Source organism: Azospirillum sp. UENF 112521, from assembly GCF_058780665.1.
Genome location: NZ_JBSNCI010000002.1, coordinates 168,286 through 282,048, shown reverse-complemented (window position 1 = coordinate 282,048; position 113,763 = coordinate 168,286). Strand labels below are relative to the sequence as shown.

The window sequence follows — 113,763 nt, the reverse complement described above, 5'->3', positions numbered from 1 at the left end:
CATCGCCGGCCGCACGGCTCCTCCGGGACGCCGCATGGGCCATGCCGGTGCGGTGATCTCCGGCGGCAACGACACCGCCGACTTCAAGATCGACTTCATGAAGTCGGTCGGCATCGCCGTCGCCGACAGCCCCGCCAGCCTGGGCTCCACCATGCTGAAGGTGTTCAAGGGCTGATCGCCGGCGGGCGTCACGGCGACGTGACGCCCGCGGCCTCATGCCTTTGAAAAGAGGACGCCTTTCGAAGAGGTTGACGGGCGGGACGCTGCGGTGCCCCGCCCGACGCCCCTTCGGCCTATCCTCTTGGACGGTTGGTCCTGGGAACCCATATGCAAGCGTCGGCGGTGCGTACGGCATCCCACCTCGCATCCCACCGGCTCCCCTCGCCGGTTCTTGCACATGGGTATCCATCGATCTCCCGCCCCCTTCATCACTCGCGATCATCTCCCACAGGGAATCGGGCTCACGGCCCGAGGTGAAACCATGTCGGCAAATCTGGAACAGACCTCGTTCCTCTTCGGCTCGAACGCCGGTTACGTCGCCGAGCTCTACGCCAGCTACCTGTCCAACCCGGCCGCCGTCGACCCCAGCTGGAACAGCTTCTTCCAGGATCTGGACGAGGATTCGCGCGCCGTCCTGGACGAGCTGCGCGGCGCGTCCTGGACCGTGTCCGATCTGGAAGACCCCAAGGCCAAGCGCGACCCGGTCGCCGAGAGCTTCATCGTCGCCGTCCCCAACGGCGCCGCTACGAACGGCGCCGCCGCGGCGATGAACGGCCCCGGCAACGGCGCCATGCTGTCCCACACCCAGCAGGTCTATGGCGGCATCAGCCCGCAGCAGCTGCGCGCCGCCACGCTGGACAGCATCCGCGCCCTGATGCTGATCCGCGTCTTCCGCGTCCGCGGCCACATGAACGCGCATTTCGACCCGCTGGGTCTGGAGAAGCGCGAGCCGCACCCGGAACTGGATCCGGCGACCTACGGCTTCGGCCCGGACGACCTCGACCGTCCGATCTTCCTGAACTACTCGCTCGGGCTGGAAACGGCGACGCTGCGCCAGATCCTCGACATCCTGCACAAGACCTATTGCGGGACGATCGGCGTCGAGTTCATGCACATCCAGGACCCGGAAGAGAAGGCCTGGATCCAGGAGCGCATCGAGGGCGGCCGCAACCACACCGACTTCACGGTGAACGGCAAGCGCGCCATCCTGGAGCGGCTGACCGCGGCCGAGGGCTTCGAGAAGTTCCTGCAGCTGAAATACACCGGCACCAAGCGCTTCGGCCTTGAGGGCGGCGAGTCGATGATCCCCGCGCTGGAGCAGATCCTGAAGCGCGGCGGCCAGCTCGGCCTGAAGGAGGCCGTCGTCGGCATGGCCCACCGCGGCCGTCTGAACATGCTGACCAACTTCATGGGCAAGCCCTTCTCCGCCGTCTTCTCGGAGTTCCAGGGCAACCCGTCGAGCCCCGAGGACGTCCAGGGCTCCGGCGACGTGAAGTACCATCTCGGCACCTCGTCGGACCGCGACTTCAACGGCAACATCGTCCACCTGTCGCTGACCGCCAACCCGTCCCACCTGGAATGGGTCAACCCGGTCGTGCTGGGCAAGGTGCGCGCCAAGCAGCAGCAGCGCCGCGACCTCGAGCGCGAGCAGGTGATGGGCGTGCTGATCCACGGCGACGCCGCCTTCGCCGGCCAGGGCATCGTGGCCGAGACGCTGGGCCTGTCGGAGCTGCGCGGCTACCGCACCGGCGGCACCATGCACTTCATCATCAACAACCAGATCGGCTTCACCACCAACCCGACCTATTCGCGGTCGGGCGTGTACTGCTCCGACATGGCCAAGATGGTGCAGGCGCCGATCTTCCACGTGAACGGCGACGATCCCGAAGCCGTCGTCCATGTCAGCCGCATCGCCATCGAGTTCCGCCAGAAGTTCAAGCGGGACGTCGTGATCGACATGGTCTGCTACCGCCGCCACGGCCACAACGAGGGCGACGAGCCGGGCTTCACCCAGCCGATCATGTACAAGAACATCCGCTCCCACGCGACCACGCGCGAGCTGTATGCCAAGCAGCTGGTGGCGGAAAACGTGATCACCCAGTCCGAGGGCGACCAGATCACCCAGGACTTCATGAAGAAGCTGGAGGGTGAGTTCGAGGCGTCCAGCACCTACAAGCCGAACAAGGCCGACTGGCTGGAAGGCAAGTGGGCCGGGCTGGAGGCGCAGGGCGCCAACACCGCCCACCGCGGCGAGACCGGCGTGGACCTCGACAAGCTGAAGCAGATCGGCTTCAAGCTCTGCGAGTACCCGAAGGACTTCGCGATCAACTCCAAGATCGCGCGCCAGCTGGAAGCCAAGAAGAAGACGCTGGAGACCGGCGAGGGCATCGACTGGGCGACCGCCGAGGCGCTGGCCTACGGCACGCTGGTCGCCGAGGGCACCGGTGTGCGCCTGTCGGGCCAGGATTCCGGCCGCGGCACCTTCTCGCACCGCCATGCGGTGATGTACGACCAGAACACCGAAGAGAAGTACGTCCCGCTCTGCCACGTCAGCCCGGACCAGGCGACCTTCGAGGTCCATGACAGCCCGCTGTCGGAAGCCGCCGTCGTCGGCTACGAATACGGCTATTCGCTGGCCGAGCCGCACAATCTGGTCCTGTGGGAAGCGCAGTTCGGCGATTTCGCCAACACCGCGCAGACCATCATCGACCAGTTTATCTCGTCGGGCGAGTCCAAGTGGCTGCGCATGTCCGGCCTGGTGCTGCTGCTGCCGCACGGCTACGAGGGCCAGGGTCCGGAACACTCGTCCGCCCGTCCGGAACGCTTCCTGCAGATGTGCGCCGAGGACAACTGGCAGATCTGCAACGTGACGACGCCGGCCAACCTGTTCCACGTCTTCCGCCGCCAGATCCGCCGCAGCTTCCGCAAGCCGCTGGTCCTGTTCACGCCGAAGTCGCTGCTGCGCCACAAGCTGTGCATCTCCGACCTGTCGGAGATGGGCCCGGGCAGCAGCTTCCACCGCGTGCTGGGCGAGACCGCCAACGATCTGGCCGCCAACGACAAGATCCGCCGCATCGTGGTGTGCTCCGGCAAGGTCTATTACGACCTGCTGCAGGAGCGCATGAGCCGCGGCATCAAGGACGTCGTCATCCTGCGCCTGGAACAGCTCTACCCGTTCCCGAAGGACGCGCTGGCCGCCGAGTTCGCCAAGTATCCGAACGCCGAGCTGGTCTGGTGCCAGGAAGAGCCGGAGAACCAGGGCGCCTGGTTCTTCGCCGACCGCCGCCTGGAAGCCGTGCTGAAGGATGTCGGCCACAAGGCCGGCCGCCCGTCCTACGTCGGCCGCCCGGCCACCGCCTCGCCGGCGACCGGCCTGCTGAAGCGCCACAACAAGGAGCAGGCCAAGCTCCTGGATGAAGCCCTGACGGTCCGCTGACCCTCTCGCCCAAGCGAACAAGAAGACGAACGAGGAATAAGAAATGGCTACCGAAATCAAGGTCCCCACGCTGGGTGAGTCCGTCTCCGAGGCGACGGTCGCCCGCTGGCTGAAGAAGGCCGGCGAGGCCGTCGCCATGGACGAGGCGCTGGTCGAGCTGGAGACCGACAAGGTCACGCTCGAGGTGAACGCCCCGGCCGCCGGCGTGCTGGCCGAGATCGTCGCCGCGGAAGGTGCGAACGTCGAGGTCGGCGCCCTGCTGGGCGTGCTGACCGAAGGTGCCGCCGCCGGTGCCGCCCCGGCCGCCGCCGCTCCGGCCGCTGCCCCGGCTCCCGCCGCCGCCCCGGCCCCGGCTGCCGCCCCGGCCGCCGCCGCCGCTCCGGGCAACCTGGCCGCCTCCGGCCCGGCCGCCCGCAAGCTGGCCGACGAGAAGGGCATCGACGGCTCGTCCATCGCCGGTTCGGGCAAGGACGGCCGCGTGACCAAGGGTGACGTGCTGGCTGCCCCGGCGGCTCCGGCTCCCGCCGCCAAGCCGGCCGCTCCGGCCCCGGCTCCGAAGGTCCAGTGGGCCGCCGGCACCCAGGGCGACCGTCCGCGCGCCGCTCAGGAAGAGCGCGTCCGCATGACCCGCCTGCGCCAGCGCATCGCCGAGCGTCTGAAGGAGGCCCAGAACTCGGCCGCCATGCTGACCACCTTCAACGAGGTGGACATGTCGGCGGCGATGGCTCTGCGCGCCGAGTACAAGGACTATTTCGAGAAGCGCCACAAGGTGCGGCTCGGCTTCATGTCCTTCTTCGTCAAGGCCGCCGTCCAGGCCCTGAAGGAGATCCCGGCCGTCAACGCCGAGATCGACGGCACCGACATCGTCTACAAGAACTACTATGACATCGGCGTCGCCGTCGGCACGCCGCAGGGCTTGGTGGTTCCGGTGGTGCGCAACGCCGACCAGCTGGACTTCGCCGGCGTCGAGGGCACCATCGCCGCTCTCGGCAAGAAGGGCCGCGACGGCAAGCTGTCGATGGACGAACTCACGGGGGGCACCTTCACCATCTCCAACGGTGGTGTCTACGGCTCGCTGATGTCGACCCCGATCATCAACCCGCCGCAGTCGGCCATCCTCGGCATGCACAAGACGATGGACCGCGCGGTCGTCGTCGGCGGCAAGATCGAGGTCCGCCCGATGATGTATCTGGCGCTGTCCTACGATCACCGCATCATCGACGGCAAGGAAGCGGTCACCTTCCTCGTCCGCATCAAGGAGCTGATCGAGGATCCGCGCCGCCTGCTGCTGGACGTCTGAGACCAACGAGGCAAGGGAGGGCAACTGCCCTCCCTTGACCCACCCGTCCAAGGGCCAAGGCCCTTGGAACCCTGAAGGGGCGCCGCAAGGCGCCCTTTTTCTTTTGGCGCGCACTCCCCCGAAGAATCCCCCTCTCCCCGGGGGGAGAGGGGATACCTGCACCCCCCAAAAGGTTCGCGCAAACAACAGTTCGCGAAGCGCTCAAATCCTCTTGCCAAAGATATGGTATCTGGTATACCGTATCGATAATGTCAGTGCGACGGCGGCTTACGGGCCATCGCCGCACCGGCTCCCCCGGTGCCCAATCCAAGAGGGGGCGGGCACCAAGGAGATCGACATGGACGAGAGGACAGCAGCGGGTTCGCCCGCGGTTGTGGATTGCGAACAGCTGGTGGCGGTGATCGGCGATGCCGTCATCGTGTCCGATCCGGCCGGCGCCATCGCCCTGTGGAATGCAGCGGCGGAGCGGATGTTCGGCTTCACCGCCGACGAGGCGATGGGCAAGTCGCTCGACATCATCATTCCCGAACGCCAGCGCCAGCGTCATTGGGATGGGTACGAAAACACCATGGCCACCGGCGAGACCCGCTATGGCCATGATTTGCTTCGGGTTCCGGCGGTCCACAAGGACGGGCACAGCCTGTCGATCGCCTTCACCGTCGCGCTTTTGCGCGGGACCGACGGTGCGGTGACCGGGATCGTCGCCGTGGTGCGGGACGAAACCGCCCGCTGGACCGAAGAGCGGACATTGCGCCGCCGCCTCACCGACCTCGAAGCCGCCGCCCGAGCAGGCGTCGCTGCGGCCGGCTGAGGGCGAGCGGACCCCGGGAGCAGGCTCCGAAGATCGAACCGGAGCCGATCCCTGACGATCAAATCCAACAGACAAACTGAAACAACGCGAAATAAGGGAGTGTTGCAGTCATGACCAAGCCGCTCGAAGGCATTAAGATCATCGACTTCACCCACGTGCAGGCCGGCCCCGCCTGCACCCAGCTTCTGGCCTGGTACGGCGCGGACGTCATCAAGGTCGAACGTCCGGGCGCCGGCGACGTCACCCGCAGCCAGCTGCGCGACATCCCGGATGCCGACGCGCTGTACTTCACCATGCTCAACAGCAACAAGCGCTCCCTGACGCTGGACACCAAGACGGCCGAGGGCAAGGAAGTCCTGACCCGCCTGATCAAGGAATCCGACGTGCTGGTCGAGAATTTCGGCCCCGGCGCGCTGGACCGCATGGGCTTCAGCTGGGACAAGATCAAGGAACTGAACCCCGGCATGATCGTCGCCTCGGTCAAGGGCTTCAGCGACGGCCACCATTACCAGGACCTGAAGGTCTATGAGAACGTCGCCCAGTGCGCCGGCGGTGCCGCGTCGACCACCGGTTTCTGGGATGGCCCGCCGACCGTGTCCGCCGCCGCTCTCGGCGACAGCAACACCGGCATGCACCTCGCCATCGGCATCCTGACCGCGCTCATGGCCCGCACCAAGACCGGCAAGGGCCAGAAGGTCGCCGTCTCGATGCAGGACAGCGTGCTGAACCTCTGCCGCGTCAAGCTGCGCGACCAGCAGCGCCTGGACCGCGTCGGCTACCTGGAGGAATACCCGCAGTACCCGCACGGCAAGTTCACCGACGTGGTTCCGCGCGGCGGCAATGCCGGCGGCGGCGGCCAGCCGGGCTGGGTGCTGAAGTGCAAGGGCTGGGAGACCGATCCCAACGCCTACATCTACTTCACCATCCAGGGCCATGCCTGGGCGCCGATCTGTAAGGCTCTGGGCCGCGAGGAGTGGATCGACGATCCGGCCTACAACACGGCTCTCGCCCGTCAGGACAAGATCTTCGACATCTTCGCGATCATCGAGGATTGGCTGAAGGACAAGACCAAGTTCGAGGCCGTCGACATCCTGCGCAAGTACGACATCCCGTGCGCGCCGGTGCTGTCGATGAAGGAGATCGCCGAAGACCCGTCGCTGCGCGCCAGCGGCACCGTCGTCGAGGTCGACCACAAGCAGCGTGGCAAGTACCTGACCGTCGGCAGCCCGATCAAGTTCTCGGACATGACGGTCGAGGTCACCGGTTCCCCGCTGCTCGGCGAGCACACCGACGAGGTCCTGGCCCAGCTCGGCTACAACAAGGACCAGATCGCCGCCATGCACAGCGCCAAGGTGGTCTGAGGCCGATTGCCCCCGCCACGCCCCTCTCCCTCCGGGAAGAGGGGTGGGGTGAAAGGGGCACCCGACAGACTTGCGAAAACCAAAACGGCGCCCCATCCGGGCGCCGTTTCCTTTTCGCAACCGTCCAATCCGGTCAAATCTTTCGGCCGCGCTCCAGATCGTCCAGGATCTCGTCCGCCCGGCTGGTCAGGGTGTGGGCGAGCCGGTCGTAATGCCCGTTGCCGGTCATGCGGGCGCGCCGGGCGGCTTCCGCCCCCAGCATGGCCAGTTCCTGCGCCATCTTCCGATAGTCCGGAACCATGGTCCACACCGCGTCCGCGGGGACCGCGTGCGGAGCTGCGCCACGACGCTTCGGATGATCCTTCCAAGCCACAGTCATCCCATCCACCGGTGCCAGTGAAGGGGGCAATCCTGGCATACCACAACGCCCGGACCAACTGACGCTTACGGCAGGTTCGCCACAGCCTTTGGCTGTGCATCGCCTTTCCGAATCGGATAGGACTTCGCCGATGCTCCACCCGGAGCCGATCAACTGGTCAGTCGATCGGCCGCTCAGTCGATCAGCCGGTCAGTCGATCAACAGGTCCAGCGTCGAGCGCACCACCTGCACGATTTCCCCGCCCTGGGGCGAGATGGCCTGCCCGCGGGCATTCAGGATGATCGACAGCTCATGCTCCGTCGTGGGTGCGAAGCGGGCGATCTCCTGCACCAGATCGTCGGCCAGAACGGCGTCGCGCGTCACCCCGGCCTGGGCGGCGGCCTTGTCGCGCCAGCCGTTCAGCGCCGCGGCGATGGCGGCCTCGATCTGCTGCGATTCCTCCTTGCGGCGAAGGTCGGTGAACAGCACCAGCACGCGCCACGCCCCGTCGGCATAGGCGGTTTCGATGCGCTGGACCTCGACCGTCCGCAGGAAGCTGGACAGCTGCGCCTGCGCCTCTTCGGCGGCGGCGTCGGGAATGCTGAAGGTGCGGATCTCGGTGCTCATCGCCCAATCCTGTTGTAAGGAGCCAACCCTGCGACAAGGCCGTCCTCCATGGTCGGAGCCTACACACAAACGGCGCGTTCGGCAAACCGGGACCCTGCGGCGGAGGTGTTCCGGGGCCTTGGGGATACCCCCAATTACCGCGTGTCGATTCACCTCCTCCGCGCGTTGTGGGAGTAGCCGCAGCACGCCCGGAGACGCCCGATGTCCCATCTCGACCCGCAGGAGCCCCCGTCCCAGTCTCAACCGGACCAGCAATCCGTTTCCCCCCACGCCGGGGAAACCGCCGCCGCGGAGACGCCGCGGCGCGGCAAGCGGCGCTGGGGGGTGCTGGGGACGCTGCTGATCGCACCGCTGGTGCTGGCCGCGCTGGCGGCGCTGGGGGTGCTGTGGAGCGGGTCGATGCTCTACGACCAGCCCTTCGCCTGGTACAACCTGAACCGCATCAACACGGTGGCAGAGCGGGCGGCGCGCGTCCCCAATTCGGTGATGGTGGTGGCGCTGGGCGACACCGCCCTGCGCGACGCCACGCTGGACGAGCACGGCATGGCGAAGGTCGCCGCCGAGCGCGGTGTGCCCAACCTGGAATTCCTGCGCATCGTCCATCGACAGGCCCAGTTCGCCGATTTCGAGCCGCTGCTCGACCGGCTGATCGCCGTCAAGCCGACGCTGATCCTGATCGACCGCAACCTGCTGACCGCCAGCCGCGGCCCGGTCGACGAGCTGCAACGCTACGGCAACGGCCTGATGCGGCTTTATCGCGGCCAGACCTATGTTCAGGATCAGGTGGCCCTGCAATACCGGCGCGGCTGCGGCCCGACGCCGTCGGCCTGGCTGACCGGCGGGGCGCCCGGGGCCGTCGCCGGCTCCACCGCCACCGAGCGGCAGGTCCGCGCCTTCATCGACCGCGCCTGGGCCGCCGGCATCCGCGTCGCCCTGATCGAGGTGCACAGCCGCCCGGCCCGGCAGGCGCCCAGCCTGATCTCCAGCGCCTCGGCCGCCGAACCGGCCGGCCAGCCCACCGCCGCCTCGCTGCCCTTGTGGAACTACGGCGGCGGCGCCGTGGAGCCCGAGGACTATGAGGGCGCCGCCCCCACCGCCGCCTGCGATCAGGCCAGCGCCACCGGCCGCAACGCCTTCTCGGTCTGGCTGACCGGCGGCATCGCCGGGGCGCTGCGCGGCGCCCAGCCCGACCGCATGCCCGGCCGCGCCCCGGTGACGGAGGCCGCATCGCTGCCGTAAGGACGCCCCTCAAAAATGACGCCCCTCAAAATTGACGCAGTGCAAACGTCGCCATTCTTTCCGCCTTCCGGTTAAACCACTTTTTGTTTATGGTTTTGCCGTCGGGCGAGTCGCAACAGGAGACGGATGCATGGCTTCCATCATGATCAAGAAGGCCGGCGAAGGGCTGGTCTCGCAGGCCCACCGCAACGCCGACGTCGGCCCGACCAGCGGCAGCTCGGTCGTCTATGAAATCCAGAACGTACCGGGCGGCGTCAGCGTCGACGACGTGATCGCCGCCTTCAAGACCTATCAGCCGGCCGACAAGGTGTACGAGATCGACTGGTCCGCCCTGTCAAAGTAACCAGGGGAGGGGGCAGCCAGCGCCCCCTTCCTCACTCTCTTACCCCTGCAACGCCGGATAGCGCTTGGCCCACACCTCCAGCTGGGCGACATGCTCGGCCTCTTCGGCGGCGAACTCCTCGGCCATCATGCGGACCTCGGCGTCGGTGGTGGTCTTCGCCACCTCGGCATAGAAGGCCTGCCCGCGCCGTTCGCTGTCGAGCGCCAGTTCCAGCGCGTATTCCACCGTCATCAGATAGTGCGAGCCTTCCATCGAGGCCGCTTCCGGGCTGTCGCCGTCCGGCCACTGGAAGTCTTCCGGCGCCAGATCGGGGATCTTGCGGAAGCCAGACCGTTCCCGCGCCTCGGCCAGATGCAGGCGCGAGAATTTCGCCATCTGGCCGAAGAAGGCCGCGACCTCCTGGTTGCCATAGGTCTTCATCGCCTCCGACAGGTCGGAGAAGCGGTTGGCGGCGTCCTCCTCCAGCGCACAGGCGTGGGCGAGGAACAGGGCGGCGTCGTGGATATCGGTCATGGGTCCCTTTGAGGTGCGAAAAAGCCCGACGACGACAAAACCATACAGTTTTTAAGGCCATCGGTCGCGACCGCTCTCCCGCTGCCCCACCCCTGCGACCTTTTGGCGCGCGCCGCGCCCACCCGCACCCGAAAAGCATTGCCTTTCGCTCCGGTTCGCGGCAGCAGACTCCCCCCATGAGCAAGCCCGCCTTCCCCGCCCTTCCCATCGATCCCGTCCTGCCCGCCCTGCTGGAGGCGCTGGACAGCCGCGGCACCGCCGTGCTGCAAGCCCCGCCGGGTGCGGGCAAGACCACCCGCGTGCCGCTGGCCCTGCTGGAGGCGGCTTGGGCAAAGGGCCGCAAGATCCTGGTGCTGGAGCCGCGGCGCCTCGCCGCCCGCGCCGCCGCCCGCCGGATGGCGTCGATGCTGGGGGAGGCGGTGGGCGAGACCGTCGGCTACCGCGTGCGCCTGGATACCAAGGTCGGCCCGAAGACCCGGATCGAGGTGGTGACCGACGGCCTGTTCCTGCGCCAGCTTCAGGAGGATCCGGAGCTTCCCGCCGTCGGCGCCGTCCTGTTCGACGAGTTCCACGAGCGCGGCATCGACAGCGACCTCGCCCTTGCCCTGGTGCAGGAGGCGCGCGGCGCGCTGCGCGACGATCTGCGCCTCGTCGTGATGTCGGCGACGCTCGACGCCGCCCCGGTCGCCACCCTTCTCGCGGACACGCATGGCCCGGCCGCGATGGTGACCAGCGAGGGCCGCGCCTACCCGGTCGAGACCCGCCACCTCGACGCGCCTCCCCAGGGCACCCGCATCGAGGACGCCGTCGCCGCCGCCGTCCGCCGCGCGCTCCGCGAGGAGCCCGGCAACGCCCTGGTCTTCCTGCCCGGCGTCGGCGAGATCCGCCGCGTCCAGTCGCTGCTCGACCAGTCCGACCTCGGCCCGAACACCGTCATCGCCCCGCTCTATGGCGACCTGTCGGCCGAGGCGCAGGACCGCGCCATCGGCCCCACCCCGCCCGGCCAGCGCAAGATCGTGCTGGCGACCTCCATCGCCGAGACCAGCCTGACCATCGAGGGCATCCGCATCGTGGTGGACAGCGGGCTGATGCGGGTTCCGCGCTTCGACCCGCGCGGCGGCATGACCCGTCTGGCGACAGTGAAGGTCAGCCAGGCCTCGGCCGAGCAGCGCCGCGGCCGCGCCGGCCGTCTGGAGCCCGGCGTCTGCTACCGCCTGTGGCCGGAGGCGACGCACAAGGCGCTGGCCCCCTTCACCACGCCGGAGATCGCCGACGCCGACCTCGCCCCGCTGGCGCTGGAGCTTGCGGTGTGGGGCGTCTCCGACCCCGCCAGCCTGTCCTGGCTCGACCAGCCTCCCACAGCGGCGATGGCCCAGGCGCGCGAGCTGCTGACCGGCCTCGGCGCGCTCACCAAAGCGGGAGCCATCACCCCGCACGGCCGCCGCATGGCCGGCTTCGGCGTGCATCCGCGTCTGGCCCACATGATGCTGGCCGGCAAGGCGATGGGCCAGGGCGCGCTCGCCTGTCTGGTCGCAGCATTGCTGGGCGAGCGCGACATCGTCCGCGCCCAACCGGGCTTCCGCGACGCCGACCTGCGCCTGCGCGTCGATCTGCTGCGCGGCGAGGAGCGCGGCGGCCAGGGTGCCGCGCGCGGCCTCAGCGTCGACCGCGGCGGGGCGCAGCAGGCGGTGAAGCAGGCCCGGCAGTGGCGCCGCCAGCTCGGCGTGCGCGACGACGACGCGATGGATTCCAACGCCGTCGGCATCCTGCTGGCGCTGGCCTATCCCGACCGCATCGGCCAGCGCCGTCCCGGAGGCCAGCCCGGCGGCGTGGCGGCGCAGTATCGCCTGTCGGGCGGGCGCGGCGCCTATTTCCAGCAGGCCGAGCCGCTGTCGGCCGAGGAGTGGCTCGCCATCGCCGACCTCGACGGCGCCGCCCGCGAATCGCGCATCTTCCTGGCCGCCCCGGTCACGCTGGCCGATCTGGAGGAGAGCTTCGCCGACGACATCCGCACGGAGACCATCGTCGCCTGGGACGCGCGCGAGCAGACGGTGCTGGCGCGGCGGCGGCGCATGCTGTTCGCCCTGATCCTGAAGGACGAGAAGCTGGCCAAGCCGCCGGCCGACGCGATGACCGCCGCGATGATCGAGGGCATCCGCGCGCTGGGCCCGACCTGCCTGCCCTGGACCGACGAGCTGCGCAAATGGCGCACCCGCGTGATGTTCCTGCGCACCCGCGAGGGCGACGCTTACGACTGGCCCGACCTGTCCGACGACGCCCTGATGGACGGTCTGGAGGCGTGGCTGGCCCCCTTCCTCGACGGCGTGTCGCGCCGCGCCCATCTGGAGCGCATCGACCTGTCGAGCGCGCTCCGCGCCCTGCTGCCCTGGGAGTTGAAGACCCGCCTGGACGCCGAGGCCCCGACCCATGTCGAGGTGCCGAGCGGCTCCCGCATCCCCATCGACTATGACGGCGAGGAGCCGGTGCTGGCGGTGCGGTTGCAGGAGATGTTCGGCTTGGCCCAGACCCCGCGCATTGCCGGCGGCCGGGTGCCCGTGCTGCTGCACCTGCTGTCCCCCGCCCGCCGCCCGGTCCAGGTCACCCGCGACCTCGCGAGCTTCTGGGCCAACGCCTACAAGGCGGTGAAGGCGGATTTGAAGGGCCAGTACCCGAAACATTACTGGCCCGACAACCCGCTGGAAGCCGAACCGACCGCAAGGGCGAAGCCAAGGGGGCGGTAACGGCCCGCCCTGCACCGCAACGCCCCCAATCCTCTCTCCCCCTGGGGAGAGGGTCAGGGTGAGGGGGCAGCAAAGGCGCCAGCCTTTGCCAGGGGATCGCAAAGGGGCAGCATGCCCCTTGGCGGCGCGCCGAAGCGCGGCCGTCCACGCCCGAAGGCAATGGATAACCGGAGAAGACGGTGACGGAGCGTGTCAGATATGAAGAACTTGCTTGCGTTAGGCAGAGAAGGTGATTGTGACTTTAGGCAGTCAGCAATAGAATGCACCTCCGCAACGGATAGGTGGTTTTTGAGTGTCCTTGCAAGAAACGCGTCAGAACTAGCACAAACTCTTAAAGCTAACATCGAATATTCTCTGAATAATCTTATGGAGCAGAGGAAAAGATTGTCATGATGATGAAGCACACGATTGGGATCATCTCGATTCCCTACAAAAAGTGAGGATCGTGCAGCGCTTTTATTGGCATTGAATGCAAAAGAGATTTTTAACTTTATCAATGGAACGAAATATGTCTGTAAATCTTTGGAGTGAAACTCGGCGCCCGAGGCTGAACAGCTCAAGTAGCGAAGCATCGACAAATGACCACGATCCAAACGGTGTACGCTCTTTTTTTCAGCAGGACTACGACCGACTTCTCTTTTCTACCCCTGTACGCCGTCTCGCTGACAAGACACAAGTTTGGCCGATGGATGACAACGACGGGGTTCGCACTCGCTTAACGCATTCCCATGAGGTTGCGAATTTGGCGCGATCAATTGGGACGCGTGCATTTAGGCGTGCACCTGAAGCTTTCGCAGGCGTCAATTTAAGCGACACTATCCAGCCCATGCTTTCTGCTATTGGGCTTGCGCATGACCTTGGGAACCCACCCTTCGGCCATCAAGGCGAAAGCGCAATTGGAAACTGGTTTAAGTCTAGGAAAGACTGGATTTTCACCAAAAGTTACGACAGGAAGAAAAGAATCCGCCACCCTATTCCGGGAAAATTTTGGCCGGAGTTTACTAAATTCGACGGCAATCCGCAAAGCCTCCGTCTTTTGACAAAGCTTCAGACGCATCACTCTCGTCTTGGGCTAGACCTGACTGCAGCAACACTCGCGGCTACTTTGAAGTACCCTGTTCACGTAACAGGGACAAGCAAACAAAAGCCTCACATCAAAAAATATGGCTATTTCGAGTCAGAGAAAGAAATTGTTGATTGGATTCGCCTGGAGACAGGGCTCGCCGAAAAGCAGCGACATCCACTCACGTGGATAATGGAAGCATGTGATGATATTGCTTACTCAGTGCTTGACGTTGATGACCTGCTGAAAAAGGGACTTCTCTCACCAGATGATGTTCTAATCACACTCCAACATAACAAAGATGTCGCAGGACGAGATACTATTAATAAGATTGACGAAAAATTTAGAGAGGTGAACGAAAGTGACCGGCGCGTTGAGATTCGTCACGACATTAAGATACAATTTCTGCGCGCATATGTAATTGAGGCACTCATTAATGATGCGAGCGACGCATTCGTGGCCAGCGTTGACCAGATAATGAAGCTGACTCACGAGGCTCCTCTCATGGATAACAATCCTCTATGCGACGCTCTAAAGTATATAGCAAAGCAGTATGGGTTACGCCATCCATCGGTGCTGCGCACAGAAGCGGTGGGCGCCGTAGCGATTGACGGGATTATGTCATCGTTATGGGAGGCTATTTCCGAAAGAGAAGCAGACGACCTAAGGTCAGCACGCAGTAGCGCTCGCGCACGGTACATCTTCTCTTTGATTAGTCCAAACTATCTGGAGGAAGCGGAAAAGTCTAAGTCCTTGGATGGGATTGCAGGCACACTACGTTATCGTGAACTCCGTCTTCTCACCGACATGGTGTCGGGGATGACGGACACATATGCTACGAAGCTTTGGCAAGATATCAACTCGGTGCCGAATGTCAGTTGCCCCTAACTTTTCTTCGCTTAAACGGCGATTGGATCGCTACTTTTGGGAGAATCAGCTAACTGAGATGAAGGTTCTGCAAAGCCATCTTAATGAAAATTTTATGAAATTTGACCGGGTTGCGGTGATTGGAGGACTCGTCCGAGATTTCGCTCGCAAGGGCCGCACAGGCTTTAGGTCTGATGTTGATCTAGTTATTGATGCCCCTGCAGAATCAATCGCGCGTTTGGCTAGATCGCTGAATGCCACACCTAATAAATTCGGTGGCTATGGTTTCCGTGGGGGGCCATGGCAAATCGATTTCTGGGCTTTAGAAACAACATGGGCTGCGCGCTACGCCGGCGTATCTGTGAAATCGCTGGAAGACGTGATTCGCTGCACCTTTTTCGATTGGGATGCTGCCGCGTATGACTTGCATTCAAGAAAACTAATTTGTAGTAGGGATTATCTAGACCGGATCAAAAACGGGGCTCTCGACATCAACCTTCGCCTCACTCCTTCACCTGATGGGAACTTGCTGCGGTCAATAAGGCGCATCGTACTGTGGCGCCTTAACACAGGACCAGCACTGCGTTCCTTTATCGAAGAAGCATTAAACGAAAAGACACTCAAGCGTATACAGCATAAAGAAATGGCCACTTACCCCTTACCCATTACCACCTCTTGGAAAAATGCTAAAGATGCCCGCCAAAAAATACTTGAGATTAGTCAAAAGAAAAATTATCAAGAACAGCTCAAGTTGGGAGATTTCTGAATTTAACTTTGAATTTAGGATGGCGAACGCCCCTCAATTCAATAATTTGCGCACTTTCTCCATTGCCTGTATTTATTGCGCTCCATTTATTTATGGGTAGCCCAAGCCTTGCCCTTCCCTTTTTTCGCCTACCCTTACCACCACTCCCCCAACCATGCTACGCTTGCGCCCTCCCCCACCCGCGGAGGGCACCGCATGCCCCGACAGTGGCGATCCGCCACCTCCGCCCGCTCCACCGAAGCCGCCCCGCGGCCCGTCCTCCCCCCGTGCGTCCCCTCCCCACGCGCCCGCCCGGATGGAACACTGGACACCCCTGGAGTGCCCCCTGAAACTGAGACAGTGTTAAAGTGTTCCAGTTCTCTGATGGAGAGGACCGATGGGAGAGAAGCGAAGTTTGGAGTTCAAGGTTTCGCTGGTTCGACGGCTTGAAGCTGGCGAGCGGATAACGGATCTTGAGCGAGAGGCTGGCGTATTCCGTGCGCAGATTTACCGCTGGCGCGATGCTTTTGGTCGTGCGGGTGAGGCTGGATTGGAGCGTCGTCCTGGCCGCCGACGCGGCTATCGGCGGTCTCGATCTGCAGAGGGAGGCCCTTCAGCGGGCCCGGCGCCGAGCGCGCCTGCGGAGGCAGCATTGGATCAGCTTGCGCCTGATGTGCGTGCGTGGGTATCGGAGCTTGAGCGGACGGTTGCGCGCCAGCAGCTTGATTTGGATTTTTTCAGCGAAGCCTTGCAGCGTATCGAGGCATCACGCCGGCCGAAGAGCGCGGCTGGCGAGACGGCGTCTATGCCGCCATCCAGGCGATGACGCAGCGGCAAGGCAGAGTTTCGGTGGACCGGATGTGCCGGTTGGCGGGGGTGAGCCGGGCCGGTTTTTACCGGCATTGGCAGGAGCGGGCGCCGTCGGCTGAGGAGACGGACCTGCGCGACGCCGTCCAGCGCCTTGCCCTGGTACACCGGCACTACGGTTACCGGCGGATCACGGCGCTGTTGCGCCGGGAGGGGCGGCTGGTGAACCACAAGCTGGTGCTGCGGCTGATGCGGGAGGACAACCTGCTGTGTCTGCGTCGGGCATCGTTCGTCCCGGCGACGACGGACAGCCGTCATGACTTTCCGGTCTGGCCCAATGTGGCGCGCCGCCTGGCGTTGAGCGGACCGAACCAACTGTGGGTGGCTGACATCACCTATGTCCGGTTGGGCGGGGCGTTCGCCTACTTGGCGGTGGTGCTGGACGCTTGGTCGCGCCGGGTGATCGGCTGGGCACTGGGCGATCATCTGCGGGCGGAACTGGCGCTGGAGGCGCTCGACGGTGCCTTGGCCGTACGTGGAGCAGGACCGATGGTTCACCACTCCGACCGAGGCGTCCAGTATGCGTGCCGGGCCTACATCGGGCGCCTGGAGGCTCATGGCGTCCAGCCAAGCATGAGCCGGGTCGGCTGCCCTTACGACAATGCCATGGCGGAGAGCTTCATGAAAACACTCAAGACCGAAGAGGTTGATGGCCGCAGTTATGCCGACATCGCCCAGGCAAGGGCCTGCATCGACCGCTTCATCGACGAGGTGTACAATCGCCAGCGCCTTCACTCGGCCCTTGCCTACAGCCCACCGGTCGAGTTCGAGGAAAATTTCCCGCCACCAGGGCCGGGCGGCCGCCCGGCCCTGGTGGCCTGACCAATCCGGAACAATTTAACAAGCGTCTCAACTTCGGGGGGCGGTCCACACCCCCCGCAAAACCGTTCCATCCTGTTCCATACGTTCCACGTCCCGCCGCCCCACCCGCCCCCGATGGAACAGTGAACACCCCGCCGAAAAACGTTCCGCCCCGTTCCATCCACCCCACGCCGCACCCTTCCGCAACCGCCCGTACGCCCTGCGCGCCGCCCGCCGACACACCATCATTGCGCCCACCCCCCGTCCGCCCTATGTTCCCGGCAAACTCTCGCTTGTCCGGGCCCCGATGACTGACCTCTCGCACATCCGCAATTTCTCGATCATCGCCCACATCGACCATGGCAAGTCGACCCTTGCCGACCGGTTGATCCAGCAGTGCGGCGGCCTCGACGCGCGCGAGATGCGCGAACAGGTGCTCGACAGCATGGACATCGAGCGCGAGCGCGGCATCACCATCAAGGCCCAGACCGTCCGCCTGCTCTACAAGGCCGAGGACGGCAAGCAGTACACGCTGAACCTGATGGACACCCCCGGCCACGTCGACTTCGCCTATGAGGTCAGCCGCAGCTTGGCCGCCTGCGAGGGCTCGATCCTGGTGGTCGACGCCTCCCAGGGGGTCGAGGCGCAGACGCTCGCCAACGTCTATCAGGCGATCGACAACAACCACGAGATCATCCCGGTCCTCAACAAGATCGACCTGCCCGCCGCCGAGCCGGAGCGGATCAAGCAGCAGATCGAGGACGTGATCGGCCTCGACGCGTCGGACGCGGTGGAGATCTCGGCCAAGTCCGGCCTCAACATCGGTGCTGTGCTGGAGGCGGTGGTCAAGCGGCTGCCGCCGCCCAAGGGCGACGCCGACGCGCCGCTGAAGGCGCTGCTGGTCGACAGCTGGTACGACCCCTATCTCGGCGTCGTCATTCTGGTGCGCGTCGTCGACGGCGTCCTGAAGGTGAACCAGAAGGTGCGCTTCATGGCCGCCGGCTCGGCCCATGACGTCGACCGCGTCGGCGTCTTCACGCCGAAGGCGCTGCTGACCGGCGAGCTGCGGCCGGGCGAGATGGGCTTCATCACCGCCGCGATCAAGGACATCACCCAGACCAAGGTCGGCGACACCATCACCGACGAGCGCAAGCCGGCGACCGAGGCCCTGGCCGGCTTCAAGCCGTCCATCCCCGTGGTGTGGTGCGGCCTGTTCCCGGTCGATGCCGCCGATTTCGAGCGGCTGCGCGACAGCCTGGGCAAGCTCAAGCTGAACGACGCCAGCTTCCATTACGAGGCGGAGACGTCGGCGGCGCTGGGCTTCGGCTTCCGCTGCGGCTTCCTCGGCCTGCTGCATCTGGAGATCATCCAGGAGCGGCTGGAGCGCGAGTTCAACCTCGACCTCATCACCACCGCGCCGTCGGTGGTCTACAAGCTGACGATGACCGACGGGACGGTGCGCGACCTGCACAACCCGGCCGACATGCCCGACGTGATGCGGATCGACCACATCGACGAGCCGTGGATCAAGGCGACGATCATGCTGCCCGACGAGTATCTCGGCGGCGTGCTCCAGCTCTGCACCGAGCGGCGCGGCCAGCAGATCGAGCTGACCTATGCCGGCGCCCGCGCCATGCTGGTCTACCGCCTGCCGCTGAACGAGGTGGTGTTCGACTTCTACGACCGGCTGAAGTCGATCAGCCGCGGCTATGCCAGCTTCGACTACCAGATGGACAGCTACGAGGAAGGCGACCTCGTGAAGCTGTCGATCCTGGTGAATGCCGAGCCGGTGGACGCCCTGTCGATGATCGTCCACCGCAGCCAGTCCGAGCGCCGCGGCCGCCAGCTCTGCGAACGGCTGAAGGAACTGATCCCGCGCCAGCTGTTCAAGATCGCGGTGCAGGCCGCCATCGGCGGCAAGATCATCGCCCGCGAGAGCATCAGCGCCATGCGCAAGGACGTGACCGCCAAGTGCTATGGCGGCGACATCAGCCGCAAGCGCAAGCTGCTGGACAAGCAGAAGGAAGGCAAGAAGCGCATGCGCCAGTTCGGGCAGGTCGAAATCCCGCAGAGCGCCTTCATCGCGGCGCTCAAGATGGGCGACGAATAAGGCAAACGGACAAGGCGGGCTCAGGCCCGCCTTTTTTGTACAACGCGGCAATTCCGTACAACCTTGCGCAACAAAACGGCCGTTCGGGTGTCATCACACCCAGGACGGTGCCGCTCCTGCGCGGCGCCTCCCCTGTTTTTGGTTCTATCCGGGAGGATGACATGCGCAAGTTTCTCGCCGCCGCGGTTCCGGCCCTGATGCTGATGGCCGTCGCCGCGCCTGGCCACGCCCAGATGGGTCAGACCCAGACCGGCGGGTCCGCCAGGTCCAACGCCGTCGCCAACGGCACGATGGACACCGGCGCCCGCGACGTCCAGGCCAGCCGGGACATGATCGGCAAGCGGGTGGTCCACCGCCATGGCGGCCCCGTCGCCGGCACCATCCAGAACGTCACCACCGGCGCCGACGGCCAGACCATGGTCGAACTGAAGCTGGCCAAGTCCGGCCAGTCGGTCATGCTGCCTCCCGCCTCCTTCGAGCGGCGCGGCCGCCAAGTGGTCGTCATGCAGGACCAGATGGAGCTTCAGCAGCTCGCCCAGTACAGCAGCCAGGCCAACACCGGCTACGGCAGCTCGACCGGCGGCGCCATGGGCGGCCAGATGGGGAGCGGCTCGATGGGCGGCTCGATGAACGGCGGCATGGGCTCCGGCTCGATGAACCAGGGCACGATGAACCAGGGTTCGATGGGCAACGGCTCGATGAACCAGGGCACCATGGGCACCGGCACCATGGGGAACGGCACGATGAACCGCGGCACCATGGCCCCGGCCCAGCCCGGCATGGGCCAGTAAGCCGTCACCGAAGGCGGAGCGCCATCGGCCTCCGCCTTCGGACAGGCGCTCAGTCCCCGATCACCGTCAGTTCGCCGGCCTGCGGCACCGGCATCGCCGCCTTGACCGCCGCAACGTCCAGCCCGGCGGCGAACAGGCAGACCAGCTTGGCGTAGCTGGCCTCCGGCGTCATGTCATAGGCGCCGACCGCCCCCACGGCGCCGAGGCCCGTCGCATAGGCGCCGGGCAGCACAGCACCACGCTGCACCTGGGTGTTGTCCATCAGCACGACGCCGGCCTTCACCGCCGCCGACAGCGTGTCGAGGAAGTCCGGATCGGTCGAGCCGTTGCCCTCGCCGTAGGCCAGCACGATCGCCCCCTTCGCCGCCGGGCTGGTGCCGGTCAGCATCGCCGACACCGTGCTGGCGCGGATACCGGGATAGAGCCACAGCATGACGACGGAGAAGCCCGCCAGCGCCGCCGGCAGGGCGTCCAGCGCCGCCATCCGCTTGTCCCGGTTGTCCGGCCCGGCCAGCGAGACACCCGTGTCCGGCATCGGCAGCCAATGCGGCTCGTTGCGCGCGACCACGCTGCCGATGGTGGCGAGCGGCGGGAAGTTGGGGGAATCGAAGCCGGCGAAGCGGTTGGCGTCGACCTTCGACGAGCGGTTGCCGCGCAGCAGCTTGGTGTCGAAATAGACGCAGACCTCCGGCACCGGCAGGGTGCCGGCCGCCACGATGGCGCCGACCAGATTGGCCGGCGCATCGCTCAGCGTGAAGGACAGCGGCACCTGCGATCCGCTGAACACCACCGGCTTCGACAGGCCGGGCAGCAGGAAGGACAGGGCCGACGCGCTGTAGGCCATGCTGTCGGTGCCGTGCAGCACGACGAAGCCGTCATACTGGTCATAGACCGACAGCAGCCGCCGGGCGATGGCGACCCAGTCCGCCGGCGTCATGTTGGAACTGTCGAGCGTGCGGTCGAACCAGTCCATGGTCCAGCCCAGGTCCGGATAATCCTTCACCCGGTGGTCGGACAGGCCGGGCACCGACAGGGCCAGCCGCTCGAACTCCATGCCCGGCACCGGCGCCAGCGCCCCGTTGGGATTGGTCACGCACCCGATGGTGCCCCCGGTGTACAGCACATAGACCCGCCCCATCGCCCACTCCTGCCGGCATAGTTATCGGCGGCAGGATAGGCTGCGGGCCGCTTACTTCTCAAGACGCTGGCGACCCGGAATTGGCAGCGGCGACCGGACCGACGACGGCGCGTGCTCCACGGTCAGGCGATACCCCAACGCAGGCCCGGCCGAGGGCAACGGATTGTAGGCGAGGCGGAAGCGCCGCGGTTCCGGCACGGCCGGGGTGGGGATGGCCGGCGGCTCCAGGCGGGCGGCACCGAGAACCGTGCCGGTCCAGGCGGCGAACAGCGACATGATCGGAAACTCCAAGGGGGTCGGAGGCCGACAATGGGGGGTGCGCCAATCCCTTGGAAACGAATAGGCATTATGGTGTCATCACGGTTCGTAATGACCGCGCCGTTGCGGACGGGCCGGCGCTCTGCTTGAATAAGCGGCAACTTCCGGTTCCCGACATGCCCGCCAATCTCGACACCGACCTGCTGCGCGCCTTCGTCGCCGTGGCCGACAGCGCCAGCTTCACACGCGCCGGCGAAAGGCTGGGACGCACCCAGGCGGCGGTCAGCCAGCAGGTGCGCCGGCTGGAGGACACGGTGGGCAAGCGCGTGTTCGAACGCGACACCCACGGCGTGCGCATGACCCGCGACGGCGAGGTGCTGCTGGCCTATGCCCGGCGCATGCTGACCCTGAACGACGAGGTGCTGGCGCTGATGCACCGCAGCCCGACGGTGGCGAGCGTGCGCATCGGCACGCCCGACGATTACGCCACCATGCTGCTGCCGGAGATCCTGGCCCGCTTCAACGCCGCCTATCCCGACGTGATGGTCGAGGTCGTCTGCGACAACAGCCCCGATCTGGTGGCGGAGATTGAGAAGGGCCGCTACGACCTGGCGCTGATCACCCGCAAGGCCGGCGAGGCCGGCGGCGAGCTGGTGCGGCAGGAGCCGGTGTCCTGGGTCGCCCCGCCGCTCGACCCCGCGCCGGGTTGCCGTCCGGTGGAAAGCCTCGATCCGCTGCCGCTGGCGCTGTTCCCCAAGGGCTGCGTCGTGCGGGACATCGCGGTCGCCGCCCTGGACGGGATGGGACGCGACTGGCGCGTCGCCTTCACCAGCAAGAGCGTCGTCGCCGTCCATGGCGCGGTGATGGGCGGGCTGGGGGTGACGGCGATGGAGGCCTGCACCGTCCCGCCCAGCCTGCGCCGCATCGGTGCGGCGGAGGGCTTTCCCGACCTGCCGGACGTCGACATCGCCCTGCACCGCGCCCGCGGCACGGCGCCCAAGCCGGTGCGGCTGCTGGCCGACGCGATCCACGACCTCGTCGGCGGCCAGCTGCTGGGCCGCCGGAAGCCACCCCATGCCTCACAGGTGACTGCCAGGGAAGCCGCCCAATGATCGCCGTGCCGCCCCGTTGCCTCCTCCCAGCGCTCGCCCTTGTCCTCGCCTGTGCCGGCAGTGTTGCAGCAACCCCGCCGGCCTGGGCGCAGAGCCCCGTCGCCATCGGCGCCCCGCTGACCGGCGAGGTGGTGCTGAACCGCGACATCGAGGTGCGGATCGGCCCCAGCGAGGATGCCCGCATCGTCATGACGCTGAAGCAGGGCAAGGCGCTCAACGCTCTCGGCACGCCGCGCGGCACCTATTGGACGGAGATCGCCATCGGCGGCCAGCCCATCGGCTATGTCCCTGCCGATTCGCTGGACCCGGCGCTGATGGTCACCGGACGGCCGGCAATCGGCGGCGAAGGGCCGCGGCCGCCCAAGCCCGCCGCCAACCAGCCGGCGGATGCCCCTCCCTCCCACCGCAGCGCCGCGGTCGTCCCGCGGGCGGCCTGGGACAAGGCGGCGCAGACCCCGGCGGAGGGCTATGTCGTCGCCGCCGGCCCGATTTCCGCAACCGAGATCCTGGCCAACCGCAAGCGGCGCAGCTTCACCCTGCGCAAGGGCGACGTGGTGGCGCTGATCGGTGCCGCCGATGGCGAGGCGACGCTGGCCCTGCCCGCCGGCACCCGCGCGCTGGCGCCGGTCCAGGGGCTGGTCGGAGTGGCCGCGCCCTATCCACTGCCGGGGATGCCGCCGGTCGAACCGGGCATGCTCTACGGCATCAAGCTCGGCGAATATGTCAGCTACGCCGAGGGCTTGCGCGCCTGGAAGGAGTTCACCGCCGGGCCGGGCAGCGCCTATCGCGACCTGCCGGCGATGGTCTGGCCGGTGTTCCGCAAGGGCCGGTTGCTGTACGAGGTCGGCGTCGCCCCTTTCACGCGCTTGCAGGTCGACACCGCCTGCGGCACGTTGGCGCAACGCGCGCTCGATTGTACGGTGATCGAGCTGGATACGTTTTGATGAGTGACCGCCATGCGGGCCGGCCAAGCCCGTCCTCATGACCCTTTCGCGATTGAAGAGCCATGACCGACGCCGACCCGACCGGACCTGAGGACGACCCCCGCACCGATCCGGCAGCCGGGCCGGCCCCCGAATCGGCCCCCGAATTGGCCGACGAGGATCTGGTCTTCCTCGACGATGCCGCCCCGGAGGACGCCCCCGAAGACGGCGCTGCCGCCGAGGAGGCGCCCGGCAGCCGCTGGACCATGCTGATCGTCGATGACGAGCCGGAGGTCCATGCGATCACCAAGCTCGTGCTGTCCGACTTCGCCTTCAAGGGCCGCAAGGCCCGCTTCCTGTCCGCCCATTCGGCGGCGGAGGCCCGGCGGATCCTGGCGCGCGAGCGCGACATCGCGCTGATCCTGCTCGACGTGGTGATGGAGACCGAGGATGCCGGCCTGCGGCTGGTCCACCACATCCGCGAAGAGCTGCAGAACCGCAACGTGCGCATCATCCTGCGCACCGGCCAGCCGGGACAGGCGCCGGAACGGGCGGTCATCCTCGATTACGACATCAACGACTACAAGGCGAAGACCCAGCTGACCGCCCAGCAGCTGTTCACCACCACGGTCGCGGCGCTCCGCTCCTACGAGGACATCGTGGCGATCGACGCCAACCGCCGTGGCCTGGAGAAGATCATCGAGGCGTCGTCGTCGCTGTTCCGCGCCCGCTCGATGAAGCTGTTCGCCGCCGGGGTTCTGACCCAGCTGTCGGGCCTGCTGGGGGTGGGGCCGGACGCCATCCTGTGCGTGCAGCGCGGCGGTGCCGGAACCCCGGGTAGCAGCAACCGGCCGGTCGAGGCCGCAACCGGCAACGGCCTCTATGTGCTGGCCGGATCTGGCCGGTTCGAGGATCTCATCAACGAACCCGCTGCGGGCCATGTCGATCCGGCGGTGCTGGCCGCGGTGACCGCCTGCCTGGAAAAGCGGGCGCATGTCTTTGCCGGCGACCATTGCACCCTCTACATCCGCACGCCGAACGACCGGGAGACGGTGGTCTACCTGCGCTCCAACCGGCCGCTGTCGGAGTTGGACCGCAAGCTGATCGAGGTGTTCTGTGGCAAGATTTCCGTTGGTTTCGACAATCTGCACCATTACGAGCAGCTTTACCGCGCCCAGCAGGGCACGCTGGCGGCGCTGGCCGATCTGGCCGAGCGCGGCCGCGGCGCGCTGACCCCCGACGGGCCTGCCAGGGATGGGGCAGCCTGCGCTGGAATGGACGCGGCTGCTGCGGAGGACGACCGGTTCAGCCGGTCGCTGCGCATCGCCGCGATCACTGAACGGATCGCCCGCCGCCTGCATGCCGACGGTCTCTTCGCCGACACGCTGGACGACTCGACGCTGGAGATCATCGGCCTCGCGGCCATTCTGCACGACATCGGCAATGCGGCGGTGAACCCGGCGATCCTGTCCAAGCCCGGCCCGCTCGATGCGGCGGAGCGCCGCGCCATGCAGGCCCATACGGTGGCCGGTGCCAGCCTGCTGAACCAGGCGAGCCATCTGGCCGACGGCCCGACCCATCTTCATCTGGGGGCGGCGGTGGCACGCTGGCACCACGAGAATTGGGATGGGACCGGCTATCCCGACGGCCGCACCGGGGCGGCGATCCCGCTGTGCGCCCGCATCGTCGCCGTTGCCGACGCCTATGACGCCATGACGCGTGACCGGCCCTATCGTCCGGCGCTGGACCGCGATCACGCCGTGGATGAAATCCGCCGGCTGGCCGGCCTGCGGTTCGACCCGGCGGTGGTCGATGCCTTCCTCGCCGTGCTGCCGGAGGTCGACCTGCCCCGTTCCGCGGCAGGACCGGCTTCCTGACGTGCCTGTTGCGGCAACGTCGCCCTCACTCGGACTCCGTTGGTCCGACAGGCCGCAATCCTACCGGCTGCACAGCGCTTCGACCGCCTGGCGCAGCGGCCCGACCTGAACCGGCTTCAGCAGCAATTCGCAGCCCATGAGCTGGGCCTCGTCGCGGCGTTCGGGCGTGCTGTCGCCGGTCAGGATGATGGCCGGGATCTGCTGCCCGGTTTCGCTGCGGACACGCTCCACCACCTCGCGTCCGGTACGGCCGGCCGGCAGGTAATGGTCGGCGATGATCAGGTTCGGCACCCGGCCCAACCCACCCAGCTGTGCCTCCAGCGCGGCGGCGCTGAGCGCCTTCACCACCTCGTACCCCCAGCCGTCCAACAAAATCGCCAGCCCCTCGACGATCGAGCGGTCGTCGTCCACCACCAGGATGAGTGGCCTGCCGGACTCCGGTTTGGTTGCCTGACCGTCTGCTGGATCAACCATAGACTTCCCCCGCTTCGTCGCTTGCAGTGTGATGGGCATTCGACTTGCCAAGGCAATGCACGCATCGCCTGTGCCGTAATCGTGACATCGAACACATCGTGGGTCCACCGGGGGCGAACAATCCTGACCCCCAACCTTCCCACAGATCAACGTCCTGGCGTCAAACATTGAATTGAAACAAACAGCCTCAGGGTTTTCCCTTAGCGAATGCACTCGAGATTCATCAATCAGCAATTCATCATATGATTGCGCGGTGAGCTATCGTGAAGGAGCCTTTCGTGAATCCTTCAGGTAGGACAAACGAAAAGGGCCCCCGCCGAAGCGGAGGCCCTGTCTCTTACATAACGGTAATTTCAACCCTTGAGGGTTTTTCTCAAGCGCGGAGATTTCCTCCGGTCGCCTTGACCACCGCAGCGACGATTTTCTGACCGACGGCTTCGATCATCTCGTCGGTCAGGGTTGCGGTGGTCGGCTGGTAGGTGACCGACACGGCGACCGATTTGCGGCCTTCACCCACTCCCGGCCCTTCATAGACGTCGAAGACTGCGACATCTTTGACCAGCGCCTTGTCGGCACCCTTGACGGCACGAAGGATCTTGTCGGCCTCCACCTTGCGGTCGATGACAAAGGCGAAATCGCGCTCCACCGGCTGGAAGGCGGAGAGCTGGACCATCGGCTTGGCGGTGCCGCCCTTCTTCTTGGGCAGCGGCACGGCGTCCAGCATCACCTCGAAGCCGACGACCGGCCCCTTGACGCCCAGCGCGTCCAGCACCGACGGATGGATCTCGCCGAAGCGGGCCATCACGGTGGGCCCGAGTCGCAGCACGCCGGACCGGCCGGGATGGTACCAGCCCGGCGCATCGGTGGTGACCTGCAGGTTGGCGGACGGGGCGCCGACCGCCTCCAGCACCGCCAGCGCATCGGCCTTGGCGTCGAACACGTCGACCCCGCGGGCCTTCTCCGACCAATGGCGCGGCACCGCCGCACCGGCGCGGATGCCAGCGGCGACCGTATCCTGCCCGTCCGGCGCCGGGGTGCGGAAGGCCGCCCCGACCTCGAACAGGCGCACGTCGGCGAAACCGCGGTCGGCATTGCGGCCGGCGGCCTGGATCAGGTTGGGCAGGACCGACGGGCGCATGACGTCGAGATCGCTGCTGATCGGGTTGACCAGCCGCAGGCCGGGCTCGCCACCGCCGAACAGCGCGGCGACCGGGCCGGACAGGAAGGACCAGGTCACCGCCTCCGACAGGCCGCGGGCGGCCAGTGTGCGCTTGGCCAGCGCGACACGGCGTTGCTTCAACGTCAGGGCCGGGCGGGTCAGCACCGTCTCGCGCGGCAGCGGCGTCGCCGGGATGGCGTCGAAGCCATGGACGCGCAGCACCTCCTCGACCAGATCGGCCTCGCCATGGACGTCGGCGCGCCAGGACGGAACGCCGACGATCAGACGGCCCTCGGCATCCTCGCCCTCAAGGGAGAAGCCAAGGTCGGTCAGGATCCGCTCCTGGCGCTCGCGCGGCAGCTCGACGCCGCCCAGCGCGGCGACGCGGCCCGGACGCAGGGTCAGCGTGCGCTTCCACTCCGGCTCGGCCCCCGCAGTCACGATCTCCGACACCTCGCCGCCGCACAGATCGAGGATCAGACGGGTCGCCCGCTCGATCCCCTCGACCACCGCGGCGGGATCGACGCCACGCTCCAGCCGGTAGCGGGCGTCCGATTCCACCCCCAGCCGGCGGCCGGTCTGAGCGGTGCGGACGGTGTCGAAAATCGCGGCTTCGAGGAAGACGTTGGTCGTCTCCTCGGTGCAGCCGGACGTCTCGCCGCCGATGATGCCGCCGAGCGCCTCGGCCCGCTCATGGTCGGCGATCACCGTCATCGCCGGGTCGAGCGGGTATTCCTTGCCGTTCAGCGCCGCCAGGGTCTCGCCCTCGCGCGCCAGCCGGACCACGATGCCACCCTTCACCTTGTCGGCATCGAAGGCATGCAGCGGGCGGGACACGTCGAAGGTGATGTAGTTGGTGATGTCGACCAGGATGGAGATCGGACGCAGGCCGATGGCGGTCAGCTTGTCCTGCAGCCACTGCGGCGACGGGCCGTTCTTCACCCCGCGGAAGTAGCGGCCGACATAATAGGGGCAGGCGTCCAGCGACTCGATCTCGACCCCGATCGGGCTCTTGAAGGAACCGGGAACCGGGGTGGCGTTCAACCGCCCCTCGGTCAGCGGCTTCAACGTGCCCATGCCGGCGGCGGCGAGGTCGCGGGCGATGCCGCGCACGCCGGCGCAGTCGGCGCGGTCGGGCGTCAGGTTGATGTCGATGACCGGATCGTTCAGCCCGGCATAGTCGGCGAAGGCGGCACCGATGGGCGCGTCGTCCGGCAGCTCGATGATGCCCTCATGCTCGTCCGACAGCTTCAGCTCGCGCTTGGAGCACATCATGCCGTTCGACTCGACGCCACGGATGACGCCCTTCTTCAGCGTGATGTCGGAACCGGGGACATAGGTCCCTTCCGGCGCGAAGACGCCCTTCATGCCGGCGCGCGCATTCGGGGCGCCGCAGACCACCTGCAGGGTGCCGGCGCCGGTATCGACCATCAGCACGCGCAGCTTGTCGGCGTCCGGGTGCTTTTCGGCCGAGACGACATGGGCGACGCGGAAGGGCGCCAGCTCCTTCGACCGGTCTTGGATGCCTTCGACCTCGAGCCCGAGGGCGGTCAGCTTTTCCGTGATCTGGTCGAGCGAGGCGTCGGTCTCCAGATGGTCCTTCAGCCAGGACAGCGTGAACTTCATGGGTCCGGCTCCTTAGCGCGTCAGGCCGTGGGCGATGTTGGGAATGTCGAGGGCGGCGAAGCCGTAATGCTTCAGCCAGCGCAGGTCGGCTTCGAAGAAGGTGCGCAGGTCGGGGATGCCGTATTTCAGCATCGCCACGCGCTCCACCCCCATGCCGAAGGCGAAGCCCTGGTACCGGGTGCTGTCGATGCCGCAGGCTTCCAGCACGTTCGGGTGGACCATGCCGCAGCCGAGGATCTCCAGCCAGTCGCCATAATTGCCCAGCTTCAGCTCGCCGCCCTTGCGGGAGCAGCCGATATCGACCTCCGCCGACGGTTCGGTGAAGGGGAAGAAGCTGGGGCGGAAGCGCAGCGGCAAATCGTCCACGTCGAAGAAGGCGCGGCAGAACTCCACGAGGCAGCCTTTCAGGTGCCCCATGTTGGTCGCCTCGTCGATGACCAGCCCCTCGATCTGGTGGAACATCGGGGTGTGGGTCATGTCGTAGTCGGAGCGGTAGGTGCGCCCCGGCGCGATGATGCGGATCGGCGGCTTGTTGTTCAGCATGGTGCGGACCTGCACCGGGCTGGTGTGGGTGCGCAGCAGCATCTTCTTATCGCCGGCATCGGGCAGATAGAAGGTGTCGTGCATGTCGCGCGCCGGGTGGCCGGGCGGGAAGTTCAGGGCGGTGAAGTTGTGGAAATCGTCCTCGATGTCCGGCCCTTCGGCGACCGAGAAGCCCATCTCGGCGAAGATGGCGATCATCTCGTCCATCGTCTGGCTGATCGGGTGGATGCGTCCCTCGGTCTCCGGGCGGACCGGCAGGGTGACGTCGACCCGTTCGGCCTCCAGCCGGGCCTTCAGGTGGGCGGCGGCGAGGTCGGCCTTGCGCGCGTCGATGGCGGCGGCGATCTCGTCCTTCAGCGCGTTCAGCGCCTGACCGCGCTCCTTGCGCTCGTCCGGCGTGAGGTTCCCCAGCTCCTTCATGAAGCCGGTGATGCGCCCCTTCTTGCCGAGCGCGGAGACCCGCACCTCGTCCAGCGCCGAGAGGTCGGCGGCGGCGTTGACCTGCGACAGAAGTTCGTCTTTCAGCGCGTCGAGCATGGCGGTTCCCGGCAAGCGTGGGGAAGAAAACGGTGCAAAAAGAAAAAGGGAGCCGGCCCAGCGGCCCGGCTCCCTTCTCTTACAACTGACGCCGTGACGGCAAGCGTTCCCTTGAGTTCGGGGAACGCGAGGCGCGTTACGCGGCGGCCTTGGAGGCGAGCGCGGCCTGGGCCTGGTCCACCAAGGTCTTAAAGGCCTCCGGCTCGCGCGCGGCCAGATCGGACAGGACCTTGCGGTCGATCTCGATGCCGGCCAGCTTGATGCCGTTGATGAAGCGCGAGTAGGTCAAGCCGTACTGACGGACGCCGGCGTTGATGCGCTGGATCCACAGGCCGCGGAAATCGCGCTTCTTGTTGCGGCGGTCGCGGTAGGCATAACGAAGCGCCTTCTCGACCTTCTCGACCGCAATGCGGAAATTCTTGGAGTTGCGACCCCGGTAGCCCTTGGCGAGCTTCAGGATCTTGCGGTGACGGGCGTGCGTCGTGACGCCGCGCTTAACACGAGCCATGGTTCAGTCCTTCCGAAATTCTAGATGTGCCGAGATCAGGCGTTGCGCAGCCAGTTCTTCAGCACCGTGCGGGCGTTGGAGTCGCACAGGGTCATCATGCCGCGCGCGTTGCGCTTCATGTTCGGGGACTTCTGTTCCAGGCAGTGGCGCTTGTAGGCGGCCTGAGCGCGGACCTTACCCGTGGCGGTCACCTTGAAGCGCTTCTTGGCGCCGCTCTTCGTCTTCAGCTTGGGCATTTTCGTTTCCTGGGTGGAAATGAGGCGGAATTCCAACGGACGGGTGGGCATGCCCTGAGCCTTCCGGCCCAGCCTCGCCGCCCGTGGAAGGCTGCGCTTATACGCGCGGGGACGGCTGGATGCAAGGGGGATGTGGGAGTGGGTCGCGGGATGAGCGGCAAGACTTAGGATCGGGAGCCGCATGGTTTGCCGGACATCCTCCTCCTCGACCCGCACTCATGTTAGGATTTAGCACCTACCCATTTTAGCGGGAGCAGCAGATGGAACATCGGCCGAAAACTGTTTCACCCTGTTCCATCCCCCACCGGGTCGCCGGCCCACCGCCCAACCGCACCCCATGGAACAGACACGGAAAACTGTTTCACGCCGTTCCATCGCGGACACCTCCCGGCCGGCGCCCCATCCGCCCTACGCCATTCGCCGCAGCAACTTCCGCATTGCACGCCCCCGCTGGCGCATGGCCCCTGCCCGCGCTATCTTCCCGGCCATGAGCGACCGCATCCCCGACCCGCAAAAACCCGCGTCCGGTGCCGAAGGCAACTGGTTCGGCTTCACCCCCGTCGATCCGTCCGCCAAGTCCGGGCTGGTCCGCGCCGTCTTCGACAGCGTGGCGACCAACTACGACCTGATGAACGACCTGATGTCGGGCGGCATCCATCGGCTGTGGAAGGACACGCTGATGGAGATGGTGGCGCCCAAGCCGGACATGACCCTGCTCGACGTGGCGGGCGGCACCGGCGACATCGCCTTCCGCTTCCTCAAGAAGGGCGGCGGGGCCGCAGTGGTCTGCGACATCACCGAGGCGATGGTCCGGGTCGGCCGCGACCGCGCCATCGACCGCAACATCCTGTCCGGTGTGCAATGGACGGTCGGCGACGCGGAACGGCTGCCAATCGCCCCGCGCTCGGTCGACGCCTACACCATCGCCTTCGGCCTGCGCAACGTCACCCGCATCGACGAGGCGATCAGGGAGGCCCACCGGGTCCTGAAGCCCGGCGGCAAGTTCTACTGCCTGGAATTCAGCCACGTCGTGCTGCCGGTGCTGCGCGAGCTGTACGACGTCTATTCCTTCCAGGTGCTGCCCTTTATGGGCCGCGTGGTGGCGAAGGACGAGGCGAGCTACCGCTATCTGGCCGAGAGCATCCGCCGCTTCCCGCAGCAGGCCGATCTGGCCAGGCGGATCGAGGCGGCCGGCTTCGGTGCCGTGCGGGTGCGCAACCTGTCGGGCGGCATCGCCGCCATCCATTCCGGCTGGCGGATTTAAGCTCCCGTGTTCCGCATCCTGCGCAACCTGATCCGGATGGCTGTCATCGGCCGGACGGTCGCCCGTCACGACGCCCTGCCCACCAGCCTGCTCGGCACCGCCCCAGGCCTGCTCTGGCTGTGGCGCCGGGTCGCCCGCAAGGGCGTGCCCGGCCGCGAGGGCGAACGGCTGGCCCGCGCGCTGGCCGAACTCGGCCCCACCTACATCAAGCTGGGCCAGCTGCTCTCCACCCGCTCCGATCTGGTCGGCGAGCGGATGGCGGTCGATCTGGCCGAGTTGCAGGACAAGCTGCCGCCCTTCCCCGCCCATCAGGCCCGCGCCATCATCGAGGCGGAGTTCGGCCAGCCGGTCCAGGCGCTGTTCCAGAGCTTCGACGACAAGCCGGTCGCCGCCGCCTCCATCGCCCAGGTCCATTTCGCCGTTACCGCCGACGGGCAGGAGGTGGCGGTCAAGGTGCTGCGCCCGGGCATCGAGCAGGCCTTCGAGCGCGACATCGACCTGTTCTACCGGCTGGCGGCGCTCGCCCAATGGGTCCTGCCCAGGCTGAAGCGGCTGCGCCTGATCGAAATCGTCGACACCTTCGCCCGCACTTCGCGGCTGGAGATGGATCTGCGGATGGAGGCGGCCGCCGCGTCGGAGCTGGCGTCGAACTTCAAGGACGACGTCACCTTCAACGTGCCGAAGGTCGATTGGGAGCGCACCGGCGGCCGGGTGCTGACGCTGGAGCGCATCCGCGGCTTCAAGGTGGACGAGCCCGCCCGCATCTCCGCCGCCGGCTTCGACCGGGACGAGATCCTGGCGATGGCCTCGGCCAGCTTCTTCAACCAGGTCTTCCGCGACGGTTTCTTCCACGCCGACCTGCATCCCGGCAACCTGTTCATCAACGAACAGGGCACCATCACCGCCGTCGATTTCGGCATCATGGGCCGGCTGGACCGCGAGACGCGCTACTACCTCGCCGACATGCTGATCGGCTTCCTGACCGGCGATTACCGCCGGGTCGCCGTCGTGCATTTCGAGGCCGGCTACGTGCCGCGCCACCAGTCCATCGAGATCTTCACCCAGGCCTGCCGCGCCATCGGCGAGCCGTTGCAGAACAAGCCGCTGGCCGACATCTCGGTCGGCCGGCTGCTGGCCCAGCTGTTCGCCGTCACCGAACAGTTCGAGATGGAAACCCAGCCGCAACTGCTCCTTCTTCAGAAGAGCATGCTGACGGCGGAGGGCGTCGGCCGGTTGCTGAATCCCAACATCAACATGTGGGAGCTGGCCCGGCCGCTGATCGAGGAGTGGATGCGCGAGAACCGCGGACCGGAGGCGCAGTTCATCAACGATGCCGGCGCCATCCTGTCCACCGTCCGCCGCATCCCCGCCCTGGTCAGCGAGGCGGAGCGGGTAACCCGCGACATTTCGGAAGGCGGCGTGCGCCTGCACCCGCAGACCGTCCGCCAGATGCTGAACGGCTGGGAAGCCCGCCGCCGCTCGGACCGCGCCGCCCTGTGGGTGATCGCGGCCCTGCTGGCGGTGATCGCCGTCCAGATGCTGTAAGGGCCGGGACGGCGCCAAAGGGTCTTAATAACCCCGGCTGCGGTCCACCAGATTGGGGATCGGCCGGCCTTCGCGGAGCGCCGTCACCGCGGTGCCCACCTGCCCGGCGCAGAGCGACGGGTGGGTGACCCCGGCGACATGGGGGGTGACGCGGACCTTCGGATGGCGCCAGAGCGGATGGTCCGCCGGCAGCGGCTCCGTCGCGAAGACATCCAGGCTGGCACCGCGCAGATGCCCGCTCTCCAGCACATCCAGCAGGTCCGACTCGACCAGATGCCCGCCACGGGCGGCGTTGATGACCACCGCCCCCTTGGGCAGGGCGGCGAACAGCCGGGCATTCATGATGCCGCGGGTCTCGTCGGTCAGCGGCAGCAGGCAGACCAGCACATCGCACTGCGGCAGCATCGCCGCCAGCCCGTCGGGACCGGAGAAGCTCTCCACCCCCTCGATGCTCTTGGGGCTGCGGCTCCAGCCCATCAGCCGGTATTCCAGCGTCCGCAGCGTGCGGGCCGACGCCGCCCCCAACTCGCCCATCCCCAGGAAACCGACGGTCACCTCGGACGCCGGACGATGGTCCAGCTGCTCCCACCGCGTCTCGGCCTGGAGGGCGGCGTAGCGGTCCATCAGCCGGTGCCAATAGAGTACCTGGAAGACGACGTAGCCGGCCATGTCCGCCGTCAGCCCGTCCGCCACCATGCGCACCAGCGGCACGTCCGGCAGGGTCGGATCCAGCAGGATCGGCTCCACCCCGGCGCCGAGCGACACGATCAGCTTCAGGTTGGGCAGGGTCGCCAGCATTCCGGCCGGCGGCTTCCAAACCACGGCGACCTCGATGTCGGTGACGTCACCGGTCTCGGGCCAGACGCGCATCTCCAGCCCGGGAAGATGGCGGGCGATTTCCCGGCGCCAATCCTCGGCGCTGTCGCTGGCGGAGCAGAACAGAAGCGTCACGGCCGAACCCCTGCTATCTAGATTGCTGTTGGGGTGCGAACGATAGCGCCTTTCCCGAACTCCGCAAGGAAGCAAGCCCGTGCCGCGCCTGATCCTGCTGAACAAGCCCTATGGCGTGCTGCCGCAATTCACCGACGACCAGGGCCGCCCAACCCTGGCGGAGCTGGTGCCGGTGAAGGGCGTCTATGCCGCCGGCCGGCTCGACCGCGACAGCGAGGGGCTGCTGGCGCTGAGCGACGACGGCCCGCTGATCGCCCGCATCGCCTTGCCGGCCAACAAGATGCCGAAGACCTACTGGGTGCAGGTGGAAGGCGTGCCGACCGACGAGGCGCTGGAGGCGCTGCGCCGCGGCGTCACGCTGAAGGACGGCCCGACTCTGCCGGCCGAGGTGCGGCGGATGGAGGAGCCGGAGTCGCTGTGGCCGCGCGACCCGCCGGTGCGCTACCGCGCCGCCATCCCCACCAGCTGGATCGCGCTCACCATCCGCGAGGGGCGCAACCGGCAGGTCCGCCGCATGACGGCGGCCGTCGGCTTCCCCACCCTGCGGCTGATCCGCTGGGCCATCGGCGACTGGACGCTGGACGGGCTGGCACCGGGGCAGTGGCGGGAGGTCCCCCAACCGCCCGCGACACCCGACAAGGGGCCGAAGGCCCCGGCACCAACCGGCAAGCGCGGCCCTGTCAAGCCGCGCCGAACAGCTGCTCCTCGCTCAGCGCCATCACGCTCGTGGAGCCGTTGACGACGGTCGCCCGCAGCGCCGCCGCCTTCGGCAGCACATGGGTGGCGAAGAAGCGGGCGGTCAGCGGCTTGGCCGACAGGAAGGCGGTGTCGGCATCGCGCTGCGCCAGCCGCTCCGCCGCCACCTTGGCGGCGCGGGCCAGTTGCCAGCCGCCGGCGACCACGCCCATCAGCTCCAGCAGAGTCACCGACGCCGCGGCCGGCAGGCGCGGGTCCTGCTTCGCCGCGGTCAGCACCCAGGCCACCGCCTGCCTGGCCTCTTGCACCGCGGCGGTCAGCTCCGCCCCGGTGACGCGCAACGCCTCGTCCGCATGTCCGGACAGCTCGCCGCCCAGCGCCGCGATCTCGTCCAGCAGCCCGTTGGCCGTCGCCCCGCCGTCGCGCAGGAGCTTGCGGTTGATCAGGTCGTTGGCCTGTATGGCGGTCGTGCCCTCGTAGATCGTGGTGATGCGGGCATCGCGCAGGTGCTGGGCGGCCCCCGTCTCCTCGATGAAGCCCATGCCGCCATGAACCTGCACGCCGTCCGACGTCAGCTGCTGGCCGGTCTCGGTGCACCAGCCCTTGGCGATGGGCGTCAGCAGATCGACCAGCAGGGCGGCGCGGGCACGGGTGGCCTCGTCGGCATGATGGTGCGCCACGTCCACCGCGGCGGCGGCGGTGTAGAGGATGCCGCGCATCGCCTCGATCCGCGCCTTCATGCCCATCAGCAGGCGGCGGACGTCGGGATGATTGACGATGCCCTTCGACTGGCCCTCGGCCCAGCCCAGCGGCTTGCCCTGCACGCGGTCGCGGGCATAGGCCAGCGCCTGCTGATAGGCACGCTCGGCGATCGACAGGCCCTGCATGGCGACGTTCAGCCGGGCATGGTTCATCATGGCGAACATGTATTCCAGGCCGCGGTTCGGCTCGCCCACCAGGAAGCCGGTCGCCCCGCCCTCATCGCCGAAGGACAGCACGGCGGTCGGGCTGCCATGGATGCCCAGCTTGTGCTCCAGCGACACGCACTTCACCTGATTGCGGGCGCCCAGGCTGCCGTCCGGATTGACCAGGAACTTCGGCACGACGAACAGGCTGATGCCCTTCACGCCCGGAGGCGCGTCGGGCAAGCGGGCAAGCACCAGATGGACGATGTTCTCCGTCAGGTCATGGTCGCCGTAGGTGATGAAGATCTTCTGCCCGGTGACGAGGTAATGGTCGCCGTTCGGCACCGCGCGCGACCGCGTGGCGGCGAGGTCGCTGCCCGCCTGCGGCTCGGTGATGTTCATGGTGCCGGTCCACTCGCCCGAGATCATCCGGGGCAAATAGAGAATCCTTCAGCGCCTCCGAGCCATAGAGCTGAACCGCGTTCACCGCCCCCTGCGTCAGCATCGGACAGAGTGCGAAGGCCATGTTGGCGGAATGCCACATCTCCTGCACCGCGGTATTCAGCAGGTTAGGCAGCCCCATGCCGCCGCGCGCCGGATCGAAGGGCAGCCCGTTCCAACCGCCTTCCACCAGCGCCTGCCATGCCGTCCCCCAGCCCTCCGCCGTGCGGGCGACGCCGTCGGCGTCGAGCCGGGCTCCCTGCACGTCACCGATGCGGTTCAGCGGCGCCAGGACATTCTCGGCAATCTTCGCCGCCTCGCCCAGGATGCTGTCCACCATGTCGGGGCTGGCATCCTCGAATCCCGGCAGTGCCGCCACGTCGGCCATGCCGGCGAGGTGGTCGAGGACGAAGCGGATCTCTTTCAGCGGCGGGGTGTAGGGGATCGCGGCGGCGGCCATGGGGGACCTCTTCGGGTAAACGGGGAAATCAACGGTGTCAGACGGCCTGCTGCAACTCCGGCAGGGCCTTGAACAGGTCGGCGACGAGGCCGTAGTCGGCGACCTGGAAGATCGGCGCCTCTTCGTCCTTGTTGATGGCGACGATCACCTTGCTGTCCTTCATGCCGGCCAGATGCTGGATCGCTCCCGAGATGCCGACGGCGACATAAAGGTCGGGTGCCACGATCTTGCCGGTCTGGCCGACCTGATAGTCGTTCGGCACGAAGCCGGCATCAACGGCGGCACGGCTGGCCCCGACGGCGGCCCCCAGCTTGTCGGCGATGGCCTCCAGCAGGTGGAAATTGTCGCCCGACTGCATGCCGCGCCCGCCGGAGATGACGATGCGGGCGGAAGTCAGCTCCGGCCGCTCCGACTTCGACAGCTCGGCCGAGACGAAGCCCGACAGACCGGGGTCCGGCGCGGTGGCGATGCTCTCGACCGCGCCGCTGCCGGTGGCGGGCGCCGCCTCGAAGGCTGTGGTGCGGACGGTGATCACCTTGACCGGGTCGGCCGACTGCACGGTGGCGATGGCGTTGCCGGCATAGATCGGCCGCTCGAAAACATCGGCGGCGACCACGGCGGTGATCTCGGAGATCATCGCCACGTCGAGCAGCGCCGCGACGCGCGGCAGTACGTTCTTGCCCACCGAGGTGGCGGCGGTGAGGACATGGCTGTAGCCGGGGGCGAGCGACACCAGCAGGGCCGCGACCGGTTCGGCCAGCGCATGCTCATAGGCGGCATCGTCGGCGAGCAGCACCTTGGCAACGCCGGCCAGCTTCGCGGCCTGCTCCGCGGCCGGGGCAGCGTTGCGGCCGGCGACCAGGAGGTGGACATCGCCGCCAAGCTTGCTGGCTGCGGTCACCGCATGGGCGGTGGCGGGCTTGAGGCTGGCGTTGTCGTGGTCGGCAAGGATCAGGATGGGCATGGGGCGGTTCCTCTGTCGGGCGGGTGTGGGGAGTGCGGGCACGGGGCCGGCGCTCAGATCACCCGCGCCTCGGTCTTCAGCTTGTCGACCAGGGCGGCGACGTCCGGCACCTTGATGCCGGCCTGACGCTTGGCCGGCTCGGCGACCTTGACCGTCTTCAGGCGCGGCTTGACGTCGACGCCCAGGCTGTCCGGCGTGATGGTTTCCAGCGGCTTCTTCTTCGCCTTCATGATGTTGGGCAGCGAAGCATAGCGCGGCTCGTTGAGGCGCAAATCGGCAGTGACCACCACCGGCAGCTTCAGCGATACGACCTCAAGTCCGCCATCGATCTCGCGGGTCACGGCGACGGCATCGCCCGCCGGGGCAACCTTCGAGGCGAAGGTGCCCTGGCCCCAGCCGAGCAGCGCCGCCAGCATCTGGCCGGTCTGGTTGCAGTCGTCGTCGATGGCCTGCTTGCCGAGGATGACGAGGCCGGGGGCCTCCTTCTCGACCAGCGCCTTCAGCACCTTGGCGACGGCCAGCGGTTCGGTCGTCACGTCGGTCTGCACCAGGATGGCGCGGTCGGCGCCCATCGCCAGCGCCGTGCGCAGCGTCTCCTGGGCCTGTGCCGGGCCGATGGAGACCACCACGATCTCGGTCGCCTTTCCGGCTTCCTTGAGACGGACCGCCTCTTCGACGGCAATCTCGTCGAAGGGGTTCATCGAGAACTTCACGTTCGACGTCTCGACCCCGGACTGGTCGGTCTTCACCCGGATCTTGACGTTGTAGTCGACGACGCGCTTCACGGCGCAGAGGATCTTCATGGCGCGGGTCCCTTTGGAAATGGGCGGCGTGCAGGCATGGGACGGTCTTGCCCCGCTCTCTCCCCCGTCAGATGGGGGCGAGAGCGGGCGCTTTGGCCGACATGCAGGTAAGGGTCAGGGAAAGGGCAATGCGCCCCGCCCCTTACAGACCCTCGGTCTGCTTGCGCAGGACGTATTTCTGGATCTTGCCCGTCGAGGTCTTCGGCAGCGGGCCGAACACCACCGTGCGCGGGCATTTGAAGTGGGCCATGTGCGACCGGCAGAAGGCGATGATGTCGGCCTCGGTTGCGGTGGCGCCGTCCTTCAGCGTGACGAAGGCGCAGGGCGTCTCGCCCCACTTCTCGTCATGACGGGCGACGACCGCGGCCTCCAGCACCTCGGGGTGCTTGTAGAGGACATCCTCCACCTCGATGGACGAGATGTTCTCGCCGCCGGAGATGATGATGTCCTTCGAGCGGTCCTTGATCTCGACATAGCCGTCCTCATGCCAGACGGCGAGGTCGCCGGTGTGGAACCAGCCGCCGGCAAAGGCCTCTTCGGTCGCCTTGGGGTTCTTCAGATAGCCCTTCATGACGTTGTTGCCGCGCATCATGATCTCGCCCATCGTCCGGCCGTCCTTCGGCACCGGCTCCAGCGTGAAGGGATCGGCGACGACCACCGCCTCCAGCATCGGGCCGCGCACGCCCTGGCGCGCCTTGATCGCCGCCTTCTCGTCCAGCGACAGGCCGTCCCAGCGGTCGTGCCAGACGCAGACCACGGTCGGTCCGTAGCATTCGGTCAGGCCGTAGACATGGGTGACTTCCCAGCCCATGCGCTCCATCCCGGCGATGACGGCGGCGGGCGGGGCAGCACCCGCGACCATCACCTTGACCTTCTGCTCGATGCCCTGCTTCAGCTCGGCCGGGGCATTGTTCAGCATGTTGAGGACGATGGGCGCGCCGCAGAAGTTGGTCACCCGCTCGTCGCGGATCAGCGTCAGCACGGCGTCGGGGCGGACCTGACGCAGACACACGGCGGTACCGGCGGTGACCGCGATGGTCCAGGGGAAGCACCAGCCGTTGCAGTGGAACATCGGCAGGGTCCACAGATACACGGGCGCATCGCCCATGTTCCAGGACAGCGCGTTCGACACCGCGTTCAGGTAGGCGCCGCGGTGGTGATAGACGACGCCCTTCGGGTTGCCGGTGGTGCCGGAGGTGTAGTTCAGTGCGATGGCCTGCCATTCGTCGGCCGGCAGGGTCCAAGGGTGTTCGGCACCGACATCGCTGATGAAGGCCTCGTAATCGCGGTCGCCGATCAGTTCGCCGCCGCTGTAGGTCGGATCGTCGATATCCACCACCGGAATCGGCGCGTCGAGCAGAGCCAGCGCCTTCTTCGCGACCCCGGAGAACTCGCGGTCGACTATCAGGATCTTCGCCTCGCCATGCTTCAGGATGAAGGCGATGGCCTCCGCGTCCAGGCGGGTGTTGACAGCATTCAGCACGGCGCCGGCCAGCGGCACGCCGAAATGGGCCTCGAACAGTTCCGGCGTGTTGGCGGCCAGCATGGCGACGGTGTCGCCGGTGCCGATCCCCACATTCGCCAGCGCCGCGGCCAGACGGCGCACGCGGACGAAGGTCTCGGCCCAGGTCCGCCGGACCGGGCCATGGACGACGGCCAGCCGGTCGGGCCACACGGCGGCGGCGCGCTCCAGGAAGGTCAGCGGCGTCAGGGCGACGAAATTGGCAGCGTTGCGGTCGAGGTTTCGCTCGTACGGGTTTACGCTGGCATCGACGCTTTGAGTCGCTGCGGCGGCAGTTTCACTCATCGGACCGTTCTCCCCAGGGGTTCTTTGTTGCGCGCCGGCATTGGGCGCGGCGGTGTTGGAAACAGCCTGTACCAGATCAGCTTTGCGCAACTTTCTCAGGATTATGACCAATTGTTATTGAGGTTGTTGCGGCGCAAACGCAGGGGTGGCGCCACTTTCAGCGCAGCCAGCTCACGTCGCCGGCAAACAGGTAGCCGGCACCATAGACCGTCTTGATCAGCCGCGGCGCGCGGGGATCCTCCTCGATTTTCTTGCGGATGCGCGAGATGCGGACGTCGATGCTGCGGTCGTAGGGGAAATCGTCGCGATCCTGATCCGGGCCCTGGAGATGCTCGCGCGACAGCACGCGCTTGGGCGCCTTCAGCAGCATCAGCAGAAGCGAGGCCTCCGCCGCGGTCAGGCTCTCCTGCCGGCCATCGTCGGCGGTCAGCGTCAGGTTGCCGAGATCGAACACCCAGGGACCGAAGCGCGCCCGTGCGGTGTCCGCTGCGGCAGTCGCTCCGGCCAGCTGCTCGCGGCGGCGGATGGCGCTGTTGACGCGGGCGACCAGCTCCCGCGGCTCGAACGGCTTCACGATGTAATCGTCGGCGCCAAGCTCCAGCCCCAGCACCCGGTCGGAGGTGCCGCCGCGCCCGGACAGGATGATGACGCCGAAGCGCACATCCTCCCACAGCTCGCGCACCAGGGTCAGACCGTCCATGTCCGGCAGTCCGAGATCGACCAGACAGAGGTCGGGGGCCTGACGCTGGATCGCCGTCCGCGCCTCCCGCCCGCTGGCCCAGCCGGTCACCTCATAGCCGTAGCTCTCCAGCACCTCCGTCACCAGCCGCCGGATGTCGGCCTCGTCCTCGATCACATAGATGCGCTTCTTCTGTCCCACGCGCGTTTCCCCTCGGCACTCGTCGCCCTGCTTTTTTCCAGGTGCGTTCTATTGGGTGCGTTCTATTTGCCCGATTGTATCAGGCCGGCGCGGGTTCGGCGGCGTGGCCGATGGCCGCCACCAGGTCCCGCTTGTCCCATGGCTTGCGCAGTATGACGGCATCGGCGGGAACGTCGCCATACTCGACAGCGAATCCACTGACCAGAACCACCCGCATGGCCGGGCGCAGCAGCCGGGCGCGCCGAGCCAGTTCCACCCCCGACAGGCCGGGCATCACGATGTCGGAGACCAGCAGCGACAGCCCGTCGATCTGCTCCACCAGCTCCGCCGCCTCGTCGCCACTCGCAGCCTCCACCACCGAGAAGCCGAGGTCGACCAGCTGCTGCCGCATCACCTGCCGGACATCGTCATTGTCCTCCGCCACCAGCGCCAGCTGGCCGGACCAGCCTCCGGGCTGCGGTTCGGCCGTTGCCGTTTCGGCCTCCTGCAGGCGGGGCACCGGTTCGGCACGCGGCAGCAGCAGGGTAACGGTCGTCCCCTCCTCCGGCCGGCTGTCGATGCGCAGATAGCCGCGCGACTGCTTGACGAAGCCGTAGACCATCGACAGCCCCAGGCCGGAGCCGAGGGCCTTCGTCGTGAAGAAGGGCTCAACCGCGCGGGCCAACGCCTCAGGCGTGAAGCCGGTGCCGGTGTCGGTGACACGGATTTCCAGATAATCGTCGGGCCGGACCGGCTCGTCGAAGGACTGATCGCCCTCCAGCTTGCGGATGCCGACCGCGATGTCGAGCCGACCGCCAATGGGCATGGCGTCGCGCGCGTTGATGGCGAGGTTGACCAGCGCGTTCTCCAGCTGGGTCTGGTCGGCTATGGTCCAGCAGTCCCGCCCCTCCTCCGGCACGCCGATGGCGATGGAACTGGGGAAGGAGCGGCGCAGCAGAACCGCCATGTCGCGCAAGAGGCCGCAAAGCTCGATCGGCTCCGGCTTCAGCGGCTGCTGGCGGGAGAAGGCGAGCAGGCGGGCGGTGATGTCGGCACCACGGCGGCCGGCGCGCTGGGCCGGCTCCAGATAGGCGTCGAGCCCCTCCACCGCCGCGTAGCGGTCGCGCGCCGCCGACAGGTTGCCGATGATGATCGACAGCAGGTTGTTGAAGTCGTGCGCCAGTCCGCCGGACAGCTGGCCGACCGCCTTCAGCCGCTGCGCCTCCACCAGCTGGCGCTCGGTCTGCTTCTCGTCGGTGACGTCGAGGGTCAGGACGAACAGGCCGGTGACCGCGCCCTCCTCGCCCAAGCCATGCACCCGGCCCTCCCCGCGGTGGGGAATGAGTGTGGTCTTGGTCACCATCTCGCGCCCGTCGCGCGGGAAGGCGTATTCGAAGGTGACCACCTCCCCCGACAGGCAGCGGTCCAGATGGGGACGCAACGCCGCCATCGCCCGACGACCGACGACCGACGCCAAGTCACGGCCGATGACCGACGCCTTGTCGCGACCGACCAGGTCTGCCCAGCGCAGGTTGGCGAAGGTCAGCCGACCGTCGCGGTCCAGTCCGGCGATGCTGGCGGGGATCGCATCCAGGATCACGCGCTGCCGGGTCTCCGCCTCCGCCAATGCGGCGGTGCGGTCGCGCACCCGGCTGTCCAGCGTGGCGACGGTGTCGCGCAGCTGGCGCACCATGCCGTCGAAGGAGGCGGCCAGCAGGCCGATCTCGTCGCCGCGGCGGATGCCGCTCTGGGCACCGAGGTCGCCGGCCCTCACCTGCACCGCGGTGTCGGCCAGCCGGCGCAGCGGCCGCACCAGCCGCCCGACCGCGATGTAGCCCAGCAGGCTTCCCGCCGCCATCAGCGCCATGCCGATGGCGAGGATGCGGTTGCCCAGCACCACCGACGACCGCCGCAGCTCGTCGACATAGACCGACGAGGCGATGTACCAGTCGAACCCCTCGAAATGCCGGACCCAGCTGATCTTCTCGTAGGCGTAGTTGCCGGGATCGTCGGGCTTGTCCCACAGATAGGTCAGCGGCTCCCCCTTTGCCGCGGCGACCTTCAAATCCTCGGCGATGGGACGGCCGGTGGCGGAGTTCAGCCGGTCGCCGAAGGCCGTGCCCTCGATGTTCGAATTCGGGTGGATGATCATCCGGTTCGCCGAATCGAAGATATAGAGATAGCCGGTGCGGGCGATCCGCAGCTTGCGCAGGGCCTGGCGCAGATCCTCGATGGCGTCGGCCTTGCGCCGCTCCACCTCGGCATCGACATCGGCCAGATAGGCGCCGGTGCCGACGATGATGCCACGCCTGGGCAAATCCTTGAAGAAGCTGAGCTTCGGCGCCCGCTCGTCGCCGTTCGGCCGCCACCACGGATAGGTCTGGAACCCCTCCCCCTCGCGCTTGGCGGTGGCGACAATGGTGGGCAGGATGTGGCGGCCCAGATTGTCGCGCAGATCGTCGGCCTTGCGCCCCTGATAGTCCGGCGAGGGGTGCGACAGGATCACCGAATCGTAGCCGATGGCCCACACATAGTCGCCGTTGCCGTAGCGGAAGGCGTGCAGCCCCTCCATCGCTTCGCGCCTCGCCTGCTCCATCGTGATCTCGCCGCGGTCTGCGCGGGCATAGACATGCTCGATATAGCCGACCGCCAGCTCCAGCACGTCGCGCAGCCGGGTCTTGTAGGAATCGACGGTCGCCACCCGCTGCTCCTCCAGCCCGCCGCGGATGCGGCTGACCAGTTCAAACACGTTGTCGAGGATGGTGCGGCTGGCGTCGCGTTCGATCTCGTAGGCCTTCTCCTCGATGAAGGGGACCGAGAAGACGTAGGCCGCCGCGGAGAACAGCCCGAGCGAGACCAGGATCGCCGAGAACAGCCAGAGGAACAGGGGCGAACGGATCATTTTCCGGGCGGGGGTGGCGGAATGCGGGGGCGATGGAATCCTCGCCATCATTCCAGCTTCACCGCCGCGGCTCAACGCGAATCAGTGGGATTGTTGCCTGAATTACCCTGAAACAATTCGTCATATTTCCGGGAAATTTGCGAAACAGTGTTTTGTTAGCCGGAAGGACATAAGCCCAAACAGGGCGACACAAGGACGTTCAGCGTCTGGAGGAAACATGCACTCCCCCGCCAACACTCCCGTCTACGAGAGGGTTCGCCGGAACCCCAAATTCCACGAGCTGGTGCGCCAGCGCAGCCGGCTGGCCCTGGTCCTGTCGGCCATCGTGCTGGTCGGCTACTACGCCTTCATGATGGTGGTCGCCTTCGCTCCCGGCCTGCTGCACAAGCCGATGTCCGACGAGTCGTCGCTGAGCGTCGGCTTCCCCATCGGGGCGGCGATCATCATCCTGTCCTGGCTGCTGACCGGCGTCTATTCCCATTTCGCCAACGGCCGCTTCCAGGACCTGACCGACGAGATCACGCGGGAGACGCTGCAATGATCGCCCGCCGGATCCTTGTTGCAGCCAGCGCCGCCATCCTGGCCGCCGCCCTGTCTGCCGTGCCGGCGCTGGCCGCCGGCGATGTCGGGCAGCTGGAAAAGCAGCCGATCAACCTGTCGGCCATCGGCATGTTCATCGCCTTCGTGGTGATGACGCTGGGCATCACCTATTGGGCGGCCAGCCGCACCCGGTCCACCTCCGACTTCTACACCGCGGGCGGCGGCATCACCGGCTTCCAGAACGGCCTGGCGATTGCTGGCGACTACATGTCGGCGGCGACGCTGCTCGGCCTGTCGAGCCTGGTGTTCGCCAAGGGCTATGACGGCTTCGTCTACACCATCAGCTTCTTCGTCGGCTGGCCGATCATCCTGTTCCTGCTGGCCGAACGGCTGCGCAACCTCGGCCACTTCACCTTCGCCGACATCGCCTCATACCGGCTGGACCAGGGCAAGATCCGCACTTTCGCCGCCATCGGCTCGCTGACGGTGGTGTGCTTCTACCTGATCGTCCAGATGGTCGGCGCCGGCCAGCTGATCAAGCTGCTGTTCGGGCTGGACTACAATGTCGCGGTGATCGTGGTCGGCGTTCTGATGGTGGTCTATGTCACCTTCGGCGGCATGATCGCCACCACCTGGGTGCAGATCATCAAGGCGGTGCTCCTGCTGGGCGGCGGCATCCTGCTGGCTTTCCTGGCCCTGTCCCGCTTCGGCTTCAGCCTGGAGGCCATCGCCAGGAGCGCCATCGCCTCCCACAAGGACGGCGTGAAGATCATGGGGCCGGGCACGCTGCTGGCCGACCCGGTATCGGCGGTGTCGCTGTCGCTGGGCCTGCTGTTCGGCACCGCCGCCCTGCCGCACATCATGATGCGCTTCTTCACCGTCCCCAACGCGCGCGAGGCCCGCAAGTCGGTCTTCTACGCCTCGGGCTTCATCGGCTTCTTCTTCCTGATCGTCTGCGTGCTGGGCATGGCGGCGATCACCATCGTCGGCACCGACCCGCAGTTCTTCGAAGGCGGCAAGGTCGGCGGCAAGCTCATCGGCGGCGGCAACATGCCGGTGATGCATCTGGCCAAGGCGCTGGGCGGCGACCTGTTCCTGGGCTTCCTGTCGGCGGTCGCCTTCGCCACCATCCTGGCGGTGGTGTCGGGTCTGGCACTGGCCGGCGCGTCCGCCATCGCCCACGACCTCTACGCCCGCGTCATCCGCAAGGGCGAGGCGACGGAGCGCGAGGAGATGCGCGTGTCCAAGATCGCCTCGCTGGTGCTGGGCGTCCTGGCCGTCGTGCTGGGCATCGCCTTCGAGAAGCAGAACGTCGCCTTCCTGGTCGGGCTGACCTTCGGCGTCGCGGCGTCGGTGAACTTCCCGGTGCTGATCCTGTCGATGTACTGGAAGGGGCTGACCACGCGCGGCGCGCTGGCGGGCGGCATCGCCGGCCTGATCTCCGCAGTGACGCTGGTCATCCTGTCCAACGCCGTGTGGGTGGTGGTGCTGAACAACCCGGCCCCCATCTTCCCCTACGAGCAGCCGGCCCTGTTCTCGATGACGCTGGCCTTCATCGTCACCATCGTCGTCTCGAAGCTGGACAGCAGCGCGTCGGCCCGTGCCGAGCGCGAGGCCTTCGAGGACCAGTTCGTCCGCTCCCAGACCGGCATCGGTGCCGCCGCCGCGGCCAAGCACTGATCCCCTGACGGCCCGACGGCCCGGCACATTTTAGCGGAAAGGCGCTCTTCTCCAGTCCGGGGAAGGGCGCCTTTCCTTATGTCAGCCGGCCGAGACGCTGTTGTCCTTGCGGCGCGACAGCTGGATCTGCCCGTCCAGGCATTTGACGTAGCCGGTCTTGCCCGGCTTCAGCCCGTCCAGGATGGTGACCAGCGCGCGGGGGATCGCCGCGAATTCCTTGGAGCCGCGCGACTGGCCGTTGTAGGCGGCGATGTGTGTGCGCAGCGTCTCCTTGGACACCGGCTTCCCGTCATTCCCGATCATCTCGTCCGCCTTTCGATGCTCTTGACCGCCGACAGGCTTACGCCGGCAACCCATCCGCCGCAACCGGCCGGCCGGTGCGGTCGGCGGGGAAACGGATGGTGGCGGCGGTGCCGCGGCCCGGTTCGCTGTCGATGGACAGGCTCCCGCCATGCAGGGCCATCAGGTCGCGGCAGATCGACAGGCCCAGCCCGGTGCCGCCGAACCGCCCGGAGATGCTGCTGTCGGCCTGCTGGAACGGCTCAAGGATGCGGGCCAGCGCGTCGGCGGCGATGCCGATGCCGGTATCGCGCACGGTGATGGCGATCCGGCCATCCTCCTCCCGCACCCCGCTTACCGTCACCCGGCCGCCGCGCGGGGTGAATTTGACCGCGTTCGACAGCAGGTTCAGCAGCACCTGACGCAAGGCGCGCTCGTCGGCCAGCAGATTGGGCAGGTCGGGGGGCAGTCGACCGCCAGCGTCACCCCACCGACATCGGCCGGCACCGCGGCCAGCGCCCGGCAGGTCTCGATGGCCTCGGCCGGCTCCATCCAGCTTTCATCCAGCGTGTAGCGTCCGGCCTCAAGCTTCGACATGTCCAGCACGTCGTTGATCAGGTCCAGAAGGTGGCGGCCGCTGTTCTGCACATGACGGGCATAGTCGCGATAGCGCGGGCTGCCCAGCGGACCGAACAGCTCGTGCAGCATGATGTCGGAAAAGCCGATGATGGCGTTCAGCGGCGTGCGCAGTTCGTGGCTCATGGTCGCCAGGAAGGCGCTCTTGGCCCGGTTGGCGGCCTCCGCCTGGTCGAGCGCCGTGGCCAGCCTTTCGGCGGCCTCGACCCGCTCGGTGATGTCGCGCGCCTCGACCACCAGCACCGTAACGACGCCCCTGTCGTCGTAGACCGGCTTGATCGTCACATCCATCACGCGGGTGAGCCCGTCGGCGACCACATCGGTCTCGTAACGGACGAAGCGTCCCGAGGCCGCCTTTTCGATGGACTGGCGGAAAGCAGCCGCCAGATCGTCCGTGCGGGCCCAGCCGCGGAACTCCCAGGCGGGATGTCCGACCAGCGCTTCGGCCGGCAGGCCGGCCAGGGCGCAGGCAGGCCGGTTCAGCGCCAGCACCCGACCGTCCGGCGCCAACAGCCCCATGATCTGGAAACTGCTGTCGAACAGGGCCTGCGACCGCCGTTCGCTGGCGCGCAGCGCCTGCGTCGTCGTTTCCAGCCGGCCGAGCTGCCGCAAGGCCAGCAATGCCAGCAGCAGCACCACCACCGACACTGCTGCGGTTTCCAGAATGCGTTTCCAGCGGTCGTCGTACCAGCCGGCCAGCACGTCCTCGGTCCGGATGCGGACATAGACGTAAAGCGGCCACCCCGCCACACGGCGCACCGTACCGATGCGCTCCCGTCCCTCCGTGGGATCGAGACCGGACAGCGTCCGGGCATTCTCACCGGCAGGCAGACGCGGCAGGACCGAGGCGAAGAAAGCGCGGTTCTCATCGAGAGCGCGCATTCCGCTCCGAGAATGGGACAGGACCATGCCATTCTCACCGTACAACAGAATGATGCTGAGCGGGCCGATGTCCTGGGTCGCATAAAGCCGGGCGAAACGGTCGAGATCGAGCACAGCCACCGCCATGGCGCTGCCGTTGGCAAGCGGACGGATTATCGCGGCCCGCCAACCGCCGTCGGCCTCGCGATAAGGCCCGACGAAGGCGCGCGGCTCCCCCATCAACGCCTCAGCCAACGGGGAATGGGCGACATCGGTGGGCTTGTGCAGACCGGCAGCCTGCCGCACCCGGCCATCCCGCTCGACGATCATCAGAGTCCGCAAAGCCGGCCCGGGACCGATGGCCGCCCCCGATACCCCTGCCCCTTCCCCAACCAGATAGGCGGGAATCGTCCCCTCGGCCGCCGTCGCCCGAAGGGCATGGTCCGCCACGACCATGACCCGGCGGGCGTCCTCCTCCAGCAAGGTCGAGAGGTTTGCGGTCTGGCGCAGACCATCATGGATCGCCCGGTCGCGCGCCCGCTCAAGGTCGGCGTATGCGACCAGCCAAAAGCCGGCGATCACCGCCACAAGCAGGCCGATTCGCATCGCGGCGACGGGCGGAAGAGAGGATAAGCGCCACCACGTCCCGCGTGCGCCACCGTCCGGTTCGGAGAGATCCGTCAAAGGAAATGGTCCGCCGCGTCTGAATGCTGGAGAGACGTCAAGCCGGAACGGCCGGACGCGACGAACTGTAGCATGCCGGTGCGGGCATTTTCACGTTCGCTTACCCCTGATCCGGGCAGCATCAGGGATGCTTCGGCCGGCCGTCGTGCATGGAAGGAGCTTAGGGGAAGAGTTCCGGGAAAAGTTTGGCTCGACAAAGCCCGCAGCCCGCGCTTCTCTGCCCGGCGACGATGTGAAGGAGGATCCCGTCGGGCATGCTGCAGGATTTCATCGATAGCCTGTCCCAGGGGCCGCTCCTGGGGCTGATGCTGTTCCAGATCGCCATCGTCTGGCCGATGTCGCGCATCCTGCGGCGGGCCGGCTTCTCGCCGCTGTGGGCCCTGTTCTCCCTGGTGCCGCTCGGTCATGTTGTGCCCATCGGCGTGATGGCTCACAGCCGATGGCCGGTGCTGCCGGCACGGCAGGCGCGCAAGGTCAAGGCACGGAGGACGGCATGACGGAGACCGTGATCCAGCTCGGCTTCTGGGAACTGCTGATCGGCTCCATCGTCACGATGTACATGCTGATCGCCGGCGGCTGGGTTCTGGCCAAGGCCGGGCGCAGCCCGCTGTGGATCCTGCTGCTGCTGTTCCCCTACCTCAACGTCCTGGCGGTCTGGGCCTTCGCCTTCATCCGCTGGCCTTTCGTCGACCGCGCCCCCTCCCCGACGCAGCCCGACGAGGGCTGAGCACCGGACCATCGGCAAGGGGACAGGATCGGACGTCATCCTCGATCAGATGTCGTCCTCGATCAGATGTCGTCCTCGATGAGGCGGACGATCACGTCGACGCGGGCGACGCGGGTGCCGGCGGGGGCGGCCGGAAGGTTCTGCACCGTCAGCCGGTCCGCGGGGATGTCCTCCAGCCGGCCGGTGGATTCGACGAAGAAATGGTGATGGTCGCTGGTGTTGGTGTCGAAGTAGGATTTGCCCGCCTCCACCACCACCTCGCGCAGAAGCCCGGCGGCGGTGAACTGGTTCAGCGTGTTGTAGACGGTCGCCAGTGACACCGGCAGGTCGGCTGCCTGCGCCTCGCCATGCAATTGCTCCGCCGTGACATGCCGGTCGCAGCCTTCGAACAGCATGCGGGCGAGGCCAAGGCGCTGGCGGGTCGGGCGCAACCCGGCGCTGTTCAGCCGGTCGAGGGCTCGCTTGAAGGGGCGTTCGGCGGTCATCATGGGCGAGGCACCCGTACTGTCGACAGTGGGATCGGACACGGAGTCCAAAACAGAACCGCGGCACTAGGCCGCATTCTGTTTAAGAGTAAAACCATTCGGAAAGCTCACGCAAGCCATTGTCGCAGCGACGTCAATGGAGACATGGTTTGGAGAGCCGCCCGAACCGGATGACTGCCCATGACGGCCCAATGCAAAGGCCGCCGACGGTTTCCCGCCGACGGCCTTGCCAGACCGATGGATGTGGCCGGTGGATGCGACCGGTCAGTAGCCGGTGGCGATCCGTTCAATCAGCTGCTTCACCGTGGGGATGAAGCCGTCGTTGTAATAAGGATCGCTGGCGAAGCGGTAGGCGTTGTGCCCCGCGAACATCAGCTGGTTTTCGCAGTCGTCGGTGTGGCTGACCGCCTGGAGCGTCTTCTGGATGCAGAAAGAGCGCGGATCGGCGCGCTTGCCCGTCGTGCCTTCGTCGTTCTGCGCCCAGTTGGAGAAGCCGCAGGCCGACAGGCAGCCCATGCAGTCGACCTGATCGTGCAGGATCTTGTCCGACTGCTGGGGCGTGACGAAGACCAGCGTGCTGTCCGGCGTCTTCAGGGCGGTGGTGAAGCCCTGGGACAGCCAACCCTCGGCGCGCTGCTTGTCGCTTTCGGTCACGTAGACCGGACGGCCGCGCGGACCGACCGGGAATTCGGCCGAATGCTCGCCCACCGGCTTGGACAGATAGGCGACCTGACGCTCGGACCGGGCCATCAGGTCCAGCAGGAAGGGGTTCTTCACTGCCGACGAGTAGAAGCCGGTGGGGGAGAAGCGGTTCAGGAAGACGTCGCCCGGCTGCAGCGCCACCAGCTTGCGCTTCCACGCCATCGAAATCGGGCTCTCCTGGGTCAGCAGCGGACGGGTGCCGAACTGGAAGGCGACAGGACCCAGGTCTGGATTGTCGATCCAATCCTCCCACTCCGACAGCCACCAGACGCCGCCCGCCATCACGATGGGGGTGTCGTTCAGCCCGAAGCTGTTCATCATCTGGCGCAGGGCCAGGACGCGGGGGAACGGATCCTCCGGCTTCTGCGGGTCTTCGGAGTTGGACAGGCCGTTGTGACCTCCGGCCAGCCACGGATCCTCGTACACCACACCGCCGAGATGGTCCCGGAACTTGTGGTAGGCGCGCAGCCACAAGGCGCGGAAAGCGCGGGCCGACGAGACGATCGGATAGTAATGGACGCCGTAGCTCACGGCGATCTCGGCAACCTTGTAAGGCATGCCGGCGCCGCAGGTGACGCCGTGGATCATGCCCTGGGCGCCTTCCAGCACGCCATGCAGGATGTGCTCGGCGCCGCCCATTTCCCACAGGACGTTCATGTGGATACGGCCGTTGCCGTTCGACGTCTCGTGCGCGATGCGCGCCTGGGCGATGCCGCCCTCGATGCCGAAGGCGATCAGCTCGTTATGGCGCTCGCGCCGGGTCTTGCCCTTGTAGATCTGCGGCAGAAGGTTGCCGTTCTCATCATAGCTGTCGGCGTTGACACCCGAAAAGGTGCCAATCCCGCCGGCAGCCGCCCAGGCTCCGGAGCTTTCGCCGTTGGAAACGGCAATACCCTTGCCACCCTCGACGAGCGGCAGAACCTCCCGGCCGGACATCGGCAACGGCTTCAACGCCTTCAACGAACCCTCCAAAGACCGAACGTGGCATCCCGTGGGACGCCGGACCAAAGCGGCGGACTACCGGACGACGAAAAGCTCCGCCGGAATCCGCGTGGGTTCCGGCGGGATCGCCAGTGCGGTTCTATATATGAGGAATTGGCGCGCCCTACGAGCGGATTCATCCCCTCGCGCAAAAAACGTTCATGAATTGCCGCAGTCGCGAACGGAAGCGTCAGCATATCGACCGGTCCACCGGCGGATCGTCGGGCTTCCCATCAGGCATCCGCCGCCAGTTCGTCGGCGAGCCGGCCGGGCGCATCGGTGAAGACCGCCGACACGCCCCAGCCGAACAGGGTCCGGGCGCGCTCGGCGTCATTGACGGTGTAGGCCAGCACCGGCCGGCCGGTGGCGCGGTACTCGGCCACGCTGTCCGCCGTCTGGCGGTCCTGATGGACGTTCAGCGTCGCCGCGCCGATGCGATCGGCGATGGAAGCCCAGTCGGAGGGCGGGTCCCACAGCAGATAGCCGCGCGGGATCTTCGGCCACAGACGCTGCGCCACCTCCAGGCAGGGAACCTCGAAACTGGAGAGCAGAAGCGGCCGGTCGGACGGCCACAGCGGGCGCAGGGTGTTCAGCGCCACCTCCGCCGTGATCTCCTCCTGCCCCGGATAGGGCTTGATCTCCAGGTTCAGGCCCAGGCCCAGGTCATTGACCAGCGCCACCGCCTCCTCCAGCGTCGGCACGCGCTCGCCGACGAAGGCGGCATCGAACCAGCGCCCGGCGTCGAGTGCCTGCAGCTCCGCCAGATCCAGCAACGGGACGGCGCCGCTGCCGGTGGTGGTGCGGTCCAGCGTGTCGTCATGGATCAGCACGGGGCGCTGGTCGCGGGTCAGCATGACGTCCACCTCGACCCAGCGGGCGCCCTGGCGGGCGGCTTCGCGGATCGAGGCGAGGGTGTTTTCCGGGGCGCTTTCCTTGGCGCCGCGATGGCCGATCAGGCGGGGAAGAGTCGACAGCATGGGTCTCGCAGGAGTAAGAGCGGTCGCTTTCCTACATGACCCATTCCGTCGAAGCGGGAAAGAGCGATGAAGGCCCTGCACAGCGTTTCCGATCTGGTGGCCGCCGGGCTGATGACGCCGGAGGCCGGCGATGCCGTGCGCACGGTCGCCGACCGCTATGCCGTGGCGTTGACCCCGTACCTGCGCGAGGCGCTGGCCGGACGCATGGATCCGCGGGATCCCCTCTATGCCCAATATGTCCCCTCCCCGGCCGAGGCGTACAGCACGCCGGAGGAACTCGCGGATCCCATCGGCGACGTGGCGCGCAGCCCGGTGAAGGGCATCGTCCACCGCTATCCCGACCGGGTGCTGCTGAAGCCGCTGCACGCCTGCGCGGTCTATTGCCGTTTCTGCTTCCGCCGGGAGATGGTCGGCCCGGGCGGCGAGGCACTGACCGCCGAGGAGATGGATGCGGCGCTGGCCTATATCCGCGAGCATGAGGAGGTGTGGGAGGTGGTGATCACCGGCGGCGACCCGCTGCTGCTGTCGCCGCGCCGGCTGCGCGGGATCGTCCACGCGCTGTCGGCCATGCCGCATGTCGGTGTCGTCCGTCTGCACAGCCGCATTCCCGCCGCCGATCCCGACCGTGTCACGCCGGAACTGGTGGAGGCGCTGACCGCCCCTGACCTCGCCACCTGGGTCGCCGTCCACATCAACCATGCCGACGAACTGACTCCACCGGTGCGGGCGGCCCTCGCCCGGCTGGTCGGGGCCGGCATCCCACTGGTCGGACAAACCGTGCTGCTGAAGGGCATCAACGACAGCCATGCCGCGCTGGAGGCTCTGTTCCGCGGGATGGTCCGCAACCGGGTGAAGCCCTATTACCTGCATCATCCCGACCTTGCCGCCGGCACCAGCCATTTCCGTCCGACGCTGGCGGAGGGGCAGGCACTGGTGACCGGCCTGCGCGGGAAACTGTCCGGCCTGTGCCAGCCGACCTACGTGCTCGACATTCCCGGCGGCCATGGCAAAGCCCCCGCCGCCCCGGCCTGGATCGAAGCGGAGGACGGGAACCGCTATCGCGTGACCGACTTCACCGGCCGGGTTCACGACTACCGCGGCTGAGCGCCCGCCCTCAGATCGCTTCTGCCCGCAAAGCCGCAACCCAATGGGCGACCCGCGCCTTCAGGGCGGCAGCGCGGGCGAAGGCAAGTTCCTCGTCTTCCAGCGGCTCGACGATCTCGAACGCCAGCGACTCGGCGCCATGGGCGTTCCAGGCTACCTGCAGGCTGCGGTGCGGGCAGCCGCCCATCTTCAGTTGGAACCAGAGGCGGTTCCGGATCTTGTCGAGGTCCGGCGCGCCGCCCACCCACACCGTACCGGAGGCCCCGCAACGGACGGCGAAGACACCGGCCACGCTCTTGCGCTCCTTGTAGGCGGCCATTGCCGCCTTTCGATCCTCTTTCCCAACCGTCGCCGCCATAGCCTTCACTCCTTCGCGGGTTATCTGTCCCGATTGGTTATACCCGGGTGATATTCCATGCAAGGTTTTTATCCGGGTTTTATCCCCAGAGGGCTGGCGTCCCGAACAGCGGATCGGGGTTGATGAGGGCATTGTGGATGCCGACCACCGAAGCGAAGCCGGTCCACAGGATCAACGGCGTCCAGATCAGCGCGATGCTTCGGTCGTCACGCCCTACCAGCGCGATGCAGATCGACGTGATGACGAAGAAGCACACCGTCCATGCTGCGGCGAGGATTGAGCTGCCCAGCGTGAAATAGACGAGGCTGAAGGTGGCGTAGATCGCCCAGGTCACCGCCTGGAGGCCGATCAGAAGCCCGCGGCTGCGGATTCGCCGCGCCGGGTCGATCAGGCGGATGTCTCCCCAGATCTGGAAGACGTTCAAGGTGAACCACATCACCGGGAAGACCCAGCCCGGCGGCTGCAAGGGCGACGGGTGGTGCCCGGCAAAGGGCTGTCCGCCCCGCTCGACAAAGCCCCAGGCATTGACGATGACCCAGAACAGCAGGGGTTGCCACCAGCGGACCCGGAAGGGGGCGGGCGGTGGCGCGGAGTACGTGGCGTCGCTCATGCTCCGCCAGATAGCGCGCCGCCCCCAACGGTCAAGTCAGCGCCATCCTTCAGCGCCGGGCCCCCAGCGAGGCGAGCTGGAACAGCACGCGGGCGCACAGGGTCTCGTCCGGCATGTTGGTGCGCTTGCAGTCGGCCTCGGCATCGACCAGCCGCTCCAGCGCCTGCCGGACATGGTTGGGTGACCAGTGGCGCGCCTGCCTGACCAGCCGGGTTTTCAGCTTGAAGAAGACCGGCGGGCGCAGCGACTCGACGGCGGCCTCCGGCGACTTGCCGGCAGCGACCTGGGCGGTGAGCAGTTGCAGCCGCTGAAAATGGCGCTGGGCGCCGCGCAGGATCGGCACCGGCGAGGTGCCCTCGGCGAACAGGCGCGCCAGCGAGCGGTCGAGAGTCGCGAAATCGCCCTCCGCCGCCGCCCATATCGGCTCGTCCATCGACAGGGCGGCGCTATCGCCGATGCAGGCCTGGGCATCCTCCAGCCGCACGCGCTTTTCGCTGCCCATGTAGAGCGCCAGCTTTTCCGCCTCGCCGCGGGCCACCATGCGGTCGCCGACGAGGTTGCCGGCGAGGAAGCTCAACACGTCGGGATCGGCGGTCAGCCCATGGCCTTGCAGAATGTCGGCGATGACGCGGCCGAGCGACGCCTCCTCCTCGACATAGCAGGGGATGGCGGCGGCGGCATCGTCCCCCTCGAACAGAAGCCGCAGCTTGGAGCGGGCTGAGAGGTCGCCCGACTCGACCACCACCAGGCTGTCGCCCGGCGGCGGGTTTTCCAGAAAGGCGGCAAAGGCGGCGGTGGCGTTGTCCTCGGCATCGCGGACGCGGATCAGGCGCCGGCCGCCGGTGAAGGAGATCGCCGCCGCCTCGTCCGCCAGCCGCGCCGGATCGTCGGCAATGGCGCGCCCCAGGAACTCAGCGACGCGGAAGGGATCGGACAGGTCCGGCACCACCGTCTTGCCCAGCGTCTGGGCGCGGTCGCGGACGAGCCCCGAGTCGGGACCATAAAGCAGCACCGCCCGAACCTTGCGGTCCGGGCTGCGCAGAAAACCATCGATCGCCTTGGGCTGGAGCTTCACCCGTGCATCCCCGGCCGGTCAGGACCCGCGGCCGAGAAACATGGCGACGCGGGTGGTGATGTCGTTGGAGATGTCTTCGAGCGCCCGATCATAAGCGTTCTGCACTGTCACGATGGCGGCGTAATGCTGCTCCAGCGTGTTGTAGCTGACCATCGAGCGCGAGCTGGACTGGAACACGACCTGCCCGGTCTGGGTGTCGGTCAACCGGTAGGGGGCGTTGACCAGCAGCTGGGCGCGCACCGCGGTGGCGTCCTTCTGCAAGGCCAGCTTCTGTTCCGACGCCGTCAGCGACACGTCCAGCCGGTAGCGCGGAGCGCTCGGCCGCTCCGACGGGTAGAAATTGTCGATCAGCAGGTTGCGGAGCTTCTGCCCTTCGCGGTTGGGGATCGACGCGATGTCGACCTCCATCAGCCGCTCGGACGCGGCGGCCCCGATGCCCTTGCCGCCATAGAGCGGCTGGAACCCGCAGCCCGACAGGGACACGGCGGATAGGCCGAGCGCGAGGGCGAAAAGCCCCCGCGCCGCGGCCCGACGGAGTGGGGCCTGACGGGGCGGGCTCCGGCGGAACGAGCCCTGGCGGATTGATCTGGGATCAGACGACGACATTGATCACCCGGTTCGGGACGACGATGACCTTGCGCGCCGGCTTGCCGTCCATGGCGCGCTGGACGTTGACATCGGCAAGTGCCGCCTGCTCCGCCGCATCCTTGTCCATGTCGCGCGGCAGTTCCAGCGTGGCGCGCAGCTTGCCGTTGACCTGGACCGCGATCTTGACGCTGTCCTCCACCACCAGGGCGGGGTCGGCCTCCGGCCAGGGCTGGTCGGCCAGCAGGCTGCCGTGGCCCAGCTGCGCCCACAGCTCCTCGCCCAGATGCGGCATCATCGGACCAACGAGACGGACCAGCGACTCGAAGCCCTCGCGCAGGACCCAGCCCTCGCCGTCACCCTTGCCGTCCAGCTCGCCCAGCGCGTTGGACAGCTCGCGAACGCGGGCGACCGCCTTGTTGAAGCGGAACTTGTCGAGATCCTCCGACACGCCGGCGATGGTCTTGTGGACCAGGCGACGGACGGCCTCGGCCTTCGGGCTGAGCAACTCGGGCTTCGGCGTGCCGGCGGCCGGCAGGTCCGCCTCGGTCATCATCCGCCACAGGCGGTTGATGTAGCGCCAGGCACCGTCGATGCCGGCCTCGGTCCATTCCAGATCGCGTTCCGGCGGGCTGTCGGACAGCATGAACAGGCGGGCGGCGTCGGCGCCGTAGGTGCCGATGATGTGCGCCGGATCCACCACGTTCTTCTTGGACTTCGACATCTTCTCGACACGGCCGACATTGACCGGCGCACCGGTGTCGGCCCGGACCCACTCGCCCTTGTCGTTCTTCGTCAGGTCGGTCGGGGCCAGCCAGGCGCCGGTGCCGGAGTCCTTGTAGGTCTCGTGGTTGACCATGCCCTGGGTGAACAGGCCGGTGAACGGCTCGTCCAGGTTCAGGTAGCCGCAGGTCTTCAGCGCGCGCGTCCAGAAGCGGCTGTAGAGCAGGTGCAGGACCGCATGCTCGATGCCGCCGATATACTGGTCGACGCCCAGCCAGTAATCGACCGCCTCGCGGGTGAAGGCCGCATCCTCGGTCTTCGGCGAGCAGAAGCGGGCGAAATACCAGGACGACTCGATGAAGGTGTCGAAGGTGTCCGTCTCGCGCAGCGCCGGCTTGCCGCAATTGGGGCAGCCGGTGTGCTTCCAGGTCGGGTGGTGGGCCAGCGGGTTGCCGGGCTTGTCGAAGGTCACATCCTCCGGCAGCACGACCGGCAGCTGGTCGTCCGGAACCGGAACGATGCCACACGACTCGCAATGGATGACCGGGATCGGGCAGCCCCAATAGCGCTGGCGGGACACGCCCCAGTCGCGCAGGCGGTACTGGGTGGTGCGCTCGCCCTGCTCCGCCGCTTCCAGCCGCTTGCCGGCCTCCTCCTTCGCCGACTCGGTGTCGAGTCCGTCGAGGAAGGCGGAGTTCCGCAGCACGCCGGGGCCGGTGTAGGCCTCGGTCCCGACCTCGAAGGCCGCCGGATCGGCATCGGCCGGAATCACCACCGGGCGGACCGGCAGACCGTACTTGCGGGCGAAATCCAGGTCGCGCTGGTCATGCGCCGGGCAGGCGAAGATGGCGCCCGTGCCGTATTCCATCAGCACGAAGTTGGCAACGTAGACCGGCAGCTCCCAGGACGGATCGAAGGGATGCACGACCGTCAGCCCGGTGTCGAAGCCGCGCTTCTCCGCCGTCTCGATCGCCTCTTCGCTGGTGCCCAGCCGGTTGCACTCGGCGATGAACTCGGCCAGTTCCGGGCTGGACGCGGCCAGTTCGGCCGCCAGCGGGTGATTCGGGGAGATCGCGGCGAAGGAGGCGCCGAACAGCGTGTCCGGGCGGGTGGTGAACACCTCCAGATCGTCCTCGCGCCCCTTGATCTTGAAGCGGAACCGGACGCCGGTGGACTTGCCGATCCAGTTCTCCTGCATGATGCGGACGCGCTCGGGCCAGCGGTCCAGCGTCTCCAGGCCCTTCAGCAGATCTTCGGCATAGGCGGTGATCTTCAGGAACCACTGCGACAGCTTGCGCTTCTCCACCAGCGCGCCGGTGCGCCAGCCGCGGCCGTCGATCACCTGCTCGTTGGCGAGAACGGTGTTGTCCACCGGATCCCAGTTCACCCAGGATTCCTTGCGGTAGGCGAGGCCCGCCTTCAGGAAATCCAGGAACATCTTCTGCTCGTGGCGATAATACTCCACATCGCAGGTGGCGATCTCGCGGTCCCAGTCGATGGACAGGCCCATCGTCTTCAGCTGCCCGCGCATGGTCGCGATGTTCTCGCGCGTCCAGGCGGCGGGATGGACCTTCTTCTCCAGCGCGGCGTTCTCCGCCGGCAGGCCGAAGGCGTCCCAGCCCATCGGGTGAAGGACGTTGAAGCCCTTGGCGCGCTTGAAGCGCGCGATCACGTCGCCGATGGTGTAGTTGCGGACGTGGCCCATGTGGATGCGCCCCGACGGATAGGGGAACATCTCCAGCACATAGTATTTGGGCCGGGAGGCGTCCTCGCGCGCGGTGAAACAGCCCTTGCTGTCCCACACGCCCTGCCACTTCGCCTCGGTTTCCTTGACATTGTAACGCGACATGAGCGCGACGCCGTTTTCCGTTGTACCAGATGCTCGAAAGGCCGGGACACCAGCCCGGACCGGCCGCCGCGTCAGCGGGCGGCGGCGTTCTGCGCCACGCGAAGCTGGCGGGCGCGGGTCAGAACCGCGTCTTCCAGGGTGCCGGCGGTTTCCGGCCCGACAGTGATGTCGCGCCAGTCGTTGCCGGTCCGCTGCTGCTTGAACACCGACACCCGGACGCCGTCGGCGCGCAGCTGGCGGTCCATGATGTAGAGGTTGACCTTGAACCGTTCGTTCGGCGAATCGGGCGGGGTGTACCAGTCGGTCAGGATCACGCCGCCGAACGGGTCGGCCGAGGCGATGGGCATGAAGGACAGGGTGTCGAGCGAAGCGCGCCACAGGAAGCTGTTCACGCCGATGCCCCCGGCCGTGTCCTGGTCGCCGCCACGCTTGTTCTTGCCGAACAGGTTCAGACCGCCGTCGGTGCCGAGCAGGCTGCCGAACTTGTAGTCCTTGTTCTTCATCTGCTCTTCGACGGTTTCGGTCTTGCCGCCCCAGCTTGCGCAGCCGGCGATCGAGACGGAAGCCGCGAGCAGTACAGGGACAAGGCGAAGGGCGGTCGAACGGCGCATGGTCGGGAACCCGGTTTAGAAAAGGGGTTGCCGCGCGCGAGTCACGCGCGGAATGCCGGTGAACAGACCATAAGTGGACGGCACCACGCAACAGCGGAAGCGTCTTTGCCCCACCCCGTCACAACAGGATGACAACAGGCGAAGCCTGCCGGGTTGCACTGCGGCGGGCTCGCCAAGGGCCTCCTTCTTAGTGTGCTCCGTGCGACACACTGTCCCCCCAATGCAGCAATCCCGGAGATTTGCCGCTTGCTGGCGAAGGCGGGGGTGCGTACGAAAGTCTCAGCCAGGACGTCAACCAGGCTGAAACATCTGCTGCCAGGATGGAGGCAAAAATCATGACCCGTTATCTGCTGGCCGGCGCTGCCGCCGCCGCTCTCGCCCTCGGCGCTGGCGCCGCCAACGCCCAGGCTAAGTTCGAAGTCAAGGTCGGCGGCGACGCCTACTTCGAAGCCGGCTACGTCGATCAGGATCTGGACTCCGGCCTGCGTTCGACCGAATTCCGCAACCGCATGCGCATCAACATCATCCCGTCCGCCAAGGCCGACAACGGCCTGGAGTACGGTGCGCGTATGCGTCTGCGTGCCAACGCTGGCACCAACAACGCCCGCAACACCGATGCCGACCGCGCTTACATCTTCGCGCAGGGCTCCTTCGGTCAGGTCCGCCTCGGCGTGACCAACTCGTTCAACGACGAGACCTACACGACCGCCCCGCTCGACTACCTGCCGCTCGGCATCTATGACGCGCTGCCGGCCTGGATCGGCACCACCGCCAACGGCCTGAACAGCGGCGCCGCCAGCACCGTCACCAACGGCAACACGATCATCACCCAGTCGCTGGTGGCGGAAGCCAACTCGACCAAGATCGTGTACTTCTCGCCGCGCTTCGCCGGCCTGCAGGTTGGCGCCAGCTACACCCCGCGTAACGACAGCTCGGCCACCGACGTCAACCGCGTCAAGCCGGTCGGCACGTTCGCCGCTGGCGGCGCTGGCACCTACACCGACATCGTCGAAGTCGGCGCCAACTACAACAACACCTTCGGCGGCGTGACCGTTAAGGCCAGCGCCGGCTACAACTGGGGCCGTGCCGTCGACGACGTCGTCGGTTCGAACTACAAGGATCTGAACGCCTGGCAGGCTGGCGCTCAGGTTGGCTACGCCGGCTTCGCCATCGGCGGCGGCTACATCGACTACGGCAAGTCGGGCCAGAACAAGCGTCCGGGCGTTGCCACCGAGAACACCCGCAACTGGGTTGTCGGCGCTCAGTACACCGCCGGCCCGATCGTTGTCGGTGCCAACTACAAGAACGGCAAGGACGCCGGTTCGTTCTTCACCGCCGGCGACCGCGAACTGCAGGTCTACGAAATCGGTGTCGGCTACACCGTCGCTCCGGGCCTGACCGTCCAGGCTCAGTACGACCACTTCAAGCTGGACAACGACGCCTCGCTCCGCGACGACAAGGGCGACGTCGTCCTGGTCCGCTCGATCCTGGCGTTCTAATCGATCTTTCGATCGAACGTCCGGCAACGGATGGAAAGGGCGGTGGCTTCGGCCACCGCCTTTTTTCTTGCCCATGCCTTCCCCTTGCCAACTTTGTAGGCAAGCCGCCTGATTTTCAGTCCAACCAAAGAGCAGAATTCAGCCACTCTTGGATTTTGTAATCATTCCAACCAGTTATGAGTGTGTTTTTGTTGCAACTGTGTTGCGAATGCGAAAGCGCGCCGCAGTTTGCCTCTTGCCGGAGTAATTGGAGAGCGGTTAAGTCTTGCTTACAAAGACAACCGACCGCTCCCGGCCAGAACGGGGCGTACGCATAAGGATGGATAATCCATGAAGCGCTCTCTCGTCATCGGCTGCGCCGCCGTTGCCCTCGCCGCCGGCTGCGGCACCGCCTCGGCCCAGTCCAAGTCCAAGTTCGACATCCTGCTGGGCGGCGACGCCTTCTTCCAGGGCGCCTATGTCGACCAGGACAACGACAACGGCCTGCGCAAGACCGAATTCGCCAACCGTTTCCGTCTGACCGTCACCCCGACGGCCAAGGCTGACAACGGCCTGGAATATGGCGCCCGCCTGCGCCTGCGTGCCTCCAACGGCACCAGCAACGTCCGCACCACCGACGCCGACCGCGCCTACATCTTCGTGAACGGCTCCTTCGGTTCGGTCCAGGCCGGTGTCGTCAACGGCCCGTCGGACAACTCGGGCGTCATCGGCCCGAACGTCGACGGCATCTCGGGCAGCCCGGACGGCTGGGTGTTCAACTACTACGGCGTGACCTCGCTGCCGTACGTTGTCGGTTCGCTGCGCACGCTCGAGTCGGGCGACGCCAGCACGAAGATCGTCTACTCGACCCCGAGCTTCGCCGGCTTCAAGCTGACCGCCGCCTACACCCCGACCTACGGCAGCAGCAACACCAACATCGAGCGCCGCAAGAACGTCACCTACAACGACATGGGTGAAGTTCAGGCCTACTATAAGGGCGCCTTCAGCGGCGTCGGCATCGAAGCCAGCGTTGCCTACCAGTTCGCCCAGGCCCCGACCGGCTTCGAAGACCTGTCGTCGATCCACAGCGGCGCCACCGTCACCTTCGGTCCGTTCGCCATCGGCGGCAGCTATGCCTTCAGCGGCGACAGCGGCTACCGCAAGGGCCACACCGGCGTTGACGACAACCAGGTCTGGCTGGTCGGTGCCCAGTACACCATCGGCCCGGTCATCCTGGCCGCCACCTACACCGACGCCAAGGGCGCCAACGTCGGCACCGGCGCCTTCTCCGCTGCCGATTACGCCCGCGCCCACGTCTACCAGGGCGGCGTGACCTACGCCGTGGCCCCGGGCCTGACCACCGGTCTGGAATACAGCTACGTCGACAACAAGTCCGGCGGTCGCAACAACGACGCCAACATCGTTCTGTGGGACACCCGCTTCTCCTTCTAAGGGACGGGTACCTGGCAGCAAACGTGAAGGCGGCGGAGAAATCCGCCGCCTCTTTTTTTGTCCATTTCCCAGCCGGAAGGCAGGCCGGCGCATGCCGAACAGGCTCATGCCTCAACTCGTCCGAAATAGGTAATCCTTCGGCGCAAGACTGCTGACTGTGACACCCAATAAATCGGCAAGTATTTAATATATGGATTTACATGATCCGGAGTTCCGTGCTTTTCCCGTCACTGTCCTCGGAATGAGGTGACTTCCATCCCTGCCGCCACTTGTCGGAGTGGCGGTGGCAGGACTAAGTCTGGGGTCACAAGATACCGCTCGCGCCCCAATCTGACGGGACGCATGCACCGAGGATGACATCCATGAAGCGTTCTCTCGTCATTGGCTGCGCCGCCGTTGCTCTCGCCGCCGGCTGCGGCACCGCTTCTGCACAGTCCAAGCTCGACATCCTGCTGGGCGGCGACGCCTATTTCCAGGGCGCCTATGTCGACCAGGACGACAACACCGGCCTGCGCAAGACCGAGTTCGCCAACCGCTTTCGCCTGACCATCACCCCGACGGCCAAGGCCGACAACGGTCTGGAATACGGCGCCCGCCTGCGCCTGCGCGCTGCCGGCGGCACCAACAACAACCGCAGCACCGACAGCGACCGCGCGTTCATGTTCGTGAACGGCGGCTTCGGCACCATCCAGGCCGGCGTGATCAACGGCCTGTCGGACGAATACGGCATCATCGGCCCGAACGTCGAAGGCATCGAAGGCTCGCCGGACGCGCAGTTCCTGAACTACTACGCGAACACCAACGGCGCGCCTTATGCGCTGGGCAGCCTGCGCACGCTGGAGTCGGGCGACGCCAGCAGCAAGATCATCTACCTGACGCCGAGCTTCGCCGGCTTCCAGGTCGGCGCCGCCTACACGCCGGTCTATGGCAGCAGCAACACCGACATCAACCGCCGCAAGAACAGCACCGCCTATCGCGACATGGGCGAGGTCCAGGCCACCTACAAAGGCGAGTTCGGCGGTTTCGGCCTGGAGGCGAGCGCCGCCTATCAGTTCGCCAAGGCGGCCAGCCAGCTTGAGGATTTGTCCTCGGTCCATGTCGGCGCCAACCTGTCCTACGCCGGCTTCAAGGTCGGCGGCAGCTACGCCTTCAGCGGCGACAGCGGCTATGCCAAGGGCACCCGCGGGGTGGACGACCAGCAGGTCTGGATCGTCGGCGCCAACTACGATTTCGGTTCGGTGATCCTGGCCGCCACCTACACCGACGCGAAGGGCATCGACAGCAACTTCGCCGGCCTGAACGCCCGTACCCATGTCTGGCAGGCCGGCGTGACCTACACCGTTGCGCCGGGCCTGACCACGGGTCTGGAATACAGCTATCTCGACAACAAGGTCGGCGGCGTGAACAACGACGCCAACATCGTCCTGTGGGATACCCGCTTCGCCTTCTGAGCGGTAGGGTTCCAACGGCGGATACGAAAGGGGCGACGGAGAAATCCGTCGCCCTTTGTCGTTGTCCGGGACCGGCTTATTTCTTAGGCGCCGTTTTGGAGTCCTTGTCGGCCGTATCGCACGCCATGAACAGCACCGACGACTCCAGCGGCGTCCAGACCAGCAGGTAGCGCTCTTTGTCTCGGTCGCCGAGGAAGACGATCGTCTCCGAATCGGTGACCGACTTGGGATGGATCTCGCCCAGCAGGTAGCCCATGCGGCCGTAATTCGCCATGGTCCCCTGGAAGATGAAGTCCAGCCGCTCCTGATCGTCCTTCGCGACCTCCCAGCCGAACTGTTCCTGCCGCACGCAACGGCGGCCATATTCGTCCAGGACCTTGTCCATGAAGCTGCGATAGGTGCCGTCGTCGGTCAGCGGGTAGGCCGGCTCGCTGAAGCGGACCTTGGTCATCGGCGACCCCAGCATGACCTTGGCCTTGCCTTGCTTGGCACCGGGCTTCGCCGGGGCGACAGCCTTGGGGGCCTGCTTCGGATGCTCCTCGGCATGGGCGGGGCTGGCGGCGGGAACGGCGACGCACCAGACGGCCACTGCGGCGGCGAACAGGCCGGCAGGGACGGCCGGCGTCAAGGCGGAGAGCAGGGAACGAAACGGACTCCGCATGCGGAGGTCTCCTCGATATGCAGAACGATGACAATACCCGCGCCGGCGATGGGGATGCGTCGGGCATGGTCGCTTGGGGCGCTTGCGTTTCCGCGGACCGTCCGCTAACACGCCGCGGAAGCGCTGTACACCCGCAGCGACCGGATTGGGGGCGGCCATGACGACGACGCAGGGCACTGGCAAAGATACGCGAACCGGCCCCGAAGCAGGCGGTTCCACGGTTGCGGAAAGCGTGACGGGACGGCTCGAACTCGGTGCGGCGTGCCATTGCGGAGACGGCATCCGCCTGCGGGCGCGACAAGAACGCCGTGACTCTGGTGGCGGTGTCGAAGACCCATCCGGCCGAAGCGGTGGAGGAGGCGCTTGCCGCCGGCCAGCGCGTGTTCGGCGAGAACCGCGTGCAGGAGGCCAAGGGCAAGTTCCCGGCGCTGAAGGAGCGCTTCCCGGACCTGGAACTGCATCTGATCGGGCCGCTCCAGACCAACAAGGTCAAGGATGCCGTAGCATTGTTCGACGTGATCCAGACCCTGGACCGCCCGAAGCTGGCCGAGGCGCTGGCGGAGGAAATGGCGAAGTCCGGCCGCCGGCCGCGCTGCCTGATCGAGGTGAACACCGGCGAGGAGCCGCAGAAGGCGGGAATCGCCCCGGCGGAGGTCGAGGCCTTCCTGGCCGACTGCCGCGACCGGCTGGGCCTGCCGGTCACTGGGCTGATGTGCATCCCGCCGGTGGACGAAGAGCCGGCCATGCATTTCGCCCTGCTTGCCGAGATGGCGCGCCGGCTGGGCCTGCCGGAGATCAGCATGGGCATGAGCGGGGATTACGAAACCGCCGTCCGCTTCGGCGCCACCCATGTGCGCGTCGGCACGGCGATCTTCGGTGCGCGTCCCTACCCGGCCCAGTAACCGCCTCAACAGCAGGCGGCAGCATCGGAGACAGCCGGGTCGGCAACGCTGAGCGCACTGCCCGGCCCGCAGTCCTTCAGCAGCCGGAGCATGTCCTCGGGCGCCAGCGCGACGCAGCCCGCAGTTGGCGTCCGGTCGGGACGGACGAGGTGCAGGAACACGGCACTGCCCATTCCCGGCACCACCGGGTCGTCATTGTGCCCCATCACCACCACGATGTCGTAGACGTGGTCGTCCCGCCACATCTCCTCATGGCTGGCCGGATAGGGGCGAACGACAGGCCGGTTGTAGGCGGGATCCTCCGGCGCGTCGCACCAGCCATCCTGCTCGGCGATGGGGTGGAGCGGCAGCCCGGTCTCCGGCGGCGGCAGCCGGTCGGCGCGCCACAGCACGCGGCGCAGCGGGAACCGGCCGACGGGGGTGGCGCCGTCGCCCTCCCGCTTGTCGGGGCGGACACCGCCACGGCCCAGCACGCAGGGCGCCTCCCCGCCCGGCCAGCGCAGGCGGCCGGTGGTGACCGGACCGACGCCGTCGGGTCCGACCTTGTCGGTGCCGGGGCGATCCGGCGTCACACCGATCTCGATGCTCATCCCGAAACCCGCGTGGTGCTGGTGGCCGTCTGCGCCGCTTTGCGCGACTGCTCGTACTTGGCCAGATTGCGCATCATCGTCTCCGACAGCATGTCCGGCGTGACCGGAGCCGATCCGGCGGCCGGTGGCGCGGACGGCGCGGCGTCGCCCGGCTGGTCGGGGGCCGGCTGGGCGGGGGCCGGCTGCCCGGTGCCGGCCTGCGGCTGGCCACCATTGGCCGCCGTGGCACCGATGGCGCGGGCGGAGGCGGTCACCGCTCCCGGAACCGGCGCCGCAAAGCGGGGGGCACTGTGCTTCGCCAGGGCCGAACTGGCCAGCGGGGTGTCGCGCGCCGGCATCTTGCTGGGGTGCGGGGCGGCACCCGCGGCCAGCTGCGCGGTGAGGGCCGGCGAGGCCTCTGCCGATGTGGCTTTGGCAGCGGCCGGCGACGCGGCGGCAAGCCGGATCGGCTGTCCGGTGGCAGCGGGAGCCGGCGACAGTGCGGAGGCAAGGTCGGCCGGCTTGGCGGCGGCCAGCGCCGCGGCAAGCCCGGTGGCAGGCGCCTGTTGCGGCTCCGCGGGGGAACCGGACGCCGCCGGCCCCCCCGAGGCGTCCGCGACGGCGGTGGAGGCGGCGGGATGGTCACCTCCCCCAAAGCCGAGCGAAGCCATGACCGTCTCACCCACATCCTTGCCGGTCGCCTGTTCGATCACCGCGTTGGCGATGGAGGCCATGCCGCCGATCACGCCGCCATACAGCATGTCGCCCATGATCCGCATGGAGGGCTGGATGGTGTCGCCGGTGATCTCGCGATAGACGGTGCTGACGATCGGAATGTGCTGCAGCGGGTTGATGATGTCCAGGAAGTCCCAGAAGGACATGTCGCCCTGGATTTCCACCGGACCGCCATTGTGGCCGTCGTTGATGACCGACGACGCCTTCTCGCGCGGCACCGCACGCTGAACGGCGCTGCTGTCGATGGTGGTGGCGTCGATGGCCATGGGCGGTCTCCCGGCTCGGTGGTCACGACAGGTACAGCAAGCGCCGTGCCAAGCACCCGTGCCCGAACCGGAGCGGAATCACCCGTTTCGGGAGGTTCCGGACGGTCAGCACCCGGAATCCGATTCCCAGCACCGCAGGGACGGCAAGAGGTGCGGCAAGAACTGCCGGGCCGGCATGGCGATTCCTGCCTTGCCGGCCCAAGTTGGGCTGAAGGCTCAGAACATGTGGCCGCTGCGTTCCGCCTTGGTGCGGAGATAAGCCTCGTTGTGGCCGTTGGCGGGGAAGATGTGGGCCACACGTTCCACCACGGCGATGCCGCAGCGGGCGAGCTGGCGCAGCTTTTCCGGGTTGTTGGTCATCAGCCGGACCGAGTCGAAGCCAAGCTGCCGCAGCATCTCCGCCGCCGGCAGATAGACGCGCTCGTCGGCCTCGAAGCCGAGGATTTCGTTGGCGTCCACCGTGTCGAAGCCACGGTCCTGGATGCGGTAGGCGCGCAGCTTGTTGACCAGCCCGATGCCGCGCCCCTCCTGCGCCAGATACAGCAGCACGCCGCTGCCCTGCCGGGCGATCTCGGCGATGGCACCGCGCAGCTGGTCGCCGCAGTCGCAGCGCAGCGACCCCAGCAGGTCCCCGGTGAAGCATTCCGAATGCAGGCGGGCCAGCACCGGCTGCGCCGGATCGGGATCGCCGATGACGATCGCCAGATGCTCAGGCCCGCCATCGGCCGGGCGGAAGGCGTAGATGCGCGTGTTCTCCGACCCGACCAGCGGCACCCGCGCGTCGGCGACGCGACGCAGGGTCCGCACCACATGCACGCGGTAATCGGCAACGTCCGACGCCCGCACCAGTAGCAGGTCATGCTCCGCCGCCCACTCCGCAGCGCTGACCGCTGCGCGCCCTGAAAGCGGTGACGGCAGGTCGGCGGTGATGGCGGCGGGCAGCAGGCGGGCCAGCCGGGCGAGGTCCACCGCCGCGGCCTCGCGGCTGCCGGGGCAGGCCTCGATGGCGGTCAGGCCGGCCGGCAGCGCATGCTGGGCCTGCGGATATTGTTCGGGATCGGCCAGCGCATGGGCCTGGTCGGCCGTCAACCCGTCGGGCCGGTCGAGCGTCATGGCGCCGAATGCCTCCGCCGCCGCACCGGGCGCCTGATCGTCGGCGATGTCGCTCGCAGGCTGCGCCGCATCGGCGGCGGCCAGCCCCAGCACGACGGCGCGGCGGCGGGTGACCGCCAGCCGGGGAGTGCCGCCGGTCAGCGCCTTCAGCCGGTCCACCGTGTCGAGCGCCACCGACTCCACCGAGACCGCGGCGCCGATGGTGCCGTCGGCCGTCTCGATCGCCACCACCTCGCCCCGGCGCAGGGCGGCCAGAGCCCGATCGACGGCGCGCACGGCGGCCTCGTCGATCGGAGCCGCTTTGGGAGCTGCCGCGGGCGCGGACAGGGTGACCGTGGTGTTGGCGGAGGAGTGTTCGGCTTGCATCGTCAGCGGCTTTGCGTAGCGGGTGCGCCGGCTCCGGCGCGAAAAACGGGACATGGTGCGTTCGGCGGGCGAAGCAAAGCGCAGGTGGCGCGCCCCTGTCCAGCGATTCCCGCGCGCTACACCGTTGCCGAAGGCGCAACGATCCCGCCAGCCTCTCCCGCCCAGGACCCTTTTGGGACCGGATCGGGACGGAATGCCGGACGGAGTCGGCACCTCCAACGGGCCGCTCCGCCGCCGGAACCTTGGGCGTTAGGATGAAAGCCACAGCCCTTCAACCGGGAGCCCTTCCCCCGTGACCATCCGTTCGACGCCCCCCGGCCAGCCCGCTTCCGTGCATCTGGTGATGCCGGCCGATCTTCCGGCCCACGCCTATGGCCGCCGCATGGTCGAAGCGCTGCGCGCCGCCGGAGCCGGCATCACCATCCATGCCCTGCCCGGCCCGCACCCGCGGGTCGATCCGTCGGCGATCCTGGCGGCCGACGTCGCGCTGGCACGGCTGCCCGACGGCGCTCCGGTCCTGCTGGACGGCAACGCCCTGGCCAATCTCGCCGCCAGCCTGACGGCCGACAGCCGACGCCTGCGCTTCACCGCGCTGGTCGAGTGTCTGCATTGGGCAGACCCCGCGCTGCCCGCCGACGAGGCCGCGGCCCGCCGCAATCTGGAACAGGGGGCACTGGCGCTGATGCGCCGCATCGCGGTGCCGGACGATACGGTCGCCGCCGCCGTGCGGGAGCTGGGCGTTCAGCCCGACCGGGTCGTCCGTGCCGATCCGGACGCGGACGGGGCGGCGGCACTGCTGGCGGTTCTGTAAAGGCCCGGCTCTTCTCGCCACAAGCCATCACGACAATCAGCCGGCACCATGCTACTAAGGCGCGGCCTCGGCACTGCCACCGACGGCATCCGCCCCCCGATCCCGTGCCGCAGCCCCGTGCAGCCCCCATACAGCCCATGACCATCGCAAAGCGCATCCTCCTGGTCGACGACGACACCGCCCTGCGCCAGTCGCTGGCAGAACAGCTTCGGCTGCTGGAGGAGGTCGAGACCGAGGAAGCGGGCGACGGCGCCGGCGCGCTGAAGGCGGTTCGCACGGCGGCCGGGGCGGGAACCGGCTTTTCCGCCATCCTGCTCGATGTCGGGCTGCCGGACATGGACGGGCGCGACGTGTGCAAGCTGCTGCGGCGCGAGGGCGTGCGCTGCCCGGTCATCATGCTGACCGCATCGGCCAGCGACGCCGATACCATCCTGGGTCTGGAGTCCGGTGCCAGCGACTATGTGACCAAGCCCTTCCGCCTGGGCGTGCTGATCGCCCGCCTGCGTGCACAGTTGCGCCAGTTCGAGCAGACGGAGGACGCGGTCTTCGCCATCGGCCCCTACAGCTTCCGCCCCGGCGCCAAGCTGCTGTTGGACGAGGCCGCCAACCGCAAGATCCGCCTGACCGAGAAGGAAACGGCGATCCTGAAATACCTGTACCGTGCCGGCGACCTGGTGGTCGGGCGCGAAACCCTGCTGGGGGAGGTCTGGGGCTACAACGCCGCGGTCACCACCCACACGCTGGAGACCCACGTCTACCGCCTGCGCCAGAAGATCGAGGCCGATCCGTCGAATGCCCGCATCCTGGTGACGGAGCCCGGCGGCTATCGTCTGGTGCCCTAGTCACCGATCGACTGGGGCGCCGATCAACTTGGACCGCCGACCGACTGGGACCGCCGCTCACCGCCCGACGGGGGCCAGCCTCCGCCGGCTTCCCCTTTCGGCGATGGTGACCTCGCCGGCGAAACCCAGCCAGCGGTGACGCTCGCCCGCCTGGGGCTTGGCATTGGGCTTGACGTGGAGCCTGGACTGGGTGCTGCCCAGGCCGCAGGCGGAAGGACCGACCCACAGCCCGCGGCCGCGCGGCACCACCGGCAGCAGCCGCAGCTTGCGCCCGACGATCGCCATCCGGCGGCGCCAATGGGCGACGTCGTGCGGCGAAACGCCGACCCGGCGCGCGATCTCGCGATCCGACAGCAGCGCGCTGCCGGGGTCCTGCAACAGTTCCAGAACGGCGCGCCGCTTGTCGGTGTCGGCATGGCGGGAGTGCTTGCGCTCCAGCGCCTTGCCCATGTCCCACAGCTTCTCCGCGGTTTCGCGCGCCAGGGTGCGCCAGCGGTCGGCCTCCTCGCGCTGGCGATCGGCATCGCCCGCCGCCTTGTCGAGCTGCCGGCGCAGGGTGGCGAGTTCCAGTTCCAGATCCTTCACCTGCCGGCGCAGACCGCGCACCAGCTCGTCCGGCGGCGGCGGTGGAGCCGGTGCCGGGGCGGGTTCGGACGGGTGGACGGGCGGCGGTTCGGGAGCGGGCGGCACCGGGGTGCGTGCACGCTCCGCCAGATCGCGGAAGGACAGCCCGGCGCGGGACAGCATGATGCGGGCGGCGCGCAGTGCGGACAGCGCCTCGCCCTGATGCTCCGACTCGGCCATGGCGAGGACTTTGGCGAGCTTGTCAGGATCCATCCGCGTCGGGTTCCGCCGGAGCCGGTCCCCACCCGCGCGGGGACCTGAGAGAAGTCATGCCGCGCACCACGCGACGAGGCCCCAACCTACCACATCTTATGGGTTTGGACAGATGCCCTTCGTAGGGTGGCGACTCGCGACACGCCGCGTTCGAAAGCCTTGGCCGCCATCCGTGGAAGTCGCCCGGAAGAGAATAAGGGCGGGAGAGATTTACTAGACTTGGACAAGCTTGGCAGCCACGATGGCGCCGTCATGACCGTTCGTTCCACCATCAATCCCGCCCAACCGCCAGCCCAGGACGGGGCCGGCGGCGTTTCCCCCTTTGTCATGCGCTTCTGGGGAGTGCGCGGCAGCATCGCATCGCCCGGCCCGGCAACCGTGCGCTATGGCGGCAACACCGCCTGCATCGAGGTTCGCTGCGGCGGCACCCACATCGTCTTCGATTGCGGCACCGGCATCCGGCCTCTGGGCGAGTCGCTGTCGCGCGACGGCGGGCCGGTGAACATCGACCTGCTGCTGACCCACAGCCATCTCGACCACATCAGCGGCCTGCCCTTCTTCGCCCCGGCCTTCGATCCGGCCAGCCGGATTCGGCTGTGGGCCGGCCATCTGCCGCCGGAGCGGCCCTTCCGCACCGTGCTGGCCGACATGATGACGGCACCGCTTTTCCCGGTGCCGGTCGAGATCTTCCGCGCCGACTGCCAGTTCCGCGATTTCCAGGCTGGGCAAACGCTGGAGCTGGCGCCGGATGTCGTGGTGCGCACCTGCCGCCTCAATCATCCCGACGGCGCCACCGGTTACCGGGTGGATCATGGTGGCCGCAGCCTGTGCATCCTGACCGACACCGAGCATCCGGCCGAGGGCCGCGATCCGGTGATCCTGGACCTGCTGCGCGGTGCCGATGTGATGGTGTATGACAGCACCTACACCGATGCCGAATATCCGTCGCGCGTTGGCTGGGGCCATTCAACCTGGCAGGAATGCCTGCGGCTGGCCGAGGCCGCCGGAGTCGGCCGCGCGGTGATCTTCCACCACGATCCCGCCCGCACCGACGACGCGCTGGACGTCATCGCGGCGGAGGCGGAGGCAATGCGCCCCGGTTCGCTGGTCGCCCGCGAAGGGATGGAACTGTCCCTGTAAAAACCGGCAGGCTTCTTACCGATTGAATCCCCGACAATTGGATCTACTGACCAAAAGCGCTTGTGCGTGTTCAATGCGCCACAGGTTGCTTTGTCACACTGGCCTCCTGTGACAATCTTGGTATTAGATCGGTGTGCAACCCCGCCTGGATTGGGGCGGGCGGGGTCGTTGAAACGTGCAAAGCTCGGGGGAAAGCGATGCGCATGACCGGTCGTGCCTTGGGGATGCTTGCCGTGCTGACCGTCGCGACGCAGCTTGGCGGCTGCGCCACCGCACCACCGCTGGAAAGCGCGAAGCTGGATGGCGCCCCGCGCGGCGTGGTGCTGCACCACCCCGCCAGCGGCGAGACGACCTCCGTCACCTACTGGCGCCCCGGCGACGGATACGATCCGGCCGCCATGCGCGAGATCGCCGTCCTGTTCCGCGACCGCCGCAGCGACGAGGTGATCCCGGTCGATCCCGCCCTGGTCGACATGCTGGTGGAACTGCGCCAGCGCGTCGGCGCTCCGCCTGAGTCGCCGATCCGCATCACATCGGGCTACCGGTCGAGCGCCAGCAACGCCAGCCTCGCCCGCACCAACCCGAACGTCGCCGAGAACTCCTACCACATGCGCGGACAGGCGGCCGACTTCTCCATCGCCGGCATCCCGCCATCGCGTCTGGCGGAGGAGGCGGCGGCGATGCAGCGCGGCGGCTACGCGATGTACGCCCACACCGGCCATGTCCATGTCGACACCGGCCCTTTCCGCACCTGGACGCCGAAGACCGGCGAACCGCGCGCGCCGCAGATCCTGGAGGCGCAGGCCCGTGCCCGCGCCAAGTCCCAGGCGCTGGCCCAGAAGAGCGGCGGCAAGGGCCGCGTCCAACTGGCCGACGCGGGGGCCAAAGCGGGCAAGCCTCCGGCCAAGCCGACCAAGGCTCCGGGGAAATCGGCCGCCCTCGCGCCGCCCGATCTGTCGCGCGTCCGCGTTGCCCTGGCCCAGGTGAAGGAAATGCCGGTGCAGAAGACGGTGAAGCGCTAGACTGCCGGCGCCTCCCCATCACCCGCGTCCCGGTACCGTCATGACCACCCTGCTGATCCTCCGCCACGGCCCGACCTCCTGGAACGCCGAAGGGCGCATCCAGGGCAGCATCGACGAGCCGCTGTCCGACGCCGGCCGCGCACGGGTCGCCCGCTACCGTCTGCCGCCCGAGTCGGCCGGACTGCGCTGGGTCGCCAGCCCGAAGCGCCGCGCCTGGGAAACCGCCCTGCTGCTCGGGCTCGATCCCAGGCCGGAACCGCGGATCGTCGAGATGGATTGGGGCGAGTGGGAAGGCCAGCGCACCGAGGATCTGCGCGCCGACGGCCGCATGCCGGCCCGCCACGACCGGCTGGGGCTGGACTTCAAAGCACCCGGCGGTGAAAGCCCACGCGAGGTGCAGGACCGCCTGCGCTCCTGGCTCGCCGATCTGGCGGCGGAGGGTCATCCGACCGGTGCCGTCGCACACAACGGCATCCTGCGCGCACTCTATGCGCTCGCCACCGGCTGGGACATGCGCGACGACCCGCCGGAGGAACTGCGCAACGGCTGCGCCCACAGGTTCCGGCTGACCAGGGACGGCACGCCGGAACTGCTGCGGTTGAACATCGGCCTGCTCAAGTAAGGCTTTACCGGAGCGAGGGGGTGCGACCGCCCCCTCCCCCCGTCAGGCAGTCAGCCATCAGACATTTAGATCGACGATCACCGGCACATGGTCCGACGGCTTGGGTTCCCAGCCGCGGGCATCGCGCAGCACCTTGATGCCTTTCAGCGCGCCTTCGAGCGGCGGCGTCACCCAGATATGGTCAAGGCGCCGGCCACGGTTGGAGGCGGCCCAGTCCTTCGCCCGGTAGCTCCACCAGGTGTAGAGCTTCTCCTCCGGCGGAACGAAGCGGCGCAGGGCGTCGACCCAGCCGGCTGAAGCCTGCATCGCCGCCAGCTTCTCGACCTCGATGGGCGTGTGGGAGACCACGGACACCAATTCCCTATGGCTCCAGACATCCTGCTCCAGGGGCGCGATGTTCAGGTCGCCGACCAGCACCATCGGACGGTCGGGCGTCCGTTCCGTGCTGAGCCAGTGGGTCATCTCATCCAGGAACTGGAGCTTGTGGGCGAACTTGTCGTTCACCGCCGGGTCAGGGATGTCGCCGCCCGCCGGGATATAGACGCTGTGCAGCTCGATCCCGCCAGGCAGATGGGCCAGCGCGTGGCGGCAGTCCTGCTTGCCGCACCAATGCTGGACATCGTGCGAAGAGAAGGGCAGGCGCGACAGGATGGCGACGCCGTTGTAGCTCTTCATCCCGTGGATGTGGGCATGGACATAGCCGCGCTCCGCCAGCGGGGCGAGCGGGAAGTCGGCGTCCACCACCTTGGTTTCCTGCAGGCAGATCACGTCCGGCTGCTCCTCCTCCATCAGGCGGAGGAGGAGGTCCAGACGCATGCGGACCGAATTGATGTTCCAGGTCGCGATGCGCATCGGCGGCGGCTCAGGCGATGGTCAGGGTCAGGGTGCCGACGCCCTCGACCGCACCGGTCAGCACGTCGCCGGCCACCACCGCACCGACGCCCTCCGGCGTGCCGGTGTAGATCAGGTCGCCCGGCTGCAGTTCGACCAGCCCGGACAGGTAGGAGATCGTCTCCGCCACCGACCAGATCAGGTCGGACAGGTCCCCCTTCTGCCGCGGCTCGCCGTTCACCTGCAAGGTGACGCCCCCCTTGGCCGGGTGGCCGATGTCGGCGACGGTGCGGATTGCGGAGCAGGGAGCCGACTGGTCGAAGCCCTTGCCCATGTCCCAGGGCTTGCCTTCCTTCTTGGCGGCGTTCTGCAGGTCGCGCCGGGTCATGTCGAGCCCAACGGCATAGCCGAACACATGCTCCAGCGCGCGGTCGACCGGGATGTCGCGGCCGCCGGTGCCAATCGCCACCACCAGCTCGATCTCGTGATGCAGGTTGGCGGTCTTCGGCGGATAGGGGATGGTGGCGCCGTCGGCGACGATGGCATCGGCCGGCTTCATGAAGAAGAAGGGCGGCTCGCGGTCGGGATCGGCGCCCATTTCGCGCGCATGGGCGGCATAGTTGCGGCCGACGCAGTAGATACGCCGCACCGGGAACGGATCGCCGCCCGTGACGGGGACGGCCGGCTGGGACCACAGGGGAATGGCGAAGGCCATGGCATCGGCTCTCTGGTTGGGACACTGTCGAACAGCTAACCCGAAAGCCGCCAACGGACCAAGCGCCCAACCATCCGCCCTGCCCTGCAAAGCGCTTCAGCGTACCAGGGCGAGGTTCAGGGGGCCGGCTGGAAACGAAGACGCCCGGTCTGGGGGGGACCGGGCGTCGGAAGCTCCGATTCGGGAACCCGCGCGCGGCAGGGGAAACCGCAGGACGGGCGATCGGCGTCGAATCGGCGTCGATCACTTCTTGACTCTTCAAGATGGAATTTGTGCGCCCGCCCACCAATACGCCATGCGCATATCTGGTATGCATAGCCTATCGTCAGCTCAGTTCTTGCTGACAAACGAGAGCCATGCCCGCATTTTATCCGTTCATCCGATAATTCATCCAAAATATGGCATCCACGGTGACTGACAACGAGCGTTCCACCCCCGCCGACCGGCGGTCGCGTCTGCGGCCCGGAAAGAACGGCAAGCTTGCCCTCGGCCCCCTTCCCGAGCTTGTGGGTTACAACCTGCGCAAGGCTCAGGTCGCGGTGTTCCAGAGCTTCCAGAACGCGGTCGCTCCGCATGACATCACGCCCGGCCAGTTCGGCGTGCTGATCATGATCCGGGAGAATGAAGGCCTGTCGCAGTCCGATCTGGGCACGGCGGTCGGCATCGACCGGTCGACGATGGTCGCCGTGATCGACAGGCTCGAGTCGCGCGGCCTCGTCGTCCGCGCCCCGTCGCCCAACGATCGCCGTTCCTACGCACTGCGCCTGTCGCCGGAAGGCCAGACGCTGATGGACGACCTGATCCCGCGTGTCCAGGCTCATGACCAGGGCATGGTCAAGGACCTGTCCCCGGAAGAGCAGGCGCAGTTCATCGACTTCCTGCGCCGCGTGTCGCGGTCGAAGTAGGGGGAACTCCCCCTTTCGTTCCAGGCACCGGAAACGACTCACAGCCCGCCCCGCACCGGCAATCGCCAGGTGCGGGGCGGGCTTTTCTATTTTGGGTTCGCTGGATCACGGCTGCGGATGGTTCGCTGAAGAGCAGCGCAAAACGAAAAAGGCTCAGCTTGTCAGCTGAGCCTTTTTTTCGGGTTCAACCCGGAAACTTAGTGGCGGAGGGAGAGGGATTCGAACCCTCGATACGCTTTTGACGTATACACACTTTCCAGGCGTGCGCCTTCAACCACTCGGCCACCCCTCCGCAGAGGCCCGCGTTATAGCCAGAGGTTCGCGGGGATGCAAGCCTCTGTTTCACGTGGACGATGTTTTTTTGGCGGCACGCCGAACCGCTCCGATTTCATCCGCCGAATTCATCCACCAGGGCGCCGACGGTGCGGCACAACAGGTCCAGATCCTGGGGACGGGACAGGCGGTGGTCGCCGTCCTTCACCAGCGTGACACGGACATCGTCGCCGATCAGCGCTTCGGCGATCCTCAGGCTGAACTGCCATGGAACGTCAGGGTCGCGCTGGCCGTGCAGCAGGCGGACGGGGCCGTCGAAGGCGATGGGACCGCGCAGCAGCAGATGGGTGCGGCCGTCCTCGATCAGGGCGCGGGTGATCGGCTGCGGCTCGGGACCGTAGTCCGACGGGCGGTTCCAGACGCCCACCTCCATGATCCGCTGGCGGATGTCGGCGTCGAAGATGTCCCACATCAGGTCTTCGGTGAAATCGGGGGCCGGCGCGATGCCGACCAATCCAGAGACCCGCTCCGGCCGGCGGAGCGCAGTCAGCAGCATCATCCAGCCCCCCATTGACGAGCCGACCAGGATCTGCGGCCCGGTCGTCACCTCGTCCAGCACCGCAAGCGCATCGTCGGCCCACAGGCCGATGGTACCGTCGGCGAACCGCCCGCTGGAAGCGCCATGGCCCTGGTAGTCGAAGCGGGTGAAGGACAGGCCGCGCGCCACCGCCCAGGCTTCCAGGGCCGTTGCCTTGCCACCGGTCATGTCGGACATGAAGCCGCCAAGGAACATCACGCCCGGCTTGCCCCGCCCGGACGGGCCGGCAGGGGTGTGGTGATAGGCTATGGTCGCGGCACCGCGCGTTAGGCTATGGTGCGCGCCGCCCGGTTGGGCTGCGGTTTCGGTCATACGGTCACCTTCGACAACGGACACCGGCACGCGGTCGGGCACCGGGCTCGATGGGGCGCCGGCTTGCCGGGCCCCGCGGCCGGTCCCGGGCCGCCCCTTGCGAGCAGCCGGCATCATGGATTTCGACCCCCACCTTACCACCGACCATTCCCCACGCAACGCAGACGCCCATCAGGACGCTTCCGCCGGCCCTTGGCCAGACCATTGGCCGGGCGGGCGGGCGCCGACGGTGCTGCAGGTGGTGCCGACGTTGGTCACCGGCGGGGCGGAGCGCGGCTGCATCGACATGGCACTCGCCCTGCAGACCGCCGGTGGCACGCCCCTGGTGGCGTCGCAGGGCGGCCCGATGGTGCGGGAGTTGGACCGCGCCCGCATCGCCCATCTGACGCTGCCGCTGGCCTCCAAGAACCCGCTGACCATCCGCCGCAACGCCCGCCGGCTGGCCGCTATCATCCGCGAGCACAAGGTGGACATAGTCCATGCCCGCTCCCGCGCGCCGGCCTGGAGTGCGTGGCTGGCCTGCCGCGAGACGGGTGCGCGCTACATGACGACCTTCCACGCGCCCTACAATTTCGGTTCGGGGCCGGTCGGCGGGCGGCTGAAGCGCTGGTACAATTCGGTGATGGCGCGCGGCGAGCGGGTGATCGCCATCTCCGGCTTCATCCGCGACCATGTGCTGGGCAACTACCCGGTCGATCCGCAACAGGTGCGCGTCATCCACCGCGGCATCGACCGCGGCGTCTTCGCACCCGACCGGGTCAGCCCGACACGGCTGGTGACCCTTGCCAAGCAATGGAACCTGCCGGACGACCGGCCGGTGATCCTGCTGCCCGGCCGGCTGACCCGCTGGAAAGGCCAGATCGTGTTGATCGACGCGCTGGCCAAGCTGGGGCGCAAGGATGTGCTGGCCTTGCTGGTCGGCTCCGACCAGGGTCGCACCGGCTACCGGGAAGAGCTGGAGAACCGCATCGCCAATGCTGGCCTGCGCGGCGTGGTGCGGATGACCGACCATTGCAGCGACATGGCCGCGGCTTACCTGCTGTCGACGGTGGTCGTCTCCGCCTCGCGCGAGCCGGAAGCCTTCGGGCGGGTGATCGTCGAGGCTCAGGCGATGGGCAAGCCGGTGATCGTCTCGGCCATCGGCGCCTATCAGGAGACCGTCGTCCCCGGCGAAACCGCCTGGGTGGTGCCGCCGGACGATCCCGACGCGCTGGCCCAGGCGCTGGAGGAGGCGCTGTCGCTGACGCCGGAGCAACGGGACGCCATCGGCACCCGCGCCATGGCCTTCGTCGCCGACTGCTACACCAAGGACCGCATGTGCGCCGACACGCTGGCGGTTTACGCAGAGTTGCTACAACCACGCTGAGATCGGCCTATCGACGCAATCCGATCGATGCAATCCGATCTTTGTCCTTCCACCGAACCGACCGGACACCATGGCCGACATCCGACAGATTTCCGGCATCGCCGAGGTCATCGACCGCTATGACGGGTTCATCCTGGACCTCTGGGGCGTGCTGCATGACGGCGAGCAGCCTTATCCCGGCGTGCCAGACTGCCTGGACAGCATGCGAGCCGCCGGCAAGACAATTTGCCTGCTGTCCAATGCACCGCGCCGAACCACCGGCGTCATCGAGAAGCTGGACGGCATGGGGCTGGGGCGCGAGCGCTACCACCATGTCATGACCTCGGGCGAGGCGACCTACGAGGCCCTGCGCGACCGCGACGATCCCTGGCATGCCGCCCTCGGACGGCGGCTCTACCACATCGGACCGGAGCGCGACATCGATGTCTTCTCCGGGCTCGGCTATCGGGTTGCCGCTACGCCGGAGGACGCGGATTTCGTCGTCAACACCGGCATCGTCACCTTCGGCGAGACGGTTGCGGACTATCAGCCGCAGCTGGACGCGTGCCTGGCCGCAGGATTGCCGATGATCTGCGCCAACCCCGATCTGGTGGTGATGGTGGGACCGATGCTGGTGATCTGCGCCGGCACGCTGGCCGCCCGCTATGAGGAGATGGGCGGCGACGTGCGCCAGCACGGCAAGCCCCATGCCCCCGTCTATGAGCGCTGCTTCAAGCTGCTGGGCATCGCCGACAAGAGCCGCATCCTGGCGGTGGGCGACAGCCTGCGCACCGATGTCGCCGGTGCCAATGCCGCCGGGATCGATGTTGCACTGGTCACCGCAGGCATCCACCAGGAGGAACTGGGCGGTGCAGCCTGGGGGGCTTCGGTCGATCCGGTCAACCTGCGCGCCCTGGCCGATGCGTCGGGTCACATGCCGACCTACGCGGTTCCCAGCCTGCGCTGGTGAACCCGGTGGACGGGAGCGCATAGCCCGCTCCCGTCACCCCTGGCCCGTTATACCCGCCCTTGTCACTCCAGCGGAACGGCGTCGTCCATCGCCCTGCGCAGCAGAGGCGACTGACCATCTTCCGAAAAACCGCGCTGACCGATGGCGGTGCGGTAATAGCTGACGATGAAGACGCGGATGGAGGCAGTCAGGTTCGCCTCCCCACGCCGTTCGTCGATTTGGGTGCAGATTTCGTTGAGGGTCATCTGCTCCCGCTCACAGATTTCCTTCAGCGAATCCCAAATATACGGCTCCATTCTTAAACTGGTTCGGCGGCCGCTCACTTTGACATTGCGGCAGAGCAGCCCCGGTCCGTCTTTACCTCCGCCCGTGCCCTCCATCGGAAACCCCGTTCCCCATCCGTTGCGTGTCCCGATCTCTCGATACGGGGCCAATACATCCATTTGTGTGACCATATTGCAAGTGGCGTGTGGCGTCCAAGTCCAATTCGACCCATGGGTGCGGATTGACGCGACAATCCGGCGCAGGCGGGTATTGCATCCAACCACAGATCGACAGGTTGCCGGGAAAAGCCGCTTCCCTTGGCCGGAACCTTCGCTATACCAGTGCCGGACGGCGGACATTGGACGGCGGACACGGGGGGAAGGATCGGCGATGAAGCGACCGGGGAACGGACAATTCGCGGCCCGCATCGCAGCCGGTGCCGGGCCGGGCCTCGGGGCAGGCCCAAGAGTGAGCCTGGGCGCAACCCTCATCGCCGGCTGGGTCGCACTAGGTGCACCGGTCGAGGGTGCCCGGGCTGCGGAGGCCACCGCCACCGCCACCGCCACCGCCACCGCCACCGCCAAGGTTCCCACGGTCGAGACGATCCCGGACTCCCTCCTGCGTGCGCGGATCGAAGCGCTGCTGCCCGCCCCCTGGCGCATCGAGTCGCTGAGCGTCGAACCGCTGCCGGAACCGCCATCTTCGGAACCGCAGATGGCGGCACGGGTCAGCGCCAAGCTGGTTCTGGGCGGGCCGACCTATCTGGTGGACAGCCGTGAAGGGCCGGTGACCTTCCTGCGCCCGGCGGCGGAGGCCGGACTGAGCAAGAATTGGGTGGCGACGGCGCTCGCCACCCGCGGTGCCGGCGGATGGACGGTGGCGCTGACGCCACAGTCCCCCGGCCTGCTCGACGGCATCGGCAAGCCGGCTGCCGAACTGCCCGGCCGCACGGTCGTGCTGGGCACACCCGAAGCCAAAAACCTGCGCGAGCAGCTGGATCGCGACGCCGCCCAGCGGCTGGCCGAGGACAGCGAACGCCGGCGGCGCGAGGAGGAAAGGCTGGCGCAGCAGACCGCCGCCGCCAAGGCCGAAGCCGCCCGCGCCGAAACGGAGCGCCGGGCGGTCGAGGCGCGCATCGCCCAGGTCGCCGACCTGCGCGGCAAGCTGACCGGCACGGACCGCGCGGCACGGCTGGTCGCTTTCGAAGCGGCGCTGGGCGGCAACGACCCGGCGCTGCGCCAGACGGCGATGGAGGCGGCGCTGCAAAGCCGCGACCCGGTGGTCGCCAACCTCGCGCTGAAGGACTGGATCGCCCGACACCGCGCCGTCCCGGTCCAGCTCTACGCCACCAAGGAGGATCCGAGTTCCGAGGTGGTGGTGCAGAATCTGGGACCGATGACACTGGAGATCGACGGGTTCAGCCCGGTCAACGGCGCGCTGGCCGGCAAGCTGGGCGCGCCCGGCTACAGCATCGCGCGTTCGTCCAGCATCATCGGCACCCTGGCGCAGACCGAACTGGCGGTGAACTCCTTCGGTTGCGCGCTGACCCTGCGGCTGGCCGAACACCGGACGCTCGACGGGCTTCTGCGCTGTCAGACGCTGCCGACGCTGATCGCCCGCATCACGCTCGACTGAGGAGGGGGTGATGGCTGGAGCGCGGCTGATCGCCTGGCTGCGGATCGCGGCACCGGCCCTGCTGCTGGGCGGCCCGTTCGGCTGCCCGGCCGGCGCGCTGGCGGACAGCGCGGCCGAACGGCTGACCCCGTCGCCCGCCCCCATCGTCGCCCTTCCCCGCCTGACGCCGGCACAGGCGCTTTCCCCACCCCTGACCCCCGGCGTGGTCTGGGAGCATCCCCCGGAAGCCCCCGGTCCCTTGTCGGGCCCGCTCTTACCGCCCGGCCTGCAACCCGCTCCGCCCCCGGTAGCGGCCGCAGCCGCGAAGGCGCCCGATCCCAAGGCCGCGGAGGCACCGCCGGCCGTCAGGATTCCACCGCTGCCGGCGATGAAGCCACAGGTCGAGGTAGCGCCCCAAGCTGTCGCCAAGGAGCCGGCTTCACAGGAAGCCCCTGCCAGGCAGCCTTCGGTCGTTCCCGCACAGCGGCCGATGACCGCCACCGCCGGCATCTACCTGCGGGCGACGCCGGACGCCAAGGGCCGGGTCCTCGACACGGTGGAAAAGGGCGAGCGGGTGACGGCCTTCGGCACGCCGTCCGACGGCTGGCAGCGGATCGGCCGAAGCGGCAAGCCGCAGGGCTACGTCACCAGCGCCTATCTGGCCGAAGCCGTGCCCACGCGGACTGCCGGCACCGAGCCCGCAACCGCCGCAAAGCCCGACCGCTACGCCAGGGCCGACCGCGAGGACCGCGGCTGCGCCCTGCCCGACGACCTGCCCGGACGGGTGCAGCGGCCAAAGCTTTCCAGGGGAACCGTCGCCCGGCTGCGGGCCGCCGGCAATCTGCGGGTCGCCCCGGTCTGCGACGCCAAGGTGCTGGATGTGCTGGAGGCCGGCGAACGCGTCACCGTGCTGGAGGCCGTCGGCGGCTGGTACAAGGTGGGGCGGAAAGGCAAGGCGCTGGGCTATGTCGGCGCTCCCCTGCTGGCCCCCGTCGCACGCTGAAGCGGCCTCCTTCCACCGCCCCCTCCATGGCCGGTACGAGGCTACCCGGAAGGACCCGCCCCGGCCCCCCGTGAAGGGGCTTGTTCGGCCGTGAAAAAGGATTCTACAACAAGGGGGAGGCCGAACTTTCGCGGACGAACGGAGCCCCCGACGCGCCCGTTTCCTCCGACGGTTCGGCCACCCCCGCCGGCCATGCGGCGCCGGTCCGGCCGGGCGGGGACGCGAAGCACGACCGGAACGAGGATTCACACGATGTCGACCCAACACAAACAAGCCATGGACGCGGTCCTGCAGGCCGCCGCGCACGACATCGTCGGCACCCTTCAGGAGCGGGACATCACCGACCGCCACAGCGAGGAAGGGGATCTCGTCGTCCTCGACGTCGCCATCCTGCATGCCTACCGCATCTTCATGCGCATCTGCGAGGAGAACGGCCTGGAGGTCGATGCCGGCTATTTCGCCGACCTCGCCGCCGATCTGGCCGAGGAAGTGGCCCAGGACCAGGATTACGAGGACTGATCCGCGGGGAACCGAGGCCGAGCCCCGCATGCCCCCGCCCGTGCCCCTGCCCGCGCAGCATGGGATGGGCGGGGGCGATCCCTTTCGTGAAAGCGTTTCCAAGTGCCCCACCTCACCCCTGACGTGGCGATCGTCGGCGCCGGCCCCGCCGGGTTGATGGCGGCGGAGATCGCCGCGGCCGCCGGCCTGCGGGTCGCCGTGTTCGACCACACGCCCACCCCGGCGCGCAAGCTGCTGCTGGCCGGGCGCGGCGGGCTGAACCTGACCCATTCGGAGCCGCTCGACCGCTTCCTGCCGCGCTATGGCGCCGCCGAGCCACTGTTCCGCCGCCTGCTGGCCGGCTTCTCGCCCGACGCCCTGCGCGGCTGGGCGGCCGGGCTGGGCATCGAGACTTTCATCGGCAGCAGCGGCCGTGTCTTCCCGGTGCAGATGAAGGCCTCCACCCTGGTGCGCGCCTGGCTGCGGCGGCTGGACGGTCTGGGCGTGACCCTGCACAGCCGCCATCGCTGGACCGGCTGGGACGCGACCGGCGCCCTGACCTTCCGCCAGGGCGAGGAAAGCGTGACCGTCGCCCCGCGCGCCACCCTGCTGGCGCTGGGCGGGGCGAGCTGGCCGCGCACCGGGTCGGACGGCGGCTGGGTTCCGCTGCTGGAAGGGCTGGGGGTGGAGGTCGCACCGCTGGTTCCCTCCAACATGGGCTTCGAGGTGCCCTGGTCCGATCACCTGCGCGACCGCTTCGCCGGCCAGCCGGTGAAGAGCGTCGGTCTCTCCGCTGCCGGCCGGCGCCTGAAGGGCGAATTCGTCATCACCGAAACCGGGATCGAGGGCGGGGCGGTCTATGCGCTGAGCGCGCCGCTGCGCGACGCCATCGCCGCGGAGGGGTGGGCGACCCTGACGCTGGATCTGCTGCCGGACATGGCCGAGGCCGAACTGGTCAAGCGCCTGCGCCGCCGCGGTGCGGAGTCGCTGTCCACCTTCCTGAAGAAGTCGCTGTCCCTGACCGGCCCGCGCGCCGCCCTGCTGCGCGAGTTCGCCCCCGCCGCCGACCTGACCGACCCGGCGGCTTTGGCCCGCCAGATCAAGGGGCTGTCGATGGTGCTGACCGGCGTCCGCCCCATCGAGCGGGCGATTTCCACGGCCGGCGGCGTCCGCCTGTCGGAGCTGGACGAGCGGTCGATGCTGACCCGCCGCCCCGGCCTGTTCCTGGCCGGCGAAATGCTGGACTGGGAGGCGCCGACCGGCGGCTACCTGTTGCAGGGCTGCTTCGCCATGGGCGTGGCGGCCGGCACGGGAATGGTGGAGTGGCTGGGAATGAAGGACTCGGACGCGGAGTGACTTCGGCTTCGGTGGAAATTCTGAATGCCGGGGCAATATTGACACGGATGTCACGGATTTAGACACGGATTACACGGATTTTCTTTTTGGCCTGCCAAAGCCGACGTTCTTTGGCTGGAAGCAACCTTTCCGGATAACATCCGTGAAATCCGTGTTCAAATCCGTGACATCCGTGTCGACCTTGCCTGCCTCCCCTGCTCCTCACAAGAGACCTACACTCCAAAGAAAAAGGGCCGCCCCACCGGGACGGCCCTTTTTTCTTAATCCCGCAACCGCTTAGTAGCGGTAGTGGTCCGGCTTGTACGGGCCGGCGGTCGGCACGCTGATGTAGGCGGCCTGCTTGTCGGTCAGGGTGGTCAGCTTGGCGCCGATCTTGTCCAGATGCAGGCGGGCGACCTTCTCGTCCAGGTGCTTGGGCAGGACGTAGACCTTGTTCTCGTAGTTGGCGGCGTTGGTCCACAGCTCGATCTGGGCCAGCACCTGGTTGGTGAAGCTGGCGCTCATCACGAAGCTGGGGTGGCCGGTGGCGCAGCCCAGATTGACCAGACGGCCCTGGGCCAGCACGATCAGGCGCTTGCCGTCGGGGAACACGACCTCGTCGACCTGCGGCTTGACCTCTTCCCAGACCAGATTGCGCAGGGCGTCGATCTGGATCTCGCTGTCGAAGTGGCCGATGTTGCAGACGATGGCGCGGTCCTTCATGGCCCGCATGTGGTCGATCGTGATGACGTCGACGTTGCCGGTGGCGGTGACGAAGATGTCGCCCTGCGGAGCGGCATCCTCCATCGTCACGACCTGATAGCCTTCCATCGCCGCCTGGAGCGCGTTGATCGGGTCGATCTCCGTCACCAGGACGCGCGCACCCTGCGAACGCAGGCTGGCGGCCGAGCCCTTGCCCACGTCGCCATAGCCGGCGACCACGGCGACCTTGCCGGCGACCATGACGTCGGTGGCGCGCTTGATGCCGTCGACCAGCGACTCGCGGCAGCCATAGAGGTTGTCGAACTTCGACTTGGTGACGCTGTCGTTCACGTTGATGGCCGGAACCTTCAGCGTGCCCTTCTTCATCATCTCATAGAGACGATGGACGCCTGTGGTGGTCTCCTCCGACAGGCCGCGGACGCCGTCCAGCATCTCCGGATACTTGTCGTGCATGATCTGGGTGACGTCGCCGCCATCGTCCAGGATCATGTTCGGGGTCCAGCCATCCGGGCCGCGCAGCGTCTGCTCGATGCACCACCAGAACTCCTCCTCCGTCTCGCCCTTCCAGGCGAAGACCGGGATGCCGGCGGCGGCGATGGCGGCGGCGGCCTGGTCCTGGGTCGAGAAGATGTTGCAGGAGGACCAGCGCACGGTGGCGCCGAGTGCCGTCAGCGTCTCGATCAGCACGGCGGTCTGGATGGTCATGTGCAGGCAGCCGACGATGCGGGCACCGGCCAGCGGCTTGGAGGCGCCGAATTCCGACCGCAGGGCCATCAGGCCCGGCATCTCGGTCTCGGCGATGGTGATCTCCTTGCGGCCCCAGTTCGCGAGGCTGATGTCCTTGACCTTGTAGTCCGTGAATTCGGCGGCCATGAGGGATGACTCCTGGTGGGCGGTGACGGTCGGGCAGCGGAATTCCAGGCGCGCCGGATCCCCGGCCCTGCCGCTGTCATTGGCCATGGATGTATCAGCGCTCCCGGAACCATGCAAGCATAAAGATATCTTTATGTTTGTTCGGTGGCGGAAGCAATGACGGCGCCAAGCGATATGGCCAAACCGCGTTTGTTCGCTTTACGTTCCATTTCGCCCCGTCTAAGCTGCCGGTATGGACGAGATACGGCGATCCCCGATCAAAGGCCGCGGGGCGGTCAGCAACGCCACCGGGCGGTTCGAGCGCGAGACCCGCGTCCTGACCGACGACGGCTGGACCGGCTATGCCGAGAGCGGCAACGAGGCGCTGTCCGACCCGGTCCGCACCAGCGTCTCGCCGGCCTCGGCCAAGTCGATCATCGCCAGCAACCAGTCGCCCGACATCCCGTTCGACCGTTCGCTGAACCCGTACCAGGGCTGCGAGCATGCCTGCATCTACTGCTTCGCCCGGCCGACCCATGCGTATCTCGGCCTGTCGCCGGGGCTGGATTTCGAGACCAAGCTGTTCGCCAAACGCAACGCGGCGGAGCTGCTGGCCAAGGAGTTGCGGGCGAAATCCTATGTCTGCCAGCCGCTGGCGCTGGGGGCGAACACCGATCCCTACCAGCCCATCGAGCGGACGGAGGGCATCACCCGACGGGTGCTGGAGGTCTGCCGCGACTTCAACCAGCCGGTCAGCATCATCACCAAGTCGGCGCTGGTCCTGCGCGACCTCGACATATTGGCGCCGATGGCCGCTCAGGGGCTGGCATCGGTCGCGGTCTCGGTCACGACGCTGGACCGCGATCTCGCCCGGACGATGGAGCCGCGGGCCAGCACCCCGCCGCGCCGGCTGGAGGCGATCCGCGCCCTGTCGGAGGCTGGCGTGCCGGTGGCGGTCCTCGCCAGCCCGATGATCCCGGCGCTCAACGACCATGAGCTGGAAGCCATCCTGGAGGCGGCGGCCGGCGCCGGGGCAACCACCGCCAACTATATCCTGCTGCGCCTGCCGCTGGAGATCGCCGACCTGTTCGAGGAATGGCTGCGCGTCCATGCCCCCAACCGCGCCGACCGCGTGCTGAGCCTGATACGGCAGAGCCGCGACGGCGCGCTCTACCGCTCCGGCTTCGGCACACGGATGAAGGGCACCGGCCCCTATGCCGAGCTGCTGCGCCACCGCTTCAAGCTGGCCTGCCGGAAGCAGGGGCTGGGCGGCCGGAGCTGGCAGCTCGATTGCAGCCGTTTCCGGGTGCCGCCGGCGGTGGGGGACCAGCTGTCGCTTCTGTGAGGGGATGGAACGGCGTGGAACAGGGAGGCGGGCGATGTTGCATCCCCCGCCTACCGGCGCCAGGAGAAGGGACCGGCGGCGCGGCGGCTCACCGGGCCGGGGTTGAGGTTGGGATACTCTTCATACTGGTTGAGGGTGTAGGGGAAGACGCCCTTCGGTCCCGCCGCCTCCGGCTGGGCCAGGACGGCGGCGACCAGGGCCGGGCTGGGCGGGGTGCGCTCGCGCAGGTCGCCGGGGATGTCATCGTCGAGTTCGGGGACGGTGACGGCGGGCGGGTCTTCCGGTTTCGGGGCGGGACGGGGGGCAGGCCTGGGAGCGGAGTCGCGGGCGGGCTGATCGAGGCCGGCGAACAGGCCGAGCCGCTCGGCCAGCCAGCGGACGGTGGCGGGATCGCCCGACGTGACCAGCCGCTCGATCTGCTCGGCCACCAGGATGCGCAGGGAGGAGAGGCGCAGCTCGGCCTCGCGGTTCAGCGCCTGCCGCTCCCACCAGACCCTGTGACGGAAATCCTTGGAGCCGTAATAGGCGCGCCAGAGCGTGGTTCGGCTGCATCCCATGGCGCGCGAGACCTGAAGGAAGCTGTTGCCACGGGCCAGCATGCCGGCGGCCATGATCCACTGTTCCTCATGGAACTGCGAACCGGGGACCAGCGAGCCTTCCGACGGAGTCGGCGGCTCTTCGGCCCAGCGGGGGAAGTTGTCGGTGGTGAAGCTACGGGGATCGAGGGGCATTGGGCGGCTCCGCAGAAAGGTGGGTCTGCGGGAAGCGTATAAGAATAATTTCCTTTATGGCGGAATTTTTGCAACAGCCGCCAGTACGGAGAGTCGAGGCATCGGGAGCAAGATTCACACGGATTTCACGGATTTAGACACGGATTTCACGGATTTTTCTTGAACTTGGCGACGCTTCGAGTACCTCGACACAGGTCGCTTCGGAACGCCACATCCGTGAAATCCGTGCTGAAATCCGTGAAATCCGTGTCGATCTTGCTCACCGACTCCACGGCGTCCCACCCGGACCAACCGCCGTCAGGAGCGGCGGAACATCTTGGTCCAGGGCGTCGGTACGTCCGGGGTCTTCGCCTGATCGGATTTCGACAGGGCCGACAGCGGCAGGCGGCCGGTCGCCAGCATCGCCATCACCAGCGCCGGATGCGCCGGGCCGGAACCGTGCTGGCCTTGGGAGTCGGACTGTTCGGCCTGCTCCGGCCGATTATCCGTGCCGCCATCCGGGCCGGGCTCCTCGTTCAGGGCCTCGTTGATGCGGGCGAAGGCTTCGATGTCTTTGATGTGCAGCATGGTCCGTATCCCTCGGCTTCGACTTTTGTGCGTCGCAGCAAAAACGAAGGTAACAGCTCTGCCCTCGAATGGTCTCATGTGCGGCGCTTTGACACAGGCCCTTTTCTAGCGGGCCGGTTCGCGGACCGCCAGCATAAGCCCGAAGCCAATGGCGAAGAAAGCCAGAACCGTCGCCATGCCGGCGCGCTGGCTAGCGAAGGCCTGGGTCGCCAGACCGAACAGCAGCGGTCCGAAGAAGCCGACGAAGCGGCCGGTCAGCCCGTAGAGCCCGAACATCTCCCCCGCCATGCCCGGCGGGGCCAGCCGCGCCATCATCGACCGCCCGGCCGCCTGGGCCGGCCCGAAGAACAGCCCCAACCCCAGCGCGAAGATCCAGAACCACAGCCGGTCGGTCGCCAGCAGCAGCGGCACCGAACAGGCGGTCATGCCGGCCAGCGCGATCAGGATCACCGGCTTGGCTCCCGCCCGGTCGTCCATCCAGGCGAAGCCGATGGCCCCCGCCCCCGCCACCACGTTGAGCGCGATGGCGAAGACGAGGATCTCCTCGAAGCTCATGCCGAAGGTCCCGGCGGCGAAGAGGCCGCCGAAGGCGGTGATGGTGTTGATGCCGTCGCGGTAGAAGGCGCTGGCGATCAGGAAGCGCCCGACCTCACGGTAGCGCCGGGCGTGGCGCAGCGTGGCGAGCAGCGTCGCCACCCCCTCGCGCGCCGCCCGCAGCAGGCCGTGGCCGGTCGCCGGCTCGTCCGGCACCCATAGGAAATAAGGCAGCGCGAACAGCCCGTACCACGCCGCGGCCAGCAGGGCGGTGGCGCGGACATTGGCCTGCTGGCCCCAGTCGGCCCACTCCATCCCGAACAGGCCGAACAGCGGGGCCGGCGCCTGGACGAAACCGACCAGCGCCAGGACGAGGCAGGCCAGCCCGCCGAAATAGCCGATGCCCCAGCCCCAGCCCGACACCCGGCCGAGCAGCCGCGGCGGCACCAGCCCCGGCAGGGTGGCGTTGTAGAAGACGTTGGCCAGCTCGAAGGCCACGGTGGCGACCACCACGCAGGAGAGCGCGAAGGCGGCATCGGCCGGATCGGGCCTGACCCACCACAGGGCGGCGGTGAACAGGACGGTGACCAGGGTGAACAGCGCCATCCACGGCTTGCGCCGTCCGGCCCGGTCGGCGACGGCGCCCAGCACCGGGCTGAGCAGCGCGATGGCGACGCCGGCCACCGTCATCGCCGCACTCCACCTTGCGGTGCCCTCGACCGGGTCGCCGACGACGCCGCGGGCGAAATAGACCGAGAAGACGAAGGTGGTGATGATGGTGTTGTAGGCCGAATTCGCCCAGTCGTAGAGGCACCAGGAGACGATGGCCCGGCGGGAGGGGATGTCGCCGGCGGGACTGTCGCTGGACGGGACGGCTTCGGTCACGCCCGCTTACTCCCGCTCACCCCCCGTCAGCCCGTCCACCCCGAAGGAGATCTGGTTGTTGTCGTAGCGGGCGACGATGCGCAGGCGGTCGCCGGCCGACAGGGCGATCGGCTTTTCCAGGAAGGTCATCGCCTGCTTCCAATGGTTGGTGCGCGAGCGGCTTTCCGACTTGTAGACCACCGCGTCGTCCATGAAGAGGTCGAACCAGAAGGCGACGCCGTGGCAGGTGCCGGCGGTGACGATGGTCACGTCGATCACCCGCTCGCCCTCCTCCGGCATGTTGCGGGTGAAGTCGAAATCCAGCGCGGTGAAGGGCTTGGACAGCGGGGTGTGGGCGTCGGCGCCGAGGTCGATCTGCTGGTAGCCGGGCGAGCGGAAGACGTCGAAGCTGCCCATGTCGAAACCGTCGATGGTCTCCACCGGGTTGATGCGGGCCAGCTCCGGCGTCTCGACCAGCATGGCGTAGACGGTGGAGGCGCGCGGGATGATGGCGCCGCCCGGCTTCACCAGATGGGTGCGGGCATGTTGCAGCACCGACAGCATGCGCGGGGCCAGCATGCCGATGTTGATCAGCTCCGACACGAAGACGTCGGCCTTCTCCGGCAAATCGCCGCCCTCGCCCACCGTCAGCTGGGTCGACAGGCGCGGCACCACGTCGATGCGGTCGCCATAGCCGTTGCGCGCCACCGTCTCCTTGGCGACGCGGGCCAGGATCGGGTTGACCTCGCAGGTCACCACCTTCTTCGCGCCCGCCCGCGCCGCCATCATGGCGACGATGCCGGAGCCGGTGCCGATCTCCAAAACCAGGGAGTCGGGCGTCACCGCCCGTTCCAGCGACTGCTTGTAGGCCTCGTTCCGCTCGAAATCGTTGATCATCGGCAGGTGCCAGCCGGGCACCGCGTTGGAATAGATCAGCCGGCGGGTGAACTTCACCATCGGGTGGTCGGGGGCCTGCTCGCGCGCCGCCTCGATCACTTCGATGGCCTCGGCGGCGCGGTCGAGGCTTTGCAGCACATGGGCAAGCCCGACCTGGGCCGGGACGAAGCGCGGGGCGGCGGCCAGCACGATGCGGAATTCCGCCTCCGCCTCGGCCAGCCGGCCGCGGGTGGAGAGCAGCTCCGCCAGGCTGTAATGCACGTCGAGATAGTCGGGCGCCTGGGCCAGCGCGGTGCGGAAATGCTCCTCCGCCTCCTCAAGCTCGCCCAGCTCGCGCAGGGTGGCGGCGAGGAAATGGTGCATCTCCGGCGCTTGCGCCCGCAGGTCCAGCGCGGCGCGGAAACAGTCGGCCGCCTCCTCCAGACGGCTTTGCGCCTTCAGCGCGTTGCCGAGGTTGCCGTGCAGCTCCGGCAGCCGCGGGTTGAGGGCGAGGCCGGCGCGGAACGCCTCCTCCGCCTCCGCCGGGCGGCCCTGCTGGAAAAGCAGGCTGCCGCGGCTGTTGTGGAAGGACGGGTCGTTGCCGTTCTCCGCGATGGCCTGGGCGAACAGATCGAGCGCGTTTTCCGGATGGTCGGTGTGGGCGGCGACCAGCCCCAGCAGATGCAGCGCCTGGGCGTTGTGCGGGTCGGTGGTCAGGATTGCCCGGCAGACCTGTTCCGCCCCCGCCAGATCGTTGCTGCGGAAACGCTTGGCCGCATCGAGCAGGGTCGGGGCGGAAGTGTCGGTCATCGCGGCAGGCTCCAAAGACGGCGGGACATGGGCGGGAACACGGGAAAAGGTCGCCGCACCATAGCGGGAATCGCCGCCCCGCTACAGCCTTTCGATCCGCACAGGGCGGTTGTACGCGCGCGATTATCAGCGCATCAATACCCGCAAAAGGAGAATATGGAGTCGGGTAGATGCTTGATGTGCGAATCACCAAAAATGTAACGGCCCTGCTGGCGGCGACGCTGCTGCTGGCGGCCTGCGCCACGGCGGAGATGGGCGGCGGCAGTGCCGGCGGGGGCGCCGATGCCGGCGGGTCGGCGGCGGCGCGGCGGTTCCAGGCGGTGCGGACCAGCCCGCCGGAGCTGCGCGCCTTCCTCTACCGCATGCCCAAGGGGGCGGACCTGCACAGCCACCTGACCGGTGCCGCCTATGCCGAGACCTACATGCGGATGGCGGCGGATGCCGGGCTCTGCTTCGACGTCAAGGCGCTGACGCTGGTGGCCCCGACGGCGCAGGCGCCCTGCGGCGACGCCAAGTCGGCCCGGCCGGGCGCCGCGGCGGTGATCGCCGACAGCGTGCTCTACCCGATGGCGCTGGACGCCCTGTCGACCCGCGATGCGCTGCCGGTCTCCGGCTACAGCCTGCACGACCAGTTCTTCGCCACCTTCGGGCGCTTCCGCGCCGCCAACTCCGTCCCCAACTCCACCGGCGACCTGCTGGCCGAGGTGGTGGACCGCGCCGGCCGGCAGGGCGAGCGGCATGTCGAGCTGATGGTGTCCTTCGGCACCGGCCCGGCCGCCGCCATCGGCAAGTCCTTCCCCTGGACGCCGCAGGCGGCGACCGACTTGGCCGGAACCGCCGACCGGCTGATCGCCGCCGGGCTGCCCGCCCTGGTCGCCCCGGCCCGGCAGGAGATCGACGCGGCGGAGGCGCGGATGCGCAGCGTCCTTGGCTGCGGCACGCCGGCGGCACGGCCGGGCTGTGCGGTGTCGGTGCGCTATCTCCAGCAGGTGTCGCGCACGCAGAGCCCCGGCCCGGTCTATGCCACCACCCTGTTCAACGCCCTGCTGGAGGCGCAGGAGCCGCGCGTCGTCGGGCTGAACTTCGTGGCGCCGGAGGACAACCCGGTGGCGCTCGACGATTACGACCTGCACATGCGGATGGTGGCCGAGGCGAAGCGGCGCCAGCCCGGCACCAACGTCGCGCTGCATGCCGGCGAGCTGACGCTGGGCCTCGTCCCGCCGGAGCGCCTGCGCGACCACATCCGCAAGGCGGTGGAGATCGCCGGGGCCAAGCGCATCGGCCATGGCGTCGACGTGATGTATGAGGACGACCCCCAGGGCCTGCTGCGGACGATGGCCGGGCGCAAGGTGGCGGTCGAGGTCAATTTGACCAGCAACGACAAGATCCTGGGCGTCAGCGGCAAGGCCCACCCGCTGCCGGTCTATCGTGCCGCCGGTGTGCCGGTGGTGCTGTCGACCGACGACGAGGGCGTCAGCCGGATCGACCTGACCAACGAGCTGCAGCGCGCGGTGGAGGAGTTCGGCTTCGGCTATGCCGACCTCGTCGGGCTGGCCCGCGCCAGCCTGGAGCACAGCTTCCTGCCCGGCGACAGCCTGTGGTCCACCCCCGGCTGCACGCCGCCGGTGCGTGAGGACGCCTGCCGCGCCGTGACCGCCCGCAGCGAGAAGGCGCGGGTCCAGTGGGGGCTGGAAGAGGCGCTGGCCCGCTTCGACCGCGAGATGGCGGGGACGCCGTAAACCGTCCCTTCCCCCTACCCCTCGTCGGCGTTCTCCCAGCCCCAGCGGGCCCAGGCGCCGTCGAGGAAGGCGGTCAGGCGGGGGCCGGCGGGAAGGCCGGGACAGGACAGCAGCGACGGCGCGATCCGGCCGGCGCCGCGGGTCCACCACAGGCTGGCGTCGGCGCGCAACGGACCGGACAGGCGGTCGAGCAGGGCGCGGGTGGCGGGGCTGACCCGCTCCGGCTCCGGCCGGCCGAGGATGGCGAGGCGGGCCGGCAACCCCTCCACATCGGTGCCGGCGCGGCAGGCGTCCGCCGCAAGGGACTCGGCGCGGGACAGCCAGGCGCCGCAGGCGGCGGGCGCGTCGGCGATGTCGAAGCCGGCGGGAAGGCCGGCGGCGATGGTGAAGGGATAGAGGCGGCCGACCCGGTCGGCGCTGGGCATCCAGACCCCGACCAGCGGGGTGGCGCCGCACAGGCCGGCCGACAGGGCGAAGCGCCAGACCGGCGCCTGGACGAACAGGGGCTCCCACTCCGCACCCAGCCGGCGGCCGGCCTCGCCCAGCGCCGCCGACAGCCAGCGGTCCCAGGGGCCGAGGACCGCCGACGGCAGGCCATGGCCGATGAAATCGCCGCGGCCCGGCACCTTGCCGTGGAATCCCACCACCGGATCGGCGCCGATCCCGCCGACCCCGGCCGCCAGGACGCGCGGCGTGGCGAAATAGCCCATCATGGCTGGGCGGCCCGGCCGGATTGGGCGGAAGAGGCCTGGGGCGTCGATTGCGCCAGCACCTCCAGCACGCGGGCGACCAGAACCTCATCGGGCGGGACGGGGGCGAAGCCGACGGCGAACAGGGCGGCGAGATGGTCGCCCAGGGCACGGCGCAGCACCTCGTTGGCCGGGCCGGGCAGCGTGCGCTGCCAGTCGAGCGCCAGCCATTCCGCCATGGCGCCGGCATCCATCGGCTCCGTTCCCCCGGCCGTTTGCCCGCCAATCATGCGCCCGGTGATCATCCGGTAGACGCGCAGGGTCTGGCGCAGCTGGTCGGGCAAGGCCCAGTCGGCGCGCAGCCGCTCCTCCAGCCGCAGGGCGATGCGGGCCAGGAACTGGCTGCGCAGGGCGCGGCGGTAGGCCTCCTGCGCCGGGGCGGCGATGCGGCCCCCCTGGTAGAGGCCGCCGGCCAGCGCCGGGCCTGCCCACAACTGCCCGGCCCACAACTGTCCCGGCCGACCCTGCGCATCGTCGAACGCCAGCGGCAGGGCGCGCAGGGCATCCAATGCCGGCAGGATCGCCGCGGGGTCGGCATCGTCCACCCGGACCAGGGAGCGCGGCGGGGTGTCGAGCGGGCGCAGCGCCGCCTCCACCGCCGCGGCGCCGGCATCGGCGCGCTCCAGCAGGGCGGCGTTGCCGCGGGCGCTGACCAGCCACCAGCCGCCGACGGCCAGGGCGAGCGCCAGCGCGGCGGCGGCGGACAGCAGGGCCCGGCGGCGGCGGGCGCGCTCCACCCGCCGGTCGACCTGGGCGAGGTTGGCCTCCGGGAAGACCACGTCGGGCAGCAGCCGTTCGAGGAAATAGGTGGAGGCCGGTCCGCCGCCCCCGGGGCCGCCCTCGGGATCGAGCAGGGCGAGCGAGGCGTCGGTCTGGGTGGCGCTGGTCAGGTAGAGGCCGCGCAGGCGCGGCGTCTCCTCGCCATGTTCGGAGCCGAAGGCGGTGTCGACGATGTCGGCCAGCGCCGGCTCAAGCTCCGCCACGCGCAGCGGCAGGGCGAAGGCGTCGCTGCGGCGGCGGATGTCCGGCTCCTGGTGCAGCCGGTCGAGCAACCGCTCGTCCAGCCGCCGCACCAGCCCGGCATAAAGCGCGCGGAAGACGGGAAGCGGACCGCCGGAGCCGTCGGGCGCCGTCTCTTCCGCCGGCTCGGGCGCCGGCAGGGTCAGGCCCCAGACCTGCCCGCGCGCCTCGCGGTCGAGCGGGTCGAAGAAGGTGGCGAAGCCGTCGAGCAGGTCGGCCTTGGTCAGCAGCAGATAGACCGGCAGCCGCACGCCCAGCTGCACCCGCAGCTCGTTCAGGCGCTGGCGGATCAGGATGGCGTGGTTGCGCCGCTCGGCGTCGGTCCAGCCCGTCAATTCGGGAATGCTGACGGTGAGGAGGACGCCGTTGGCGGGCTGGCGCGGGCGGTGCTCCTTCAGGAGGTCGAGCAGGCCGGACCACACCCGTCCGTCCACCGCGCGCCGGCTGTCCTGGGTGGTGTAGCGGCCGGCGGTGTCGATCAGCACGGCGCGGTCGGTGAACCACCAGTCGCAGTTGCGGGTGCCGCCCAAGCCTGCGAACGGACCTGCCAGCGATTGAGCGGCCGTCCCGTCGGGCGAGAGGGCGGCGAGGCCGGTGTTGGCCAGCGCGGTGGTCTTGCCCGAACCGGGGGCGCCGATCACCAGATACCAGGGAAGCTGGTAGAGATAGCGACCGCCCCGGCGCTTGCGCAGCTGGGCCAGCACGCCGTCGAGCCGCTTGCGGACCGTGCCGATCTCCTCCAGCGAGACCTTCAGCTCGGGATCGCGGGTAGCGGCCAGCGCCTCCAGCAGGCGGGCGTTGGCGGCGCGCTCGCGGGCGTCGATGCGGCGGTTGACGGCGATCCAGCCGGCCAGCGCCAGGACCAGCGGCAGCAGGCGGACGCTCCAGTCCGGCTGGATGGTCGGCAGCAGCTGCGGGGCGAAGGTCGCGGCCAGACGCGGCAGCAGCAGCCAGCCGGCCAGCCCCAGCGCCAGCACCCCCGACAGCGACGTCGCCCAGCGGGTGCGGGCGGAGCGGTGCGGCGAGGGGACGGCCCCGGCGGCAGCCCCAGCGGCAGACCTTGCGGCGGCGCGCTTGCGGCCCTTGCCGGGCGTCGTCGCCGTCCGGGCGCCGGCCTTGGGGGAACGGGGTTCGGCCATGGCGGGCGCCCTAATGCGGATAGAGGCGGATGTCGATCCGCCGGTTGGCGTCGCGCCCGGCCTGCGTGTCGTTCAGCGCAATCGGCTCCTGGTCGCCATGGCCCTCGGCCGACAGGCGGGCGGGCGGCAGCGAGCGCTCCAGCAGTTTGCGCACAGCCTCGGCACGGGCATCTGTCAGAGCCTGCGCAGCCGGCAGGCGGCCGCCGGGCGGGGTCTGGTCGTCGGTGTGGGCGACCACCAGCACGCTGCCGGGTTCCGCCGCCAGGGTCTGGCCGACCCGCTCGACGATGGCGCGGTGGCGGGCCTTCACGGCGTCGCTGCCGGTGGCGAACATCGCCGCCGCCGGAACGCGGATGACCAGGGCGCCATCCTCTCCCGCCAGCACCTCCACCGCACCGGTGCGGATTTCCGGGGCGAGCTGGCCGGTGATGCGGCCAATCAGCGCCGGGCCGGCGGTGGGCGGCGGCGGCGGGACCAGCCGGGCGATCTCGATCGGGCGGTCGGGCAGCAAGGCGGCGATGCGGGCGACCACCGGCTCCGCCTGCCGGTCAAGGGTGCCGGCGAGATGGACGTAGAGGCCGGACAGGCCGAGCGCCACCACCGCCCAGACGATCCAGCCCGGCACAGCGCTCACCGGATTGCCGAACAGGGTGTTGGGCGGCCGGAACGGCTCCGCCACCCCGGTCCAGGCCGGCGACAGCTCCGCCGCCACGTCGCCGCGGGCACGGCGCAGGATGCGGTACAGCTCGTCGCGCAGGCGGGCGAGGTCGTGGCCGCCGCCGGGCCGGTCGCGGAACCGGCCCTCGAAACCCAGCGACAGGCAGGCGTAGAACAGCTCCAGCGCGTGGCGGTGGCGGCGCGGGTCGCCCAGCATGCCGTCGAGCAGGTCGAAGAACCGCAAGCCTGCACCCGGTTCCGCTATGGCGGCCCCGCCATGGCCGGCGGCACGGGCGACGTCGTCCAGAGTGGCGGCCAGCGCAATGCGGGCGGCGCGGACCTCGTCCGGGTCGAGGCCGGAGGCGGAGGCGGCGCGGTCGAAACGCTCCAGCGCCGCGGCGGCGGCGGCGCGGGGCTGATCGGTCAGGCTGCGGTCGCGCAACGCGCCGACCAGCGCCAGCACCGGCGCGGCAATGCCGAGCAGGGGATTGAGGGGGGATGGACCCGGAGCGACCGGCAGGCGGGGGGGCGGATTTGCGGTGCCGGGAGAAGGATCGTCGGATGCCAGGGCGGCAAGAACGGCGGCGAGCGGCCGCTCGTCCGCCTCCGCCATGCCCGGTCCGTCCAATCGCTCTTCCGCCTGCATCTGTCGTCCGCTCTGGAGAAATCCGGGGGGAGGTATAGCAGGGTCGGGGCGGCGGGGGAAACCTGGGGCGCGGCGTCGGCCTCCTACCGCACGCCGCTGTTGCTGTAGTCGTACTGCACCCTGGGCGCGGCGCCGGAGCCGCCGGCGATCTTTTCGATCAGCGAGCCGATGCCGCCGACCGGGACACCGCCGGGCCGCGCGTCGGCCGACGCCACCGGCACCCCGCCCTGCGGCCCGGTGCCCGGCGGCAGGATTGCCGGCATCACGCTTCCGGGGGGCGGGCTCCAGGCCGGGGCGCCGTCCAGGCCGGGAAGCGGGCGGGCGGGCTTGCCGGCATGGGCGTCTGCCATGAACTCGCGCCACAGCTTGGCCGGCAGGGTGCCGCCGGTGACCTTCCTCATCGCCTCGTTGTTGTCGTTGCCGAGCCAGACGCCGGCGACCAGATCGGCGGTGAAGCCGACGAACCAGGCGTCGTGATAGTCCTGGGTGGTGCCGGACTTGGCCGCCGCCGGGCGGTTCAGCTTCGCGCTGCGGCCGGTGCCGTAATCGAGCACGCCGGTCATCATGCGGGACAGTTGCACCGCATGGGCGGGATCGACCACCGGACTGCCGCCGCCGCCCTGGCGCCGGTAGAGGACGGTGCCGTCGCGGCTTTTGATCTCGGTGATGGCATAGGCCCAGACGGGAACGCCGCGGTTGGCGATGCCGGCATAGGCGCGCACCAGCTCCAGCGGCGTCACCTCGCTGGTGCCGAGGCCCAGCGACAGGTCGCGGGTGAGCGGCGAGGAGATGCCGAGGTTGGACGCGATGCGCCGCACCCGGTCGGTGCCGACCCGGTCGATCAGCCGCGCCGTCGCGGTGTTGGAGGAATGGGCCAGCGCCGAGGCCAGCGTGATGCTGCCGCGGTACTTGCCGTCGTAATTGCCGGGGCTCCAGTTGGCGAGCTGCACGGGAGCGTCGTCGATCAGGCTGTCCGGGGTCCAGCCCGACTCCAGAGCCGCCAGATAGACGAAGGGCTTGAAGGCCGATCCCGGCTGGCGCAGCGCCTGGGTGGCGCGGTTGAACTCGCTGCCGTCGTAATCGCGGCCGCCGACCAGGGCGCGGACGGCGCCGTCGGGGCTCATGGCGACCAGCGTTCCCTGGCGGACGTTGGCGGCGGCGCCGGGACCGGCCAGCAGGGCCTCCAGCCGCTGTTCGGCGGCGCGCTGCATCTTCAAATCCAGCGTGGTGCGGACGATGACGTCGCCATGGTCGGGGCCGGCGAAGCCCGGCACCAGATCGGTCACCCAATCGGCGAAATAGCGGCCGTCGCCGCCGGGCTTTCGCTTGGGCGACGGCTTGGCGGCGCGGGCGGCCTCGTACTGCGGCTGGGTCAGGTAGCCGGCGTCCAGCATCGCCGCCATCACCACCCGCGCCCGCTCCGCCGACTCGTCGGGGTTGGAGCTGGGGGCGTAGCGCGACGGCGCCTTCAACAGGCCGGCCAGCACCGCCGATTCGCGCACGTCGACCTCGGTCGCCGGCTTGCCGAAATAGGTGCGGGCGGCGGCGTCCACCCCGAAGGTGCCGGCGCCGAGATAGACGCGGTTCAGATAGGCGGTGAGGATCTGGTCCTTGGTGAAGCGGCTCTCCAGCCACAGCGCCAGCATCGCCTCCTGGATCTTGCGCTTCAGCGATTTCTCGGGCGTCAGGAACAGGTTCTTGGCGAGCTGCTGGGTGATGGTGGAACCGCCCTGCACCGCCCGGCCGGAGCGCCAGTTGACATAGACCGCGCGGGCGAGGCCGAGCGGGTCGATGCCGAAATGGCTGTAGAAGCGGCGGTCCTCGATGGCCAGCACGGCGCCAACCAGATGCGGCGGCAGGTCGCGCACGCTGAGCGTCGTGCCGTGCAGGTCGCCGAAGCGGGCGAACTCGCTGCCGTCGGCGGCCAGCACGGTGATCGAGGCGCGGCGTTCGAACTGCGCCACCTTGGAGATGTCCGGCAGGTCGAGCGCGAACCACGCCAGCACCGCACCCAGCCCGATGCCGCACCAGATGGCGGCGACGAGGCCCCACTGGACCAGACGCCTCATCCAGCCGCCGCCGTTCTTCCGGGGCGGCTGCGGCGCCCGGCCGGGGCGGCCGGCGGGCTGGGCCGAGAGCTGCGGAGACGGCGGCGGCGGGCTGCCGCCGGACCGGCGAGCGGATGGGGTCGGCTGCTGCTTCGGTTTCGGCAAGGAGATCCTTGGAAGGGAGAGGGACGGCAGGGTGAAGTTCGGCAGCTTGAAGCCGGGCAGGCCGCGGGACCGGCGGCGGGGCTGCCTGAAGGGTGTCGGCGGCGGGGCGGCCGACGGCGGCGGGGACCTGCGGCGCGGCTTGCCCTTGCCGGCGGCCGCCAGCCGGTCGCGGGCAAGCTCGACCGCCTTGGCGGCGAACAGGCGCGCAAACTCGCCGGCCGTCAGCCGGTCGAGCGGCGACGGGTCTTCGCGGGTGCGGACCGGGCGGGGACCGGCGTAGAGCTGGCTGCTCCGGCGCTGGTCCGTCCCATGGTCCGTCTGGTGGTCCGGTCGGTCGGCGGTCACGGCGCGCTCGCTGGCCCTGTCAGGTCTGGGTGGTGAGTGCGGGAAACGTTCCCGCTTCGATCCTCATACGCTCACAGCCGCTTGGCCGGAAGACCGGTGGAGGAGCGACGATTATTTGTCTCCGGACCGTGGCGAAAGGATGACTCTATCCGAAATTGCGGGGGCCTCCCTCTCCCCCCGGGGAGAGGGTCGGGGTGAGGGGGATGCATGGGATGGATTTGGTGGGGAGCGGGAAGTGCGCGAACTCTTGAAAATCCTCGCCGCGCGTCCCCCTCACCCTAACCCTCTCCCCGGGGGGAGAGGGGATCCTTGCCGGGAGAGGGAGATCAAAGCGGCAGCGTCACCGTGGCGCGCAGGCCGCCCCCGCTGCGGTTCGCCAGCGTCACATCGCCGCCATGGCCGCGGATGACGCTGCGGGCGGTGGACAGGCCCAGCCCGACGCCGCCGGTGTCGCGGGACCGCGAGCGCTCCAGCCGGTAGAAGGGGGCGAAGACCTTCTCGAACTCCGCCTCCGGGATGCCGGGACCGTCGTCGTCGATGTGGATCAGGGCATTGGCGTGGGCCTGGGAGTGGGCTTGGGCGCCGTCCGGGCCGGTCTCCAGCCGGACGGTGAAGCCGCCGCCATATTTGATCGCGTTGTCCATCAGGTTGGCCAGCGCCCGGCGCAGCGCCACGGTGCGGCCCTCCGCCACCGCATGGGCGGGGCCTTCGTAGACGGCGCGGTGGCCGGCGTCGACGCGGTCGTCGCACAGGCTCTGCAGCAGGTCGGCAAGGTCGAAGCGGCCGCGCGGCTCGCGCTGGGCGTCGTCGCGGGCGAAGGCCAGCGTGGCGGAGATCATCGCCTCCATCTCGTCGAGGTCGGCCAGCATCCGGCGCTGCATCTCCGGATCGTCGACCAGCTCGGCGCGCAGGCGAAGCCGGGTGATCGGCGTGCGCAGGTCATGGCCGATCGCCGCCAGCATCTGGGTGCGGTCGGCGACGAAGCGGGCGAGGCGCGCCTGCATCCGGTTGAAGGCGCGGGTGGCGGCGCGCAGCTCCAGCGGCCCTTCCTCCGGCAGCGGATCGGCCTGCCCGTCGACGCTGAGCCGTTCGGCGGCGGCGGCGAAGCCGGCCAGCGGCGCCGTCACCCGGCGGGCGGCGAGCAGCGACACCAGCAGGATCACCGCGACGATGGCGCCCATCCACAGCACGAAGCGGACGATGCCGAAGGGGCCGGGCAGCGGCTCGCCGCCGGTGAAGCTGAGCCAGGAGCCGTCGCCGAGCCGCACCGACAGCCGGACATGCGGCCCCCAGTGCCGGGGCTCGTCGCCCGCCATGAAGGGCGGCGGCGGTGGGGCGTCTTTACGGGGCGGCCGCTGGATTTCGATCAGGATGTTGCGGTCGGCGGTGTCGAGCTGCTCGCTCAGCCGGCGCTTCAGCCCCTCGAACCGGCCGCCGGCATAGGTGCCGGGCGACAGCGGCGGCGGCCGGTCGGGGCGCAGCTCGACCCGCAGGACGGGGTCGTCGATGGCGCGCACCACCCGCTCGCGCCCCGGCGGCGGCGTGCTCTCCACCAGCTGGACGATGGCGGTGACACGCTGGATCAGCACGTTGGGGCCGTGGATCGGCGGCCCCTCGCTGCGGTCGGTCAGATAAACCAGCGCGCTGATCGCCTGGGTCAGCAGCAGGGCCAGCACCACCGTCAGGGCGATGCGCGCGGCGAGGCTGTCGGGGAAGCGGACGGGCAGCCGGCGGAAGGCGCCGCGGCGGCGGGCGAGCCTGGATTTGGCCGTTTCCGGCTGGGATTTGGCCGTTTCCGGCTGGGCGGTCATGGCGCCACACCGCCGTTACTGACGGTCGGCGTGAAGAGATAGCCGCCGCCGCGCACCGTCTTGATCAGCGTCGGGTCGGCCGGATCGGGTTCGATCTTGCGGCGCAGGCGGCTGACCTGCACGTCGATGGAGCGGTCGAAGGGCACCGCCGAGCGGCCGCGCGCCAGATCGAGCAGCTGGTCGCGGGTCAGCACCCGCTGCGGATGCTCGACGAAGGCGACCAGCAGGTCGTATTCGCCGGCCGACAGCTGGACCAGCACGCCGTCGGGCGAGCGCAGCTCGCGCTTGGTGAGGTCGAGCGACCAGCCCTCGAAGCGCAGCACGGTGCCGGCCGCCGCAGGCGCGCCCGCCACCGGCGGGGCGGAGACGCGGCGCAGCACCGCCTTGATGCGGGCCAGCAGCTCGCGCGGGCTGAAGGGCTTCGCCAGATAGTCGTCGGCGCCCATCTCCAGCCCGACGATGCGGTCGGTCTCCTCCCCCATGGCGGTCAGCATGATGACGGGGGTCTGCGCCGTCTGCGGCGTCGCGCGCAGGCGGCGGCAGAGCGACAGTCCGTCCTCCCCCGGCAGCATCAGGTCGAGAACGATCAGGTCGACGCGGGCGCCGTCGAGCGTGCGCATCATCTCCGCCCCGTCCCGGACCCCGGTGACCCGGAAGCCGTGCTTGGTCAGGAACTGGGCGACGAGGGAGCGGATTTCGCGGTCATCGTCGACGACGAGGAGATGGGGCGTGCGGTCCATGGCCCCATGATCGGGCGCCGCGCCGCGGGCGTGAAGGGGAAATGTGTAACGCCCGGTTACGGGACGGCCCGCGGTTACACTCTGTTACCAAATGACCGGTTTGCGGACATTCGACCGCAACGTTCGGCGCCCATTGTCTGGTCATCGGGACAACGACGGCGACACAGCCGGCACCGTCCCAACGGAATAAGCCCCCTCCATCCGGGGTTTAGACAGCACCAACACACCGAGGAGTCGACACCATGAAACGCGCCCTTCTGACGTCCGCCCTGCTGGTCGCCGGTCTCGGCGTGGCCGTTCCGGTCTTCGCCCAGGGTGGTCCGGCCGGCGGCCCGCCTCCCGGCGGTCCCGACCGCCACTTCGCCCGCATGTGCGAGGACCAGGAGGCCCGTCTGGCCGGCAAGCTGGCCTATGCGGAGAAGAAGCTGAACATCACCGAGCAGCAGCGCGCCGCCTGGACCAAGTTCGCCGACGCCGCCCGCTCCAGCCTGAAGCCGACGCAGGATTCTGTGCGTCAAGTTCAAGGACGCCCCGCCGCCGGCAGCCCTGCCGCAGCGCCTTGAACGCGCCGAGCAGATGATGCAGGCCCACCTGCAGCAGGTCCAGACCGTCCGCCCGGCCCTGACCGACCTCTACGCCCAGCTGACGCCCGACCAGCAGAAGCAGGCCGACCGCATGCTGAACCCGGGACCGGGCGGCATGGGCGGCCACCATATGGGCCCGCACCATGGCGGCCCGGGCGGCTGGGACCATGACGGTCCGCGGCATGGCATGGGTCCGGGCAAGGGCCCCGGGCCGGGCCCGGCGCCGGCACCGCAGGAGCCGCCCAAGGGATAACGTAACAGACTGGCTGACGTAACAGAGAGACTCCCGGCGGCGATCCCAAGCCCCCCAACGCAGCCGCCGTGAGCCCGAGGGCCGCCGAACCCCCATTCGGCGGCCCTTTTCGTCTCCAGACTCTCGTTTCCAGCGTCTTTCGCTTCGCCCCGAAATCCGGGATCACTCCCATGAGCGCGTTCGATCTTTCCCCGCTGTTCTTCAGCCTGTCGGTCATCAAGCAGGATTACCTGCTGATCCTCGGCATTGCCCGGAGCGGGCTCCGTTCGCTCCGCGCCGGCCGAGCATTCTCCCTGCGGCATTAGCCGTCCGGCGGCGACCGGACGTCCAGACCAGCGCAATCGCCATACATCGCCAAGCCGCCGCTTGCATTGCGGCCTCGCGCACCCCAAAGCTTAACCCCATGACGTCGTCCATGGCTTCGGCCACTCACGCTTCGGCGGGCGGCGGTCTCGGGCGGGGGGGCCGTGTGGTCGCCGTGCTGGGGCCGACCAACACCGGCAAGACCTATCTGGCGATCGAGCGCATGCTCGGTCACCGGTCCGGAATGATCGGCTTTCCCCTGCGCCTGCTGGCGCGGGAGAACTATGACCGCATCGTCGGGATCAAGGGGAAGAACGCGGTCGCCCTGGTCACGGGGGAGGAGAAAATCCTGCCCCCCAACCCGTCCTACTGGGTCTGCACCGTCGAATCGATGCCGCTGGACCGTGCGGTCGATTTCCTGGCGGTGGACGAAATCCAGCTCTGCGCCGACCCGGAGCGCGGCCACATCTTCACCGACCGGCTGCTGAACGCCCGCGGCATGGTCGAAACGATGGTGCTGGGATCCGATTCGATGCAGCCGATGATCCGCCGGCTGGTGCCGAAGGCGGAATTCATCAGCCGGCCGCGCTTCTCGCAGCTGACCTATGCCGGCCACAAGAAGCTGACGCGCCTGCCGCCGCGCTCGGCCGTCGTCGCCTTTTCCGCCACCGACGTCTATGCCATCGCCGAGATGATCCGGCGCCAGCGCGGCGGCACCGCCGTGGTGCTGGGCGCGCTCAGCCCGCGCACCCGCAACGCGCAGGTCGGGCTCTATCAGGCGGGCGAGGTCGATTATCTGGTGGCGACCGACGCCATCGGCATGGGGCTGAACATGGACGTCGACCATGTCGCCTTCGCCCGCATCGTCAAGTTCGACGGCTTCGCCCCGCGCCGCCTGCGCCCCGCCGAGGTGGCGCAGATCGCCGGCCGCGCCGGCCGCCACATGCGCGACGGCACCTTCGGCACCACCGACGAGGTGGGGGAGCTGGACGCCGACCTCGTCACCCGCGTCGAGAACCACGAGTTCGAGACGGTCAAGGCCTTGTCCTGGCGCAACAGCGAGCTGCGCTTCGACACGCCGGGCTTCCTGCTGAAATCGCTGGAGGAACGGGCGCCGCTCGCGGAGCTGTCCCGTGTGCGCGAGGCCGACGACCATCTGGCGCTCCAGGCGCTGGTGCGCGATCCCGACATCATGGATCTGGCGCGCGGCCGCGACGCCGTGAAGCTGCTGTGGGAGGTCTGCCAGGTCCCCGACTTCCGCAAGGTGCTGTCGGATGCCCACACCAAGCTGCTCGGCCAGATCTTCCGCAGCCTGCGCACGCCGCTGCGCCGGCTGGACGACGATTGGGTGGCGAAGCAGGTCGCCCGGCTCGACCGCACCGAGGGCGACATCGACGCGCTGGTCGCCCGCATCGCCCACATCCGCACCTGGACCTACATCTCCAACCGGCCGACCTGGCTGAAGGACCCGCTGCACTGGCAGGAACGCACCCGCGCCATCGAGGACCGGCTGTCCGACGCCCTGCACGAGCGGCTGACCCAGCGCTTCATCGACCGCCGGTCCGCCACGCTGGCCCGCACGCTGAAGGACGGGCGCTCGCTGCTGGGCGGCGTGCGCGCCGACGGCGAGGTGGTGGTGGAGGGGCATGTCGTCGGCAAGCTGGAGGGCTTCCGCTTCGTTCCCGACGCGCCCGACCGCTCCGACGAGGCAAAGTCGCTGCTGACCGCCGCCCGACGGGCCTTGCGCGACGAGCTGGCCAAGCGGCTGCGCGCCTTCGAGGCGGAGCCGGACGACGCCTTCGCGCTGGAGGCCGACGCGGTGCTGAGTGCGGATGGCCTGCCGGTGGCGCGGCTGGCCGCCGGCCAGTCGGTGCTGGCGCCGCTGGTGGTGCCGTTCGACGACGGCATGCTGGACCAGGCCCAGCGCGAGCGGGTGCGGGCACGGCTGGAGCGCTGGCTGAAGGACCACATCGCCGCCCGGCTGAAGCCGCTCTTCGCGCTGTCCGCGGCGCAAGGGCTGTCGGGGGCGGGGCGGGGGCTGGCCTTCCAGCTGGTGGAGGGACTTGGGGTTCTGCCCCGGCAGCCCGTCGCCGACATGGTCGAGCGGCTGGAGCGCGAGGACCGCAAGGCGCTGACCGGGCTGGGCGTCCGGCTCGGGGTGTCGCACCTCTATCTGACCGCGCTGGCCAAGCCGGCGGCGGTGACCTTGCGCGGGCTGCTGTGGGCGGTGTCGAAGGGCCATCCGCTGCCGGTGCCGATCCCGCCGCCCGGCCGGGTGTCTGTCGAGGCGCCGCCGGTGAAGGAGGGCGGCGCGCCGCCCGGCTTCTGGGAGGCCATCGGCTATCCGCTGGCCGGCGGGCGGGCGCTGCGCGTCGACATGCTCGACCGGCTGGAGACGGAGCTGCTGACCGCGTCCAGAGCCAATGCACCGATCCGCGAGGTGGCGCTCGGCCAGCGCGTCGGCCTGTCGGCGGAGGAGCTGGGGGCGGTGCTGGCCGGGCTCAGCTATGTGCGGATGGTGGCCGAGGATGGCGCGGTGACCTGGAAGCGCAAGCGGCCCTCCCGCCAGCAGCAGGGGAACCGGCAGCGGCGCGAGAAGCTGACCAACGAGGACCATCCCTTCGCCAAGCTGCGGCAGCTGTCGGGGATGTGAGGGGGCATGACGACCACAGGACACCAGACCAACAGACGGAAACGCCCATGAGCAACACCGACAGCGAAGACTCCACCCCCGGCCGGCTGCGGATCGACAAGTGGCTTTGGTATGCGCGCTTCTTCAAGACGCGCAGCCTCGCCGCCAAGCTGTGCAACGACGGGGGCGTGCGGCTGTCGGGGGCGGTGGTGACCAAGGCGCATGCGGCGGTGAAGCCGGGCGACGTGCTGACCTTTGCCCAGGGGCGGCACATCCGCGTCATCAAGGTGGTGGCGCTGGGCAGCCGCCGCGGCCCGGCGCCGGAGGCCCAGGCGCTGTACGAGGATCTCGCCCCTCCCGTGCCGGAGGAGCGCCTGCAGGATCCCTACCGCGCGCCGTTCCAGCCGCCGGGCGCCGGGCGGCCGACCAAGCGCGACCGCCGGGCGATCGACGCCCTGCATGGTGACGGCCCGATGGGCGATGGGCCGATGAGCAATGTTTGGCAAAGTGAGACCGATTAGGCGGCGATGCTGATTGTTGCTCGAAAAAAGTGAGACCGCCTCTTAAACGGAGGCGGGACCACCCCCATCTGGGAAGGCTGGATAACCGACCAGATGCGACAAGCGAGCACGATCATGAGCGAGAAGACCCGACCTTCGAGCCTTTCCGCCCCCTCTTCAGCGAAGCGCGGCGCCCGCGCTGCGACCGCCGTGGCGGTTGCGCTGGTGATGGCGCTGGCCGCCGGAACCGCCGACGCCCGCGCCGGCAAGAGCAGCTCGTCCGGCAGCCGCGGCAGCCGCACGACCGAGGCGCCGGCCGCCACCAGCACCGCCCCCAATTCCGTGTCGCCGATGGAGCGTTCGACCGCCCCGGCGGCGTCGCCCGGCATGCAGCGCCCCGGCGCCGCGGCCACCGCCCCGGCGGCGGCCCCCTCGCGCGGCTTCTTCGGCGGCGGCTTCATGTCGGGCCTGATGGGCGGCCTGATCGGCGCCGGCATCGGCGCGATGCTGTTCGGCGGCGGCTTCTTCGAGGGGTTGGGCAGCTTCGCCGGCATCCTGGGCTTCCTGCTGCAGATCCTGCTGGTCGTCTTCCTGGTCCGGCTGGCCATGCGCTTCTTCCGCAACCGTTCGCAGACCGCCAACACCGCGGCGTCCGGCGGTCCGCTCGGTGGAAACCGGCCGGCCTATGCCGGCGGTCCGCAGGGCGACCAGATGAACCGCGAGGCGGCCGACGCCGGCTACAACCCGATGGGCAACCGCGGAATGGGTGGCGGCAACGCCGGCCCGGCCCAGCGCCGTCAGGCGGCCGACGAGATCGGCATCCAGCCGGCCGACTTCGAGTCGTTCGAGCGGCTGCTCGTCACCGTCCAGACCGCCTACGGGCGTGAGGATGCCGAGGCGCTCCGCGCCGCGACGACGCCGGAGATGTTCTCCTACTTCAACGACGATCTGGCGGAGAACCGCAGCCGCGGCGTGGTCAACAAGGTCAGCGACGTCCGCCTGCTCCAGGGCGATCTGGCCGAGGGCTGGCGCGAAGGGGCGCAGGAATACGCCACCGTCGCCATGCGCTTCGCGCTGACCGACGTCACGGTGGACCGTGCCAGCGGCAAGGTGATCGAGGGCAACGCCTCGCAGCCGACCGAGGCGACCGAGTTGTGGACCTTCGTCCGCCCGCGCGGCGGCCAGTGGCAGCTGTCGGCGATCCAGCAGGCCAGCTGAGGCTTGCGGGTATCGGGAATGCGAAACGCCCCGGCCATTGGCCGGGGCGTTTTCGTTTGTGCGGATTATGCCCTCTCCCGCCCCGGGATCCCCTCTCCCCCCGGGGAGAGGGGGATTTAGGGAGAGGGAGGCTCAATTCGTCGGCAGCACCACGGCGTCCGTTGCGCGGAAGCCCAGCCGCACGGTCTCGCCGGGGACGAAGGCCGGCTCCTGGCCCAGATGCGGCATCTGCACGGTCAGGCCGCCGTCGAGGAAGGCGTTGACGAAGGCGCCCTCGAAGTCGCTGTGGCTGACGCGGGCGCTCAGGCTGTTGTCGCTCTCGCCCGCTCCCGGACGTGCCGGCGCCAGACGTTCCGGCCGGACATAGAGGGTGGCGCGGTCGCCCACCGCCAGCCCGCGCGGGTTGCGCCCGCGCAAGGCCCCGAAGGCGCTGTCGAGCACCGCCCAGCCGTCGGCCGCCTGCGTCACCCGCCCGGCGAAGCGGTTCGCCTCGCCGACGAAGGACGCGACGAAGGCGGTTTCCGGGTGGTCGTAGATGGTCTTGCCGTCGCCCACCTGCTCCAGCACGCCGCGCGACATCACGCCGATGCGGTCGGACATGGTGAGCGCCTCGCCCTGGTCGTGGGTGATGTAGATGAAGGTGACGCCGGTGCGCTTCTGCAACTCGCGCAGTTCGGCGCGCATGTGCTGGCGCAGCTTGAGATCCAGCGCCGACAAGGGTTCGTCCAGCAGCAGCACCGCCGGTTCCACCGCGAGCGCGCGGGCGATGGCGATGCGCTGGCGCTGGCCGCCGGACAGGTCGGTCACCCGCTTGTCCGCCGTGTCGGGCAGCGCCACCAGCTCCAGCAGCTCGCGCACGCGGCGCTTGCGGTCGGCCGACGGGACGCCGCGCACCTCCAGCCCGAAGCCGATGTTGTCCGCCACCGTCATCAGCGGGAACAGGGCCAGGTTCTGGAAGATCAGCGCGGTCGGCCGCTTGTTCGGACCGATCCCCTTCATGTCCCGGCCGCCGATGCGGACGGCGCCGTCGGTCGGCTCCATGAAGCCGGAGATCATGCGCAGGATGGTGGTCTTGCCGCAGCCGGAGGGGCCGAGGAAGCTGAAGAACTCCCCGGCCCCGATGGTCAGCGAGACGTCGCGGACGGCGACGGTGTCGCCGAACCGCATGGTGACGTGGTCGAGTTGGACGTCTTGGCTCATGGCCCCTGCTGTGTGCGGATCACGCCGCCAGGAAGCGATCCTGGTACTCGTTGCGGATGGAGACGTACCACGCCTCCTGGATCGGCCACCACCACAGCTTCTGCAGCGCGTCGCCGGGATAGGCGTCGGCGAAGAACTGCTTGTTGAGGTCGGTCAGGTGGGCCTCGGCGCCGACCGCGGTGCTGGAGATGCCGGAATGGTTGGTGTAGAGCGCGCCGGCCTCCGGCGTGTAGAACCAGTTGATCCAGGCATAGGCGTTGTCCAGGTTCTCCGCCTTCTTCGGAATGGCGAAGCCTTCCATCCAGGCGAGCGCACCCTCCTTCGGCGCCACGAAGCGGACCGGCAGCCCTTCCTTGCGGAGCGCCACCGCACTGCTGTCCCAGGTCTGGCCGATGACGCAGCCGTTGGCGCGGAAGGCGCCCTGGGCCTCGTTCTCGTTGGTCCAGAATTGGGCGACCGACTTCTTGTTGGCGGCGGCCACCTTGAGGATGGCGTCGAAGTTGGCGCGCGCCTTCGCCTCGTCCTTGAACTGGTCGCGGACCGGGTGCGGCAGCTTGCCCTGGCTTTCCAGCCACAGCGCGATGCCGATCAGCGAGGAATGGCCGCGCACCGTCACCTTGCCGGCGTTGGCCGGCGCCCACAGGTCGCCGTAGCTGGCGGTGCCGTAGGCGAGCGGCGCCTTCTTCATGTCGTAGGCCAGCGCCTCGGTGCCCCAGTCGGCCGGGGCGAAATAGCGCTTGCCGCCGACGACGCCGCCCATCCCGGCGGAGCCCTCGACCGACGATTTCAGGCAGCCGTCCCACTTCACCTTCGCCTCGTCGATCGGCTGCACCAGCTCGAACTCGACATAGTTCGGCACGCGGTCGACGGTGGGGTGGATGATGTCGAAGCCGGCGCCGCCGGTCGCCTTCAGCTGGTTCAGCAGCTCGTCGTTGGTGCCGTATTCGGTCAGGGTCGCCTTGACGCCGGTCTTCTTCTCGAAGTCGGCCAGCATGTCCGGGCTGATGTAGCCGGCCCAGGAGAAGATCTTCACGCTGCCCGACGCCGCCCGGCCCTCGCGCAGGACGAAGGGACCGACCGAGGCGACACCGGCGGCGGCCGCAGCGCTTTGCAGCAGCAGGCGGCGGGTGAAGCTCTTGGCGGCGCGCTGGGTCTCGGCGCTGGACCGCTGCGACTCGCTCTGGGCGTTCTCGATCTTGGACATGACGTCCGGTCTCCCTGGCTCTTGGATGGCGTTTTTTCAGGTTCCCCTGGCGGCGACTTCGCGCAGCCCCGCTCAAGACGCAAAGTGTGCCTGAGACAAAAGCCGTCCGTCCATGGGGGAAGATGAGGCTCCGCCAAACTTCATAGAGCCGTCACATGGGAAAAAGGGAGAACCCGGCAGGAGGATCGTCACATGACGTAGAAGCTCGCCTTCACCACCACGCCCTCGGCGCCGCGCAGCACGGTGCGGTTGCGGCCGCTGCGCTTGGCGAAATAGAGCGCCTCGTCGGCCTGGGTCATCAGGTCGTTGACCGAGACGGTGCCGCGGTCCAGGCACATGCCGATGCTGACGGTGAAGCCGAAGCCGGCGCCGCTACCGGTCTCCACCGTCAGCTCGGCGGTGGAGCGGCGGATCGCCTCGACCCGCGCCAGCGCCCCCTCCAGGTCGCCGGAGGGCAGGCACAGGCAGAACTCCTCCCCACCCAGCCGGCCGAGGAAGCCGCCGCCGGGCACCTGGGCGGCGCAATGGTCGGCGAAGCGCTTCAGCGCGAGGTCGCCATTGCCGTGGCCGTGGGTGTCGTTGATCGCCTTGAAATGGTCGATGTCGAACATGGCGACCGCCAGCGGCGCCCCGCCTTCCCTCGCGACACGGTAGGCCTGCTCCAGCCGCTCCATGAAATAGCGGCGGTTCGCCACCCCGGTCAGGTAGTCGGTGTTCAGCATCTCCACCATCACCCGGTGCATGCGGGTGATGCGCTCGCCGGCCCGCACGCGGGCGCGCAGCATCGGCAGGTCGATGGGCTTGGCCAGGAACTCGTCGGCGCCGGACTCGAAGGCCTCGACCCGCCGGGCCGTCTCGCTGTCGCCGGTCATCAGGATGGTGAAGGTGCGGTGCTGGTCGTCCGCCGCCCGGACATGCCAGCACAGCTCCAGCCCGGTCATCACCGGCATTTCCAGATCGGTGATGACGATGTGGATGTCGTGGCTGCGATAGAGGGCGAGCGCCTGTCCGCCATCCTTGGCGAGCAGAACGCGGTAGCCGCTGCTTTCCAGCTCTTCCCGGATCAGTTCACGAAAGAAATTGGAATCGTCGGCGACAAGAACAGTCGTTTCCACCAGCACACCCGTGTCGTCGGCGAAGAGTCCGTGCGCGCGGACCTTAACAGACTCCACGGTGCTATGGCATAGTGGCGTGGCAACACACCGTCACCGGTGGATTGAGCGCTCTTCAGCTTTCGAGCATGCGGCGCAGCAGCTCGACATCCTCGGCGAAGGACGGATCGGTGGCGCGCAGCTCGTCCACCTTCTTGACCGCATGCATGACCGTGGTGTGGTCACGGCCCCCGAACTTGCGGCCAATCTCCGGCAGGGAGCGGGCGGTCAGCTGCTTGGCCAGATACATGGCGATCTGGCGCGGACGGGCCACCGCGCGGGCGCGGCGGGCGGAATGCATGTCGGCGACGCGGATGTTGTAATGCTCCGCCACCCGCTTCTGAATCTCGTCGATGGTGACGCGGCGGTCGTTGGCGCGCAGCAGATCGTGCAGCACCTCCTGCGTCGTCTCCAGCGAGATGGACCGCCCGACCAGCTCGGCATGGGCGACGATGCGGTTCAACGCCCCTTCCAGCTCGCGCACGTTGGACGTGATCTTGTGGGCCAGGAACTCCAGCACCTTCATCGGGATGCTGGCCTGGAGCGCGTCGGCCTTGGCCTGGAGGATGCCGAGGCGCAGCTCGTAGGTGGTCGGGTGGATGTCGGCGACCAGCCCCCAGCCGAGGCGGGAGCGCAGCCGCTCCTCCATGCCTTCCAGGTCGGACGGGCTCTTGTCGGCGGAGATGATGACCTGCCGGTTCTGGTCGACCAGCGCGTTGAAGGTGTGGAAGAACTCCTCCTGCGTCGAGTCCTTGCCGCTGATGAACTGCACGTCGTCGATCATCAGCACGTCGACCGAGCGGAACTGCTGCTTGAAGGCCATCGTGTCCTTGAAGCGCAGCGCCCGGATGAACTGATACATGAACTTCTCGGCCGACAGGTACAGCACCTTGCGGTTCGGGTCGTTCTTGCGGATCTGCCAGGCCAGCGCGTGCATCAGGTGGGTCTTGCCCAGCCCCACCCCGCCATAGAGGAACAGCGGGTTGAAGGTCACGGTGGTGGCGTCGGCGACGCGCCTTGCGGCGGCGTGGGCCAGCTCGTTCGGCTTGCCGACGACGAAATTCTCGAAGGTGAATCGCGGGTCGAGTGCGGCCGACAGGTCGGACCGGTCCTCCAGAATCGCAGGCACCGCGGTCGGCGATTCGTCCGACGCCCCGCCATAGGAGGCGGATGTGTAGACGGTGGACGGGGCCGGCTCGCCGGAGAATCCGGACGGCGATCCCGAGAACGACCCCTGCGGCGGGGCCGGGCGGGGAGCCGGACGGGAGTCGGCGGCGCGCGAATCGAAGCCGCGAGAATCGAAACCGCGGGGCGGGGATGGGCGGTCGTCGTCGATGTCGTCATTGTCGGCGACGAGGGCCGCCGGCGGATTCGTGGAGGCGACGATGACGTCGATCGACTGCACTTCCGGATTCTCGCCGGACCAGAGGGCGCGGATGCGGTCGGCATAGTGGGTCAGCACCCAGTCGCGCATGAATCGCGTGGGCACGACGATGCACACCTCGCCGCCGATCAGGCTGGCGACGGACAGCGGCTGAAGCCAGCTCCGGTAGGCGATCTCGCCGACCTCTTCCTTCAGGCGTCCGCGAATGCGCGCCCACTGCTGATCCAACGACACGCCGACCGACATGCTCCCTTACCCCCGCTCCTTCCGCCGGCCGGCCAAAACCGGAATGGCCGCCGTCTGGTCCAGCCCGAAGGACTCCGGGCAAGGAAAAACCGAACGGAACACTATATCCAAAAAGCACACGCCGGAGTCGACGGGATTGAAAATCCCGCCCCAGGCGCGACAGCTTGTAAGTAAAAGAAGATCGTGCGAACGACCGGGACTCAACAAGCCCTGATCCGGCGTAAGACCTTCAGTATTTCACTGCTGTGTTCGGACGGACACAGAGTGTTGCATCACCCTATTTCGCCCGACCGAATGGACCAAAAGTCTAACCATGCCGCGGAAATCTGGCAATGGGACAGATGGCGAACGGCCCAAAAAGATAAAAAC

The 113,763-nt window shown here is 68.2% G+C and carries 101 protein-coding genes, 1 tRNA gene and 1 pseudogene (1 of these 103 only partly in view); 49 read left to right on the top strand and 54 right to left on the bottom strand.

Annotated elements, in window-relative coordinates; genetic code table 11:
• The 5 genes from sucD to frc form a co-directional block, all read left to right on the top strand.
• Positions 1–175 carry the 3' portion of a succinate--CoA ligase subunit alpha gene (gene sucD, locus ACWPN8_RS03445; protein ID WP_372398196.1) on the top strand. Its footprint begins 701 nt before the window's first position, so only the last 175 of its 876 coding nucleotides appear in the window; the start codon falls outside the window, past its left edge; the stop codon is at positions 173–175.
• Between the two features lie 306 nt (positions 176–481).
• Positions 482–3,436 carry a 2-oxoglutarate dehydrogenase E1 component gene (locus ACWPN8_RS03440; RefSeq protein ID WP_109451252.1) on the top strand — a complete coding sequence of 985 codons (2,955 nt, stop codon included), beginning with the start codon at positions 482–484 and terminating at the stop codon, positions 3,434–3,436.
• Between the two features lie 43 nt (positions 3,437–3,479).
• The gene (gene odhB / locus ACWPN8_RS03435) at positions 3,480–4,736 is read left to right on the top strand and encodes a 2-oxoglutarate dehydrogenase complex dihydrolipoyllysine-residue succinyltransferase (RefSeq protein WP_492239914.1); all 1,257 of its coding nucleotides are present in this window, start codon (positions 3,480–3,482) and stop codon (positions 4,734–4,736) included.
• Positions 4,737–5,073: 337 nt separating this feature from the next.
• Positions 5,074–5,547, top strand: a complete 474-nt coding sequence (locus tag ACWPN8_RS03430; protein ID WP_109448513.1) for a PAS domain-containing protein — start codon at positions 5,074–5,076, stop codon at positions 5,545–5,547.
• Positions 5,548–5,657: 110 nt separating this feature from the next.
• On the top strand, positions 5,658–6,908 hold the full coding sequence (frc, locus tag ACWPN8_RS03425; RefSeq protein ID WP_109448515.1) for a formyl-CoA transferase: 1,251 nt from the start codon (positions 5,658–5,660) through the stop codon (positions 6,906–6,908).
• A gap of 133 nt (positions 6,909–7,041) precedes the next feature.
• On the opposite strand, the gene ACWPN8_RS03420 is transcribed toward frc, so the two are convergent.
• Both ACWPN8_RS03420 and ACWPN8_RS03415 read right to left on the bottom strand, forming a co-directional pair.
• Positions 7,042–7,188 carry a hypothetical protein gene (locus ACWPN8_RS03420; protein ID WP_199237854.1) on the bottom strand — a complete coding sequence of 49 codons (147 nt, stop codon included), beginning with the start codon at positions 7,186–7,188 and terminating at the stop codon, positions 7,042–7,044.
• Between the two features lie 288 nt (positions 7,189–7,476).
• Positions 7,477–7,893: an HRDC domain-containing protein gene (locus tag ACWPN8_RS03415; RefSeq protein ID WP_109448517.1), complete on the bottom strand. Its 417-nt coding sequence runs from the start codon at positions 7,891–7,893 to the stop codon at positions 7,477–7,479.
• Positions 7,894–8,094: 201 nt separating this feature from the next.
• On the opposite strand from ACWPN8_RS03415, the gene ACWPN8_RS03410 reads away from it, so the two are divergent.
• Both ACWPN8_RS03410 and ACWPN8_RS03405 read left to right on the top strand, forming a co-directional pair.
• On the top strand, positions 8,095–9,132 hold the full coding sequence (locus ACWPN8_RS03410; protein ID WP_492239913.1) for a hypothetical protein: 1,038 nt from the start codon (positions 8,095–8,097) through the stop codon (positions 9,130–9,132).
• 130 nt (positions 9,133–9,262) lie between these two features.
• The gene (locus tag ACWPN8_RS03405) at positions 9,263–9,475 is read left to right on the top strand and encodes a hypothetical protein (RefSeq protein WP_098740667.1); all 213 of its coding nucleotides are present in this window, start codon (positions 9,263–9,265) and stop codon (positions 9,473–9,475) included.
• Positions 9,476–9,514: 39 nt separating this feature from the next.
• Here ACWPN8_RS03405 and ACWPN8_RS03400 read toward each other — a convergent pair whose 3' ends face one another.
• A complete protein-coding gene (locus ACWPN8_RS03400; RefSeq protein ID WP_109049693.1) occupies positions 9,515–9,988 on the bottom strand; it encodes a ferritin-like domain-containing protein in 474 nt (157 codons plus the stop codon).
• A 176-nt stretch (positions 9,989–10,164) separates the two neighbouring features.
• Here ACWPN8_RS03400 and hrpB point away from each other — a divergent pair, with 176 nt between their 5' ends.
• The 7 genes from hrpB to ACWPN8_RS03365 all read left to right on the top strand — a co-directional run bounded on the left by hrpB (position 10,165) and on the right by ACWPN8_RS03365 (position 19,973).
• Positions 10,165–12,729, top strand: a complete 2,565-nt coding sequence (gene hrpB, locus ACWPN8_RS03395) for an ATP-dependent helicase HrpB (protein WP_492239912.1) — start codon at positions 10,165–10,167, stop codon at positions 12,727–12,729.
• A gap of 469 nt (positions 12,730–13,198) precedes the next feature.
• Positions 13,199–14,680, top strand: a complete 1,482-nt coding sequence (dgt, locus tag ACWPN8_RS03390; RefSeq protein WP_492239911.1) for a dGTP triphosphohydrolase — start codon at positions 13,199–13,201, stop codon at positions 14,678–14,680.
• Between the two features lie 58 nt (positions 14,681–14,738).
• On the top strand, positions 14,739–15,425 hold the full coding sequence (locus tag ACWPN8_RS03385; RefSeq protein ID WP_492239910.1) for a hypothetical protein: 687 nt from the start codon (positions 14,739–14,741) through the stop codon (positions 15,423–15,425).
• A gap of 376 nt (positions 15,426–15,801) precedes the next feature.
• A complete protein-coding gene (locus ACWPN8_RS03380; RefSeq protein ID WP_174475373.1) occupies positions 15,802–16,230 on the top strand; it encodes a helix-turn-helix domain-containing protein in 429 nt (142 codons plus the stop codon).
• Entirely contained in the window at positions 16,227–17,093 is an 867-nt protein-coding gene (locus tag ACWPN8_RS03375) for an IS3 family transposase (protein WP_492239909.1), read from the top strand. The genes ACWPN8_RS03380 and ACWPN8_RS03375 overlap by 4 nt, the downstream gene beginning before the upstream one ends.
• Before the next feature lie 286 nt (positions 17,094–17,379).
• A complete protein-coding gene (gene lepA, locus ACWPN8_RS03370) occupies positions 17,380–19,182 on the top strand; it encodes a translation elongation factor 4 (RefSeq protein ID WP_109448525.1) in 1,803 nt (600 codons plus the stop codon).
• A 161-nt stretch (positions 19,183–19,343) separates the two neighbouring features.
• Positions 19,344–19,973 (top strand): hypothetical protein, encoded by a 630-nt coding sequence (locus ACWPN8_RS03365; RefSeq protein WP_492239908.1) that lies wholly within the window; start codon positions 19,344–19,346, stop codon positions 19,971–19,973.
• A gap of 49 nt (positions 19,974–20,022) precedes the next feature.
• Here the strand turns inward: ACWPN8_RS03365 and ACWPN8_RS03360 are convergent, their stop codons facing one another.
• Both ACWPN8_RS03360 and ACWPN8_RS03355 read right to left on the bottom strand, forming a co-directional pair.
• Positions 20,023–21,111, bottom strand: coding sequence for an asparaginase (locus ACWPN8_RS03360; RefSeq protein WP_492239907.1), 1,089 nt, complete (start codon positions 21,109–21,111; stop codon positions 20,023–20,025).
• Positions 21,112–21,162: 51 nt separating this feature from the next.
• Positions 21,163–21,387, bottom strand: coding sequence for a hypothetical protein (locus ACWPN8_RS03355; RefSeq protein ID WP_146208061.1), 225 nt, complete (start codon positions 21,385–21,387; stop codon positions 21,163–21,165).
• A 158-nt stretch (positions 21,388–21,545) separates the two neighbouring features.
• Here ACWPN8_RS03355 and ACWPN8_RS03350 point away from each other — a divergent pair, with 158 nt between their 5' ends.
• From ACWPN8_RS03350 to ACWPN8_RS03340, 3 genes are all read left to right on the top strand, one after another.
• Positions 21,546–22,481, top strand: a complete 936-nt coding sequence (locus ACWPN8_RS03350; protein ID WP_109448533.1) for a LysR substrate-binding domain-containing protein — start codon at positions 21,546–21,548, stop codon at positions 22,479–22,481.
• Positions 22,478–23,425, top strand: a complete 948-nt coding sequence (locus ACWPN8_RS03345) for an SH3 domain-containing protein (RefSeq protein ID WP_492239906.1) — start codon at positions 22,478–22,480, stop codon at positions 23,423–23,425. The genes ACWPN8_RS03350 and ACWPN8_RS03345 overlap by 4 nt, the downstream gene beginning before the upstream one ends.
• A gap of 62 nt (positions 23,426–23,487) precedes the next feature.
• Entirely contained in the window at positions 23,488–25,281 is a 1,794-nt protein-coding gene (locus tag ACWPN8_RS03340) for a DUF3369 domain-containing protein (protein ID WP_492239905.1), read from the top strand.
• Between the two features lie 60 nt (positions 25,282–25,341).
• On the opposite strand, the gene ACWPN8_RS03335 is transcribed toward ACWPN8_RS03340, so the two are convergent.
• From ACWPN8_RS03335 to rpmI, 5 genes are all read right to left on the bottom strand, one after another.
• Positions 25,342–25,755: a response regulator gene (locus tag ACWPN8_RS03335; protein WP_109448537.1), complete on the bottom strand. Its 414-nt coding sequence runs from the start codon at positions 25,753–25,755 to the stop codon at positions 25,342–25,344.
• Between the two features lie 373 nt (positions 25,756–26,128).
• Positions 26,129–28,540: a phenylalanine--tRNA ligase subunit beta gene (gene pheT, locus ACWPN8_RS03330; RefSeq protein ID WP_492239904.1), complete on the bottom strand. Its 2,412-nt coding sequence runs from the start codon at positions 28,538–28,540 to the stop codon at positions 26,129–26,131.
• Positions 28,541–28,552: 12 nt separating this feature from the next.
• Complete coding sequence (pheS, locus tag ACWPN8_RS03325) at positions 28,553–29,620, bottom strand: phenylalanine--tRNA ligase subunit alpha (RefSeq protein ID WP_109448541.1); 1,068 nt, start codon at positions 29,618–29,620, stop codon at positions 28,553–28,555.
• A gap of 136 nt (positions 29,621–29,756) precedes the next feature.
• Positions 29,757–30,128, bottom strand: a complete 372-nt coding sequence (gene rplT / locus ACWPN8_RS03320) for a 50S ribosomal protein L20 (protein ID WP_098740681.1) — start codon at positions 30,126–30,128, stop codon at positions 29,757–29,759.
• Between the two features lie 35 nt (positions 30,129–30,163).
• Positions 30,164–30,364: a 50S ribosomal protein L35 gene (gene rpmI / locus ACWPN8_RS03315; protein WP_012975158.1), complete on the bottom strand. Its 201-nt coding sequence runs from the start codon at positions 30,362–30,364 to the stop codon at positions 30,164–30,166.
• A 487-nt stretch (positions 30,365–30,851) separates the two neighbouring features.
• Between rpmI and ACWPN8_RS03310 the strand changes: the two genes are divergently transcribed.
• Together ACWPN8_RS03310 and ubiB are read left to right on the top strand one after the other, a co-directional pair.
• A complete protein-coding gene (locus tag ACWPN8_RS03310; protein ID WP_492239903.1) occupies positions 30,852–31,628 on the top strand; it encodes a class I SAM-dependent methyltransferase in 777 nt (258 codons plus the stop codon).
• Between the two features lie 6 nt (positions 31,629–31,634).
• Positions 31,635–33,173: a 2-polyprenylphenol 6-hydroxylase gene (ubiB, locus tag ACWPN8_RS03305; RefSeq protein ID WP_492239902.1), complete on the top strand. Its 1,539-nt coding sequence runs from the start codon at positions 31,635–31,637 to the stop codon at positions 33,171–33,173.
• 24 nt (positions 33,174–33,197) lie between these two features.
• Here ubiB and ACWPN8_RS03300 read toward each other — a convergent pair whose 3' ends face one another.
• On the bottom strand, positions 33,198–34,124 hold the full coding sequence (locus tag ACWPN8_RS03300) for a 2-hydroxyacid dehydrogenase (RefSeq protein ID WP_492239901.1): 927 nt from the start codon (positions 34,122–34,124) through the stop codon (positions 33,198–33,200).
• 79 nt (positions 34,125–34,203) lie between these two features.
• Here ACWPN8_RS03300 and ACWPN8_RS03295 point away from each other — a divergent pair, with 79 nt between their 5' ends.
• Complete coding sequence (locus ACWPN8_RS03295; RefSeq protein WP_492239900.1) at positions 34,204–34,863, top strand: pseudouridine synthase; 660 nt, start codon at positions 34,204–34,206, stop codon at positions 34,861–34,863.
• On the opposite strand, the pseudogene ACWPN8_RS03290 reads toward ACWPN8_RS03295, so the two are convergent.
• The 6 genes and pseudogenes from ACWPN8_RS03290 to ACWPN8_RS03265 form a co-directional block, all read right to left on the bottom strand.
• Positions 34,805–36,626 (bottom strand): annotated as a pseudogene (locus ACWPN8_RS03290) (acyl-CoA dehydrogenase C-terminal domain-containing protein). The gene ACWPN8_RS03295 and the pseudogene ACWPN8_RS03290 sit on opposite strands and share 59 nt — an antisense overlap.
• 37 nt (positions 36,627–36,663) lie before the next feature.
• Complete coding sequence (locus ACWPN8_RS03285) at positions 36,664–37,590, bottom strand: electron transfer flavoprotein subunit alpha/FixB family protein (protein ID WP_492239899.1); 927 nt, start codon at positions 37,588–37,590, stop codon at positions 36,664–36,666.
• 53 nt (positions 37,591–37,643) lie between these two features.
• Complete coding sequence (locus tag ACWPN8_RS03280) at positions 37,644–38,393, bottom strand: electron transfer flavoprotein subunit beta/FixA family protein (protein ID WP_492239898.1); 750 nt, start codon at positions 38,391–38,393, stop codon at positions 37,644–37,646.
• Positions 38,394–38,535: 142 nt separating this feature from the next.
• Positions 38,536–40,200 carry an acyl-CoA synthetase gene (locus ACWPN8_RS03275; protein ID WP_492239897.1) on the bottom strand — a complete coding sequence of 555 codons (1,665 nt, stop codon included), beginning with the start codon at positions 40,198–40,200 and terminating at the stop codon, positions 38,536–38,538.
• A 157-nt stretch (positions 40,201–40,357) separates the two neighbouring features.
• A complete protein-coding gene (locus tag ACWPN8_RS03270; RefSeq protein ID WP_109095822.1) occupies positions 40,358–41,080 on the bottom strand; it encodes a response regulator transcription factor in 723 nt (240 codons plus the stop codon).
• A 79-nt stretch (positions 41,081–41,159) separates the two neighbouring features.
• On the bottom strand, positions 41,160–43,961 hold the full coding sequence (locus ACWPN8_RS03265; protein ID WP_492239896.1) for a cache domain-containing protein: 2,802 nt from the start codon (positions 43,959–43,961) through the stop codon (positions 41,160–41,162).
• A 217-nt stretch (positions 43,962–44,178) separates the two neighbouring features.
• Between ACWPN8_RS03265 and ACWPN8_RS03260 the strand changes: the two genes are divergently transcribed.
• Positions 44,179–44,502 carry a DUF485 domain-containing protein gene (locus ACWPN8_RS03260; RefSeq protein WP_109095823.1) on the top strand — a complete coding sequence of 108 codons (324 nt, stop codon included), beginning with the start codon at positions 44,179–44,181 and terminating at the stop codon, positions 44,500–44,502.
• Entirely contained in the window at positions 44,499–46,181 is a 1,683-nt protein-coding gene (locus ACWPN8_RS03255; RefSeq protein WP_109095824.1) for a cation acetate symporter, read from the top strand. Before ACWPN8_RS03260 ends, ACWPN8_RS03255 begins: the two co-directional genes overlap by 4 nt.
• 81 nt (positions 46,182–46,262) lie before the next feature.
• Here ACWPN8_RS03255 and ACWPN8_RS03250 read toward each other — a convergent pair whose 3' ends face one another.
• The 3 genes from ACWPN8_RS03250 to ACWPN8_RS03240 are packed head-to-tail and all read right to left on the bottom strand — an operon-like array spanning position 46,263 to position 48,563.
• Positions 46,263–46,484, bottom strand: a complete 222-nt coding sequence (locus ACWPN8_RS03250; protein WP_109095825.1) for a hypothetical protein — start codon at positions 46,482–46,484, stop codon at positions 46,263–46,265.
• A gap of 37 nt (positions 46,485–46,521) precedes the next feature.
• Positions 46,522–46,878, bottom strand: a complete 357-nt coding sequence (locus tag ACWPN8_RS03245; RefSeq protein ID WP_492241366.1) for an ATP-binding protein — start codon at positions 46,876–46,878, stop codon at positions 46,522–46,524.
• Positions 46,869–48,563, bottom strand: a complete 1,695-nt coding sequence (locus tag ACWPN8_RS03240; protein ID WP_492239895.1) for a sensor histidine kinase — start codon at positions 48,561–48,563, stop codon at positions 46,869–46,871. The genes ACWPN8_RS03245 and ACWPN8_RS03240 overlap by 10 nt, the downstream gene beginning before the upstream one ends.
• 332 nt (positions 48,564–48,895) lie before the next feature.
• Between ACWPN8_RS03240 and ACWPN8_RS03235 the strand changes: the two genes are divergently transcribed.
• Entirely contained in the window at positions 48,896–49,138 is a 243-nt protein-coding gene (locus tag ACWPN8_RS03235; protein ID WP_109095827.1) for a hypothetical protein, read from the top strand.
• On the top strand, positions 49,135–49,368 hold the full coding sequence (locus ACWPN8_RS03230) for a hypothetical protein (RefSeq protein WP_109095828.1): 234 nt from the start codon (positions 49,135–49,137) through the stop codon (positions 49,366–49,368). The genes ACWPN8_RS03235 and ACWPN8_RS03230 overlap by 4 nt, the downstream gene beginning before the upstream one ends.
• A gap of 62 nt (positions 49,369–49,430) precedes the next feature.
• Here the strand turns inward: ACWPN8_RS03230 and irrA are convergent, their stop codons facing one another.
• The 3 genes from irrA to ACWPN8_RS03215 all read right to left on the bottom strand — a co-directional run bounded on the left by irrA (position 49,431) and on the right by ACWPN8_RS03215 (position 52,513).
• Positions 49,431–49,853 carry an iron response transcriptional regulator IrrA gene (gene irrA, locus ACWPN8_RS03225; RefSeq protein WP_199237754.1) on the bottom strand — a complete coding sequence of 141 codons (423 nt, stop codon included), beginning with the start codon at positions 49,851–49,853 and terminating at the stop codon, positions 49,431–49,433.
• 264 nt (positions 49,854–50,117) lie between these two features.
• Positions 50,118–51,515, bottom strand: coding sequence for an NAD(P)H-dependent flavin oxidoreductase (locus ACWPN8_RS03220; RefSeq protein WP_199237472.1), 1,398 nt, complete (start codon positions 51,513–51,515; stop codon positions 50,118–50,120).
• Positions 51,516–51,769: 254 nt separating this feature from the next.
• Positions 51,770–52,513, bottom strand: coding sequence for a glycerophosphoryl diester phosphodiesterase (locus ACWPN8_RS03215; RefSeq protein ID WP_492239894.1), 744 nt, complete (start codon positions 52,511–52,513; stop codon positions 51,770–51,772).
• Positions 52,514–52,579: 66 nt separating this feature from the next.
• Here ACWPN8_RS03215 and ACWPN8_RS03210 point away from each other — a divergent pair, with 66 nt between their 5' ends.
• The gene (locus tag ACWPN8_RS03210; RefSeq protein ID WP_109095832.1) at positions 52,580–53,617 is read left to right on the top strand and encodes a lysine-2,3-aminomutase-like protein; all 1,038 of its coding nucleotides are present in this window, start codon (positions 52,580–52,582) and stop codon (positions 53,615–53,617) included.
• Positions 53,618–53,627: 10 nt separating this feature from the next.
• Here the strand turns inward: ACWPN8_RS03210 and ACWPN8_RS03205 are convergent, their stop codons facing one another.
• From ACWPN8_RS03205 to ACWPN8_RS03180, 6 genes are all read right to left on the bottom strand, one after another.
• The gene (locus tag ACWPN8_RS03205) at positions 53,628–53,975 is read right to left on the bottom strand and encodes a GIY-YIG nuclease family protein (RefSeq protein ID WP_492239893.1); all 348 of its coding nucleotides are present in this window, start codon (positions 53,973–53,975) and stop codon (positions 53,628–53,630) included.
• 79 nt (positions 53,976–54,054) lie between these two features.
• The gene (locus tag ACWPN8_RS03200) at positions 54,055–54,585 is read right to left on the bottom strand and encodes a tryptophan-rich sensory protein (protein ID WP_109095834.1); all 531 of its coding nucleotides are present in this window, start codon (positions 54,583–54,585) and stop codon (positions 54,055–54,057) included.
• A gap of 49 nt (positions 54,586–54,634) precedes the next feature.
• Complete coding sequence (gene holA / locus ACWPN8_RS03195; RefSeq protein WP_492239892.1) at positions 54,635–55,660, bottom strand: DNA polymerase III subunit delta; 1,026 nt, start codon at positions 55,658–55,660, stop codon at positions 54,635–54,637.
• 18 nt (positions 55,661–55,678) lie between these two features.
• Entirely contained in the window at positions 55,679–56,143 is a 465-nt protein-coding gene (lptE, locus tag ACWPN8_RS03190) for an LPS assembly lipoprotein LptE (protein ID WP_492239891.1), read from the bottom strand.
• A gap of 109 nt (positions 56,144–56,252) precedes the next feature.
• Complete coding sequence (gene leuS, locus ACWPN8_RS03185; RefSeq protein WP_492239890.1) at positions 56,253–58,817, bottom strand: leucine--tRNA ligase; 2,565 nt, start codon at positions 58,815–58,817, stop codon at positions 56,253–56,255.
• 71 nt (positions 58,818–58,888) lie between these two features.
• Positions 58,889–59,428, bottom strand: coding sequence for a DUF3576 domain-containing protein (locus tag ACWPN8_RS03180; protein WP_098740706.1), 540 nt, complete (start codon positions 59,426–59,428; stop codon positions 58,889–58,891).
• 335 nt (positions 59,429–59,763) lie between these two features.
• Here ACWPN8_RS03180 and ACWPN8_RS03175 point away from each other — a divergent pair, with 335 nt between their 5' ends.
• The 3 genes from ACWPN8_RS03175 to ACWPN8_RS03165 all read left to right on the top strand — a co-directional run bounded on the left by ACWPN8_RS03175 (position 59,764) and on the right by ACWPN8_RS03165 (position 63,809).
• Positions 59,764–60,927, top strand: a complete 1,164-nt coding sequence (locus ACWPN8_RS03175) for a porin (protein ID WP_109452307.1) — start codon at positions 59,764–59,766, stop codon at positions 60,925–60,927.
• A gap of 330 nt (positions 60,928–61,257) precedes the next feature.
• Complete coding sequence (locus ACWPN8_RS03170) at positions 61,258–62,358, top strand: porin (protein WP_492239889.1); 1,101 nt, start codon at positions 61,258–61,260, stop codon at positions 62,356–62,358.
• 362 nt (positions 62,359–62,720) lie between these two features.
• A complete protein-coding gene (locus ACWPN8_RS03165) occupies positions 62,721–63,809 on the top strand; it encodes a porin (RefSeq protein WP_492239888.1) in 1,089 nt (362 codons plus the stop codon).
• Between the two features lie 76 nt (positions 63,810–63,885).
• Here the strand turns inward: ACWPN8_RS03165 and ACWPN8_RS03160 are convergent, their stop codons facing one another.
• Positions 63,886–64,470 (bottom strand): hypothetical protein, encoded by a 585-nt coding sequence (locus ACWPN8_RS03160; protein ID WP_492239887.1) that lies wholly within the window; start codon positions 64,468–64,470, stop codon positions 63,886–63,888.
• A gap of 254 nt (positions 64,471–64,724) precedes the next feature.
• Between ACWPN8_RS03160 and ACWPN8_RS03155 the strand changes: the two genes are divergently transcribed.
• A complete protein-coding gene (locus tag ACWPN8_RS03155; RefSeq protein WP_492239886.1) occupies positions 64,725–65,372 on the top strand; it encodes a YggS family pyridoxal phosphate-dependent enzyme in 648 nt (215 codons plus the stop codon).
• 5 nt (positions 65,373–65,377) lie between these two features.
• On the opposite strand, the gene ACWPN8_RS03150 is transcribed toward ACWPN8_RS03155, so the two are convergent.
• From ACWPN8_RS03150 to ribA, 3 genes are all read right to left on the bottom strand, one after another.
• Complete coding sequence (locus ACWPN8_RS03150; protein WP_492239885.1) at positions 65,378–65,962, bottom strand: L,D-transpeptidase family protein; 585 nt, start codon at positions 65,960–65,962, stop codon at positions 65,378–65,380.
• Positions 65,959–66,942, bottom strand: coding sequence for a hypothetical protein (locus ACWPN8_RS03145; protein ID WP_492239884.1), 984 nt, complete (start codon positions 66,940–66,942; stop codon positions 65,959–65,961). Before ACWPN8_RS03145 ends, ACWPN8_RS03150 begins: the two co-directional genes overlap by 4 nt.
• A gap of 216 nt (positions 66,943–67,158) precedes the next feature.
• Positions 67,159–68,421 (bottom strand): GTP cyclohydrolase II, encoded by a 1,263-nt coding sequence (ribA, locus tag ACWPN8_RS03140; RefSeq protein ID WP_492241365.1) that lies wholly within the window; start codon positions 68,419–68,421, stop codon positions 67,159–67,161.
• Positions 68,422–68,713: 292 nt separating this feature from the next.
• On the opposite strand from ribA, the gene ACWPN8_RS03135 reads away from it, so the two are divergent.
• Both ACWPN8_RS03135 and ACWPN8_RS03130 read left to right on the top strand, forming a co-directional pair.
• A complete protein-coding gene (locus ACWPN8_RS03135; protein WP_492239883.1) occupies positions 68,714–69,232 on the top strand; it encodes a glycosyl transferase in 519 nt (172 codons plus the stop codon).
• Positions 69,233–69,369: 137 nt separating this feature from the next.
• Positions 69,370–70,074 carry a response regulator transcription factor gene (locus ACWPN8_RS03130; protein WP_109095845.1) on the top strand — a complete coding sequence of 235 codons (705 nt, stop codon included), beginning with the start codon at positions 69,370–69,372 and terminating at the stop codon, positions 70,072–70,074.
• 57 nt (positions 70,075–70,131) lie between these two features.
• Here the strand turns inward: ACWPN8_RS03130 and ACWPN8_RS03125 are convergent, their stop codons facing one another.
• A complete protein-coding gene (locus ACWPN8_RS03125; protein ID WP_492239882.1) occupies positions 70,132–70,911 on the bottom strand; it encodes a hypothetical protein in 780 nt (259 codons plus the stop codon).
• A 252-nt stretch (positions 70,912–71,163) separates the two neighbouring features.
• Between ACWPN8_RS03125 and ACWPN8_RS03120 the strand changes: the two genes are divergently transcribed.
• From ACWPN8_RS03120 to ACWPN8_RS03110, 3 genes are all read left to right on the top strand, one after another.
• Entirely contained in the window at positions 71,164–72,051 is an 888-nt protein-coding gene (locus tag ACWPN8_RS03120; RefSeq protein ID WP_109452309.1) for an MBL fold metallo-hydrolase, read from the top strand.
• Between the two features lie 203 nt (positions 72,052–72,254).
• A complete protein-coding gene (locus ACWPN8_RS03115) occupies positions 72,255–73,073 on the top strand; it encodes a YcbK family protein (RefSeq protein ID WP_492239881.1) in 819 nt (272 codons plus the stop codon).
• A gap of 40 nt (positions 73,074–73,113) precedes the next feature.
• Positions 73,114–73,695, top strand: coding sequence for a histidine phosphatase family protein (locus ACWPN8_RS03110; protein ID WP_492239880.1), 582 nt, complete (start codon positions 73,114–73,116; stop codon positions 73,693–73,695).
• 57 nt (positions 73,696–73,752) lie between these two features.
• Here the strand turns inward: ACWPN8_RS03110 and xth are convergent, their stop codons facing one another.
• Complete coding sequence (xth, locus tag ACWPN8_RS03105) at positions 73,753–74,547, bottom strand: exodeoxyribonuclease III (RefSeq protein ID WP_492239879.1); 795 nt, start codon at positions 74,545–74,547, stop codon at positions 73,753–73,755.
• Between the two features lie 10 nt (positions 74,548–74,557).
• Positions 74,558–75,241 carry a fumarylacetoacetate hydrolase family protein gene (locus tag ACWPN8_RS03100; RefSeq protein WP_109095850.1) on the bottom strand — a complete coding sequence of 228 codons (684 nt, stop codon included), beginning with the start codon at positions 75,239–75,241 and terminating at the stop codon, positions 74,558–74,560.
• A 410-nt stretch (positions 75,242–75,651) separates the two neighbouring features.
• Here ACWPN8_RS03100 and ACWPN8_RS03095 point away from each other — a divergent pair, with 410 nt between their 5' ends.
• On the top strand, positions 75,652–76,146 hold the full coding sequence (locus tag ACWPN8_RS03095) for a MarR family winged helix-turn-helix transcriptional regulator (protein ID WP_244560711.1): 495 nt from the start codon (positions 75,652–75,654) through the stop codon (positions 76,144–76,146).
• A 201-nt stretch (positions 76,147–76,347) separates the two neighbouring features.
• Here ACWPN8_RS03095 and ACWPN8_RS03090 read toward each other — a convergent pair.
• Together ACWPN8_RS03090 and ACWPN8_RS03085 are read right to left on the bottom strand one after the other, a co-directional pair.
• Positions 76,348–76,438 (bottom strand) — tRNA-Ser (locus tag ACWPN8_RS03090).
• Positions 76,439–76,534: 96 nt separating this feature from the next.
• A complete protein-coding gene (locus ACWPN8_RS03085) occupies positions 76,535–77,329 on the bottom strand; it encodes an alpha/beta fold hydrolase (protein WP_492239878.1) in 795 nt (264 codons plus the stop codon).
• 115 nt (positions 77,330–77,444) lie between these two features.
• Here ACWPN8_RS03085 and ACWPN8_RS03080 point away from each other — a divergent pair, with 115 nt between their 5' ends.
• Together ACWPN8_RS03080 and ACWPN8_RS03075 are read left to right on the top strand one after the other, a co-directional pair.
• Positions 77,445–78,695, top strand: a complete 1,251-nt coding sequence (locus ACWPN8_RS03080; protein ID WP_492239877.1) for a glycosyltransferase family 4 protein — start codon at positions 77,445–77,447, stop codon at positions 78,693–78,695.
• Between the two features lie 70 nt (positions 78,696–78,765).
• Positions 78,766–79,644: a TIGR01459 family HAD-type hydrolase gene (locus ACWPN8_RS03075; protein WP_395458693.1), complete on the top strand. Its 879-nt coding sequence runs from the start codon at positions 78,766–78,768 to the stop codon at positions 79,642–79,644.
• Between the two features lie 62 nt (positions 79,645–79,706).
• On the opposite strand, the gene ACWPN8_RS03070 is transcribed toward ACWPN8_RS03075, so the two are convergent.
• Positions 79,707–80,024, bottom strand: a complete 318-nt coding sequence (locus tag ACWPN8_RS03070) for a ribbon-helix-helix domain-containing protein (RefSeq protein ID WP_109047759.1) — start codon at positions 80,022–80,024, stop codon at positions 79,707–79,709.
• Positions 80,025–80,376: 352 nt separating this feature from the next.
• Here ACWPN8_RS03070 and ACWPN8_RS03065 point away from each other — a divergent pair, with 352 nt between their 5' ends.
• From ACWPN8_RS03065 to ACWPN8_RS03050, 4 genes are all read left to right on the top strand, one after another.
• Positions 80,377–81,543: a hypothetical protein gene (locus tag ACWPN8_RS03065; RefSeq protein ID WP_492239876.1), complete on the top strand. Its 1,167-nt coding sequence runs from the start codon at positions 80,377–80,379 to the stop codon at positions 81,541–81,543.
• Positions 81,544–81,553: 10 nt separating this feature from the next.
• Positions 81,554–82,525 carry an SH3 domain-containing protein gene (locus ACWPN8_RS03060; protein WP_492239875.1) on the top strand — a complete coding sequence of 324 codons (972 nt, stop codon included), beginning with the start codon at positions 81,554–81,556 and terminating at the stop codon, positions 82,523–82,525.
• A 252-nt stretch (positions 82,526–82,777) separates the two neighbouring features.
• On the top strand, positions 82,778–83,044 hold the full coding sequence (locus ACWPN8_RS03055; protein ID WP_098740726.1) for a hypothetical protein: 267 nt from the start codon (positions 82,778–82,780) through the stop codon (positions 83,042–83,044).
• A 156-nt stretch (positions 83,045–83,200) separates the two neighbouring features.
• A complete protein-coding gene (locus tag ACWPN8_RS03050; protein ID WP_395459792.1) occupies positions 83,201–84,379 on the top strand; it encodes a TIGR03862 family flavoprotein in 1,179 nt (392 codons plus the stop codon).
• A gap of 276 nt (positions 84,380–84,655) precedes the next feature.
• Here the strand turns inward: ACWPN8_RS03050 and ahcY are convergent, their stop codons facing one another.
• A complete protein-coding gene (ahcY, locus tag ACWPN8_RS03045; RefSeq protein WP_109452311.1) occupies positions 84,656–85,954 on the bottom strand; it encodes an adenosylhomocysteinase in 1,299 nt (432 codons plus the stop codon).
• 232 nt (positions 85,955–86,186) lie between these two features.
• Here ahcY and ACWPN8_RS03040 point away from each other — a divergent pair, with 232 nt between their 5' ends.
• Positions 86,187–87,278, top strand: a complete 1,092-nt coding sequence (locus ACWPN8_RS03040) for a PA0069 family radical SAM protein (protein WP_109095858.1) — start codon at positions 86,187–86,189, stop codon at positions 87,276–87,278.
• Positions 87,279–87,328: 50 nt separating this feature from the next.
• Here ACWPN8_RS03040 and ACWPN8_RS03035 read toward each other — a convergent pair whose 3' ends face one another.
• The 4 genes from ACWPN8_RS03035 to ACWPN8_RS03020 form a co-directional block, all read right to left on the bottom strand.
• A complete protein-coding gene (locus ACWPN8_RS03035) occupies positions 87,329–88,009 on the bottom strand; it encodes a hypothetical protein (protein ID WP_492239874.1) in 681 nt (226 codons plus the stop codon).
• A 297-nt stretch (positions 88,010–88,306) separates the two neighbouring features.
• Positions 88,307–88,576: a hypothetical protein gene (locus ACWPN8_RS03030; RefSeq protein ID WP_109095860.1), complete on the bottom strand. Its 270-nt coding sequence runs from the start codon at positions 88,574–88,576 to the stop codon at positions 88,307–88,309.
• Positions 88,577–88,681: 105 nt separating this feature from the next.
• A complete protein-coding gene (locus ACWPN8_RS03025; protein WP_492239873.1) occupies positions 88,682–89,995 on the bottom strand; it encodes an MFS transporter in 1,314 nt (437 codons plus the stop codon).
• A 6-nt stretch (positions 89,996–90,001) separates the two neighbouring features.
• A complete protein-coding gene (locus tag ACWPN8_RS03020) occupies positions 90,002–91,660 on the bottom strand; it encodes a tetratricopeptide repeat protein (RefSeq protein ID WP_109095861.1) in 1,659 nt (552 codons plus the stop codon).
• Positions 91,661–91,830: 170 nt separating this feature from the next.
• Here ACWPN8_RS03020 and ACWPN8_RS03015 point away from each other — a divergent pair, with 170 nt between their 5' ends.
• Positions 91,831–93,399, top strand: coding sequence for an adenosine deaminase family protein (locus ACWPN8_RS03015; protein ID WP_492239872.1), 1,569 nt, complete (start codon positions 91,831–91,833; stop codon positions 93,397–93,399).
• A 14-nt stretch (positions 93,400–93,413) separates the two neighbouring features.
• Here the strand turns inward: ACWPN8_RS03015 and tagF are convergent, their stop codons facing one another.
• The 6 genes from tagF to ACWPN8_RS02985 all read right to left on the bottom strand — a co-directional run bounded on the left by tagF (position 93,414) and on the right by ACWPN8_RS02985 (position 102,719).
• Positions 93,414–94,112, bottom strand: coding sequence for a type VI secretion system-associated protein TagF (gene tagF, locus ACWPN8_RS03010; protein WP_492239871.1), 699 nt, complete (start codon positions 94,110–94,112; stop codon positions 93,414–93,416).
• A complete protein-coding gene (tssM, locus tag ACWPN8_RS03005; RefSeq protein ID WP_492239870.1) occupies positions 94,109–96,307 on the bottom strand; it encodes a type VI secretion system membrane subunit TssM in 2,199 nt (732 codons plus the stop codon). The genes tagF and tssM overlap by 4 nt, the downstream gene beginning before the upstream one ends.
• Before the next feature lie 10 nt (positions 96,308–96,317).
• Positions 96,318–97,610, bottom strand: coding sequence for a type IVB secretion system protein IcmH/DotU (gene icmH / locus ACWPN8_RS03000; protein ID WP_492239869.1), 1,293 nt, complete (start codon positions 97,608–97,610; stop codon positions 96,318–96,320).
• Between the two features lie 83 nt (positions 97,611–97,693).
• Complete coding sequence (locus tag ACWPN8_RS02995) at positions 97,694–100,168, bottom strand: transglycosylase domain-containing protein (protein ID WP_492239868.1); 2,475 nt, start codon at positions 100,166–100,168, stop codon at positions 97,694–97,696.
• 326 nt (positions 100,169–100,494) lie between these two features.
• Positions 100,495–101,979: an ATP-binding protein gene (locus ACWPN8_RS02990; RefSeq protein WP_492239867.1), complete on the bottom strand. Its 1,485-nt coding sequence runs from the start codon at positions 101,977–101,979 to the stop codon at positions 100,495–100,497.
• Entirely contained in the window at positions 101,976–102,719 is a 744-nt protein-coding gene (locus tag ACWPN8_RS02985) for a response regulator (protein ID WP_098740737.1), read from the bottom strand. The genes ACWPN8_RS02990 and ACWPN8_RS02985 overlap by 4 nt, the downstream gene beginning before the upstream one ends.
• Before the next feature lie 242 nt (positions 102,720–102,961).
• Between ACWPN8_RS02985 and ACWPN8_RS02980 the strand changes: the two genes are divergently transcribed.
• From ACWPN8_RS02980 to ACWPN8_RS02955, 6 genes are all read left to right on the top strand, one after another.
• Positions 102,962–103,282: a Spy/CpxP family protein refolding chaperone gene (locus tag ACWPN8_RS02980; protein ID WP_492239866.1), complete on the top strand. Its 321-nt coding sequence runs from the start codon at positions 102,962–102,964 to the stop codon at positions 103,280–103,282.
• 13 nt (positions 103,283–103,295) lie between these two features.
• Positions 103,296–103,556: a Spy/CpxP family protein refolding chaperone gene (locus ACWPN8_RS02975; RefSeq protein ID WP_492239865.1), complete on the top strand. Its 261-nt coding sequence runs from the start codon at positions 103,296–103,298 to the stop codon at positions 103,554–103,556.
• A gap of 170 nt (positions 103,557–103,726) precedes the next feature.
• Positions 103,727–103,861 carry a hypothetical protein gene (locus tag ACWPN8_RS02970; RefSeq protein ID WP_282188094.1) on the top strand — a complete coding sequence of 45 codons (135 nt, stop codon included), beginning with the start codon at positions 103,727–103,729 and terminating at the stop codon, positions 103,859–103,861.
• A 110-nt stretch (positions 103,862–103,971) separates the two neighbouring features.
• On the top strand, positions 103,972–106,512 hold the full coding sequence (locus ACWPN8_RS02965) for a helicase-related protein (protein WP_492239864.1): 2,541 nt from the start codon (positions 103,972–103,974) through the stop codon (positions 106,510–106,512).
• 47 nt (positions 106,513–106,559) lie between these two features.
• A complete protein-coding gene (locus ACWPN8_RS02960) occupies positions 106,560–107,012 on the top strand; it encodes an RNA-binding S4 domain-containing protein (protein WP_492239863.1) in 453 nt (150 codons plus the stop codon).
• Between the two features lie 114 nt (positions 107,013–107,126).
• A complete protein-coding gene (locus ACWPN8_RS02955) occupies positions 107,127–108,209 on the top strand; it encodes a Tim44 domain-containing protein (protein WP_492239862.1) in 1,083 nt (360 codons plus the stop codon).
• A 132-nt stretch (positions 108,210–108,341) separates the two neighbouring features.
• On the opposite strand, the gene ACWPN8_RS02950 is transcribed toward ACWPN8_RS02955, so the two are convergent.
• The 4 genes from ACWPN8_RS02950 to dnaA form a co-directional block, all read right to left on the bottom strand.
• Positions 108,342–109,409, bottom strand: coding sequence for an ABC transporter ATP-binding protein (locus ACWPN8_RS02950; protein ID WP_492239861.1), 1,068 nt, complete (start codon positions 109,407–109,409; stop codon positions 108,342–108,344).
• A 19-nt stretch (positions 109,410–109,428) separates the two neighbouring features.
• Positions 109,429–110,613 (bottom strand): extracellular solute-binding protein, encoded by a 1,185-nt coding sequence (locus ACWPN8_RS02945; RefSeq protein ID WP_492239860.1) that lies wholly within the window; start codon positions 110,611–110,613, stop codon positions 109,429–109,431.
• Between the two features lie 188 nt (positions 110,614–110,801).
• Positions 110,802–111,728: a GGDEF domain-containing protein gene (locus tag ACWPN8_RS02940; RefSeq protein WP_158285345.1), complete on the bottom strand. Its 927-nt coding sequence runs from the start codon at positions 111,726–111,728 to the stop codon at positions 110,802–110,804.
• A gap of 112 nt (positions 111,729–111,840) precedes the next feature.
• Positions 111,841–113,394: a chromosomal replication initiator protein DnaA gene (gene dnaA / locus ACWPN8_RS02935; RefSeq protein ID WP_492239859.1), complete on the bottom strand. Its 1,554-nt coding sequence runs from the start codon at positions 113,392–113,394 to the stop codon at positions 111,841–111,843.
• Positions 113,395–113,763 lie beyond the last annotated feature (369 nt).

Bases quoted from the DNA above. Each gene is read 5' to 3' on its own strand.
- ACWPN8_RS03130 (WP_109095845.1), top strand. From the start codon at position 69,370: ATGACCATCGCAAAGCGCATCCTCCTGGTCGACGACGACACCGCCCTG.
- odhB (WP_492239914.1), top strand. From the start codon at position 3,480: ATGGCTACCGAAATCAAGGTCCCCACGCTGGGTGAGTCCGTCTCCGAG.
- pheS (WP_109448541.1), bottom strand. From the start codon at position 29,620: ATGCTCGACGCGCTGAAAGACGAACTTCTGTCGCAGGTCAACGCCGCC.
- ACWPN8_RS03040 (WP_109095858.1), top strand. From the start codon at position 86,187: ATGGACGAGATACGGCGATCCCCGATCAAAGGCCGCGGGGCGGTCAGC.
- tagF (WP_492239871.1), bottom strand. From the start codon at position 94,112: ATGATGGGCTATTTCGCCACGCCGCGCGTCCTGGCGGCCGGGGTCGGC.
- ACWPN8_RS03085 (WP_492239878.1), bottom strand. From the start codon at position 77,329: ATGACCGAAACCGCAGCCCAACCGGGCGGCGCGCACCATAGCCTAACG.
- ACWPN8_RS03385 (WP_492239910.1), top strand. From the start codon at position 14,739: ATGAAGGTTCTGCAAAGCCATCTTAATGAAAATTTTATGAAATTTGAC.
- ACWPN8_RS02975 (WP_492239865.1), top strand. From the start codon at position 103,296: ATGATGCAGGCCCACCTGCAGCAGGTCCAGACCGTCCGCCCGGCCCTG.
- ACWPN8_RS03015 (WP_492239872.1), top strand. From the start codon at position 91,831: ATGCTTGATGTGCGAATCACCAAAAATGTAACGGCCCTGCTGGCGGCG.
- ACWPN8_RS03340 (WP_492239905.1), top strand. From the start codon at position 23,488: ATGACCGACGCCGACCCGACCGGACCTGAGGACGACCCCCGCACCGAT.
- ACWPN8_RS02990 (WP_492239867.1), bottom strand. From the start codon at position 101,979: ATGACCGCCCAGCCGGAAACGGCCAAATCCCAGCCGGAAACGGCCAAA.
- ACWPN8_RS03265 (WP_492239896.1), bottom strand. From the start codon at position 43,961: ATGATCCGTTCGCCCCTGTTCCTCTGGCTGTTCTCGGCGATCCTGGTC.
- tssM (WP_492239870.1), bottom strand. From the start codon at position 96,307: ATGGCCGAACCCCGTTCCCCCAAGGCCGGCGCCCGGACGGCGACGACG.
- ACWPN8_RS02980 (WP_492239866.1), top strand. From the start codon at position 102,962: ATGAAACGCGCCCTTCTGACGTCCGCCCTGCTGGTCGCCGGTCTCGGC.
- ACWPN8_RS03255 (WP_109095824.1), top strand. From the start codon at position 44,499: ATGATCGCCCGCCGGATCCTTGTTGCAGCCAGCGCCGCCATCCTGGCC.
- frc (WP_109448515.1), top strand. From the start codon at position 5,658: ATGACCAAGCCGCTCGAAGGCATTAAGATCATCGACTTCACCCACGTG.
- ACWPN8_RS02970 (WP_282188094.1), top strand. From the start codon at position 103,727: ATGAGCGCGTTCGATCTTTCCCCGCTGTTCTTCAGCCTGTCGGTCATC.
- ACWPN8_RS03145 (WP_492239884.1), bottom strand. From the start codon at position 66,942: ATGGCCATCGACGCCACCACCATCGACAGCAGCGCCGTTCAGCGTGCG.
- ACWPN8_RS03125 (WP_492239882.1), bottom strand. From the start codon at position 70,911: ATGGATCCTGACAAGCTCGCCAAAGTCCTCGCCATGGCCGAGTCGGAG.
- ACWPN8_RS03275 (WP_492239897.1), bottom strand. From the start codon at position 40,200: ATGAGTGAAACTGCCGCCGCAGCGACTCAAAGCGTCGATGCCAGCGTA.
- ACWPN8_RS03285 (WP_492239899.1), bottom strand. From the start codon at position 37,590: ATGCCCATCCTGATCCTTGCCGACCACGACAACGCCAGCCTCAAGCCC.
- ACWPN8_RS03170 (WP_492239889.1), top strand. From the start codon at position 61,258: ATGAAGCGCTCTCTCGTCATCGGCTGCGCCGCCGTTGCCCTCGCCGCC.
- ACWPN8_RS03380 (WP_174475373.1), top strand. From the start codon at position 15,802: ATGGGAGAGAAGCGAAGTTTGGAGTTCAAGGTTTCGCTGGTTCGACGG.
- ACWPN8_RS03115 (WP_492239881.1), top strand. From the start codon at position 72,255: ATGACCGGTCGTGCCTTGGGGATGCTTGCCGTGCTGACCGTCGCGACG.
- lepA (WP_109448525.1), top strand. From the start codon at position 17,380: ATGACTGACCTCTCGCACATCCGCAATTTCTCGATCATCGCCCACATC.
- ACWPN8_RS03345 (WP_492239906.1), top strand. From the start codon at position 22,478: ATGATCGCCGTGCCGCCCCGTTGCCTCCTCCCAGCGCTCGCCCTTGTC.
- ACWPN8_RS03250 (WP_109095825.1), bottom strand. From the start codon at position 46,484: ATGATCGGGAATGACGGGAAGCCGGTGTCCAAGGAGACGCTGCGCACA.
- ACWPN8_RS03410 (WP_492239913.1), top strand. From the start codon at position 8,095: ATGTCCCATCTCGACCCGCAGGAGCCCCCGTCCCAGTCTCAACCGGAC.
- ACWPN8_RS03365 (WP_492239908.1), top strand. From the start codon at position 19,344: ATGCGCAAGTTTCTCGCCGCCGCGGTTCCGGCCCTGATGCTGATGGCC.
- ACWPN8_RS03180 (WP_098740706.1), bottom strand. From the start codon at position 59,428: ATGCGCCGTTCGACCGCCCTTCGCCTTGTCCCTGTACTGCTCGCGGCT.
- ACWPN8_RS03235 (WP_109095827.1), top strand. From the start codon at position 48,896: ATGCTGCAGGATTTCATCGATAGCCTGTCCCAGGGGCCGCTCCTGGGG.
- xth (WP_492239879.1), bottom strand. From the start codon at position 74,547: ATGCGCATCGCGACCTGGAACATCAATTCGGTCCGCATGCGTCTGGAC.
- ACWPN8_RS03405 (WP_098740667.1), top strand. From the start codon at position 9,263: ATGGCTTCCATCATGATCAAGAAGGCCGGCGAAGGGCTGGTCTCGCAG.
- ACWPN8_RS03100 (WP_109095850.1), bottom strand. From the start codon at position 75,241: ATGGCCTTCGCCATTCCCCTGTGGTCCCAGCCGGCCGTCCCCGTCACG.
- ACWPN8_RS03160 (WP_492239887.1), bottom strand. From the start codon at position 64,470: ATGCGGAGTCCGTTTCGTTCCCTGCTCTCCGCCTTGACGCCGGCCGTC.
- ACWPN8_RS03415 (WP_109448517.1), bottom strand. From the start codon at position 7,893: ATGAGCACCGAGATCCGCACCTTCAGCATTCCCGACGCCGCCGCCGAA.
- ACWPN8_RS02950 (WP_492239861.1), bottom strand. From the start codon at position 109,409: ATGAGCCAAGACGTCCAACTCGACCACGTCACCATGCGGTTCGGCGAC.
- ACWPN8_RS03350 (WP_109448533.1), top strand. From the start codon at position 21,546: ATGCCCGCCAATCTCGACACCGACCTGCTGCGCGCCTTCGTCGCCGTG.
- ACWPN8_RS03430 (WP_109448513.1), top strand. From the start codon at position 5,074: ATGGACGAGAGGACAGCAGCGGGTTCGCCCGCGGTTGTGGATTGCGAA.
- ACWPN8_RS03035 (WP_492239874.1), bottom strand. From the start codon at position 88,009: ATGCCCCTCGATCCCCGTAGCTTCACCACCGACAACTTCCCCCGCTGG.
- ACWPN8_RS03440 (WP_109451252.1), top strand. From the start codon at position 482: ATGTCGGCAAATCTGGAACAGACCTCGTTCCTCTTCGGCTCGAACGCC.
- irrA (WP_199237754.1), bottom strand. From the start codon at position 49,853: ATGACCGCCGAACGCCCCTTCAAGCGAGCCCTCGACCGGCTGAACAGC.
- ACWPN8_RS03080 (WP_492239877.1), top strand. From the start codon at position 77,445: ATGGATTTCGACCCCCACCTTACCACCGACCATTCCCCACGCAACGCA.
- ACWPN8_RS03210 (WP_109095832.1), top strand. From the start codon at position 52,580: ATGAAGGCCCTGCACAGCGTTTCCGATCTGGTGGCCGCCGGGCTGATG.
- ACWPN8_RS03335 (WP_109448537.1), bottom strand. From the start codon at position 25,755: ATGGTTGATCCAGCAGACGGTCAGGCAACCAAACCGGAGTCCGGCAGG.
- ACWPN8_RS03360 (WP_492239907.1), bottom strand. From the start codon at position 21,111: ATGGGGCGGGTCTATGTGCTGTACACCGGGGGCACCATCGGGTGCGTG.
- ACWPN8_RS03240 (WP_492239895.1), bottom strand. From the start codon at position 48,563: ATGCGAATCGGCCTGCTTGTGGCGGTGATCGCCGGCTTTTGGCTGGTC.
- ACWPN8_RS03375 (WP_492239909.1), top strand. From the start codon at position 16,227: ATGACGCAGCGGCAAGGCAGAGTTTCGGTGGACCGGATGTGCCGGTTG.
- ACWPN8_RS03215 (WP_492239894.1), bottom strand. From the start codon at position 52,513: ATGCTGTCGACTCTTCCCCGCCTGATCGGCCATCGCGGCGCCAAGGAA.
- icmH (WP_492239869.1), bottom strand. From the start codon at position 97,610: ATGCAGGCGGAAGAGCGATTGGACGGACCGGGCATGGCGGAGGCGGAC.
- ACWPN8_RS03055 (WP_098740726.1), top strand. From the start codon at position 82,778: ATGTCGACCCAACACAAACAAGCCATGGACGCGGTCCTGCAGGCCGCC.
- ACWPN8_RS03310 (WP_492239903.1), top strand. From the start codon at position 30,852: ATGAGCGACCGCATCCCCGACCCGCAAAAACCCGCGTCCGGTGCCGAA.
- ACWPN8_RS03020 (WP_109095861.1), bottom strand. From the start codon at position 91,660: ATGACCGACACTTCCGCCCCGACCCTGCTCGATGCGGCCAAGCGTTTC.
- ACWPN8_RS03165 (WP_492239888.1), top strand. From the start codon at position 62,721: ATGAAGCGTTCTCTCGTCATTGGCTGCGCCGCCGTTGCTCTCGCCGCC.
- ribA (WP_492241365.1), bottom strand. From the start codon at position 68,421: ATGCAAGCCGAACACTCCTCCGCCAACACCACGGTCACCCTGTCCGCG.
- ahcY (WP_109452311.1), bottom strand. From the start codon at position 85,954: ATGGCCGCCGAATTCACGGACTACAAGGTCAAGGACATCAGCCTCGCG.
- ACWPN8_RS03175 (WP_109452307.1), top strand. From the start codon at position 59,764: ATGACCCGTTATCTGCTGGCCGGCGCTGCCGCCGCCGCTCTCGCCCTC.
- ACWPN8_RS03060 (WP_492239875.1), top strand. From the start codon at position 81,554: ATGGCTGGAGCGCGGCTGATCGCCTGGCTGCGGATCGCGGCACCGGCC.
- ACWPN8_RS03420 (WP_199237854.1), bottom strand. From the start codon at position 7,188: ATGGCGCAGGAACTGGCCATGCTGGGGGCGGAAGCCGCCCGGCGCGCC.
- ACWPN8_RS03200 (WP_109095834.1), bottom strand. From the start codon at position 54,585: ATGAGCGACGCCACGTACTCCGCGCCACCGCCCGCCCCCTTCCGGGTC.
- ACWPN8_RS02955 (WP_492239862.1), top strand. From the start codon at position 107,127: ATGAGCGAGAAGACCCGACCTTCGAGCCTTTCCGCCCCCTCTTCAGCG.
- hrpB (WP_492239912.1), top strand. From the start codon at position 10,165: ATGAGCAAGCCCGCCTTCCCCGCCCTTCCCATCGATCCCGTCCTGCCC.
- ACWPN8_RS03230 (WP_109095828.1), top strand. From the start codon at position 49,135: ATGACGGAGACCGTGATCCAGCTCGGCTTCTGGGAACTGCTGATCGGC.
- leuS (WP_492239890.1), bottom strand. From the start codon at position 58,817: ATGTCGCGTTACAATGTCAAGGAAACCGAGGCGAAGTGGCAGGGCGTG.
- ACWPN8_RS03050 (WP_395459792.1), top strand. From the start codon at position 83,201: ATGGCGGCGGAGATCGCCGCGGCCGCCGGCCTGCGGGTCGCCGTGTTC.
- ACWPN8_RS03070 (WP_109047759.1), bottom strand. From the start codon at position 80,024: ATGGAGGGCACGGGCGGAGGTAAAGACGGACCGGGGCTGCTCTGCCGC.
- ACWPN8_RS02965 (WP_492239864.1), top strand. From the start codon at position 103,972: ATGGCTTCGGCCACTCACGCTTCGGCGGGCGGCGGTCTCGGGCGGGGG.
- dnaA (WP_492239859.1), bottom strand. From the start codon at position 113,394: ATGTCGGTCGGCGTGTCGTTGGATCAGCAGTGGGCGCGCATTCGCGGA.
- rplT (WP_098740681.1), bottom strand. From the start codon at position 30,128: ATGGCTCGTGTTAAGCGCGGCGTCACGACGCACGCCCGTCACCGCAAG.
- ACWPN8_RS03110 (WP_492239880.1), top strand. From the start codon at position 73,114: ATGACCACCCTGCTGATCCTCCGCCACGGCCCGACCTCCTGGAACGCC.
- ACWPN8_RS03120 (WP_109452309.1), top strand. From the start codon at position 71,164: ATGACCGTTCGTTCCACCATCAATCCCGCCCAACCGCCAGCCCAGGAC.
- ACWPN8_RS02985 (WP_098740737.1), bottom strand. From the start codon at position 102,719: ATGGACCGCACGCCCCATCTCCTCGTCGTCGACGATGACCGCGAAATC.
- ACWPN8_RS03355 (WP_146208061.1), bottom strand. From the start codon at position 21,387: ATGTCGCTGTTCGCCGCCTGGACCGGCACGGTTCTCGGTGCCGCCCGC.
- ACWPN8_RS03030 (WP_109095860.1), bottom strand. From the start codon at position 88,576: ATGCTGCACATCAAAGACATCGAAGCCTTCGCCCGCATCAACGAGGCC.
- ACWPN8_RS03400 (WP_109049693.1), bottom strand. From the start codon at position 9,988: ATGACCGATATCCACGACGCCGCCCTGTTCCTCGCCCACGCCTGTGCG.
- ACWPN8_RS02960 (WP_492239863.1), top strand. From the start codon at position 106,560: ATGAGCAACACCGACAGCGAAGACTCCACCCCCGGCCGGCTGCGGATC.
- pheT (WP_492239904.1), bottom strand. From the start codon at position 28,540: ATGAAGTTCACGCTGTCCTGGCTGAAGGACCATCTGGAGACCGACGCC.
- ACWPN8_RS03205 (WP_492239893.1), bottom strand. From the start codon at position 53,975: ATGGCGGCGACGGTTGGGAAAGAGGATCGAAAGGCGGCAATGGCCGCC.
- ACWPN8_RS03150 (WP_492239885.1), bottom strand. From the start codon at position 65,962: ATGAGCATCGAGATCGGTGTGACGCCGGATCGCCCCGGCACCGACAAG.
- ACWPN8_RS02945 (WP_492239860.1), bottom strand. From the start codon at position 110,613: ATGTCCAAGATCGAGAACGCCCAGAGCGAGTCGCAGCGGTCCAGCGCC.
- ACWPN8_RS03260 (WP_109095823.1), top strand. From the start codon at position 44,179: ATGCACTCCCCCGCCAACACTCCCGTCTACGAGAGGGTTCGCCGGAAC.
- ACWPN8_RS03075 (WP_395458693.1), top strand. From the start codon at position 78,766: ATGGCCGACATCCGACAGATTTCCGGCATCGCCGAGGTCATCGACCGC.
- ACWPN8_RS03280 (WP_492239898.1), bottom strand. From the start codon at position 38,393: ATGAAGATCCTCTGCGCCGTGAAGCGCGTCGTCGACTACAACGTCAAG.
- dgt (WP_492239911.1), top strand. From the start codon at position 13,199: ATGCAAAAGAGATTTTTAACTTTATCAATGGAACGAAATATGTCTGTA.
- rpmI (WP_012975158.1), bottom strand. From the start codon at position 30,364: ATGCCCAAGCTGAAGACGAAGAGCGGCGCCAAGAAGCGCTTCAAGGTG.